Source organism: Ignatzschineria sp. LJL83 (assembly GCF_054871845.1).
Map to the genome: position 1 here is coordinate 288,356 of NZ_JBTXLY010000001.1, position 115,343 is coordinate 403,698.

The 115,343-nt window shown below is 38.7% G+C and carries 106 protein-coding genes and 5 tRNA genes (2 of these 111 running past the window's edge); 70 read left to right on the forward strand and 41 right to left on the reverse strand.

The window, feature by feature from the left end:
- Positions 1-845: the 5' portion of an MFS transporter gene (locus ACYSN2_RS01175; protein WP_461748420.1), read on the reverse strand. It extends 346 nt beyond the left edge of the window; 845 of the gene's 1,191 nt are visible here — the first part of the coding sequence; it begins with the start codon at positions 843-845; its stop codon lies beyond the left edge, outside the window.
- A gap of 116 nt (positions 846-961) precedes the next feature.
- Here ACYSN2_RS01175 and ACYSN2_RS01180 point away from each other — a divergent pair, with 116 nt between their 5' ends.
- The 3 genes from ACYSN2_RS01180 to ACYSN2_RS01190 all read left to right on the forward strand — a co-directional run bounded on the left by ACYSN2_RS01180 (position 962) and on the right by ACYSN2_RS01190 (position 3,718).
- Complete coding sequence (locus ACYSN2_RS01180; protein WP_461748421.1) at positions 962-1,558, forward strand: TetR/AcrR family transcriptional regulator; 597 nt, start codon at positions 962-964, stop codon at positions 1,556-1,558.
- Between the two features lie 211 nt (positions 1,559-1,769).
- Positions 1,770-2,189: a hypothetical protein gene (locus ACYSN2_RS01185; protein WP_461748422.1), complete on the forward strand. Its 420-nt coding sequence runs from the start codon at positions 1,770-1,772 to the stop codon at positions 2,187-2,189.
- Positions 2,190-2,401: 212 nt separating this feature from the next.
- Positions 2,402-3,718, forward strand: coding sequence for an esterase-like activity of phytase family protein (locus ACYSN2_RS01190; RefSeq protein ID WP_461748423.1), 1,317 nt, complete (start codon positions 2,402-2,404; stop codon positions 3,716-3,718).
- Between the two features lie 154 nt (positions 3,719-3,872).
- Here ACYSN2_RS01190 and ACYSN2_RS01195 read toward each other — a convergent pair whose 3' ends face one another.
- Complete coding sequence (locus tag ACYSN2_RS01195) at positions 3,873-4,379, reverse strand: hypothetical protein (RefSeq protein WP_461748424.1); 507 nt, start codon at positions 4,377-4,379, stop codon at positions 3,873-3,875.
- Positions 4,380-4,467: 88 nt separating this feature from the next.
- Positions 4,468-5,412, reverse strand: a complete 945-nt coding sequence (locus ACYSN2_RS01200) for a LysR family transcriptional regulator (protein WP_461748425.1) — start codon at positions 5,410-5,412, stop codon at positions 4,468-4,470.
- A 175-nt stretch (positions 5,413-5,587) separates the two neighbouring features.
- Here ACYSN2_RS01200 and ACYSN2_RS01205 point away from each other — a divergent pair, with 175 nt between their 5' ends.
- The 3 genes from ACYSN2_RS01205 (at position 5,588) to ACYSN2_RS01215 (ending at position 9,317) form a co-directional block, all read left to right on the forward strand.
- Positions 5,588-6,883: an MFS transporter gene (locus ACYSN2_RS01205; RefSeq protein WP_461748426.1), complete on the forward strand. Its 1,296-nt coding sequence runs from the start codon at positions 5,588-5,590 to the stop codon at positions 6,881-6,883.
- A 176-nt stretch (positions 6,884-7,059) separates the two neighbouring features.
- A complete protein-coding gene (locus ACYSN2_RS01210) occupies positions 7,060-8,085 on the forward strand; it encodes a histone deacetylase family protein (protein ID WP_461748427.1) in 1,026 nt (341 codons plus the stop codon).
- Between the two features lie 8 nt (positions 8,086-8,093).
- Positions 8,094-9,317, forward strand: a complete 1,224-nt coding sequence (locus ACYSN2_RS01215; protein WP_461748428.1) for a Zn-dependent hydrolase — start codon at positions 8,094-8,096, stop codon at positions 9,315-9,317.
- A 125-nt stretch (positions 9,318-9,442) separates the two neighbouring features.
- Here the strand turns inward: ACYSN2_RS01215 and mepA are convergent, their stop codons facing one another.
- The 7 genes from mepA to corA all read right to left on the reverse strand — a co-directional run bounded on the left by mepA (position 9,443) and on the right by corA (position 12,381).
- Positions 9,443-10,297: a penicillin-insensitive murein endopeptidase gene (gene mepA, locus ACYSN2_RS01220; protein WP_461748429.1), complete on the reverse strand. Its 855-nt coding sequence runs from the start codon at positions 10,295-10,297 to the stop codon at positions 9,443-9,445.
- Between the two features lie 136 nt (positions 10,298-10,433).
- A tRNA-Asp gene (locus ACYSN2_RS01225) sits at positions 10,434-10,510 on the reverse strand.
- 71 nt (positions 10,511-10,581) lie between these two features.
- Positions 10,582-10,658: transfer RNA gene (locus ACYSN2_RS01230), tRNA-Asp, on the reverse strand.
- A gap of 72 nt (positions 10,659-10,730) precedes the next feature.
- Positions 10,731-10,807 (reverse strand) — tRNA-Asp (locus tag ACYSN2_RS01235).
- A gap of 71 nt (positions 10,808-10,878) precedes the next feature.
- Positions 10,879-10,955, reverse strand: a tRNA-Asp gene (locus ACYSN2_RS01240).
- Positions 10,956-11,026: 71 nt separating this feature from the next.
- Positions 11,027-11,103 (reverse strand) — tRNA-Asp (locus ACYSN2_RS01245).
- A 240-nt stretch (positions 11,104-11,343) separates the two neighbouring features.
- Positions 11,344-12,381 carry a magnesium/cobalt transporter CorA gene (gene corA / locus ACYSN2_RS01250; protein WP_461748430.1) on the reverse strand — a complete coding sequence of 346 codons (1,038 nt, stop codon included), beginning with the start codon at positions 12,379-12,381 and terminating at the stop codon, positions 11,344-11,346.
- 296 nt (positions 12,382-12,677) lie between these two features.
- Here corA and ACYSN2_RS01255 point away from each other — a divergent pair, with 296 nt between their 5' ends.
- The 19 genes from ACYSN2_RS01255 to ACYSN2_RS01345 all read left to right on the forward strand — a co-directional run bounded on the left by ACYSN2_RS01255 (position 12,678) and on the right by ACYSN2_RS01345 (position 33,037).
- A complete protein-coding gene (locus ACYSN2_RS01255) occupies positions 12,678-12,899 on the forward strand; it encodes a PA3496 family putative envelope integrity protein (RefSeq protein ID WP_461748431.1) in 222 nt (73 codons plus the stop codon).
- 87 nt (positions 12,900-12,986) lie between these two features.
- The gene (gene grpE / locus ACYSN2_RS01260; RefSeq protein ID WP_461748432.1) at positions 12,987-13,541 is read left to right on the forward strand and encodes a nucleotide exchange factor GrpE; all 555 of its coding nucleotides are present in this window, start codon (positions 12,987-12,989) and stop codon (positions 13,539-13,541) included.
- Between the two features lie 115 nt (positions 13,542-13,656).
- Positions 13,657-14,262: a c-type cytochrome gene (locus ACYSN2_RS01265; protein WP_461748433.1), complete on the forward strand. Its 606-nt coding sequence runs from the start codon at positions 13,657-13,659 to the stop codon at positions 14,260-14,262.
- 118 nt (positions 14,263-14,380) lie between these two features.
- Positions 14,381-14,800, forward strand: coding sequence for a VOC family protein (locus tag ACYSN2_RS01270; RefSeq protein ID WP_461748434.1), 420 nt, complete (start codon positions 14,381-14,383; stop codon positions 14,798-14,800).
- A 130-nt stretch (positions 14,801-14,930) separates the two neighbouring features.
- Positions 14,931-15,407 carry a transcription elongation factor GreA gene (gene greA, locus ACYSN2_RS01275; protein WP_461748435.1) on the forward strand — a complete coding sequence of 159 codons (477 nt, stop codon included), beginning with the start codon at positions 14,931-14,933 and terminating at the stop codon, positions 15,405-15,407.
- Positions 15,408-15,440: 33 nt separating this feature from the next.
- Positions 15,441-16,529: an AI-2E family transporter gene (locus ACYSN2_RS01280; RefSeq protein WP_461748436.1), complete on the forward strand. Its 1,089-nt coding sequence runs from the start codon at positions 15,441-15,443 to the stop codon at positions 16,527-16,529.
- Between the two features lie 394 nt (positions 16,530-16,923).
- Positions 16,924-18,060: an efflux RND transporter periplasmic adaptor subunit gene (locus ACYSN2_RS01285; RefSeq protein WP_461748437.1), complete on the forward strand. Its 1,137-nt coding sequence runs from the start codon at positions 16,924-16,926 to the stop codon at positions 18,058-18,060.
- Positions 18,060-21,170 carry an efflux RND transporter permease subunit gene (locus tag ACYSN2_RS01290; RefSeq protein ID WP_461748438.1) on the forward strand — a complete coding sequence of 1,037 codons (3,111 nt, stop codon included), beginning with the start codon at positions 18,060-18,062 and terminating at the stop codon, positions 21,168-21,170. The genes ACYSN2_RS01285 and ACYSN2_RS01290 overlap by 1 nt, the downstream gene beginning before the upstream one ends.
- Positions 21,171-21,870: 700 nt before the next feature.
- A complete protein-coding gene (gene lipB, locus ACYSN2_RS01295) occupies positions 21,871-22,551 on the forward strand; it encodes a lipoyl(octanoyl) transferase LipB (RefSeq protein ID WP_461748439.1) in 681 nt (226 codons plus the stop codon).
- Positions 22,552-22,722: 171 nt separating this feature from the next.
- Positions 22,723-23,409 (forward strand): AzlC family ABC transporter permease, encoded by a 687-nt coding sequence (locus ACYSN2_RS01300; RefSeq protein ID WP_461748440.1) that lies wholly within the window; start codon positions 22,723-22,725, stop codon positions 23,407-23,409.
- Entirely contained in the window at positions 23,409-23,744 is a 336-nt protein-coding gene (locus tag ACYSN2_RS01305; RefSeq protein ID WP_461748441.1) for an AzlD domain-containing protein, read from the forward strand. The genes ACYSN2_RS01300 and ACYSN2_RS01305 overlap by 1 nt, the downstream gene beginning before the upstream one ends.
- A gap of 143 nt (positions 23,745-23,887) precedes the next feature.
- Complete coding sequence (gene phnD / locus ACYSN2_RS01310) at positions 23,888-24,832, forward strand: phosphate/phosphite/phosphonate ABC transporter substrate-binding protein (protein WP_461748442.1); 945 nt, start codon at positions 23,888-23,890, stop codon at positions 24,830-24,832.
- 147 nt (positions 24,833-24,979) lie between these two features.
- Positions 24,980-25,765: a phosphonate ABC transporter ATP-binding protein gene (phnC, locus tag ACYSN2_RS01315; RefSeq protein ID WP_461748443.1), complete on the forward strand. Its 786-nt coding sequence runs from the start codon at positions 24,980-24,982 to the stop codon at positions 25,763-25,765.
- Positions 25,755-26,630, forward strand: a complete 876-nt coding sequence (phnE, locus tag ACYSN2_RS01320) for a phosphonate ABC transporter, permease protein PhnE (protein ID WP_461748444.1) — start codon at positions 25,755-25,757, stop codon at positions 26,628-26,630. The genes phnC (ACYSN2_RS01315) and phnE (ACYSN2_RS01320) overlap by 11 nt, the downstream gene beginning before the upstream one ends.
- A complete protein-coding gene (gene phnE / locus ACYSN2_RS01325) occupies positions 26,617-27,438 on the forward strand; it encodes a phosphonate ABC transporter, permease protein PhnE (RefSeq protein WP_461748445.1) in 822 nt (273 codons plus the stop codon). Before phnE (ACYSN2_RS01320) ends, phnE (ACYSN2_RS01325) begins: the two co-directional genes overlap by 14 nt.
- Positions 27,439-27,789: 351 nt before the next feature.
- Positions 27,790-28,860: an HlyD family secretion protein gene (locus ACYSN2_RS01330; RefSeq protein ID WP_461748446.1), complete on the forward strand. Its 1,071-nt coding sequence runs from the start codon at positions 27,790-27,792 to the stop codon at positions 28,858-28,860.
- Positions 28,861-28,888: 28 nt separating this feature from the next.
- Entirely contained in the window at positions 28,889-31,600 is a 2,712-nt protein-coding gene (gene rbbA, locus ACYSN2_RS01335) for a ribosome-associated ATPase/putative transporter RbbA (RefSeq protein WP_461748447.1), read from the forward strand.
- Positions 31,601-32,725 (forward strand): ABC transporter permease, encoded by a 1,125-nt coding sequence (locus tag ACYSN2_RS01340; RefSeq protein ID WP_461748448.1) that lies wholly within the window; start codon positions 31,601-31,603, stop codon positions 32,723-32,725.
- A gap of 33 nt (positions 32,726-32,758) precedes the next feature.
- Complete coding sequence (locus tag ACYSN2_RS01345) at positions 32,759-33,037, forward strand: hypothetical protein (RefSeq protein ID WP_461748449.1); 279 nt, start codon at positions 32,759-32,761, stop codon at positions 33,035-33,037.
- A 34-nt stretch (positions 33,038-33,071) separates the two neighbouring features.
- Here the strand turns inward: ACYSN2_RS01345 and waaC are convergent, their stop codons facing one another.
- Positions 33,072-34,055, reverse strand: coding sequence for a lipopolysaccharide heptosyltransferase I (waaC, locus tag ACYSN2_RS01350; protein WP_461748450.1), 984 nt, complete (start codon positions 34,053-34,055; stop codon positions 33,072-33,074).
- A 390-nt stretch (positions 34,056-34,445) separates the two neighbouring features.
- Here waaC and argC point away from each other — a divergent pair, with 390 nt between their 5' ends.
- The 5 genes from argC (at position 34,446) to phoA (ending at position 40,886) form a co-directional block, all read left to right on the forward strand.
- Positions 34,446-35,486 (forward strand): N-acetyl-gamma-glutamyl-phosphate reductase, encoded by a 1,041-nt coding sequence (gene argC, locus ACYSN2_RS01355; RefSeq protein ID WP_461748451.1) that lies wholly within the window; start codon positions 34,446-34,448, stop codon positions 35,484-35,486.
- Between the two features lie 211 nt (positions 35,487-35,697).
- Positions 35,698-36,918: a bifunctional glutamate N-acetyltransferase/amino-acid acetyltransferase ArgJ gene (gene argJ / locus ACYSN2_RS01360; protein WP_461748452.1), complete on the forward strand. Its 1,221-nt coding sequence runs from the start codon at positions 35,698-35,700 to the stop codon at positions 36,916-36,918.
- A 13-nt stretch (positions 36,919-36,931) separates the two neighbouring features.
- Complete coding sequence (gene argB, locus ACYSN2_RS01365; protein ID WP_461748453.1) at positions 36,932-37,810, forward strand: acetylglutamate kinase; 879 nt, start codon at positions 36,932-36,934, stop codon at positions 37,808-37,810.
- 167 nt (positions 37,811-37,977) lie between these two features.
- Positions 37,978-39,141, forward strand: a complete 1,164-nt coding sequence (locus tag ACYSN2_RS01370) for an aspartate aminotransferase family protein (RefSeq protein ID WP_461748454.1) — start codon at positions 37,978-37,980, stop codon at positions 39,139-39,141.
- Positions 39,142-39,455: 314 nt separating this feature from the next.
- Positions 39,456-40,886, forward strand: coding sequence for an alkaline phosphatase (gene phoA / locus ACYSN2_RS01375; RefSeq protein WP_461748455.1), 1,431 nt, complete (start codon positions 39,456-39,458; stop codon positions 40,884-40,886).
- 172 nt (positions 40,887-41,058) lie between these two features.
- Here the strand turns inward: phoA and ACYSN2_RS01380 are convergent, their stop codons facing one another.
- The gene (locus ACYSN2_RS01380) at positions 41,059-42,390 is read right to left on the reverse strand and encodes an MFS transporter (protein WP_461748456.1); all 1,332 of its coding nucleotides are present in this window, start codon (positions 42,388-42,390) and stop codon (positions 41,059-41,061) included.
- A gap of 690 nt (positions 42,391-43,080) precedes the next feature.
- Here ACYSN2_RS01380 and ACYSN2_RS01385 point away from each other — a divergent pair.
- The 3 genes from ACYSN2_RS01385 to uriT all read left to right on the forward strand — a co-directional run bounded on the left by ACYSN2_RS01385 (position 43,081) and on the right by uriT (position 47,033).
- On the forward strand, positions 43,081-44,277 hold the full coding sequence (locus ACYSN2_RS01385) for an MFS transporter (RefSeq protein ID WP_461748457.1): 1,197 nt from the start codon (positions 43,081-43,083) through the stop codon (positions 44,275-44,277).
- Between the two features lie 355 nt (positions 44,278-44,632).
- Positions 44,633-45,589, forward strand: coding sequence for a uridine-preferring nucleoside hydrolase UriH (uriH, locus tag ACYSN2_RS01390; protein ID WP_461748458.1), 957 nt, complete (start codon positions 44,633-44,635; stop codon positions 45,587-45,589).
- Entirely contained in the window at positions 45,576-47,033 is a 1,458-nt protein-coding gene (uriT, locus tag ACYSN2_RS01395) for a uridine transporter UriT (protein WP_461748459.1), read from the forward strand. The genes uriH and uriT overlap by 14 nt, the downstream gene beginning before the upstream one ends.
- 146 nt (positions 47,034-47,179) lie before the next feature.
- Here the strand turns inward: uriT and ACYSN2_RS01400 are convergent, their stop codons facing one another.
- Complete coding sequence (locus tag ACYSN2_RS01400) at positions 47,180-47,611, reverse strand: DUF4870 family protein (protein ID WP_461748460.1); 432 nt, start codon at positions 47,609-47,611, stop codon at positions 47,180-47,182.
- A gap of 402 nt (positions 47,612-48,013) precedes the next feature.
- On the opposite strand from ACYSN2_RS01400, the gene ACYSN2_RS01405 reads away from it, so the two are divergent.
- The 14 genes from ACYSN2_RS01405 to ACYSN2_RS01470 all read left to right on the forward strand — a co-directional run bounded on the left by ACYSN2_RS01405 (position 48,014) and on the right by ACYSN2_RS01470 (position 60,651).
- Positions 48,014-48,499 carry an L-2-amino-thiazoline-4-carboxylic acid hydrolase gene (locus tag ACYSN2_RS01405; RefSeq protein WP_461748461.1) on the forward strand — a complete coding sequence of 162 codons (486 nt, stop codon included), beginning with the start codon at positions 48,014-48,016 and terminating at the stop codon, positions 48,497-48,499.
- Between the two features lie 254 nt (positions 48,500-48,753).
- The gene (locus ACYSN2_RS01410) at positions 48,754-49,650 is read left to right on the forward strand and encodes a hypothetical protein (RefSeq protein WP_461748462.1); all 897 of its coding nucleotides are present in this window, start codon (positions 48,754-48,756) and stop codon (positions 49,648-49,650) included.
- A 663-nt stretch (positions 49,651-50,313) separates the two neighbouring features.
- The gene (gene phnC, locus ACYSN2_RS01415) at positions 50,314-51,120 is read left to right on the forward strand and encodes a phosphonate ABC transporter ATP-binding protein (RefSeq protein ID WP_461748463.1); all 807 of its coding nucleotides are present in this window, start codon (positions 50,314-50,316) and stop codon (positions 51,118-51,120) included.
- A gap of 99 nt (positions 51,121-51,219) precedes the next feature.
- A complete protein-coding gene (gene phnD / locus ACYSN2_RS01420) occupies positions 51,220-52,116 on the forward strand; it encodes a phosphonate ABC transporter substrate-binding protein (protein ID WP_461748464.1) in 897 nt (298 codons plus the stop codon).
- Between the two features lie 46 nt (positions 52,117-52,162).
- Positions 52,163-52,945 (forward strand): phosphonate ABC transporter, permease protein PhnE, encoded by a 783-nt coding sequence (gene phnE / locus ACYSN2_RS01425; protein WP_461748465.1) that lies wholly within the window; start codon positions 52,163-52,165, stop codon positions 52,943-52,945.
- A gap of 166 nt (positions 52,946-53,111) precedes the next feature.
- The gene (gene phnG / locus ACYSN2_RS01430; protein WP_461748466.1) at positions 53,112-53,582 is read left to right on the forward strand and encodes a phosphonate C-P lyase system protein PhnG; all 471 of its coding nucleotides are present in this window, start codon (positions 53,112-53,114) and stop codon (positions 53,580-53,582) included.
- Positions 53,583-54,164 (forward strand): phosphonate C-P lyase system protein PhnH, encoded by a 582-nt coding sequence (phnH, locus tag ACYSN2_RS01435; RefSeq protein ID WP_461748467.1) that lies wholly within the window; start codon positions 53,583-53,585, stop codon positions 54,162-54,164.
- Positions 54,165-54,174: 10 nt separating this feature from the next.
- Entirely contained in the window at positions 54,175-55,362 is a 1,188-nt protein-coding gene (locus ACYSN2_RS01440; RefSeq protein WP_461748468.1) for a carbon-phosphorus lyase complex subunit, read from the forward strand.
- Between the two features lie 20 nt (positions 55,363-55,382).
- A complete protein-coding gene (locus ACYSN2_RS01445; RefSeq protein WP_461748554.1) occupies positions 55,383-56,249 on the forward strand; it encodes an alpha-D-ribose 1-methylphosphonate 5-phosphate C-P-lyase PhnJ in 867 nt (288 codons plus the stop codon).
- A gap of 83 nt (positions 56,250-56,332) precedes the next feature.
- Positions 56,333-57,106 carry a phosphonate C-P lyase system protein PhnK gene (gene phnK, locus ACYSN2_RS01450; protein WP_461748555.1) on the forward strand — a complete coding sequence of 258 codons (774 nt, stop codon included), beginning with the start codon at positions 56,333-56,335 and terminating at the stop codon, positions 57,104-57,106.
- Between the two features lie 36 nt (positions 57,107-57,142).
- A complete protein-coding gene (phnL, locus tag ACYSN2_RS01455; RefSeq protein ID WP_461748556.1) occupies positions 57,143-57,841 on the forward strand; it encodes a phosphonate C-P lyase system protein PhnL in 699 nt (232 codons plus the stop codon).
- The gene (locus ACYSN2_RS01460) at positions 57,831-58,976 is read left to right on the forward strand and encodes an alpha-D-ribose 1-methylphosphonate 5-triphosphate diphosphatase (RefSeq protein WP_461748469.1); all 1,146 of its coding nucleotides are present in this window, start codon (positions 57,831-57,833) and stop codon (positions 58,974-58,976) included. The genes phnL and ACYSN2_RS01460 overlap by 11 nt, the downstream gene beginning before the upstream one ends.
- Positions 58,977-59,120: 144 nt before the next feature.
- Positions 59,121-59,702, forward strand: coding sequence for a phosphonate metabolism protein/1,5-bisphosphokinase (PRPP-forming) PhnN (locus ACYSN2_RS01465; protein ID WP_461748470.1), 582 nt, complete (start codon positions 59,121-59,123; stop codon positions 59,700-59,702).
- A 70-nt stretch (positions 59,703-59,772) separates the two neighbouring features.
- On the forward strand, positions 59,773-60,651 hold the full coding sequence (locus ACYSN2_RS01470) for an MBL fold metallo-hydrolase (RefSeq protein ID WP_461748471.1): 879 nt from the start codon (positions 59,773-59,775) through the stop codon (positions 60,649-60,651).
- A gap of 328 nt (positions 60,652-60,979) precedes the next feature.
- On the opposite strand, the gene ACYSN2_RS01475 is transcribed toward ACYSN2_RS01470, so the two are convergent.
- Positions 60,980-61,882 (reverse strand): LysO family transporter, encoded by a 903-nt coding sequence (locus tag ACYSN2_RS01475; RefSeq protein ID WP_461748472.1) that lies wholly within the window; start codon positions 61,880-61,882, stop codon positions 60,980-60,982.
- Between the two features lie 519 nt (positions 61,883-62,401).
- Here ACYSN2_RS01475 and ACYSN2_RS01480 point away from each other — a divergent pair.
- The 5 genes from ACYSN2_RS01480 (at position 62,402) to ACYSN2_RS01500 (ending at position 65,485) form a co-directional block, all read left to right on the forward strand.
- The gene (locus ACYSN2_RS01480; protein ID WP_461748473.1) at positions 62,402-63,154 is read left to right on the forward strand and encodes a YebC/PmpR family DNA-binding transcriptional regulator; all 753 of its coding nucleotides are present in this window, start codon (positions 62,402-62,404) and stop codon (positions 63,152-63,154) included.
- Entirely contained in the window at positions 63,151-63,636 is a 486-nt protein-coding gene (gene ruvC / locus ACYSN2_RS01485; protein WP_461748557.1) for a crossover junction endodeoxyribonuclease RuvC, read from the forward strand. Before ACYSN2_RS01480 ends, ruvC begins: the two co-directional genes overlap by 4 nt.
- Positions 63,633-64,241, forward strand: coding sequence for a Holliday junction branch migration protein RuvA (gene ruvA / locus ACYSN2_RS01490; protein ID WP_461748474.1), 609 nt, complete (start codon positions 63,633-63,635; stop codon positions 64,239-64,241). The genes ruvC and ruvA overlap by 4 nt, the downstream gene beginning before the upstream one ends.
- Before the next feature lie 206 nt (positions 64,242-64,447).
- The gene (locus tag ACYSN2_RS01495) at positions 64,448-64,933 is read left to right on the forward strand and encodes a hypothetical protein (protein WP_461748475.1); all 486 of its coding nucleotides are present in this window, start codon (positions 64,448-64,450) and stop codon (positions 64,931-64,933) included.
- 84 nt (positions 64,934-65,017) lie between these two features.
- Positions 65,018-65,485 (forward strand): hypothetical protein, encoded by a 468-nt coding sequence (locus ACYSN2_RS01500; protein ID WP_461748476.1) that lies wholly within the window; start codon positions 65,018-65,020, stop codon positions 65,483-65,485.
- 60 nt (positions 65,486-65,545) lie between these two features.
- On the opposite strand, the gene ACYSN2_RS01505 is transcribed toward ACYSN2_RS01500, so the two are convergent.
- From ACYSN2_RS01505 to ACYSN2_RS01565, 13 genes are all read right to left on the reverse strand, one after another.
- The gene (locus ACYSN2_RS01505) at positions 65,546-66,256 is read right to left on the reverse strand and encodes a hypothetical protein (protein WP_461748477.1); all 711 of its coding nucleotides are present in this window, start codon (positions 66,254-66,256) and stop codon (positions 65,546-65,548) included.
- A gap of 87 nt (positions 66,257-66,343) precedes the next feature.
- A complete protein-coding gene (gene mutT, locus ACYSN2_RS01510; protein WP_461748478.1) occupies positions 66,344-66,748 on the reverse strand; it encodes an 8-oxo-dGTP diphosphatase MutT in 405 nt (134 codons plus the stop codon).
- A gap of 222 nt (positions 66,749-66,970) precedes the next feature.
- A complete protein-coding gene (locus ACYSN2_RS01515) occupies positions 66,971-67,129 on the reverse strand; it encodes a hypothetical protein (protein ID WP_461748479.1) in 159 nt (52 codons plus the stop codon).
- 63 nt (positions 67,130-67,192) lie between these two features.
- On the reverse strand, positions 67,193-68,275 hold the full coding sequence (locus ACYSN2_RS01520; RefSeq protein WP_461748480.1) for a linear amide C-N hydrolase: 1,083 nt from the start codon (positions 68,273-68,275) through the stop codon (positions 67,193-67,195).
- 160 nt (positions 68,276-68,435) lie between these two features.
- The gene (gene mutT, locus ACYSN2_RS01525; protein ID WP_461748481.1) at positions 68,436-68,840 is read right to left on the reverse strand and encodes an 8-oxo-dGTP diphosphatase MutT; all 405 of its coding nucleotides are present in this window, start codon (positions 68,838-68,840) and stop codon (positions 68,436-68,438) included.
- 209 nt (positions 68,841-69,049) lie between these two features.
- Entirely contained in the window at positions 69,050-70,255 is a 1,206-nt protein-coding gene (locus ACYSN2_RS01530) for a CinA family nicotinamide mononucleotide deamidase-related protein (protein WP_461748482.1), read from the reverse strand.
- A gap of 356 nt (positions 70,256-70,611) precedes the next feature.
- Positions 70,612-71,898 carry a cytosine permease gene (locus ACYSN2_RS01535; protein WP_461748483.1) on the reverse strand — a complete coding sequence of 429 codons (1,287 nt, stop codon included), beginning with the start codon at positions 71,896-71,898 and terminating at the stop codon, positions 70,612-70,614.
- A 39-nt stretch (positions 71,899-71,937) separates the two neighbouring features.
- The gene (locus ACYSN2_RS01540) at positions 71,938-72,882 is read right to left on the reverse strand and encodes a carbamate kinase (RefSeq protein ID WP_461748484.1); all 945 of its coding nucleotides are present in this window, start codon (positions 72,880-72,882) and stop codon (positions 71,938-71,940) included.
- Positions 72,883-72,961: 79 nt separating this feature from the next.
- Complete coding sequence (locus ACYSN2_RS01545; RefSeq protein WP_461748485.1) at positions 72,962-74,485, reverse strand: xanthine permease; 1,524 nt, start codon at positions 74,483-74,485, stop codon at positions 72,962-72,964.
- Positions 74,486-74,591: 106 nt separating this feature from the next.
- Positions 74,592-76,019: a YlbE family protein gene (locus ACYSN2_RS01550; protein WP_461748486.1), complete on the reverse strand. Its 1,428-nt coding sequence runs from the start codon at positions 76,017-76,019 to the stop codon at positions 74,592-74,594.
- 2 nt (positions 76,020-76,021) lie between these two features.
- Positions 76,022-77,566 carry an acyl-CoA synthetase FdrA gene (gene fdrA, locus ACYSN2_RS01555; protein ID WP_461748487.1) on the reverse strand — a complete coding sequence of 515 codons (1,545 nt, stop codon included), beginning with the start codon at positions 77,564-77,566 and terminating at the stop codon, positions 76,022-76,024.
- Entirely contained in the window at positions 77,544-78,440 is an 897-nt protein-coding gene (locus tag ACYSN2_RS01560) for an oxamate carbamoyltransferase subunit AllH family protein (protein WP_461748488.1), read from the reverse strand. The genes fdrA and ACYSN2_RS01560 overlap by 23 nt, the downstream gene beginning before the upstream one ends.
- Position 78,441: 1 nt before the next feature.
- A complete protein-coding gene (locus ACYSN2_RS01565; RefSeq protein WP_461748489.1) occupies positions 78,442-79,041 on the reverse strand; it encodes an ankyrin repeat domain-containing protein in 600 nt (199 codons plus the stop codon).
- A gap of 297 nt (positions 79,042-79,338) precedes the next feature.
- On the opposite strand from ACYSN2_RS01565, the gene ACYSN2_RS01570 reads away from it, so the two are divergent.
- On the forward strand, positions 79,339-80,289 hold the full coding sequence (locus tag ACYSN2_RS01570) for a LysR substrate-binding domain-containing protein (protein WP_461748490.1): 951 nt from the start codon (positions 79,339-79,341) through the stop codon (positions 80,287-80,289).
- Between the two features lie 43 nt (positions 80,290-80,332).
- Here ACYSN2_RS01570 and ACYSN2_RS01575 read toward each other — a convergent pair whose 3' ends face one another.
- From ACYSN2_RS01575 to ACYSN2_RS01605, 7 genes are all read right to left on the reverse strand, one after another.
- Positions 80,333-80,623 carry a GIY-YIG nuclease family protein gene (locus ACYSN2_RS01575; protein ID WP_461748491.1) on the reverse strand — a complete coding sequence of 97 codons (291 nt, stop codon included), beginning with the start codon at positions 80,621-80,623 and terminating at the stop codon, positions 80,333-80,335.
- A gap of 23 nt (positions 80,624-80,646) precedes the next feature.
- On the reverse strand, positions 80,647-81,189 hold the full coding sequence (locus tag ACYSN2_RS01580; RefSeq protein WP_461748492.1) for a DUF2726 domain-containing protein: 543 nt from the start codon (positions 81,187-81,189) through the stop codon (positions 80,647-80,649).
- Positions 81,190-81,525: 336 nt separating this feature from the next.
- Positions 81,526-83,466, reverse strand: coding sequence for a lytic transglycosylase domain-containing protein (locus tag ACYSN2_RS01585; RefSeq protein ID WP_461748493.1), 1,941 nt, complete (start codon positions 83,464-83,466; stop codon positions 81,526-81,528).
- Between the two features lie 223 nt (positions 83,467-83,689).
- Positions 83,690-84,325, reverse strand: a complete 636-nt coding sequence (gene upp / locus ACYSN2_RS01590; RefSeq protein ID WP_461748494.1) for a uracil phosphoribosyltransferase — start codon at positions 84,323-84,325, stop codon at positions 83,690-83,692.
- A gap of 77 nt (positions 84,326-84,402) precedes the next feature.
- Positions 84,403-84,735, reverse strand: coding sequence for a Grx4 family monothiol glutaredoxin (gene grxD, locus ACYSN2_RS01595; RefSeq protein ID WP_461748495.1), 333 nt, complete (start codon positions 84,733-84,735; stop codon positions 84,403-84,405).
- 159 nt (positions 84,736-84,894) lie between these two features.
- On the reverse strand, positions 84,895-86,157 hold the full coding sequence (locus ACYSN2_RS01600) for a glutamate-5-semialdehyde dehydrogenase (protein ID WP_461748496.1): 1,263 nt from the start codon (positions 86,155-86,157) through the stop codon (positions 84,895-84,897).
- 460 nt (positions 86,158-86,617) lie between these two features.
- Complete coding sequence (locus ACYSN2_RS01605; RefSeq protein WP_461748497.1) at positions 86,618-87,142, reverse strand: carboxymuconolactone decarboxylase family protein; 525 nt, start codon at positions 87,140-87,142, stop codon at positions 86,618-86,620.
- A 728-nt stretch (positions 87,143-87,870) separates the two neighbouring features.
- Between ACYSN2_RS01605 and ACYSN2_RS01610 the strand changes: the two genes are divergently transcribed.
- The 9 genes from ACYSN2_RS01610 to ACYSN2_RS01650 all read left to right on the forward strand — a co-directional run bounded on the left by ACYSN2_RS01610 (position 87,871) and on the right by ACYSN2_RS01650 (position 97,093).
- The gene (locus tag ACYSN2_RS01610) at positions 87,871-88,350 is read left to right on the forward strand and encodes a YiiD C-terminal domain-containing protein (RefSeq protein ID WP_461748498.1); all 480 of its coding nucleotides are present in this window, start codon (positions 87,871-87,873) and stop codon (positions 88,348-88,350) included.
- Positions 88,351-88,691: 341 nt separating this feature from the next.
- A complete protein-coding gene (locus ACYSN2_RS01615; RefSeq protein WP_461748499.1) occupies positions 88,692-90,614 on the forward strand; it encodes a glycerol-3-phosphate dehydrogenase/oxidase in 1,923 nt (640 codons plus the stop codon).
- 261 nt (positions 90,615-90,875) lie between these two features.
- Positions 90,876-91,211, forward strand: a complete 336-nt coding sequence (locus tag ACYSN2_RS01620; RefSeq protein ID WP_461748500.1) for a YerC/YecD family TrpR-related protein — start codon at positions 90,876-90,878, stop codon at positions 91,209-91,211.
- Between the two features lie 501 nt (positions 91,212-91,712).
- A complete protein-coding gene (locus tag ACYSN2_RS01625) occupies positions 91,713-92,705 on the forward strand; it encodes an ABC transporter substrate-binding protein (protein ID WP_461748501.1) in 993 nt (330 codons plus the stop codon).
- Positions 92,706-92,713: 8 nt separating this feature from the next.
- Positions 92,714-93,610 (forward strand): ABC transporter permease, encoded by an 897-nt coding sequence (locus ACYSN2_RS01630; RefSeq protein WP_461748502.1) that lies wholly within the window; start codon positions 92,714-92,716, stop codon positions 93,608-93,610.
- Positions 93,604-94,359 carry an ABC transporter ATP-binding protein gene (locus tag ACYSN2_RS01635; protein ID WP_461748503.1) on the forward strand — a complete coding sequence of 252 codons (756 nt, stop codon included), beginning with the start codon at positions 93,604-93,606 and terminating at the stop codon, positions 94,357-94,359. The genes ACYSN2_RS01630 and ACYSN2_RS01635 overlap by 7 nt, the downstream gene beginning before the upstream one ends.
- A 25-nt stretch (positions 94,360-94,384) precedes the next feature.
- A complete protein-coding gene (locus ACYSN2_RS01640; protein WP_461748504.1) occupies positions 94,385-95,365 on the forward strand; it encodes a SprT family zinc-dependent metalloprotease in 981 nt (326 codons plus the stop codon).
- 118 nt (positions 95,366-95,483) lie between these two features.
- Positions 95,484-96,341 (forward strand): tRNA 2-thiocytidine(32) synthetase TtcA, encoded by an 858-nt coding sequence (gene ttcA, locus ACYSN2_RS01645; protein ID WP_461748505.1) that lies wholly within the window; start codon positions 95,484-95,486, stop codon positions 96,339-96,341.
- A 35-nt stretch (positions 96,342-96,376) separates the two neighbouring features.
- Positions 96,377-97,093, forward strand: coding sequence for a DUF3592 domain-containing protein (locus tag ACYSN2_RS01650; protein ID WP_461748506.1), 717 nt, complete (start codon positions 96,377-96,379; stop codon positions 97,091-97,093).
- Positions 97,094-97,177: 84 nt separating this feature from the next.
- Here the strand turns inward: ACYSN2_RS01650 and ACYSN2_RS01655 are convergent, their stop codons facing one another.
- Both ACYSN2_RS01655 and ACYSN2_RS01660 read right to left on the reverse strand, forming a co-directional pair.
- Entirely contained in the window at positions 97,178-98,368 is a 1,191-nt protein-coding gene (locus ACYSN2_RS01655; RefSeq protein WP_461748507.1) for a 5-bromo-4-chloroindolyl phosphate hydrolysis family protein, read from the reverse strand.
- A 284-nt stretch (positions 98,369-98,652) separates the two neighbouring features.
- On the reverse strand, positions 98,653-99,744 hold the full coding sequence (locus ACYSN2_RS01660) for a toxic anion resistance protein (protein ID WP_461748558.1): 1,092 nt from the start codon (positions 99,742-99,744) through the stop codon (positions 98,653-98,655).
- A 396-nt stretch (positions 99,745-100,140) separates the two neighbouring features.
- Here ACYSN2_RS01660 and creB point away from each other — a divergent pair, with 396 nt between their 5' ends.
- The 4 genes from creB to ACYSN2_RS01680 all read left to right on the forward strand — a co-directional run bounded on the left by creB (position 100,141) and on the right by ACYSN2_RS01680 (position 104,332).
- Positions 100,141-100,920 carry a two-component system response regulator CreB gene (creB, locus tag ACYSN2_RS01665; RefSeq protein ID WP_461748508.1) on the forward strand — a complete coding sequence of 260 codons (780 nt, stop codon included), beginning with the start codon at positions 100,141-100,143 and terminating at the stop codon, positions 100,918-100,920.
- A gap of 2 nt (positions 100,921-100,922) precedes the next feature.
- Complete coding sequence (gene creC / locus ACYSN2_RS01670) at positions 100,923-102,407, forward strand: two-component system sensor histidine kinase CreC (RefSeq protein WP_461748509.1); 1,485 nt, start codon at positions 100,923-100,925, stop codon at positions 102,405-102,407.
- Between the two features lie 403 nt (positions 102,408-102,810).
- Entirely contained in the window at positions 102,811-104,175 is a 1,365-nt protein-coding gene (gene creD / locus ACYSN2_RS01675) for a cell envelope integrity protein CreD (RefSeq protein ID WP_461748510.1), read from the forward strand.
- On the forward strand, positions 104,165-104,332 hold the full coding sequence (locus ACYSN2_RS01680; RefSeq protein ID WP_461748511.1) for a hypothetical protein: 168 nt from the start codon (positions 104,165-104,167) through the stop codon (positions 104,330-104,332). Before creD ends, ACYSN2_RS01680 begins: the two co-directional genes overlap by 11 nt.
- Before the next feature lie 213 nt (positions 104,333-104,545).
- Here ACYSN2_RS01680 and ACYSN2_RS01685 read toward each other — a convergent pair whose 3' ends face one another.
- Positions 104,546-105,823, reverse strand: coding sequence for an NAD(P)/FAD-dependent oxidoreductase (locus ACYSN2_RS01685; protein ID WP_461748512.1), 1,278 nt, complete (start codon positions 105,821-105,823; stop codon positions 104,546-104,548).
- Positions 105,824-106,301: 478 nt separating this feature from the next.
- Between ACYSN2_RS01685 and ACYSN2_RS01690 the strand changes: the two genes are divergently transcribed.
- Positions 106,302-106,571, forward strand: a complete 270-nt coding sequence (locus tag ACYSN2_RS01690; RefSeq protein ID WP_461748513.1) for a hypothetical protein — start codon at positions 106,302-106,304, stop codon at positions 106,569-106,571.
- 47 nt (positions 106,572-106,618) lie between these two features.
- Here the strand turns inward: ACYSN2_RS01690 and ACYSN2_RS01695 are convergent, their stop codons facing one another.
- Positions 106,619-107,353 (reverse strand): HAD family hydrolase, encoded by a 735-nt coding sequence (locus tag ACYSN2_RS01695; RefSeq protein ID WP_461748514.1) that lies wholly within the window; start codon positions 107,351-107,353, stop codon positions 106,619-106,621.
- A gap of 191 nt (positions 107,354-107,544) precedes the next feature.
- Positions 107,545-108,489 carry a lipoyl synthase gene (gene lipA, locus ACYSN2_RS01700; protein ID WP_461748515.1) on the reverse strand — a complete coding sequence of 315 codons (945 nt, stop codon included), beginning with the start codon at positions 108,487-108,489 and terminating at the stop codon, positions 107,545-107,547.
- Positions 108,490-108,782: 293 nt separating this feature from the next.
- Between lipA and ACYSN2_RS01705 the strand changes: the two genes are divergently transcribed.
- Positions 108,783-108,986, forward strand: coding sequence for a DUF3079 domain-containing protein (locus ACYSN2_RS01705; RefSeq protein WP_461748559.1), 204 nt, complete (start codon positions 108,783-108,785; stop codon positions 108,984-108,986).
- Positions 108,987-109,040: 54 nt separating this feature from the next.
- Here the strand turns inward: ACYSN2_RS01705 and ACYSN2_RS01710 are convergent, their stop codons facing one another.
- Together ACYSN2_RS01710 and ACYSN2_RS01715 are read right to left on the reverse strand one after the other, a co-directional pair.
- The gene (locus tag ACYSN2_RS01710) at positions 109,041-109,958 is read right to left on the reverse strand and encodes a PfkB family carbohydrate kinase (RefSeq protein WP_461748516.1); all 918 of its coding nucleotides are present in this window, start codon (positions 109,956-109,958) and stop codon (positions 109,041-109,043) included.
- Between the two features lie 22 nt (positions 109,959-109,980).
- Positions 109,981-110,625, reverse strand: coding sequence for a hypothetical protein (locus ACYSN2_RS01715; protein ID WP_461748517.1), 645 nt, complete (start codon positions 110,623-110,625; stop codon positions 109,981-109,983).
- Positions 110,626-110,813: 188 nt separating this feature from the next.
- Here ACYSN2_RS01715 and ACYSN2_RS01720 point away from each other — a divergent pair, with 188 nt between their 5' ends.
- Together ACYSN2_RS01720 and ACYSN2_RS01725 are read left to right on the forward strand one after the other, a co-directional pair.
- Entirely contained in the window at positions 110,814-111,332 is a 519-nt protein-coding gene (locus ACYSN2_RS01720) for an adenine phosphoribosyltransferase (RefSeq protein WP_461748518.1), read from the forward strand.
- Between the two features lie 644 nt (positions 111,333-111,976).
- Positions 111,977-115,343, forward strand: the 5' portion of a protein-coding gene (locus ACYSN2_RS01725) for an invasin domain 3-containing protein (protein ID WP_461748519.1). 22,007 nt of this gene lie beyond the right edge of the window; the window shows 3,367 of its 25,374 coding nt (coding positions 1-3,367); the start codon lies at positions 111,977-111,979; the stop codon falls past the right edge of the window.

Consider the following 115,343-nt stretch of genomic DNA (forward strand, 5'->3'; position numbering starts at 1 on the left):
GCTGCCGTCATAATCAACAGTTTTGAGAGTGAAAATGGGAACCGAAGCGCACCAAAGAGAAGTCCGGCAAAGCACGAGCTAATAGCATAGAAGGAGAGTATCATGCTTGCAGATGCCGGCATATTTTGTGCTTTCGCAAAAGCAACGCTCGCGACATCAATGGTTCCCACAATAATGCCGAGGAAAATCATTAAAAAAGCTAAGAGTTTTACAATGGGCAGATGAATCACGGAAGATGGTTTAATCTCTTGGATTTTCACCGGCGGTTCCGTTTTCTTTTGAAGCACAAAAGCGGTAATTCCCACAGCTAAGAAGATCATCGCAAGTAACGGTCCTGCTTGCGGGAATAATCCCACACAAAGCCCAACAGAAACGGGCGGGCCGACAATAAAGCAGAGTTCATCAATGACGCTTTCTAGGGCGTAAGCGGTTTGAAGTTCCTGTTTTCCTCGATAAATTTCTGTCCAACGAGCACGAACCATCGCCGACATACTTGGCATAAAACCGCCGGTAATGGCGAAAACAAAGAGAAGCCAAATGGGAAGCTGAAAGTAGGCAACTGCGAGAAGGGCGAGAATACTGGTAAAGGCAATGGCAGTTGTATAGGGCAGAACTTTGCTTTGTCCGTGCCGATCAACGGCTCTAGCAACTTGCGGTGCGATCATGGCGCATGAGAGCGTAAACAGTGCGGCGACACCGCCGGCAAGTGTATAACTTTGTTGAAGTTCTGAAAGCATGGTAATAATACCTATTGCTGTCATGGAAACCGGAATTCTTGCAATGAGTCCTGCGAGCACAAATCCTTTACTTCCGGGAGTTTTAAGGAGTTGTAAATATGAAGCCATGATAATCCTTTAGGGAGATGAGCATACATCATGTATGCCGAAAGAATTGTATTTGCAGAGGGTATCGTTGTCAATTAGAATAGCCGAAAAATCATACTTATAGGAGAGATCTGTTTATGATCAAAAAGCCCACAAAACGAGCGAAAATGATGGCGGAAACGCAAGAGAAATTATTGCGAGCTGCAAGAGAATATTTTGGAAAATATGGATATGCAGCGACTTCAATGGATGAGTTTACGGCAAGTGTCGGTTTAACTCGTGGTGCGCTATATCATCATTTTGGAAGTAAAAAAGGGCTTTTTGCGGAAGTTGTGATTCAGATTGATACGGAGATTGATGAAATCCTTCAAGAGATTGCGCAAAAAGAGAGTGATCCGTGGAAAGCGCTTTATCAAAGGGGGATCGCATATTTACAAAAGTCATTAGAGCCTGAAGTGCAGCAGATTTTATTGAAAGATGCGAAAGCAATATTGGGTACGGAACTTATGAGCATTCAGCGCCGTTGTATGGATTCGGATATTTTGCTCATTGAAAGTGGTATAGAGCAAGGCATTATTAAGCCAGGGAATTCGAGAGTTTTAGCAATTATGTTAGATGGAAGTCTATTTGAATCGGCATTTTGGATTGCAGAAGCCGATGATCATGAAGAGCGATTAGCGTTAGCGCTTGATTGTTGGAAAATCATTTTAGAAGGAATTAAAATCCCGGCTTAAAACTTCTCCTGAATGCGGAGATATCAGAGTTTTAGAGTGATGAGTGCCCCTTTATCTGATTTATGAGAAGTGAATTTATGATGAGCAGATTGCGTGATACTTATTCATAATTTTCCGCATTAGTGTAAATGTTTATATATTTATGTATAGTTAATAAAGTATTATGAATTTATCACTATTTTGTACTCTTTAAATCTAAGGACATATTTATATGAAAAACACGATGAAAGTTGCAGGACTTGTTTTGGCATTAGGGGTTGTTGCAGGTTGTGCATTAACGCCGGCACAAAAAGCAGCGCAGGCACAAGAGAAAGCGCAACAAATGCTCGATACGCAAGTAAGTTTAGCAAGTCAATGTAATCCGCAAACAGCAAATTTAATGCAAGAAATGCCAAATTCGAGCCAATTGCCAGAAGTGCAGCAAAAAGCTTTCCAAGCAAAATATGAGCGAGCAGTGAATAATCCGGCATTTAAAACATGTTATAACTTAGCGTGGAAAAGTTATCGTGAGCAAAATGCCATTCAAGCACAACAAATGGCTGATTGGACAGAAGCAAGTGATGAAGCTTGGGATAATGGAATGTTCTTTGATGGACCAGGCGCATGGGGCGGCTGGGGTGGTTGGTACTAATCACCGCCTTTCGTAATAGATTCATTTACGAAAAACTATTGACGAAAAATTGATAAAAAACAGATAATCACAAAACCCATTATGAGAATAATGGGTTTTTTATTGCGTGAAATATGGAGGATGAACGATGAAGGAATTTTTTGATCTGTAATATCGCTGTTAAAAAGGATTTGTACGATAAAACTTCTTAAACCAACAAATAGGGAATCATTATGTTTCGTAGAAGTCTGATTGTGACATCACTTTTAGTGAGTTCTATTGCATTATCTGATCAAGAATATCCGGCAACGTTATCGGCGCATGCATATTTGCCGGCAAACACCATGATTAAAGCACCGAGTGATGCGCCGAAAGATCTGCAAGTGAGTGGAAAATTTACAGATGGCATTCGAAATAATGTTGTAGGAAGTGTTGAAGGAACATCGCAAGGTCGTCCTACGGGATTATCGCTTCCTTTTGAAGGTCAGCCGATACAAGGGCATTCCGGTATTAAACGAATGGAAGATGGCTCTTATTGGTTGCTGACCGATAATGGTGCAGGATCTAAGGCGAATTCATCCGATTTTATGCTCTATTTGAATCAATATGATGTTGATTTTGAGAATAACGCGTTTGCGCTACTAAACACAATATTCCTGAAAGATCCTGCGCAAAAAGTGCCTTTTAGAATTCAAAATGAAGGAACTACAGAGCGCTATTTAACAGGCGCAGATTTTGATCCTGAAAGCTTTCAATTTGCCGGCGGTTATCTCTGGGTCGGCGATGAATTTGGACCATATTTGTTGCAAGTAACGATGGATGGCGAGATTGTGAATGTGTTTGAAACAAGTTTTCAAGGAAACACATTACGATCGCCCGATCATTACACGATGATCGTTCCCGGCAATCCTGCACAAAAAAGTGAATTTGAAGTATTGAGATCAAAAGGATTTGAGGGAATGGCGGTCAGTGCTGATGGCACAAAACTCTATCCACTTTTAGAGGGGGCGCTTGTCGGAACAGATGGTTCAGCGCTTCAAATTTTAGAATTTGATGTCAAAAATCAAAATTGGACCGGCAATTTTTGGAATTATCCTTTAGCTAAAAAAGGGCTATCCATTGGCGATTTTAATATGATTGATGATGAATATGCGCTGATTATTGAACGTGATAATGGAGAGGGCGTTGTTGAATTTGCATGTCAAGGCGACGTAACACCAACCTGTTTTGATACGGCGAATTTGCCTGAAATTAAGCGTGTCTATAAGATCAAAATGAACGGCGATAATCAGAATCAAAATGTAGAAAAAATCGGTTATATCGATCTTTTGAATATCCAAGATCCGAATCAAGTTGCGAGAAAAGAGCTGAGCTCTGGCAATTTCGTATTTCCATTTTTTACCATTGAAAATGTAGATATTGTTGATGCTGAAACGATTATCGTAGGAAATGACAATAACCTGCCATTTTCTAGTAGCCGAGCACCGAATAAAGCAGATGATAACGAATTAGTCTTATTGAATGTTGCGGAGTTATTGCAGGCAAAATAAGGTTTTATTCATTTCCGCATCATAGTTATAGATGTCGTAAATAGAGATGTAAAAAGACAGATACAAAAAGATAGATACAAAAAAAGCTGTTCCAAACATATTGGAAACAGCTTTTCTTTTTTAATGCGTGATCTCATTGATCTTTAGAGAGATTCTATCGAAGATCAAATTCTGCTTCATTCAGGATCGTCATCGGATCAATTTTTGGAGTTTCCTCATCAGACACAACGGAAATAATCGTTACTTTGCCGTTATTTCGCTTCAAGCGTTGCCATGAATATGGTTTTTCCGGCATTGTAAGAGAGTAATAAATCTCTTGATTGTCGGGATTCATCTTTAAAATCGTGAACGTACTGCCTTTCGGTGTGTTTTCTTGGAGAAAATCCGCATATTCTGCAAATGTAAGATCACGTTCTTCATCGGTTAAATGACTGCCGGTAATTACAACGGTTGTGTCATGTCTTTGAGAATGTTGCGCTAAAAGAGTGCCTTCCGGAGAACTGGTAGAATCGATATTTTTATAGCTATTATCTAAATAAACCGTAGCAATGCCTTGTTTAGAAATAATTTTCTCTTCAGAAAGCGGTTTAAAACGATCGTAGATGATCAAGCCTACGATAACGACGATAACAGCAATGATAGATGCTTTTTTATTACTCACGATAATGTTCTCACAATGAATGAAGGGCTAAAGTTACCGAATATCGAGGGAGAAATCAACCGATAAGCAGTGAATAAATCTGGGGTGATCATGAGGTTGGTGAATTGGCTGATAGCTGGAGAAAATCAGGAGAGATTGAAACAGAGGCAGCATCTAAGAAAGCGTGTTCACTTGCTCGTAGTGTTCTATGTCTATTCCAAATAAGATATACGGGGACATCAGCAACTCCTTGGTAAGGAGGGAGTTTTCTAATGAGGGAGCGATCTAAAGCACTTTGTGCGGCATTATCTGGTAAGCAGCCTACCCCATATCCGGTGATGATTAATCTTTGGAGCTCTTGGAGGTTATTGGTAATGGCAACTTGCTTGCCGGTAAAGTGTTCCATATCTCTAAAAATTGCAATCGGTGAAAGTGCTGATCCTAATTGTTCGCTATCAAAAGCGACATAGTCTTGTGCAATGACATCACTTTTATTAATCACTTCTTTGTTAAATAACGGATGATATTTTCCGCAATAGAGAGAGTATCTCTGTGGAAGATAAAAAAGTTTCTCAAGGCCTTCGAATCCTTTTGGCTCTAGGGTAATGCCAATAGCAGGATGATTATTACTGATTTTTTTAACGATTTCGGCATGAGTTGCCGTAGTAATATTCAGATTGATATTAGGATAATGTTGGTGGTAATAGGTTAAAAGGTTGTCAAAGTCATTAGAAACTAATCCTGATACAGACATAATGTGAAGAGTGTCTTTAATGGTATTGCTTGTTGCTGTAAGTTTCTGTTCAAACTTGATGAGCTTAGAATAAACATCAATAGCTGTTTTATAAAGATTCTCACCAATTTCGGTTAATATGAAATTTTTATTGTTTCTTTCGATAAGTTTTACTTCTAATTGTTCTTCCAGTTTTTTTAAATTTTGGCTTACAGCTGATTGTGTGATGTTTAGCTTAATCGCTGCATTACTAATGCTTCGTTCTTCTACAATAACGAGATAAGCATGTAGTAACGTCCAATTTAGTTTTTCTATTTTCATGTTTTTGACTCATTTTTGATCTTTTTTATTTCTGTAAGAGCTTTAGTGTATTAGAAAATCTAATGTTGATCATTAAAATTTATTGTTTGAAAAAAAAGTGAAAGAGGTAGATAAGTAAGATGACCTTTCGCAAAGAAAGGCGTAAAACTTTACAATAAAAAATAGGGAGGGTGGTATGTCAGCCACGAAAAAACAACCGATACGGGCATCGCTTGCGGCTTTTTTAGGAACCATGATTGAGTGGTACGATTTCTATATTTACGCATTTGCATCAGCCATGATTTTTGGAACACTCTTTTTTGAGACGGAGAGTGCATTTATTGCCACGATGGCTTCATTCGCTACATTTGCTATTGGATTATTAGTAAGACCGATTGGGGCGGTATTTTTTGGTCATCTAGGTGATAAAATTGGCAGAAAGAAATCGCTTGTGATTACGTTATTTATGATGGGAATCTCTACGATAGGTATTGGTTTTCTACCAACTTACGCTCAAATTGGGATTGGAGCGCCAGTTTTATTAATTATTTTGCGTATTATTCAAGGGCTTTCTGTAGGGGGAGAGTGGGGTGGTGCGGTTTTAATAGCAGCTGAACATGCACCTAAAAATCGTAAAACTTTTTTTGCATCATTTGCACAATTAGGATCACCCGCAGGATTGATTTTAGCAACGATTGCATTTAGATTGATTTCAGAGATGGATGATGAAGCGCTTTATAGTTATGGTTGGAGATTGCCATTCTTAGCAAGCTTTGGGCTTTTAATTGTGGGTTATATTGTAAGACGTAGCGTGAATGAATCTCCAGAATTTGTAGAGGCTAAGGCACAGGCAGAAAGAGATCGAGTAGACAATAAGCCAGAAGTTGCACCTTTTAGAGAGCTTTTTACTAAAATGCCGAAAGTCATTTTACTTGCGATCGGAGCGAACGTCTTAGGGATTGCAGGTTTCTATTTTGTAAATACATTTATGCTCTCATATACGACTGTGTATTTGAAAATGGATCGTACTTTGATTTTAAATGTTTTATTGGTGGTCTCATTTGTTCAGTTTTTCAGTCAGCCTCTAAGTGCATGGATCGGCGATAAATTTAATAGCTATAAATTTTTACTTTTTAGCTCCTTTGTTTGTATTTTTTCACCTTACTTAATGTTTGTGATGGTAGATACACAAAATCCAACGTTAATGGTGATGGGGATAGCGATTACGGTGATTTTTATGGCGGGTTATTATTCCGTCATTGCTGGATTCTTGACAACGCTTTTCCCCGTGCATTTACGTTATACGGCAATTTCAGTGGCCTATCAGTTTTGTGGTGCAATTGCAGGCGGATTAACACCGTTAATAGGGACGGCTCTAGCAGAAATGTATTCAGGATCTTGGATGCCTTTGGCGATTTTTTATAGTTTTATTAGCTTATTAACACTCTCTTGTGTGTTCTTCCTAAATCCTAAAAAGCGTGAAACATATTAGATAAGCGAGATTATAGGTCTTTATAGAGTTGGAATAAATTAGGGCGATTTGGGGCTTATCTAAGAGCTTTAACCTTTTAGTGTCAATATTATATTGACTTGGTACTTAGATAGTATGGCAACCCCTTGAATGTATAAAGAAATAAATAACAAGAAAGTATCAATAGGAGAATTATTATGAATATTTATTATCATTCGGATCAAGCGTTGCATAATCCGCAGACATATTTTTCTCGAGGGAAAATGCGTGAACCGCAGGAGGTTCCAAGGCGAGTGGAAGAGTTTCAAAAGGGTGTTCAACAAGCTGGGCTTGCCATTACATCGCCGGAAGACTTTGGGTTTGATTATCTTACGAAGGTTCATGGGTTTGCTTATATTGAATTCTTGCAAACCGCTTATAAAGAGTGGCATGAAGTACCGGAAGATTGGGGTGAAGAAGTGATGCCGAATGTATTTGTGAAAGAATACAATGCTCTCAAAGGGATTTTAGCAAAAGCATCACGATATATTGCGGATGGAAGTGCACCCATTGGTAAGTTTACATGGGAGTCTATTTATTGGTCGGCGCAAAGTGCTCTCAATGCCGCAAAAGATGTGGCTAGTGGTGCTGATCTAAGTGTATCTATTAGTCGTCCTTCTGGTCATCATGCACGCCGTGAAGCAGCGGGTGGATTTTGCTTTGTTAATAATGCGGCATTAGTCGCTGAGTATCTTTTAGATAATAGTAAGGCGAAAAAAATACTAATTTTAGATACAGATGTCCATCACGGGCAGGGGATTCAGGAGATTTTTTACGATCGAGATGATGTGATGTATATCTCGCTTCACGGTGATCCTACGAACTTTTATCCAGCGGTTGCAGGGTTTGAAGAGGAGCGCGGGGAAGGTATAGGATTAGGGTTTAACATTAATTATCCCTTCGAGCATGGGCTATCCGAGGTTGGTTTTTTTGAGGTTTTAAAAAAAGCAATGAATGATGCAAGGATCTTTAATCCCGATGTCATTATTCATAATATGGGTTTTGATGTTTATAAGGATGATCCGCAAAGTAAAACCCAAGTTACAACAGAAGGAATACGGGTAATTGGTCAGGAAATTAAAGCGCTCGGAAAACCAGTTGTATCTCTTTTAGAAGGGGGGTATTTAATCGAAAAGCTTGCAGACAACACGGAAAGTTATCTACGAGGTTTATTAGAATCATAGGAGGACTCATGAAAGTTAATCAAGATAGATTGTGGAATAGCCTAATGGAAATGGCAAAAATAGGCGCAACTCCGAAGGGGGGAAGTTCTAGGTTAGCGTTGTCAAAAGAAGACAAGGAGGGGCGTGAGCTCTTTGTCTCTTGGTGTGAGGCGCTTAGAATGGAGATGCAAAGGGATCCTATTGGGAATCTTTTCGCTATTTATCCTGGAATGGATCGAGAAGCTCCTTCTATTATGATGGGGAGTCATTTAGATACTCAACCTAAGGGGGGGAGATTTGATGGGGTTTATGGGGTTCTTGGTGCATTGGAAGTAGTGCGGATAATGCATGAAAATGGTATGAAACCTCATCGAGATATAGAAATTGCGGTATGGATGAATGAGGAAGGAGCGCGTTTTTCTCCGGCAATGTTGGGTTCGGAAGTATTTATTGGATCTCTTCCTTTGGAGGATGCTTTAGGGATTGAAGATGTTGATGGAATTGCAATTCAGGATGCATTGCGAGAAGTAGGTGAAGAGGGTTCTATGGAGTTTCAGAGAGTTCTTGATAGTTATTTTGAGCTTCACATTGAGCAAGGACCAATTCTTGAAGATCTAGAGAAGGAAATTGGGATTGTCACAGGTGGGCAAGCGATTGCTTGGCTAGATGGGAAGATGGTTGGTAGGGCTCAGCATGCAGGGACGACTCCAATGCGCTACCGTAAAGATGCAATGTTTGCAGTATCTGACTTTTTAGTGCAAATAGAAGCCTATGTTGCGAGCATTGAAAATGCATTATTAACAGTTGGGGAGATAGGCATTCCGCACTCTTCTCGTAATACGATTGCTGGGACAGTTCACTTTACTTTAGATGTGCGTCATCCTGAAACGGCTAAAGTAGAGGAGATGGTCGTTAGAATTAAAGAGATTGCGAATGAAGTGGAAGAAAGGCGTCATTTAGAGTTAGGGCTTGAAGATGTTTGGTTGTCTCCAGCTATCCCATTTGATGATGTTTGTATTGATCTTGTACGAGGTTCAGTAGCGGATCTAAATCTCTCTAGCATCGAAATGATTAGTGGTGCGGGGCATGATGCAATTCATCTCGCTAAACATTGTCCTACAACTATGATTTTTATCGCTTGTAAAGATGGTATTAGTCATAATGAGGCAGAATCTATCACGGAGCGAGATGCTGTAAATGGCGCGAATGTGCTATTGCATGCAGTATTAAAGCGGAATCAGTTGCTTTCTTAATTCTCCAGAAAATTTTTACCTTAAAAGATAGAAAACCTGAAATAATTTTAGATATATCTCAGGTTTTTTGCTGGAATTGATCTAATTGAGCAGGAATTTTAGATGGTTTTCTGATTTTGTATTTGTCATTGTGTTAATACAGCTTGGCATTCAACAGGCATGATTTTTTTAGGCTTGGGTTTTGAGCTACTTGTGCTATTGGTTTTCGGCGCTGTGCTCCATGCAATTTGATCTTTGACCCAATTTTGTAAGTTACTATCGCATCCATCTCCTTTGGGAATAGGGGCTTGTGCAATACAGCTCACGCTATCCGTAGGGCACTTTAATCGAACGTGGAAATGGGAATCATGTCCATACCAAGGGCGAAGCTTTTCAAGCCATGCAGTATCTGTTTCAGTTTGGCATAGATGCGCTTTAATCACGGGATTGACGAAAATTCGTTCTGTTTCAGGGTAGGTTGCTGCTTGGTAGAGTAATTCTCGGTAGAAAGGTTTCCAGTGGGAGTTGATAGTGCCTGTTTTAGGGGATGCCACGGAAGGGGTATTCAGTTTTTCCCGAAGATGATTAGAGAGATGTTCTTGTCGATCCTCTAGCCAAATATCAATATCTAAGCCTGTTTGATGGCTTGCATGTCCAAAATTTGCAGGGCCACCGCGAGGCTGGGCTATATCGCCAAGAATAATAACTCTGTTTTGAGAGGTTCCAAATTGATTGAGGGTTTCTGTAAACTCATAAATTGCAGGAGCGCCATAATTGCGATTGCGACTCGGGCGTACTTGCTCATATCCGGATTGTTTTGTGGGAATGGTTATACCGCCATTAAAACAACCATTGGCGTAACTGCCGTAAATCTCTGTGGGGCCGGAAGAAGGATGTTCAATTGTATGCCAAGAAAAAGTTAATGTTGGTGCTAATAGCAATATTGGGAAGATAAGTTTTCGAGCGAGCGAATTTTTTGGGGAGAGTATCTGCTTTTTCATAAAAGTGTCTTACACCATAAGTTTGCTGTTTGAAATCAATTAGGAATATGACTTTACAGAGTGCATGACAATGATCAGAAAGACAAGAAAAATGGATACAAAAAAGCCTAGATATTGATCTAGGCTTTGCTGTTAATGGCGGAATGGACGGGATTCGAACCCGCGACCCCCTGCGTGACAGGCAGGTATTCTAACCAGCTGAACTACCACTCCGTATTAGAATCGTTGCTACTCTTAATAGCTTTGTCTGAATCATTTTCTTTATTCAAACAACTTGAGAATAATGGCGGAATGGACGGGATTCGAACCCGCGACCCCCTGCGTGACAGGCAGGTATTCTAACCAGCTGAACTACCACTCCGTATTAGAATCGTTTGCTACTCTTAATAGCTTTGTCTGAATGACTCTCGTTACTCAAACAACTTGAGAATAATGGCGGAATGGACGGGATTCGAACCCGCGACCCCCTGCGTGACAGGCAGGTATTCTAACCAGCTGAACTACCACTCCGTATTAGAATCGTTGCTACTCTTAATAGCTTTGTCTGAATGACTCTCGTTACTCAAACAACTTGAGAATAATGGCGGAATGGACGGGATTCGAACCCGCGACCCCCTGCGTGACAGGCAGGTATTCTAACCAGCTGAACTACCACTCCGTATTAGAATCGTTGCTACTCTTAATAGCTTTGTCTGAATGACTCTCGTTACTCAAACAACTTGAGAATAATGGCGGAATGGACGGGATTCGAACCCGCGACCCCCTGCGTGACAGGCAGGTATTCTAACCAGCTGAACTACCACTCCGTTTTGTTTTTGCTTAGTTGCGTTGAACTAAGGAATGCTATTATACGAAATAAATTCCGCTTGTCATCTTTATTTTTACAATTGTTTAATAAAGAATCAAGAAGAGGCGCTTATTAAGGGGTTATCAGACGATTGTCAGAAGATAAACTTGGTTTTTATGAGCCTGTTTTGAGAATTAGTCATTAATTCTCAAAATTCTGAAAGAAATAATCCCTAATCGTATTCACTCGTTTTATATTTTTAGAGCCAACCTTTGCGTTTAAAGAGTAGATAGGGTGCAATTCCTGAAAGAACCATTGCGCCAATAGAAAGTGGATAGCTGATGGCATAGTTAAGCTCTGGCATAGGGAAGTTCATTCCATAAATACTCGCGATGAGCGTTGGTGGTAAGAATACCACTGAAGCAATCGAGAATATTTTAATGATTCGACTCTGTTCTAATGAGATTTTTCCGGTTGCTGCATCTAGCAAGAAGTTTACTTTGTCAAACAGGAATGTGGTATGACCTGTTAAAGACTCTAAGTCTTGCAGAATTTCTCGAACATCATTTTTCTGCGTTTCAGATAATAGATGTCCACGCATTAAGAAGGAGAAAGAACGGCGAGTATCCATAAGAGATAAGCGGGCTTTACCATTGGTATCTTCTTGGAGTGCGATATTTTGTAATACTTGCTCCATTGTTGGTTTTTTATCTGAATCATCATCTTGAGATTCTAGGCGTTTGCGTTTAGGTGCTTTTTTATCACTATGCTTCGTCACATCCTCATCATCCATGAGAAGGACATATGGGCTTGTATTTTCGAGCTCTGCATAGATTCTCTCTAAAACATCGGCAACATGCTCAATAGCTGTTTCATGTAACCCTATAAGGATATTCATCACATCGACTCGGCCATCTGTGAGTTCTAATTGCATCTGTCTTGCGCGTAAGCGATAGAGTCTAAATGCCGAGAGTTCTTCTTCATGAATCGTGAAAAGACGATTGTTATAGATGGAGAAGGCAACAGTAATATTTTTAGCATGTGTGTCAAAATCATTTAAGAAAAAACTATGAATATGTAAACCATCTTCATCTTCGTAAAAACGAGCGGAAGCTTCAATATCATTGATCTCTGCTTTTTCGGGAAGATCTAATTGGAAATGATTTTCGACTAACTCACGCTCAGTATCTGTGGGATCAACGAGATCAATCCAGATCATTTCATCGGTGAAGTCTTCTGCATTTTGGACAGAAATTTGTCGTAAGCGATTTTCTTTGAGAATAAATCCTGAAATCATGTTTAAATAGCCCCAATTTTTTGAATGATGAGATGAATAAAGCTCAGCACAACGATAAAACATCTTGATCAAAAAGACTAATTTCAATCACAATTTATCTGTATATATGTGAAGCGACTGTTTTTTAGTCAACTGCTTGTCTTTGTGTGGAAGAATCACCATATTTGACATCAAATTATTCTTGTTTTAAACAATAAAAGTAAGTTTTATAATTTAATGCTTGCAATTATTTTCAGATATTATATAAGCATGCAAAAGATTTAATTATTTGTGTGAATGATAAGGAAGGTTCAGCAATGTCTAACGATTATGATGATGATTTATTAGATGATGACGATATTATTGAAGAAGATGTGCCAGACGTTAGCGACGTAAAAGGTACAAAATCTCAAGCATGGAGAAATATTGAAGCGATCAGGGAAGAGCGCGCATTGCAGAAAAAGCTTGCAAAAGAATTTGACCTTGACAGCTTTGACGATCTTCTATTAGATGATGATTTTGATGATAGTTTAAATTAATTAGAATTATTTTAAATAAATGAAAGGTTCAAAATCGTTTTTGATTGTGTAATCAAATGAGTATTATTCGATAGAGGGAGTAGGAAAATGACAAAAGAAAACTTAGCAACACAAGATACAGAAGAAAATATTGAAGAGGTTGTGGAAACTGAAAGCGTTGTCACAGAAGAGAATGTGGATGATCAAATCGCAGAAATTGAAGCGCTTAAAGCTGAAAAAGAGAAGCTATATGATCAATATATTCGTGCGGTTGCAGAAGCTCAAAATGTATCAAGACGTGCGGAACAGGATGTTTCAAACGCACATAAGTATGCTTTGGATAAATTTGTTAAAGACCTTCTTCCAATCATTGATGCAATGGAACTTGAGATGAAAGCAGTAGATGAGAACTCTTCTGAAGAGCTTAAGCGTTTCAGAGAAGGCTCACAGCTCATGTATAAAATGTTACTGGGTGTTTGTGAAAAATATGGTGTTCAACAAATTAATCCTGAGGGAGAAAAATTGAATCCTGAATTTCATCAAGCGATTTCGATGATTCCTCATGATGGCTATGAGACAAATCAAATTATTACAGTTGCTCAAAATGGTTATTTATTAAATGATCGTTTAATTAGAGCAGCGCAAGTGATTGTCGCTAAATAAAAAGCGATACTCTTTGGTTTAGTACACTAGCAAAAACTAGTAAGTTGATTTATCATTGACGGGTATTGGATCATTCAAATTATAAAAATTGGCTTGTATTTTCTAGGAGCAGATCGTGCAGAAACAGTCAGATAAGTTTACATTTTCGTTGCTTACCATTTTAGCAACGCTTTCGTTACTCGTAATATTAGGGGTGTTAATTACCTCAGCAGTAAAATTAGTAGATAAAAGTATCGGTGGAACACCATTCGTGCTTAACCAAGATTTAGTTGGAGAAAGGTTAACAAAAGAAGATAGATTAAAGCCGGCTGGACGAGTAAACACGGGGAACTTAGTGTCTGATGTTGTAAAAGCAAAAGCGCCACAAGATATATATGTTGCGCTCTGTGCAAGCTGTCATGATACGGGATTAAATAATGCTCCTGTTACTGGCGATAATGCTGCTTGGGCTACAAGATTCCAAGAACGTGGCTTAGCTGGTCTTCATGAAAGTGCGATTAAAGGTCGTAACTTGATGCCAGCTAAAGGCGGGGATCCACGCTTGACAGATGAAGAAGTGATTAACACAGTAAACTTTATTCTTTCAAATAGCGGTATCCAAGTAGAATCGGCTGATCCGGCTGAAGATATTGTTGCAGAAGAAGAGTCTGTGAATGCTGATACTGCTCAAGAAGTAGAAGAGGCAAAAGTAGATTCAGATGTAGTTGATAAAACAGAATAAACTTCTATCAGAAACTTTGGGATAGAAGAAGTCCCGAAAGAATGTGTCTGATGACAAATATAAAAGACGGGTATGTGTTGATTCATGTACCCGTTCTTATTTTATAGGAGAAATAATTATGCGATTTTTACATACAATGATTCGAGTTACGAATTTAGAGGAATCTATTCGTTTTTTCACAGAAGTTCTGAGTTTAAAAGAGACGAAACGTAAAGAGTATCCGCAATGGAAATGTACGCTCGTTTATTTAGCTTGTGAAGGTCAAGATGTAGAAGTAGAACTTACTTATAATTGGGATTCTGAAGAAGAGTATGGCATTGGCCGTGCATTTGGCCATTTAGCATTTGAGGTCGATGATATCTACGCTGTTTGCCAAAGAGCAGTGGACGCTGGTATTGAGATAAATGTCCCACCAAGAGATGGCTGGATGGCATTTTTCAGAAGTCCTGATAATATTTCGATTGAATTATTGCAAAAAGGTACTCCGAAAGCTCCTGAAGCGCCATGGAAAGATATGGAAAATGTGGGTTGGTGGTAGTTTTTGGTAACTCTATAATTTTGTCCTGTTCTTGAAACTTGTAATAGCTAGTCAATGATGACTAGCTTTAGTTTTGACAGACTTTAGTTAGAATAAAAAATAAAAATAAATTTTAAATAGGATACATTGAATGAATAAATTTCCCATGACAAAATTGGGGGCGGAAGCGCTTCGTCTTGAGCTTGATAATTTGAAGCAAGTAGAGAGACCACGAGTCATTGAAGATATTGCCATTGCTCGTGAACATGGTGACTTAAAAGAAAATGCTGAATATCATGCGGCAAGAGAAGAGCAGAGCTTCATTGAAGGACGTATTGCAGATTATGAAGCGCGACTTTCCAATGCACAAATTATCGATATCACTCAAATTCCAAATAGTGGTAAGATTATTTTTGGCGTTACAGTCACACTTTTTGATGTGAATGAAGGTAAAGAAGTGCGCTATCAAATTGTCGGCGAGCATGAAGCGGATGTGAAACAGAATAAATTGTCTATTGTATCGCCAATCGCAAGAGCTTTGATTGGAAAAGAGCTTGATGATGAAGTCACAATTAAAACACCAGGTGGCGATAGACTATATGAGGTTATCAGCGTAGAGCACATTTAGTTCGAAATGGGTATTAAAAAAGGAATATATTGTATGCAAGCACTGACCGCAAACCCTGTAGCAAAATGGATTATCATTTTAATTTTATTACTGGGCGTGGTCTTTTTCCATGAATTTTTAGTGCCCGCTTTAGGAGCGATGATTATTACCTTTGTCACATGGCGCCCTTATAGTGATTTAGTAAGATTTTGCCGAGGGAATACCCTTCTTTCGGCATCTTTAGCGACCGCTTTTACGGTTTTAGTGATCGTTATTCCTTTTTTGTGGCTTGTACACTACTTGTATGGCGAAATTATTATGCTTCGTGGTTGGCTCATTGAAGCAAACACTTACGGAATTGAAGTGCCAAAGTGGGTATTAAATTTACCGTATGGTTCTGAACTTGGTGCTTATTGGACAGAGTATATTGGAACGCCTAATGGATTAAATCACTTCTTTTCTGAATTTGGGCTTGCGAAACTCAGCTATGTAGCAACATTGACAAAATCCCTAACGAAGAGCTTTAGCGCAATGGGATTCACTTTACTCTTTATGATGATTATCTTGTTCTTTTGTTATAAAGATGGCAGGAGAGTTAGTCGTCAGCTTGATAAAATTGGAGAAAGAGTTTTCCCTGGTAGATGGAAGCGTATCTCTAGAATTGTTCCAACATTAGTCAGCTCAACAGTTTCTGGAATGGTGATTATAGCCATTGGTGAAGGAATTGTATTTGGAATCGTGTACTATTTTGTAGGTGTTCCCATGCCTGTAACGTTGGCAATTATGACGGGGATTTTTGCACTGATTCCGGGTGGTGCGCCGATGTCGATGACACTTATTTCAATCTATTTAGTAGGAATGGGCGATTATACCCATGGCATTATTCTGTTCTGTTGGGGGACGATGCAACTCTTTATTGTCGATAAAACAATTCGTCCGCGTCTTGTGGGTGGTTCGGTTAAACTACCATTTTTACCGACAATTTTAGGATTGGTGGGCGGTGTGAAAACTATGGGCATTATCGGATTATTTATTGGTCCTGTTGTCATGGCGCTCTTAGTCGCATTATGGCGAGAATGGCTTCATGAAGATACGATAGCCTCTTTAGATAAGAATCACCTTAAAGATTCCCAAAAACTTTAATAAAAGTGAGAATATAGAAACCCTAACAAGAGATGTTAAGGGTTTTTTTATGATCTTGTTAATTTCCATATAAAACTCATAAGCAATCTTAAGAAAGCCTTAAGATAGAAATGATCTACTAATTTTCTTTCATGATAGGGAATATTGAAGTGTCATTACAGTTGTCATAAAACAATGGTATAAACATCGATATAAAAGAGGATAGTTGAGGATTGTGATGGAAGAATTTCTTTTTTAGAATTTTAGGGATTATTTAAATGTATATTATAAATATTTACTAAAATATATATTTGCTAGAATAAACTACTATAGCCTCTTTTTCTGAAGTGAATACACTTTCAACAAATTTCAACAACTTTCAATAAATCACAATTTAATATGGATGATCAATAAGATGTATCAAGCATTAAAAAAGATATCGTGCGTTGCTTTCATCAGTGCTCTATTTCCCTTTATGTCTATGGCAAAAGTGACGGATGTGGAGTTATCTGAGGTGGTTTTACAAAGTAAATTTGAAGAAATTTATGCCGTAGGAATTTTGTATCCATATCAAGAAGTGATTATTCGTCCAGAAGCTTCCGGCAGAGTGATGCAAATCGCGTTTAAGGAAGGGGAAAATGTTCAAGAAGGCGATCTACTCATCTCTTTAGATTCCAGTATTGAAGCTGCAGAGCTTCGAGAAACAACCGCAAGACGCATTTTAGCAAAACAGAATTTAGATCGGTTATTAGCGGCAAAAGGTGGCTCAACGGCACAAGCACGAGATATGGCGCAAGCGGAATATGAGCAAGCGGTCGCAAATGAAGCGATTAGCCAAGCAAAATATGATCGCCGTTTTATTCATGCACCTTTTTCAGGAACGATCGGGCTTAAAAACATCGAATTAGGCGATTATATTCAAGCCGGCGCAGATATAGTGAGATTACTCAATATCGAGCAATTACGCCTTGAATTTAATATTCCTGAGCGTGTCGCACATGTTGTGAAAACAGGACAAAATGTCAGCTTTACGGTAGATAACTTCCCAAATAAACAATTTACGGCAGAAGTGTATGCCGTTAGCCCTGAGATTGAGCAGAAAGGGCGCTCTTTAACGGTTTTAGCACGTTTTCATAATGAAGATAAATCGCTCATTGCCGGTTCTTTTGCAAGATTAAATCTCTTAGTACCGCTCAATTATCAAGTGATTATCATCCCTGAAGAATCCATCTTTGCATCAGAAGGCGCTCAGTTTGTCTATCGTGCGAAAGAGATTGGGGATTCTGAAATTTTTGAAGCAGAGCTTGTGCCGGTAGAAATCGGGCAGAGAAGTACCTTTAATGTGGAAGTTTTATCGGGCTTAAATGCCGATGATATTGTGGTGAAAGCGGGGCAAGTTCGAATTAGTCATCAGAGCAAGATTAAAGATTTTGGCGGTGATATTTTGCCGAAAAATGCCCCAAAATCTGCATCTGAAAATATGAATGATTCGGAAGGAAATTCAGAAAAACCTAAGGCTTCCGAGAATGACAATAGGGAAGGAACGCAATAATGAAATTATCAGAAGTTTCCATTAAGCGTCCTGTCTTTGCCATTGTTATCAATATTGTCCTTATTCTTTTGGGGTTAATTGGCTTAGATCGCATGACGATTCGAGAATACCCTGACATTGATGTGCCGGTGATTAGTATTCGCACCAACTACCAAGGCGCAAGCCCTGAAATCATTGAAACTCAAGTCACTAAAATCATTGAAGATGCCGTCACGAGCGTGGATGGCATTGATTTTATCGCTTCGGATTCAAGGCGGGGTTCTTCCTCCATTAATATCACGTTTAAATCAACAAAAGATATTGAGGAAGCCGCGAATGATGTGCGAGATCGAGTCGCAAGAGCGAAGCGTTCTTTGCCGGATGAAGTGGATGATCCGATTATTCAAAAGAGCGATTCCGATGCCGATCCTGTGGTGATTTTAGCGCTTTCGAGTAATCAACATAGCGCCATTGAATTGACGAAAATGGTAGAAACCATTGTGCAGCCGCAAATTGAGCTTTTGGAAGGCGTTGCTAGCGTTACCATTTGGGGCGGACGAGAACCTGTAATGCGGATTTGGATTGATCCGCAAAAGCTCGCGATTTTAGATGTTACCGTGAGCGATGTAGAAGCTGCGCTTCGTGCGCAGAATGTGGAAATTCCGGCAGGAACCATTAAAAGTTCTACGCAAGAATTTTCCATTGTGGCAAGAACCGATCTCAATCAAGTCGATGAATTTCGCAACATTATCATTAAAGTTGCCGATAATGATGTGGATACAAACCGCCCGATTGTGCGTTTAAGTGATGTTGCTTTAGTAGAACTGGGCGGTGTGGAAGAAACGTCTCGCCCACGATTAAATGGCATGCCGGGCGTTGGGGTTGCTGTGATTAAGCAATCGGTTGCCAATCCTTTAATCCTTTCAGCCGATATTCAAGCGCTATTGCCGGCATTAGAAGAAACCTTGCCGGAAGGCGTTAAAATTGCCGTCACTTCTGACAACTCCGTATTTATTAATAAATCCCTAAGCTCGGTTTATACTACGATTATCGAAGCATTGATTTTTGTGGGATTAATCATCTTTGTCTTTTTACGCAATTGGCGCGCGACATTAATTCCGATGGTCACCGTGCCGATTTCACTCATTGGTTCGCTATTTGTGATGTACCTTTTGGGATATTCCATTAATACCTTAACGTTACTTGCGTTCGTATTAGCTATTGGTTTGGTGGTGGATGATGCGATTGTCATGCTCGAAAATATTCACCGGCATATTGAAAATGGCATGAATCCTATCCGAGCATCTTTTGTCGGTTCAAAAGAGATCGGTTTTGCCATTATTGCCATGACCATCACGCTGGCGGCAGTATTCTTACCACTCACCTTTACGCAAGGGCGAATCGGGCAGTTATTTGTGGAATTTGCCGTGACGTTATCCATTGCGGTATTGATCTCCGGATTTACGGCATTAACGTTATCGCCGATGATGTGTTCTCGATTACTACAAAGTAAAGCGGAAGAAGAAGCGAAAAAATCGGGCTTTTTAAGCCGTCTTTTCCAGCCGATTTCTCTCTTTATCGAAAAAGTTTTAACGGGCTTAACCAATGGTTATGAGCGATTTTTACGAGCGGTTTTAAAAGCGAGATATTTGGTTTTACTGCTGATGATCACGCTCTTTGGCGCAACGGGATTATTGTATATCGAATTGCCGGAAGAACTATCGCCGACAGAAGATCGAGGCATGATTCGCGTGATGGGAATCACGCCGGAAGGCGCAACCGTTGATTTTACCGATCGTTACTTTACGGAAGTGGAAGATTTGATGCTCGATCAGCTCGATGATGGCACGATTGTGTACACCATTTCCGGCGTTGCAATGGGCGCATTAGCGTTTGTAACATTGCCGGATTGGGATGACCGTGAAGAATCGCAAATGGAGATCACGTCAAAGCTCAATAAAGAATTTAGAGATATTGCGCTCGGACTTCGAGTATTTGCAAGTAATCCGCAATCTCTTGGGCAACGTGGAGATTCCAAAGATGTGCAGATTGTCATTCGTTCCAATGATTCCTTTGAAGCGCTCGATCGTCAAGTCACCGAGATCATGAGTCGAATGAAAGAGAATAATATCCTGATTTCGCCGGATAACGATCTTCGTATGAATACACCGCAATTGGAAGTATTTGTAGATCGTGAAAAATTAGCGTTATTAGGAATTGATGTCTCGGCAGTGGGAAGAACCCTTGAAACGGCGCTTGGCGGACGAAATGTCACACGTTATAAAGATGGCGCTGAACAATATGATGTTTTAGTGCAAGTAGATCCGCAAAAACGGAGCCAGCCACGAGATTTAGAAGGGATTTATGTGCGCTCTCAATTTGGAGAAATGGTGCCATTATCGAACTTTGTGTCGGTGGATGAAACCATTGCACCGCAAAACTTGCGTCACTTTAATAAACTTCGCTCTGTGACAATCTCGGCAAACTTAGAAGCCGGCGTTTCGCAAGGAGAAGGGATTGCCATTGTGGAGAACATTATCCGAGAAGTGATTCCGGAAGCGATGCTCGATTATCAAGGTTCTTCCCGTGAGTTTATTGAATCAGGTTCTTCCATGATCTTCATTTTCCTCATGGCGCTAGTCTTTATCTATCTAGTATTAGCGGCACAATTTGAATCATGGATTGATCCGTTTATTATCCTCTTTAGTGTGCCATTAGCAGGATTTGGCGCATTAGGTGCGCTCTATCTCTCTGGAGGATCGATCAATATTTATAGTCAGATAGGATTAGTCACGCTCGTTGGGTTGATTACAAAACACGGAATTTTAATCGTAGAATTCGCCAACCAAATCAGAGCAGAAGGCGAGAGTAAAATAAATGCCGTGATTCAATCGGCAACGCTCAGACTTCGCCCCATTCTCATGACAACGGGCGCAATGGTTTTAGGTGCTGTGCCTTTAGCATTAGCAGTCGGTGCCGGCGCTGAATCTCGTCAAGCCATCGGCTGGGTCATTGTGGGCGGAATGAGCGTGGGAACCATTTTAACGCTCATCGTTGTGCCGGTAATTTATCTCTTCATTGGCGGAAGACATAAAGAGATCAACGAAGAGTTACTCTACGATGGTTCTTAGCATGATCAGGTAGTTTCGGAAGATGTTTCAGAAAATGCTTCATAAAATGCTTATCTCTATTCGAGATAAGCATTTTATTATCGCTGTTTGACAGAATGTTTGATCATCGTTCTTTAATTTTTAAAGATTGAAAAGGATTCATATTGCTGGCACGGGATTTCCGAAAGCATGCAAACATTCGGCCCAGCGATGAATCGGCCCTGTTTTACAACTGAGATTTCTGGAATCGACATCAGTCTGAAATTCTAAAGAATGAATATTGCTGGCATGGGATTTCCGAAAGCATACAAGCATTCGCCCCAGCGATGAATCAACCTTTGTGTTGCAATTGGCTTTCTGAAATCGATATCAGTTTGAAATTCTAAAAGGATAGATATTGCTGGCACGGGATTTCCGGAAGCATGCAAACATTCGAACCAGCAATGAATCAGCCTCTGTTTTGCAATTGAACTCTTTTAAACCAATACTGCCACTAAACTATTATATAAAAATATTATTCGGATCTATCTTGAAAGTGAATCATATAATCCTTTGAAAAACTTTAATAATCTTGAAAATGGCTTTGCCGGAAAGTTTTCAAAAAAGCTTTTTGCGAAGTAAAATTCTGAAAATAAAAACGTGAAAAACAAGCTCTATCAAGCGTAATCAAGTACAATGCAGAACTATTAATTTTGTCTATCTCATTTCACAAAGAGTTTTCATGAAAGTTCGATATTTAGGTTTACAGCCTTACGCTGAAATATATCAAGCCATGAAAGAGTTTACTGAAAATCGTCAACCAGAAACTCTTGATGAGCTTTGGGTTGTGGAACATTTTCCGGTATATACGCAAGGGCAAAATGGGAAACCAGAGCATATTTTGAATGCGCATCAAATTCCTGTTGTGCCGGTAGATCGTGGCGGACAAGTGACGTATCACGGACCTGGGCAGATTGTTGTCTATACGCTCATTAACTTTAAAAGCAGAGGTTGCGGGATTCGCTCGCTCATTCGTGCGATTGAAAATGCGATCATTGCCACATTAAAAAGTTACGGCATTACGGCAACGGGTGATGTGAATGCGCCCGGCGTTTATGTCGATGGCGCAAAGATTGCAGCCCTTGGATTACGAATTCGTAAAGGTGCTGTTTATCATGGCTTAAGCTTAAATGTTGATATGGATCTTTCGCCATTTAACGGCATTAATCCTTGCGGTTATGAAGGATTAAAAGTGACACAAATGCGTGACTTATTAGAAGTAGTAAATGGGAACGAGAAAGAGATCGGTAATAAAGCTGTTGATATTAAAGTCGTGGATATTAAAGAAGTAGAAGCAGTTTTAATTGAAAATTTAGAATACTTTTTAAGTGAAGCCGAGCTTTCAAAGACATTAGAAAATTAAAGATTCAAAATAGAGAAGGGCATCGACTTTTAACATCGACCTTCAAGGATGAGGGAAGTAAATATTCAAAAGATCACCGAATGGTTAAAAAGACAGTGATTGAGATTTTATTAAAACTATCGAGAGATCGTTTATCTAGATATTTAAATGGTAAGGAAATAAATAGTAGTTATGAGTGGAACATCATTTAGTTGGCGTCAAGCGATGAAAATCACCTCGCCGGTCGCGATGGGCTATGCTCCTGCAGGGATGGCATTTGGAGTATTAGCAAGCACGGCCGGCATTCCTTGGTGGATGTCGATCTTCATCTCTGTAGTTGTGTTTTCAGGCGCAGCGCAATATGCGGCAATTCCCCTGATCGCAACCGGTGCCGGCATTCTCAATATGAGCGTCAATACGCTCGTCATCAATCTTCGCCATGTCTTCTACGCACTACCACTTGTGGATATTCTGCCAAAAAACCGTCTCAAACGACTCTATTGTCTTTTTTGTTTAACAGATGAATGTTTCTCGGTAATGACCAATCTTTCGAAAGAAGATCAAAGAGGATATTTTCCTAAGATTGCTGTATTAGTGCATTTCTACTGGGTATTTGCCACCATTATCGGCATTATTGCCGGCGATGAGCTCGCAAAATGGGTACCAAACTTAGAATTTGCATTGCCGGCGCTGTTCGTTATCTTATGGTACGAACAGATGAAAAATAAACGCATTTGGTGGCCAACGATTGCGGCATTGGGTTTCTATTGTTTAATGCTTTGGATCGTTCCGCAATATGTGCTGTTAATGGCATTAATCTCATCGGTGGTATTTATTTTATGTAGAGGATTATTCAGTTCAAAAAGGGAGAAACAGTAATGGGCAATATGACAATTACGGCGCTTTTAATCGGTATTGTGGCGATGGGATTAATTACCCTTGTTCTGCGCGCTTTCCCCACATTTGTACCGAGAAGAATTCTCAATTCTCACCTTTTACGTTACCTCAATTACGCACTTCCTTTAAGTGTTATGACCGTTCTGATCGTGCATAGCATGGGCATTGATTATGACAATTTTGAAACAACGATGATTTTTTCAAAAGTGATCGCTCTGTTATTGGTATTACTCAGTTATATCTGGATTAAAAATGTGTTTTTAAGCGTGATTATCGGCGTTGCGTCTTTAAATGGATTGCTCTTCCTTTTAGTATAGTAATTAATTGGTATTAATAATAAGTTATTGTATATGTTGGTAATTTTAGTTGAGGGGTTTCTTTTAAGCTTGTAGTATTGTTTTATAGTGATTTTTATATCTGCTATTACTGCATTTATATTTAATATGAAGGAGATTTTCATATGAAAAAACAATACTTAGCAATAGTTTGTACTCTTTTTTTTACAGGTTTTGCATCGGCTAATGCTGATGAATGTCTAAATAGAGGAAGTTTAGATAAAATATATTGTGATAATAATCATGATTTAGTAGCTGATACTCCCACGAATCCTAAATTATTAAAAACACCATCAACAATTGTATTTACTTATACTCCAGTAGAAGATCCTGCTGTATACGCAGATATTTTTAGCCCATTTACGAATTACTTATCACAATGTATGGATAAGAGAGTGGTATTTTTCCAAGTACAGAATAATTCTGCAGAAGTTGAAGCAATGCGTTCAGGAAGACTTCATGTAGGTGGATTCTCAACAGGACCAACTACATTTGCCGTGAACCTAGCAGGAGCTGTACCTTTTGCCGCAAGAGGAAATCAAGATGAATTTCAAGGCTATAACTTAATTGCTGTTGTTAAAGCAGATAGTGCATATGAAACATTATCGGATTTAAAAGGAAAGCGTCTAGTTCATAGCGCTCCATCATCAAACTCAGGGCATATGGCTCCAGTGGCATTATTCCCAGAAGCGGGGATTACTCCAGGTGAAGATTATAAAATTATTTTTTCAGGAAAGCATGACCAGTCTGTAATGGGAGTGCGGACAGGGGATTATGATGGGGCTGCCGTAGCTTCAGATGTCTTTGAAAGAATGATTGAGAGGGGACAAATCAAAGCTGAAGATTTTAGAGTAATTTATAGAAGCCCAAAATTCCCTACTTCCTCATTTGCTTATAGCCATGATTTAGAACCAAACTTTAGAGATAAGATGGTTCAGTGTTTTTATGATTATCGTTTCCCTTCAGAAATGCAGATAGCTTTTGATGGTGCAGATCGTTTTTACCCAATCAGTTATGAAAAAGATTGGGAGATTGTTAGAAAAATCAGTGAAGCTGTAGAAAATAATTAAGTACTTATATCTATACATCATAAGGAGGATCTATTCGGGTCTCTCCTTATTTTGTATACCTATATGAAAATTAACGCTACATCAATAGTTAATAGCAACAATTAATAGGTTTTATTTATTATTTAATCGTGTGATAGGGGGTATTTAATGGCAACTTCATTAGAGGTGATTAATCTTCAAAAATCTTATGATGGTAAAAAAGATGTTTTAAAAAATGTGAACTTTACTGTTACGGGAAATAATATTACGGCGATTATTGGTCCGTCTGGAACAGGAAAATCAACATTATTGCGTTGTATTAATCGCTTAATTTATCCAACAAAAGGACATATTTATTTAGTTACAAAAGGTGATAATAAACTTGATTTAACTACAGTAAAAGGCAAAGCATTGCGACATGCTAGACGAGAAATAAGTATGGTATTTCAAGAGTATAACTTGGTTGAAAGACTGACTGTGATGGAGAACTTACTTACAGGAAGGTTGGGTTATATATCGATGTTTAAAGCGTGGCGTCGCAAGTTCAGCCCTGAAGACATTCAAAGGGCATATGCCTTATTAGATAAAGTTGGTTTGAAAGGATTTGAATCTCAATTAGCAAGCGCACTTTCTGGTGGGCAAAGACAAAGAGTTGGGATTGCTAGAGCATTAATGCAAAATCCAAAAATTTTATTAGCGGATGAACCAACGTCATCTTTAGATCCTAAGACAGCTGTTGAAATTATGAAATTAATAGTAGATATCTCAGAACAAGAGCAGATCCCTGTTATTTTAAATATTCATGATGTTTCTTTAGCAAAAGAATATGCGAGTCGAATTATCGGAATGAATCATGGGAGTGTCGTATTTGATGGTTCAGCACAAGATTTAACAGATGAAGATTTATTAAAAATATATGGTAGTAAAATAAAGGAGTTAGACAATGAAATCTAATCACTTTGATGAAAAAAACACTTATAAACCATTTACATCATCTAATGTTCAGAAAGTACTATTTATATTATTATTTATCTATTTTATATATGCTTTTAGCCAATTAGGCTTTAATTATGATCGTTTTAAAATAGGGCTTAGTAATGGTGCAGAATTTTTAGGACGAATGTTTCCTCCAACAATAGATCAACCTAGAGCTTTATGGCAAGGGATGATAGAAAGTTTACAGATCGCATTATTAGCATCATTTTTAGGGATATTGATAGCGATTCCTATTGGATTATTGGGGGCGCGAAATCTAATGCCCGCGTGGGTTTCATGGCCAGCTAGATTTATTGTTGTTTTTTGTAGGTCTTTACATCCTGTCATTGTTGCAATTCTTTTTGTAAAAGCCGTAGGCTTTGGTGCTTTAGCCGGAATATTAGCATTAGCAGTCGCTTCTATCGGGTTTATTGGAAAGTTGATAACAGAATCGATTGAAGAAATTTCCTTGAAACAGGTGGAAGCGGTTAGAGCGACAGGAGCAAGTTTTATGAACGTCATAATCTTTGCTGTTATTCCCCAAGTGTTTGGACGTTTTATTGGATTTGCAACCTATCAGTTTGATTCAAATTTACGAAATTCTACTATGGTAGGAATTGTTGGAGCCGGTGGAATAGGGGGAACTCTCTTCTCAGCATTCCAACGCTTTGATTATAGTTTTGTTAGTGCCATTTTAATTACGTTAGTAATAACCATCATGATTGGTGAAGTGCTAGCAAGAATTATACGAGTTATTTTATTAGAAAATAGAAGCGTCATTGGCTTTGTAAGAAAAATAATCGGCTTAAGCACTGAACAAGGAGAATGTCATGAAAAAAGATAATCTATCCTCTGTTAATCAGTATTCAACAAAATGGCATCGACATACTTTGGAACAAAAATTATTACGGTTACTGCTTTTAATTGTGATTGTTGTCGCATTAGTACAATCGGCTCGACATGTAATGATTATTCCGGAGTTTTTATTAGATGCTCCAGAACAAGTAATGGACTTGCTAAAACGTATGTGGCCTGTTGATTGGGCACATTATCCAGAAAGTGTGCAAGAAGCTTTAATCGAAACCTTTCATATTGCAACTGTAGGAACAATTTTATCCTTATTTATGGCTATTCCTGTTGGATTATTAGCAGCAAATAATATTACTAAGAATGTATTTTTAAACCAAATTGCTAGATTAATTTTAGTGACTAGCCGATCAGTCAACTCCTTAGTTTGGGCGCTGTTATTTATAGCTATTTTTGGACCAGGTGCATTAGCAGGAATGTTTGCCATTGCATTTAGATCTATAGGATTCACAGGAAAACTTTTATCAGAAGCATTAGAAGAAGCTCCTGAAGGGCCTATTGAAGCATTAATAGCTACGGGAGCAAGTAAGAGCTCTATTTTGTGGTATGGTTTTTGGCCTCAGGTTAAACCTGCATTTTGGTCCATCATACTTTTGAGATGGGACATTAATATACGAGAATCTGCAGTGTTAGGTTTAGTTGGAGCAGGTGGAATTGGAATGTTGCTAGAAACTGCTTTAAATTTGTTTCAATGGTCACGAGTAGCTATGGTGTTAATTTCTATTTTTGCAGTAGTGATCTTTGCGGAAATTATTATTACAAGAATCCGCCAAAGAATGCTATAGGAAAGCTATTTTAAGTAAGAATTTGATGAATAGAATTGGTGATCAATAGATCTAGATATCTATATTAAATATTTTTGGGTATATCGTTATGGAACCATCAAGGAAACTTTGAATAGCCTTGATGGTTTTTTATATGAACATGAAAACACCTCGTTATTTAAGATAAATGTATATTTTTTTATTTATATTTAAATGTAAATAGTTAGTAAATAACATATTTATATAAATATTTATAATGTAAATGTTAGTTTTAAAGATGACTTAAGCCAATAAAACGATCTCGATTTTTATTTCTTTACAATTTTACATCTATGATGTTGCCTAAAATAAGATATGGCAAAGGTGAGAAAGATGCTGTTTTTGTTGAGAAGATATCGGGTTATCATATTGTTGATTATCGGATTACTAAGTGTTGTATTTGGCTATCAACAGATATTTCAAGATAGTTTATATAAGTTAAGTTTGTATCAAGGTAACGGTATTGTTCAAATTACGAATAGTCAAATTGCTACCAAATATCCCGGCAGAGTGGAAGAGATATTAGTAAAAGAGGGCGACTTTGTAAAAAAAGGAGATATTCTTGCGGTTATGCAAGTTTCTGACTTGAAAGCCCAATTATTAGAAGCGGAAGCTTTTTTCGAACAAGCAGAAAGTAGTGTGAAAATTGCAAAAGCACAATTGATTGCTCGTGAAAGTGAAAAAAATGTGGCGGAAGCTATTGTAAAACAGCAACAGAGCGAGCTTATTGCCGCAAAATCTCGATTAGAACGAGTACAAAAATTAGTACGCCGTGGAGCGATTTCCAAGCAAGATTTAGATGACCAAACGGCCATTGCCGATAGCTTAGAATCTGCCGTTGTTTCTGCAGAAGCGAGAGTCTTTGCAGCACAAGCTGCCATTGATATTGCACGTACTGAAATTATTGGTAGCGAATCGAAAGTGAAAGCCGCAAAAGCGAGCATTACCCGAATTGAATTAGAAATTGCGGATGCGAATTTAAAAGCGCCGGTCGATGGCCGTATTCAATATCGCGTGGCAAACATTGGCGAAGTGGTGCCTGCCGGCGGAACGGTGCTCAGCATGATCGATATTGATGATATCTACATGACTTTTTTTATTCCGGAAAGATATCACACGCTTGTTTCCATCGGAGATGAAGTGCGGATTATCTTAGACGCTATGCCGGATCGCGTGATTTCAGGATCGTTATTTTTTGTCTCTCCTTCGGCGCAATTTACGCCAAAATATGTGGAAACGAAAAATGAACGGGAAAAGATGATGTTCAGAGTCAAAGTGCGCTTTGATGAACAGTTTGTGAGCGAGTTTAAAAATATTTTAAAGGTCGGCATTCGCGGCATGATCTGGATTAATAGCGATCAAACGGAGCCTTGGCCTTCTAAATTAGACATTCAAACGATTTAACGAAAATTTAAGCATGAGGTGAAATATCATGGAAATTATTCGTGTTGAAAATGTGAATTTAGGAACCGATTCTGAAAATAGGTTGCGAGATATTGATCTTACCTTTCGTAAAGGGGAAAAGACCGTTCTGATCGGTCCTGATGGTGTTGGTAAAACAACGTTATTATCCTTAATATCGGGCGCAAAAAAAATCACAACAGGCGATATCTTTCTTTTTGGGAAAAGTATTCAAAAAGAGAAAGATCGCCGGCATATCTGTTATGAACTCTCATTTATGCCACAAGGTTTAGGGCGAAATCTCTATCCGACATTAACGGTCGAGGAAAATCTGCATTTCTTTGGAAAAATCTATAATTACTCGAAAGCAGAACGGCAAAAAAAGATTCATAATCTCACCAAATATACAGAGCTTTTTCCTTTTCTAAAAAGGCCGGTATCTAAATTATCGGGCGGGATGAAGCAAAAACTTGGCTTATGTATTGCGCTTCTTAATAGCCCAAAAATCCTCATTTTAGATGAACCCACCACCGGCGTTGATCCCCTTGCACGTGCGCAGTTTTGGTCTTTGCTTGATCTTGTTCATCAGCATATGCCGGAAATGTCGATTATTGTGGCGACCGATTATCTCGATGAAACACAATATTTTGATCGGGTGATTGCCATGTACGGCGGAGAAGTGCTTCACGATAGCTCTCCGCTGGCGTTTTTGGAAACCACCGATTCTAAAAATTTGGAAGAAGCGTTTATTAAAGTCTTGCCACAAAGTTTGCGAGATGGGCATAAGGTAGTTGAAAAGCCGGCGCTTATTTGGGAGAAAGAGCCTAAAGTTGCCATTATTGCGGAAAATATCTCTAAAACTTTCCAAGATTTTACGGCGGTAAAACCGACCAGTTTTAAGATTTATCAAGGCGAGATTTTTGGTTTCTTAGGTTCCAATGGTTGCGGTAAAACCACCACCATGAAGATGCTCACAGGATTGATTCCGCCTTCAAGCGGAACGGCATCACTTTTCGGGCAAGATATTGCCGAATATTCTGAAAGCTCCAAATCAAATATTGGTTATATGTCGCAAAATTTTTCGCTCTATACAGAGCTGAGCGTTGTACAAAATCTCTCGCTTCATGCGCATCTTTTTCATCTGAATCCTTCAGAAATAGAAGCGAGAATCGAAGAATCTTTAAAGCGATTTTATCTTACAGATGTTCGAAATAGTATTGCCGGCAATTTAACGTTAGGGATTCGGCAACGGCTCTCTTTGGCAATTGCCATGATTCATCAACCAAAATTATTAATCTTAGATGAACCGACTTCCGGCGTTGATCCCATTACGCGAGATTATTTCTGGAATTTACTGATTCATCTTTCTCGCAATGATGGCGTGACGATTTTTATTTCCACCCATTTTATGAATGAAGCGATGCGCTGTGATCGCATTTCAATGATGCATGCCGGCAAAGTGCTTGCGAGCGATACGCCGGAAAATCTTATTCAATCGAAACAGAAAGAGAGTTTAGAAGATGCTTTTATCCAATATATTTTAGATGATAATGAAGTAGCGGAAATTCTACCGCAAGTGGAATATGACCTGGAAGTGGAAGCACATCGCACTAAAAAGAATTTTAGTATGAGCCGATTATTGAGCTATTCATGGCGAGAATTTTTAGAGATTAAACATGATTATCAAAGGGCAATTATTAGCTGTATTGGCTCGATTATTCTGATGATCGCATTGAGTTTAGGTTTAAATATTGACTTGAGAGATGTGAAATATGCGGTATTAGATCATGATCAGTCTGCGTTAAGTCATGAATATCGGGAATATTTGTCGGCATTTTCCTATTTCAAAGAACAGCCTGAAATTTATGAACGGGAAGATATTACCGCAAATTTCCGGAAGAATCAGCTACAGTTCGTGATTGAAATACCCGAAGGATTTGCCAGAAATCAGCACAAAAATAGTGACACGGAGATTGTTGCATGGATTGATGGATCGATGCCACAGCAAGGGGAAGTGATTGATAACTATCTTCAAGGCGTACATGCCGGCTGGTTAAGTCAGAAAAATCAGGCTTTAGGCGCGGAAAGTGCGGGAAGTCTTGTCGATATTATTCCAAGATTTCGATATAACCATTCCGTCGATAGTAGCGTTGCTTTTGTGCCAACAATTTTGGTGATTTTACTGCTGATTTTTCCGGCAATATTGACGGCATTATCGGTCGTTCGAGAAAAAGAGCAAGGCACCATTATTAACTTCTATCTGACGCCGATGACACGTTTAGAATTCATCATTGGCAAACAGCTTCCTTATTTAGGATTAACCTGTATTAACTATTTAACGATGTTGTCACTCGCGATTTGGGGATTAGATGTGCCATTAAAGGGCAGTTTTTTATTGCTTTCAAGTGCGGCATTGATCTATGCAATGATCGCGACTTCCATTGGATTTTTCTATTCTGTCTTTACGAAAAGCCAAATTAGCGCCATATTTTTGGCATTGATGGGAACCTTAATTCCGGCAATGCAGTTTTCAGGAATGGTGACGCCGATCTCGTCATTAGAAGGGATTTCTCAGTGGATTTCATCCGTTTATCCTGCAACGCACATGATCACAATTAGTCAGGGGATTTTTAATAAATCCTTAGGATTTGAATCGCTTGCGATTAACTTTCTATTTTTAGCTCTGAATTTGATCGTGATTCTGCTCTGTACGATGTTCTTTTTGCAAAAACAGGAGAAATAGATGAAACATTTCGGTTCACATATTTTTCAATTAGGAATGAAAGAGCTTTTGATTACGCTTCGAGATCCGATGATGATTTTCCTGATCATTTTCGCCTTTACTGCAAATATCTATTCCGCTTATACAACGGCGCATGACGGGCTGAAAAATGCCACAATTGCCATTGTCGATGATGATCAATCTTCGCTGTCAAAGCAGATTATTTTAGCGTTTCAGCCACCTTATTTTGTGGAACCTGTCATTGTTGAACGGAAAGATGTGAATACCATTTTAGATCTAGGCGAATATAGCTTTAATCTCATTATTCCAGAGGGTTTTCAGAAGGATATTTTGGCGCAAAACGTGCCTAGAATTCAGATGAATATTGATGCAACGATTATCAACCAAGCCTTTTCCGGCAGTATGATTATTCAGAAAGTTATCGCTCATGAATTGGAAGATTTCTTTCAAGGAAAAGTGACGAATACCGGCGAAAGTATCACCTATAATCCACAATTTTTATATAACAATAATGTGAACTTGTTGTGGTTTAAAGCCATTATTGAAGTGATTAATATGATTACCATTGTCTGCGTGATTTTAGTGGGCGCATCGTTAATTCGAGAATATGAGCGAGGCACAATTGAGCATCTTCTTGTGATGCCGGTAACACCGATGGAAATCATTATTGCGAAACTTTGGTCAATGGGAATCTTAGTTTTAGTAGCAGTGCTGTTTTCGTACTTTGTCATGATTCGATTTTTCCTACAAATCCCGGTAACAGGTTCACTTTTGCTCTTTACGGCATTTACGGCGCTCTATCTCTTTGTTGCCGGCTCTTTAGGCGTATTCTTAGCGACATTTGCCAAAACAATGCCACAATTTGCCATGGTTTTAATCGTGGTGATTATTCCGATTCAGTTTCTTTCCGGCGGCGTGACACCGCTTGCAAATATGCCACCGATTATTCAGAAAATTATGCAATTCACGCCGACAACGCATTATATCGAAGGCTCATTCGCCATCTTATTTAAAGATGCTTCATTGCCGGAATTAGGAAAAAATATCGTGGCGCTGTTTGCCACAGGAATCGTACTGTTCGGACTTTCCTTATGGCAGTTTAGAAAGGCATTGTTGAAGGTCTAAAAATCTCAAAAGGATTTCTCAAAAGAGCTACTTTTGCTGGCGCGGGATATTGAAAAGTATGCAAGCATTCGAACCAGCTACAAGTCAGCTTATAAAAGAACGTCTGAATTTATAGAAGAATCAAAAATCAAAAATCAAAAATCAAAAACCAAAAACCTTCAGAAGCTTTCATTCTTATTAATATCTCGTATTAGCGATATTCCTTTTGAAGTTTTAAACAAAAAATGGTCATTAAAACTCAGGATCATCAGTGCGGGCGCAAAATTTTTAGAAGCGTGCAAATATTCTCTCCCGCCGCAAATCAGCTTATGAAAGAAGATTCAGCTTTATAGAAAAAGTTTAAAAATCACAGAATATCAAAACTCTCAATTGCCGTAATCACTTCGGCAACTTCTGGATTTTCGCCTTTGCCACCTAAATTGACGGCATGTTGATTATTTTGTGTAGGAATCACGCCGGCATAATTGGCAGGACTTCCTAAAAATAGCCCGATAATAGGGCGGTCTTGTGTATTCGCAAGATGAGCAAAACCGGTATCCACGGCAATAATTAAACTCGCTTTTGAGAGAATAAAACCGGCTTCCTGAAGGGAAACTTTCGGCATCACAATGGCGTTTAGAATTTGGCTTGCCATGCGTTCTGCGCGTGCTTTTTCACGCTCATTTCCCCAAAAGAGAATGGAGATTAAGCCTTTTTCTAAAAGATAGTTTCCAATTTCAACCCATTTTTCTTCCGGCCACTCTTTGTTCTCGGCGCTCGTGCCGTGAATGAGTGCGGCAAAAGGTTGAGTTGGCGTTAAGGGCGATGTTTCTTCCCAATGTTGAATGCCAAAATCCGCTAAAACTTCCGGCGTATAGTTGAAGATTTTGCCAAACAGCTGGCGATTTCGTTCAATTGCCGTGATATTTTTATCCACCGAATATCCATGCTGATAAAATTTAGCTGCAAATGGATCACGAATAGATTCTTTGGAATAGCTAAAGGTGGGAATCTGTTTTTTCTGTGCGGCGATTTTGGTAATAATGGCGCTTTTCAATAAGCCTTGGCAATCGACAATGAGATCCCATTTTTGTGATTTGAGCGTTTTTTTAAAGGCGCTGAATTCTCGCCATGTTTGCGCATTGAAAATATTTTTCTTCCAGCGGCGACTGCCGAAGATAATTACCTCTTTCGTCAGCGGATGCATTTTCGCAATATCGGCAAAAGATTCCTCTACAACCCATGTAATTTCATACTCATTGGGATGATTTTTTTCTAAATCCGTCAGAGCTGGAAATGTATGAATGAGATCTCCCATAGAAGAAGTTTTAACAAGTAATAATTTTTTCATGAGGTATCTCTATCTAAATGCCGGAAAACAGGAAGTGTAGGAGGATTTTGTTGAATTCAAAGTTGGCGAAATTATACCTAAATTTGTGAATTTTATCGACTTCCATTCTTGAAAATATCGATGCAAAAAAAGGTGTAAAAAGATTAGGTAGAAATTATCTGTAAGAAATCTTTTAAAAGTGTGAAACTCCTGATACATTAATTTGTACGGGATTATCGTAGTAATACGAAGCTTCTCGAAAATATTAAGAATAAATAGAATATATGAATATTCGCTAGGATTTTTTCCCACCCACATTTAATTTAAAGCAGTTTAAAGATTGCTACGAATAGTTGTGGAAGTAACATTCATATAACAATAAATTTAAAAATGCGCAGCGTAGGAGAGTCAATGATTAGGGTCGGAATTATCGGGGTAACGGGTTATGCCGGACAGCAGCTATTATGGTTATTAGAGCAGCATCCCGAGGTTGAAATCAGGCTTCTCTCTTCTAAATCATACGCAGATATGGATATTGCAGATGTGTATCCAAACTATCAAGATCGTTTAAGCCAAGTATTGTTGAAAGATCAAGATTTCATGAAACGTATTGATGAAATTGATCTACTCTTTATGGCGCTTCCGCATGGTTTATCACAAGATTTAACAAGAGAAGCTTACGCGAAAGGTGTAAAAGTCATTGATCTTGGCGCAGATTTCCGTTTTGAAGATACGGATACTTATGAAGAGTGGTACAAAGTGCCTCATAAAGCGAAAGATTTAAGTGAATTGGCAGTGTATGGTTTGCCGGAACTTCATAAAGAGCTCATTGCAAAAAGCCCAATTGTTGCATCTCCAGGTTGTTTCCCAACATCGGCTATTTTGGGCGCAGCGCCTTTAATCGCTTCCAAAAAAGTAGAAACCGATATTATAGTCGATTCTAAAACAGGGACAACGGGCGCAGGTCGTGATGCCAAAACCTCATCGCTCTATTGTGAAGTGAATGAAAACTTTAAGCCTTACGGCATTTTCAATCATCGTCATACGCCGGAGATGGAAAAAGAGTTAGAAAAACTTACGGATGAAACTGTTGATGTGCTCTTTACACCCCATTTGTTGCCGGTGAATCGCGGGATTTTATCCACGATTTACTTGAATTTAAAAAAGGGTGAAACCTTAACAGAAGCACAAGCTTATGAAATGTATGAAGCATTTTATAAAGATGCGCCTTTCATTAGAATTCGTAAAACATTGCCGGAATTGAGCCATGTTCGTGGCACAAACTTCTGTGATATTGCTGTAAGAGTCGATGAGAAGCGTGGCAAAGTGATTGTCATTGCCGCAATTGATAACTTAATTAAAGGCGCTGCCGGACAAGCGGTTCAGAGCATGAATATTGTCTTTGGCTTTCCGGAAGAAACCGGCCTTTCGGCATTGTCGATGTATATATAAGAGAACAACGAAAAGGTATCAATCATTGATATCTTTTTTAGTATCAGGTACTCAGAAAACGGAATTCAACGAATGTAACGGGTTTTGTAAGTACCTTTGAGTGAACAAACAGATTAAGTCAGTAAATTATATTAATAAAAAAATCAGTAAAAAAAGTGAAACCGAGTAAGCGGTTTTGATTAAAAAAAGAGTCTTCAATTAGGAGAAGAGAATGATTACAATTTTGAAAGACGGAACGGTTACATCGACGCCGGGATTTCAAGCTGCGGGAATTACTGCAGGGATTAAGGAGAGTGGAAAGAAGGATCTTTCTTTCGTATTTAGTGAAACGCCGGCAATTGCAGCTGTAGCGTTAACACAAAATAAATTTCGCGCAGCGCCAGTAGATTTATGCGCAGGATTTATCGAGCAAGATAACCATCGCGGTATCATCATTAATAGCGGTAACGCAAACGCTTGTACCGGCGAACAAGGTGCGGCAAACGCCCTTGAAATGTGTGAAACCATTGCGAAACAAATGGATGTTGCGACAGAATCAATTTTTGTGGCATCAACGGGCGTGATCGGTCAGCAATTGCCGATGGATATTGTGCGTAAAGGCTTGGAAGAGATTCCGGCAAGCTTAAGCCGTGAAGGTGGCAATGAAGCTGCCGAAGCGATTATGACAACGGATTTAGCGCCGAAACAAATTGCGGTATATTTTGAAATTGGTGGCGAGATTGTCACAATTTCAGGAATGGCAAAAGGTTCCGGCATGATTCATCCTAATATGGCGACCATGATTGCCGTATTAACAACGGATGCGAATATCACAAAAGAGATGTTACAAAAAGCATTCTCAGCAAGCGTTAATACGTCTTACAACATGATTTCTGTGGACGGCGATACGAGTACGAATGACTCGGCATTTATTTTAGCGAATGGTAAAGCGAATAATCCGCTTATCGATAGCAATAGCGATGATTACATCATGTTCAAAAGAGCATTAGATGTGGTGAATAAAGAGCTTGCGAAAATGATTGCGCGTGACGGTGAAGGCGCAACAAAACTCTTAGAAGTACGTGTTGAACATGCAAGATCCCTTTCAGATGCGCAGAGCGTTGCAAAATCTGTGATTACTTCAAGCTTAGTGAAAACAGCGATCTTCGGCGAAGATGCAAACTGGGGCAGAATTATCTGTGCAGTAGGAAATGCTGGCGCTGAATATGAGCCTGAAAAAGTGCAAGTATTTATCGAAAATGGCGATGTGAAAGTTCAAATCGTTGCAGATGGTTCTGGCGCTGAATTTGATGCGGAAGTTTTAGATAAGCTCCTTAAAGAAGATACCGTCACGATTTTTGTCGATCTTCAAAATGGTGGAAGTACAGCAACGGCTTGGGGCTGTGATCTCTCTTACGATTATGTGAAAATCAACGCAGATTATCGTACCTAATAGAGGAAATATCATGATTACGAATCACGACAAAGCCCATATTTTAGTGGAAGCACTGCCATTTATTCGTAAATATGCGAATAAAACGGTGGTGATTAAATATGGCGGCGCGGCAATGGTAGATGAGAAGGTTCGTGATGAATTTATGAAAGATGTTGCCCTCATGAAATATGTGGGCATTCATCCAATCATTATTCATGGCGGCGGTCCTGAAATTAATATCATGCTCAAGCGTGTGAATAAAGAGACGGAATTTATTGAAGGAAATCGTGTCAGTGATGCTGAAACAGTCGGCATTGCAGAAATGGTGCTTTCTGCCAAAATCAATAAAAGCATTGTTGCAGATCTTACGAAACTCGGCGCAAAAGCGGTAGGTTTAAGTGGGAAAGATGGCGGCATGATTACGGCGAAGAAGAAATTTATCGAGAAAGATGGTCAAAAAATCGATATCGGTTTTGTGGGAGAAATCACACAGGTGAATCGTGAATTGATCGATATCTTAGTCGATAAAGATTATATTCCGGTAATCTCTTCGATCGGCGTTGGCGAAGAAGGCGAAACCTTCAACATTAACGCAGACTACGTTGCCGGCGAAGTAGCGGCAGCAGTGGGTGCACATCGTTTAATTTTCTTAACAGATGTCAACGGCGTGTACCGCGATTTTGAAGATAAGAGTTCATTAATCTCCGATATGACCATAGAAACGGCGCGTGAATATATTGATTCCGGCATTATCAGCGGCGGCATGATTCCAAAAGTGAATACGTGCTTAGAAGCGATAGAAGGCGGCGTGGATCACGTGATTATTTTAAATGGTCAAATCAGGCATTCGATTCTTCTGGAATTATTCACAGAAGAAGGATGCGGGACGATGATTTACCGAGAGTCTTAGAAGTCATTAAGAAACAGCATAAAATTGGCTGAAAAAGGGAGAACGTAGCGGTTTTCAGAAGATATAATCGCTATGTTTTTACCTTTTAATGTATAGAGTATTTAGTAGTTTATTTAGAAATATAGATGTTTTAGAAAATTATTTGAAATCACCAAAAGGATAGAAGCATGTTGCTGAATGTATATAGTCGTTTTCCAATCAATTTCGTCAAAGGCGAAGGCTTAACGTTGATCGATGATAAGGGCGATCGATATCTCGATTTCGTTTCAGGAATTGCGGTGAATGCTTTAGGTCATGCGCATCCGAAAATGGTTGAAACCATCCAAAAACAAGCAGAAACGCTTCTGCATGTTTCCAATCTTTATTACAACGAAGCGCAAAATAAAGCTGCGGAAAAGTTACTAGAAGTGACGAATTATGATCGAGTATTTTTCTGTAATAGTGGTGCTGAAGCGAATGAATTAGCGCTTAAAATTGCGCGTAAGTTTGGGAAAGGGATTTCTCCAACTAAAAACGTGATTCTCTACATGAAAAACTCCTTTCACGGTAGAACAACAGGAACATTAGCGGTAACTGGGCAAGAGAAATATCAAGCGGATTATCGCCCGTTAATTCCAAATACGGTAGAGATCGAATTTAATAATATTGCCGAACTTCAAGAGAAGTTTAATGATGATATTTGTGCCGTTATTCTTGAGCCAATTCAAGGAGAAGGCGGATTAACATCGGCAACGCCGGAGTTTATTGCGGAGATTCAAAAGCTCTCTGAAAAGCATAATTCATTGGTGATTTTTGATGAAATTCAGTGCGGATTATCTCGTACGGGATCTGTGCTTTATTCTGATCAATTGCCGTTAAAAGCAGATGTTGTCACGCTCGCAAAAGCATTAGGTGGCGGCGTTCCTATCGGCGCATGTATTACAAAAGGTCGCGCCAATGAGATTTTAGTGCCGGGAGATCACGGTTCCACTTATGGTGGAAACCCATTTGTCTGTAGCGTGGCTTACACTGTATTAAGTGAAATTACAAAGCCTGAGTTTTTAGAAAACGTCAATGCCATGAGCGATTACGCAAGAACAAAACTCACAGAACTTCAAGCAAAGCATCCTGAAATTGAAGAGATTCGTGGTAAAGGCTTACTTTTAGGCTTCAAACTCAAAGATGATATCGTTGCCGGCGATTTTGTGAAAAAAGCGTTAGAAAATAAATTACTATTAGTGGCTGCCGGCGGCAACGTTGTGCGTTATTTCCCGGCATTAATCGTGTCAGAAACAGAAATTGATGCAACGATGCCAATTTTGGATAAAGTGTTTACGGAATTGAAAAAGTAAATCATAGATCAAACGGATTAGATCAAATAATTTCATCAATCCTGAGCGTTTTTAACAATCATTTTAAAAGTCATTTGGAAAGTTTTCGAAAGCTTTTAAAGATTGAAGGAATGAATTTAACGAAGCGGTTTAGATGCTTGAAATTGAAAAGAATATAGAAAGGATATGACATTGTTCATATCCTTTTTTTATGGTGTTTTTTACTGTATTTAAACCTATTTTCCATCTCTTTTTTATGGCTGTTACCGTATCGTTATAATTGGAATTTAGACTAGCTTCACTTTCTAAAAATACCTCTAGAGGCTAATAATTATATGTTGAATCTTTTTAAAAAAAATCCATTACATAAACTTTGTATCGCACTTTTGATTGCTGGTTCTGCATCTACGGCAATGGCAGGAGAGAGCATTTTTGATCGCAGTTCAAATGGGAATTTTATTGAGAAACAGGGCGCAACAAGATTATCAAATACACAAATTTCTGATTTAAAAGAAGAGATGAAAAAGCATGATGTTCAGAATGTAATTTTATTTATCGGCGATGGAATGGGTGATTCTGAAATCACAATCGCACGTAACTATGCAGAAGGCGCAGGTGGCTATTTCGCAGGACTTGATGCACTCCCATTTACGGGTCAATACACAACTTATGCGCTTGATAGAGAAACAAAGCTTCCAGATTATGTTGCGGACTCAGCAGCTTCTGCAACAGCGTGGGCATCGGGCGTGAAGACGTTTAATGAAGCGTTAGGCGTTGATGTCAATGGTAAACCTTCTGCAACGATTATTGAAATTGCAAGAGCAGCAGGGCTTGCAACAGGAAATGTATCAACCGCTGAAATTCAAGATGCAACGCCGGCATCACAATTTGCGCATGTAGAAAAACGTAAGTGCTATACGCCAAGCGTTACGCAAGAGGTTTGCCCTGAAGCGATGCTTGAAAATGGCGGATTAGGATCTATTACCGAGCAATTAATTGAAACACGTGCGGATGTCACATTGGGCGGTGGTTCAAAATATTTTGCAGAAACGGCAACTGCTGGGGATTGGAAAGATCAATCATTATTAGATCAAGCAAAAGATCGTGGTTATGTCATCGTGTCCTCTTTAGATGAGATGAATGCCGTTAAAGCTGCGAACCAAGATCAACCATTATTAGGATTATTCTCAGAAGGGAATATGCCGGTACGTTGGAAAGGCCCTAAAGCTGTGAATGGCGGTGCCTTAGAAGCGGCGATTAACTGTGAAATCAATGATGAAAGAACAGCAGATATTCCAACGCTTGCAGATATGACAAAGAAAGCGATCGAGCTCTTAAGTGAGAACGATAAAGGCTTCTTCTTACAAGTAGAAGGTGCATCCATTGATAAACAAGATCATGCGGCAAATGGCTGTGGTCAAATTGGGGAAACAGTTGATTTAGACGAAGCGGTACAAGTGGGATTAGAGTTCGCGAAAGAGAATGGTAATACATTGATTATCGTCACTGCAGACCACGCACACTCAAGCCAAATCATTCCAACAGGCGCAAATACACCGGGATTAACACAAACGTTAATTACGAAAGATGGCGCGCCGATGACAATCAGCTACAGCAATAGTATTCGAGATATCCAAAATCATACAGGATCGCAAATTCGTATCGCTGCATATGGCCCTCAAGCTGCGAATGTAACGGGTTTATTAGATCAAACAGATGTGTTCTTTATTATTAATAATGCATTAGGATTAACGGAAGAAAAATAAGTATGATGATTGAAATAAGAGGAAAATAAACCAAAAATTTTGACTCATTTTCCGATTGTTTTCCTATCAATTTCGTTATAAAACATCCTATAAAAAAGCTCTCTTAAATTCATAAGAGAGCTTTTTTTATGAGTGAAAATTACTAGATATCTATTGATATTATTGTGATTGATTAACTCATCATATTGACATTTTTCGTCTCTTTTACAAAGTAGACTGCTAAGAAACTCATGACTGCAACGGCTGCTAAATAGTAACCGACGTAGTAGATTCCTTGTTCAAAGCCCATAAAGTAGGTAATCGCAAAAGGAGGAAGAGATCCCCCTAAAATGCCACCTAAGTTATAGGTCATAGATGCGCCTGTATAACGAATATTTGTCGGGAAAATTTCCGGTAAAAATGCTCCCATTGGCGCAAAGTTAAAGCCCATCGCAAATAGACCAAATGAGAGGTATGCTGTTGTCACAATAGGATTAGTGCTTAATACGGAAGCGCCAAATAAAATGCCGGCAGCAATGATAATAAAATAGCTCACAAGAAGAATCGGTCTTCTACCATAGCGATCAGATAATACTGCTGAAATTGGCGAAGCAATTGCCATAAAGACAATCGCAATAGAGAGCATGGTTAAATACTCCGTTCGTGTATATAGCGCGATGGTTGTTGTTCCAAATTGTAAAGAGAATACGGTAATAATAAAAAAGAGCGTATAGCAAGCAACCATGCTTAGTGAACCTAAAACGAGCATTTTTGAATGGTTTTTACACATCTCTACAAAAGGAACACTCACTCTTTCATCATTTTTTTCAAGTTTTTGGAATGCCGGGCTTTCAAAGATACTCATGCGCACGTAAAGACCAATCATCACTAGGACAGAACTAAGAATAAAAGGAATTCTCCATCCCCAACTATTCACGGCATCCGGTGTTAATGTCTGCTCAATCACGATGAAAATACCACAAGAAGCAATAAAACCAACAGGAGGACCTAATTGTGGGAACATTCCAAATAGTGCGCGCTTTCCTTTAGGTGCATTTTCTGTTGCTAAGAGGGCTGCGCCTCCCCATTCTCCTCCCAGTCCTAATCCTTGTCCGAAACGGAAAATACAGAGCATGATCGGTGCGAAAAATCCGATGGATTCAAAGGTCGGAAGAAACCCAATCAGTGTCGTACTGACTCCCATAATTAAGAGAGAGGCTACTAAGGTGACTTTTCTCCCGATTCGATCCCCAAAATGTCCAAAGACAGCAGAACCAATGGGTCTAGCAATAAACGCTACACCAAATGTTAGGAATGAGAGTAGGGATTGCGCTTCAGGGCTCGATGTCGGAAAAAATAGAGGTCCAATAAATAGAGCTGTGGCTAAGCCGAAAATATAGAAATCATAAAATTCTACGGCTGTTCCAATAAAACTTGCAAAAGCGACGCGTGTATAAGAATTTTTTTGGGTAATGGGGGGTGAGGTTTCTGTACGCTCACTAATAGAGGTCGCCGTTGTTGTCATACAATGCCTTTTAGGAAATTATTAAATAACATTTATCAAATATGAAATGTTTAAAAAGAATTAAAAATTAATAAAATCTATTGGCGTAGACAGCAGGATGTGGCTCGAATACGTTGGTAATCTTTTGGATTTAAAAACCAATAGCAATTTAGATATACCACACTCATTTCTGAAAGCAAGACACCATCAAAATGTTAAAAATGATTTTGGAGAATGTATGTGTATTATCAGAATGAATTTTAAATATAAATTAGACAATATATTTGGGAATTCACGAGGAGATAAGAGATAGAATCCTCTGTCTGTGATGATTGGTGATATTAATGAGTTATGTTTAAAAACAGTTTGGTAATTTTTAGTAAATAAAAATAAATAGACTTTTTGCAGAATCCTGTTTACATTCACATGGTCAGCGTATGTAATTATTAAAGATTATAAAAAACATAAAAGTACGCAGATACATTGGAGGCGTTGATGCAATATCATAAGTTGCATCAACAAAGAGATCTATTATTGTGGTCATTTACTGTTGTATTCAGAATAACAGTAAAGTTTATATATAAGTTTATATCCATTTATATACATGAAGTTAGATGTATAAGTGTATTAACGTGAATGAACGAGACTTATGAAATCATCAATAATAAATCTCTTTATAAAAAGAATGATAAAAATGAGAGGATATGGAATATGAGTCAGAGAATTTCTCAGCGCTCTTTAGTGCTGTCTGCTTTTGCGTCAGCTTATGGAGTGGGATTATTAACGCTATTAATGTTGCCATTTTTAATGGGCGCAATGATGGATGGTTTGGGATTAAGCGAAGGGACAACGGGCTTAATCTTATCGGTTGAATTTACCCTTGCAATGGTGTCATCACTGTTAATCGCGCCTTATATTAATCGCATTCCTAGAAAAACAATTGCGATTGCCGGAACATTAATGGCAATTATCGCTAATATTGTATCGGCATATGTGATGGATGTAGCGCTTTTAATATCTATTCGTGCGTTTGCAGGATTTGGTGCTGGTTTAGCACTTGCTGCCGGAAACTCTGTGATTGCTTCAGCCAATGATCCAGATAAAACAGCAGGGCAAGTGAATGTTCTATTTGTGGTATTAATGATTGCCGTAATGCTTGGTTTTGGTTTCATTGCCGATAATTTTGGTTTGAAAGGAACGTATTTCGGAGTTGCCGCAACCTATGCCGTAATGCTGATCATGATTGTAAGATTGCCACAATACGTAAATGTTGAAGCGGATGATAATCCTAATGAGAATACGTCAAAAGGTGGCCGAAAAAATATCCGTCTGATTGGATTAGTATCAATCGGCATGATGATGACGATGTTCTTATTCTCAATGAGAGATACGATGGGTTGGGCTTTTGTGGAGCAAATAGGCGTTAACTTAGGATATACCACATCAGAAATGGGCATGATTTTGGCGCTCCAAGCATTTATCGCACTGATTGGACCGCTGATTGTGGCAAAAGTTGGGAATAAATTTGGAATTACGATTCCGGTATTAATCGGAATCATTGGTCATGGTTGTATCACTTTAGGTTATCTCATGGCTTCAGAATCAAAATTCTTCTATACAGCAATCGTTCTGATGAATGCTACCGCTTACTTCTACGCATTAGCATACTTAACGGGATTAGCGGCTTCTTTAGATAAAGAAGGACGCGTCGTTGCGGCAACAGGGAGCTTTATTGCATTGGGGATTGCAGTAGGACCGGCATTTGCAGGGCATCTCATTGATCTTGGCGGTTATGGTTTAGCAGGATGGTCGATCATTGTGATTGTGATATTAACTGTGATTGCTGCGATTCCACCCCTTAAAGCGGCAAGAGCAATGGAGCGTGCCGAAGGTGATAAGCATTTATAAATAGCGATAAGTTTATTCAGAGTTTCATTGAAGTATCATTCTTTCAATGTGAACACGATATTAAAAAGCTTTTCTATCATGATATAGAAAGGCTTTTTTCATGCTTTATCGTAAAAAGATATTTGGAAGTATTGAATTAGGGTAATGGAATGGAAAAACGGCAGGAAAGTAGGAACTAGATACTATTTAGGGAAGTATTTAAAAAACTTTAAAAAATTTAATATATTGTTTACAAATTATTGTTATGATCAATTTTATAGCAATGTACATGTTACTGCTTGTTCTGAATATGCTTATTTCTGTTTTTCTATTGTTCTATTGATAAATAATAAGTGAAAGCTTAAAGGGGTAAATGATGGTTAAGAAAATTATTTTAGATTGTGATCCAGGACATGATGATGCGATTGCATTATTGCTTGCTCATGGAAATCCTAATATTGAATTATTAGCTGTTACCACGGTTGTGGGAAATCAAACCTTAGAAAAAGTGACGAGAAATGCCTTAGGACTTGCGAAAGTTGCCAATATTGTCGGCGTGCCATTTGCCGAAGGTTGCGCACGACCTTTAGTTCGTAATGTAGAAACTGCTCCTGATGTTCACGGCGAAACAGGGTTAGATGGTCCTAAGCTTCCAAAATCGACGTTAGAATTAGATCCTAGGCATGCCGTGGATTTAATCATTGAAACGATTATGAGCCATCCACCGCAAACAGTCACATTAGTGCCGACCGGCGGTTTAACGAATATTGCAATGGCAGTTCGCAAAGAGCCTAAAATTGCCGAAAGAGTGAAAGAAGTGGTGCTCATGGGCGGGGGTTATCATGTAGGAAATTGGAGTGCAGTTGCCGAATTTAATATTAAAATTGATCCGGAAGCGGCGCATATTGTCTTTAATGAAAAATGGCCTTTAACGATGGTGGGTTTAGATTTAACGCATCAAGCTTTAGCAACACCGGATGTTGTGCAACGCATTCGTCAAATAGGCACGAAACCAGCAAAATTTGTAACAGAGTTATTAGAGCACTTTGGAATTTTGTATGAAAAAGCACAAGGTTTCCAATATCCGCCAGTTCACGATCCTTGCGCCGTTGCGTATGTGATCGATCCTGCGGTAATGACAACGCAAAAAGTGCCGGTGGATATTGAATTAACCGGAACGTTAACTTTGGGAATGACGGTTGCAGATTTTAGAATGCTACCAGAACCTGATTGCCATACGCAGGTTGCAGTAAAGCTGAATCATGCCTATTTCTGGGATCTCATTGTAGAAGCCTTAGAGAATATAGGAGAAGTGAATTATGACGAAGAGTGATCATTTTATTTCTCAAGGGCACGTTCATGAATTAACCGATTCTCTTGCAGAAAATGGGCAGAATAAGAGCGTTGTGCCATTAATGGTGGCGCTGTTAATGGCATGTATGGCTTTTCAGCTCAATGCATCGATGTTGAATCCTGTGCTTGTGACGATTGCCAATAGTTTAGGAAGCAGTGAAGCGACCATTGGATTATCCCAAACAGCATTCTTTATGTCGGCAGCACTTTTTTCGATATTTATTCCAAGACTCAGTGATATTGTGGGTCGCCGGAAAATCCTCTTTATCCTGATTTTAGTGACAACCATTGGGGGCGTTTTAGCGGCAATTACGCCCAATATTGAGCTCTATTTTATTTCTCGGATTATCCAAGGATTTTCAGGTCCTGTGGTTCCGCTCTGTCTTTTAATGCTTCATGCGGAAGTGAAAGATCCGAAACGTTATGGAATATTAATGGGGATTATTACGGCAGTGAATGGCGGGATTGCCGGCATTGATGCTTTTTTAGGGGGATATATTGCAACAAACTTTGGTTTTAGACCGGTATTTTGGCTAATTGCCGGCGTGGGTTTAATCACGCTTCCTTTTATCTTAAAAGGTGTGAAAGAAACAGCGCCGTCGAAAGGTCAAAGAATGGATTGGATCGGCGTTCTCTTTTTAGTCGTCACATTGGCAGGGTTTTTAGTCGCCTTTAATGAAGCAGGAAAAGTAGAATCTGCCAATTGGTATATTGTCATCGCTTCTATTATTGCCGGTATTATCTCTTTTCTGGTATTTATCCAAATTGAAAAGAGTGTGAAAGAGCCTTTAGTCACAGTGCATCACCTTAAACAACGTTCTACTTGGGGATTGCTATTAACCACTGTTTTAACAATGACAGGAATTTTTGCCATTGTGAATGGTTTGGTGGTTTCCTTTGCTCAAAATAGTGAAATTGGCTTTGGTTTTACGGCAAATAAAACGGCGATCTATCTGCTTGCGCCTTATGCACTGATCGGTTGGTTAGTAGGGCCTTTTATGGGGAAATTTGCGCCGACGATTGGTTATAACCGCATTCTGCGTTTAGGGCTTATCGGCAGTATTATCGGGATATTCATCTTGATGATGTTTGGGCTAAATTCCTTAACCATCCTCATTATCGGAACGCTATTTATCGGCATTACGTATGCAGGAACCGCAAATATTATGCTCAATGGTTTAGGCGTTGTCTTATCTCCTTCTGATAACCCGGGTTTTTTACCGGGAATGAATGCCGCCGCATTTCATTTAGGCGCAGGTTTAAGCTTTGCTCTGTTGCCGGCGGTGTTAGTGCTTAGTAGCAATGCTTTCGAAGGTTATGGTAATGGCATGTTGGTGGGACTAATCATTACAGTAATGGCGTTTCTTGCTTCATTCTTGATTCCAAATCCTATGAATGCCGAAGTAGGGTCTGCAAAATCCTAAATTCATTGCTTAAGACATAAAACAGATAATAAAAAATAGGTAATAAAAACAGGTAATAAAAAACGAGATTCTTTTATAAGGATCTCGTTTTTATGGATGATATATTGATATGTAAAATCAATGTGATATATCAAGTATGGCTTGTTTTATGCCATCGGTTTACCATCTTTAAAGCGAATAAAACCTTTAATCCCTCGATATACTGACCAGATAAATACGAAGAAAAAGACAAAAATTCCGATAAAAATAAACATTAAAATGAATGCAACAATGGATAATCCTAAAGACCACCAGCATGTACGAATAATGTAGTTAAGATGACTGTAATAAATTGTATCTTTGACATCATTTCGGCGCACATAAGCGTAAATAATAGCGGCAAACCAAAGAAAACCCGTAAAGAAGCTCAAACCATACAAGATATAAACGATGAGGGTATCTTCATATCCAACAGGTTTACCATTATTGGTAGTGAGGATATTTCCCTGATTTCCTTGATTCCCCTGATTCTCAGGGTGATTATGTTTTTTATGTTCGTGATGATCATTATGATGATCGTGTTGATTATTATGGCTCATATTAAATACTTCGACTTTGTGAAAGATAAATAGGGCTAAATGAGTAAGACTCAAAAATAGTAGATAGAATTTTACCGACTAATAATATTTAGTACATGGATTTTACGATTATTTAAGACAAGGTAATCATATAATGTCTAATATTTAATCCATAAGAACATCCGCAAATAGCTATTAGCAGCTATTTGCGCATGGATATATGTAGTTTTTTTCTTTTTATAAAAGTGGTTTCTTTTATAAATCATTCCTCTAGGATTTGTAGCTTGATTAATTCCGTGTGTTTCTATAAGTTAAAATAACCAAATCATCACAAAACATATATATATAGTTTTAAAGAGTTTAACTTATAGCAAATAATGATGAGTTTTTTATATCAGTTGTAATCTGAATGGAGGAAGAAAGATGGCAGGGAATGAAGCAGATGTAGAATTAGGAATGTTACAGCAGAGAAGAATTGAAGCGGAGATTATTAAGCCAATTTATGATGTTTTAGTGCGAGATTTTGGTTTAGAGAAAGCGCGAGAAGTGATTAAAGAAGCGATTGGGCAAGCGGCGATTGATGCCGGCAAAGAGTTCGCGAAGAAAGAAGATCAAAAGACAACCATTGAGAGCTTTGCGGCATTACAATATCTATGGGATAAGGGCAATGCGCTAGAAAGAGAGATTATTTCTAAAGATACGGATCATTATGATTTTAATGTCATCAAATGCAAATATGCTGAGATGTACCATGAAGTTGGACTAGGCGAGATCGGATTTTTGCTCTCTCGTAATCGAGATGAGAAATTTATCGAAGGCTATGCACCACATATTGAATTAACAAGACCGCATACCATTATGAACGGCGATGGATTTTGTGACTTTTGCTATAAGGTAAAAGAGCGTTAAAGATCAATGTTGTAGATATTATCATGAATGGATTTCCGAGATAGCTGTCAGGTTCAGGCGATTTTAATCGTTACAGGGGAATATTTAATAGTATGATCATGACTCATTATTCATAAATAGAAAGGGTTTTAGGATTGGGATTTTGTGAAATCTCATGGGAACCCATTTTGTGAAGATGTTTTGAGAATATATTTCAGTGATTGATCGCTCTTTGAGCTTTCATTTCCCCTTGCGATTTCCATAGGAAAACCGGTATGAATGCCATGTTCGAGATTATTACATCGTATGATCATCTTCTCATCTCTGAGTTTATGATCACTTTAGGAATGCTACTTGCACCGACTTTTGTGTCGATCATCGCCGGATTTTTAATGGCGCTTGTGCTTCATACCGTCAAAAGTTTAAATGGTTTTCTGAATTTTGTAACATTACCCATACGCATGATGATGTTTGTCGTTGCGGGTTCTCCGGCGATTGTGTTGGCAGTGCTTTTAATGCCATTTGTGATGTCAGAATTTGCGACGAAGGTGGATGATGAAGTGGCAAAACCGATCTTAATGATTTGGGGAACCTGTTATTTTGCATCACTTTTATTTAGAAGTTTTAGCGAAGATGGGAATCAAGATGGTTTAGCATTTAAAATTGTTCGAAACCTTCGTACCTTAATGATTGGAATGATCTCTGTCAGCGCTGTTTTGGGCATGCTTGGCATGGGCGGATTAGGTTTCATCATTTTGAAATTTGGGTTTTTTGAAGGGAATTATGCATTTGCGTTAGTCGTTGCTCTCATGTACGCATTGATGATTTTAGCCGTAGAATTTGTGACATCTTCGATTTTAAAAATTCTAGCAGATAAGCAAAAAATAGAGATAGAGCACACTGTCACGAAATATCAGCAGATGTATGCCGCAGAAGCCGCTTCACGAGAAGAAAGAGCAATGCCGGAAGAATTAAAGAGAAAGCCCGTAACCGCAGGCATTCCAAAACCACAAGCGAATAGGCCACCTACAAGAGTATCTACAAGACCTTCGACAAGACCCGCTTCGACATCCTCCACACAAAATAGCACTCGAAAAATGTCTCCTGAAGAATCAGAAGCTCAAAAGAAATCATCTGAAAAAGGGATTAATTCCTTAATTCGAAAAGGTTAGAAGAGAATACAGGGAATGAACTCATAGTCTTTCTTCATCAAAAAATCCAATACTTTAAAATGCCGGAAATCCTCAGTTTTCGGCATTTTTTGTGCCGGCACTATTAAAGATGAAATCATGTTTGTAGTTGTAGTTGTAGTTGTAGTTGTAGTTGTAGTTGTAGTTGTAGTTGTAATTGCCTTGGTTTGAAAAACAAAAAGGATCTATTTGGCTAGCACAACTTCTTTAGAAGAAGGAAAATCTTTGAATTTATGATGACTTAGATGTTTTTTATCATCATGTTGTTTCAATCATCTCAAAAGGATCAATACTGCTGGAGTGCGATCTTTAGAAGCATGTAAGCATTCGAATCTGTGACGAATTTAGTATTTTTTATCATCATGTCGTTTCAATCATCTCAAAAGGATCAATACTGCTGGCGCATGATCTTTAGAAGCATGCAAGCATTCGAACCAGCGATGAATCAGCCTCTATTGGATAATGGAATTTTCTCAAATCAATCACAAATCAATCACAAATCGATTTATGACATTTTGTCATAAATGTTTTCTCTAATATGCTTTATTCAGTATTTAGTAAATAATTTTTAAATTATTTTTTGGTCATTAAAGTGTCATATTTGCATTTCATAATACTTTCATCCTAAAAAGGGGGGACGAAAAGATGAATGCAATTAAGATTGACTCACTCAACAAGTTTTTTGGTAAAAAGCAGGTGCTTTTTGATATTGAATTAGATATTCCTCAAGGGCAAATGACGGCGCTTTTAGGACCATCTGGTTCTGGTAAATCCACGTTACTTCGTCACATCAATGCCTTGACGGCGGCTTCTACCGGCAATATCGAGATTTTTGGTAAAACGATTCAAGATCATGGTCACATTGTGAAATCCGCTCGATCGCATCGCTCGAATATCGGTTTTATCTTCCAACAGTTTAATTTAGTGACAAGACTTTCCGTGCTCGATAATGTCTTAATCGGCAATTTATCACGCGTGCCATTATGGAGAAGCGTTTGTAAATTCTTCACGAAAGAAGAGAAAGAAAAAGCGCTCGCTTGCCTTGAAAGAGTGGGTTTAAAAGATCATGCATTTCAGCGCGCATCAACGCTTTCCGGCGGTCAGCAACAACGAGTTGCTATTGCGAAAGTATTAATGCAAGAAGCCGATATTATTTTGGCAGATGAACCCATTGCATCCCTCGATCCTGAATCGGCGCGTTCTGTGATGCAAGCGCTTAGAGATATTAATGAGAAAGATGGCAAAACCGTCATCGTGACGCTTCATCAGGTCGATTATGCGCGTCAATATTGTCAGCATGTTGCGGCATTAAAAGCTGGTCATGTTCGTTATTACGGCGAAATGGATAGATTAAGTGATTCATTTTTAGATAATTTATATGCATCCAACCCTCAAAAAACAGAGAGAAGCCTCGTTCCTTGCGCTTCTATGCTCGATCTTCAATTAAGTTAATTTCACATTTCAAAACTGTTTAAAGTTTTTTCAAAGTTGAAATTTCAACGTTTTTACAAAGTGTTTTTTACATCCATTCAAAATTCAAAAGGTGAAAATATGATTCGCTCAATGGTTAAAAGTATCTGTAAAATTTCTGCAGTATCCCTTGCGGTAGCAAGCCTTGTGACTTTCAGTCAGGCGGAAGAGGGCGTTTTAAACTTCGGGATTATTAGTACAGAATCATCTCAAAATCTCAGAAATAACTGGCAGCCACTTCTCGATGATATGAGTGAAGAGCTCGGCGTTGAAGTAAAACCTTTCTTCGCAAGTGATTATGCCGGCGTGATTCAAGGCATGCGCTTTGGCAAAGTGGATATTGCATGGTACGGCAATAAATCTGCGATGGAAGCAGTAGATCGTGCATCAGGAGAAGTCTTTGCGCAAGTTGTTTATGATGATGGCACAACAGGTTACAAGAGCTATCTCATCACGCATAAAGATAATGACCACATTAATACGGTAGAAGATGTGCTTGCGCAAGCTGGCGATTTAACCTTTGGTAATGGCGATCCTAACTCAACATCAGGCTATTTAGTGCCGGCATATTACGTATTTGGCGTGAATGATGTGGATGCGAATAAGATCTTCAAAAGAACTTTAAACGCCAATCATGAAAGTAACTTCATGGCTACGGCGAATAAGCATGTAGATGTAGCAACATTTAATAGTAATAACTGGGATCAGTTAGTGACGAAAAACTCTCCTCTCATTGAGAAAGTAAAAGTAGTGTGGGAATCGCCGGAAATCTCGTCAGACCCATTAGTATGGCGCACGGATTTACCTGAAGATTTGCGTAATAATATCAAGGATTTCTTTATTACTTACGGTGAAAATGATGCCGATGAAAAGGTGGTTTTAAAAAATCTGAGTTGGTCTAAATTTAGAGAATCTAACAATGATCAGCTCATTCCAACAAGAGAGCTTGAGAAGTTTAAAGCTTCGAGAAGCCAGTAAGACAATAATCGAATCAGCAATTTAAGGATAATGGGTAAACAATCAGATGATACTTGCAGAAAAAGCTCCTAGCATTTACAAAAAATGGTTTAACTGGTTAATCGTTGTGGGAATCTTCATGATCCTTGCGATTTCATGGCATGGCGGTGAAATGGCACCTTGGAAACTTGTGAAAGATTCCGGCAATATGTGGGTCATGGCTAAGGAGTTTTTTCCGCCTGATTTTACCCATTGGCGCCTCTATTTAGATGAAATCTTAGTCACGCTTTATATTGCGATTTGGGGAACATTACTCGGGATTGTGTTCGCCATTCCGCTCGGATTACTCTGCGCGTCTAACATTGCACCCACGTGGGTTCAGCAAATTGTCAGACGATTAATGGATGCGCTTCGCTCCATTAATGAGATGGTATTTGCCATGATCTTCGTAGCAGCGGTGGGCTTAGGACCATTCCCGGGGATATTAGCGCTCTTTCTTCACACAACAGGTTCCCTTGCCAAGCTCTTTGCAGAAGCTGTAGAAGCCATTGATGAAGGACCGGTTGAAGGCGTAAGATCCACAGGATCAAGCAAGTTACAAGAGATTTTATATGGCGTAATCCCGCAAGTTTTACCGCTCTGGATCTCTTATGCGCTGTATCGATTTGAATCAAATGTGCGCTCGGCAACGGTTGTGGGAATGGTAGGCGCCGGCGGAATTGGGGTGCTACTTTGGGAAAGTATCCGCGGATTTAGCTTCCCGCAAACAACGGCAATTTTGCTCCTTATTATTGTGACCGTTTCGCTCATCGATGTGTTCTCACAATACTTACGTAAGAAGTTTATTTAGTTTCGATGCGTGATCAGGTTTCCGTTTCAGTCAGTTTCCAACAGTTTCAGCAAACCTTCACAACCTTATATCTGTAACATTTATATGTAACATCCGTATTTATCCCTATTTTATATAACCTTAACTTTCTCAATCAATGATTGAGTCAAAATGGAAGAAAAAATTCATGGAAGAGAGACAATCTTCGCCTCGCAATGAGCGTGAAGTCGATCAAAAAAGGCAATCTTGGTTATCGGTTTTAACACAACAATCTCAAGCACTTCTTCAATATGAAACGCTTTTAAAAGCATATAGTTATGATCTCCTTCGAGCGCCGGAAATCGGCATGGCGATGGTCAAAGGCAAGACTTCGGGAGAAGGGCAAGTCTTTAATGTCGGAGAAGTAACGGTCACAAGAAGCGCCGTTCGTCTGCAGAGCGGAGAAATTGGCTTTGGCTATCTCATCGGCAGAGATAAAAAAGCATCGGAATTAATCGCATTAGCAGATGCTTATTTACAAAGTGATCAAGCCGAAATTTGGCAAGAACAGCTATTAGAGCCACTGGAAACAGCGCTCATTGCTCAAAAAGAAGCATTAGCGAAAAAGGTACAAACCACGAAAGTAGACTTCTTTACCTTGGTGCGAGGAGAAGATTAAATGATCCATTATATTAAAGGCTTTTCAGCGCCGATTCATGATTCTCAGCAGACATTTCGCCAAGCTTTACTTGCAATGAGTGAGCCTGGGAAATGGCAAGAAGTATCTCCCGTTGAACCCATCGAAGCGCTCAATATTGGCACAGTTTCCCTGATTTTATCCCTCTTAGATGCCGATACCACGTTGTGGCTTCCAGGGCATTGGCAAATGCCGGAAGTGAAAGCAAATCTCACCTTTCATTCCGGTTGTAAAGTAATCTCCGATCAGTCGATTGCGAACTTTGCGGTGTATTCTTTAGATCAGTTTTTAGCAGAAGAAATGCTCCAATTTCCGCAAGGGGATGATCGATATCCTGATCAATCGACGACGATCATCATTCAATTGCCGGAAGATAGTGAAACCTTTACCAGCCATTGGCAAGGTCCCGGCATTCAAAATGAGCGAATCTGTCAATTACCGATTCCTGAAGCCTTCTGGCAAAAAAGAGAGACGTTAATTGCTTTTCCTTGCGGGATTGATTTTATCTTCACGCAAAATGATCAGATTTTAGCCATTCCACGCACGACAAAAATAGCACGATAAGAGGTTTTCTATGTATGTAGCCGTAAAAGGTGGCGAAAAGGCGATTGAAAATGCCCATCTTTATCTTGATGAATATCGCCGTGGGAATTGTCAGATTGCTGAATTAACGATCTCCCAAATTAAAGAACAATTGCCATTAGCCGTTTCAAGAGTGATGAGCGAAGGCTCATTGTATGATCCAGAGCTCGCTTCTCTTGCCATTAAACAGAGCGCCGGCGATTTGATTGAAGCGATTTTTCTGTTAAGAGCTTATCGCACAACCTTATCCCGTTTTGGCGATAGCGAGCCTTTAGATACGTCTAAAATATTTTTAAAACGCCGAGTTTCAGCCGTGTATAAAGATGTCCCCGGCGGTCAATTATTGGGACCAACATTTGATTACACGCACCGATTACTGGATTTTACTTTAGTTGCGGAAAATGAAACGCCATTAACACAAGCGGAGCAAGATGCACTTCAACAAAATGCAAAAAATGATTCGAAAGCAGAATCAGAAACGCATCCAGATGAAGATGATACAGCATGTCCGCATATTTTAGACTTACTCGTGAATGAAGGCTTAATGTATGCGCCGGATGAAGCGAGATTATCGAAAGTGAGCGATATTACTCGTGATCCGATGCAGTTTCCGAGTAACAGATCGGAGCGTTTACAGCTTCTTGTGAGAGCAGATGAAGGGTTTTTATTAGCGCTTGCATATTCTACTCAGCGAGGTTGGGGCAGAACGCATCCTTTTATGGGCGAAATGCGCTTAGGAGATGTGGAAGTTTGGCTTGCGCCGGAAGAGATGGGATTAGAAATTCCCATTGGCACCATTGAAGTCACGGAATGCGAAATGGTGAATCAGTTTGTGGAAAGTGCCGATGATGTGCAGTTCACAAGAGGTTACGGCTTTGCCTTTGGTTATTGCGAAAGAAAAGCGATGGCAATGGCGCTTGTAGAGAGAGCACTTCGAGCAGATGAATGGGATGAAGAGCGAGTTTCTCCGGCGCAAGATGATGAATTTGTCTTAGCCCATTGCGATAACGTAGAAAGTTCCGGCTTCGTATCGCATTTGAAGTTACCGCATTATGTCGATTTCCAAGCGGAATTAGATCTTTTACGCAAAATTCGTGCCGAGCGCGCCCTTGAACGTACAAGTGAACGTGATAATGCCGGTCAAAACAGTGCGCATTCTGCACAAGGAGATTCATTATGAATGTTGACAACAACAGAGCCATGAATGATGGCGCTTCTCAGGTAGAAGAAACGCTCTATAACTTTGCTTACTTAGATGAACAGACCAAAAGAATGCTTCGCCGAGGATTATTGAAAGCGGTAGCCATTCCGGGATATCAAGTCCCTTTTGGCGGACGAGAAATGCCACTGCCTTACGGCTGGGGAACGGGCGGGATTCAAGTCACGGCAAGTATTATCGGCGAAAATGATGTGTTGAAAGTGATCGACCAAGGCGCAGATGATACAACGAATGCGATCTCGATTCGCAAATTCTTTGAAAAAACAGCGAATGTCACAACGACAACCCATACGGCAGATGCGGATATTATCCAAACTCGCCACCGTATTCCTGAATCTGCGCTGAAATCAGGACAAATCATGGTATTTCAAGTGCCAATTCCGGAGCCTCTACGATTTATTGAGCCTTCAGAAGTGGAAACTCGCACCATGCATGCGCTTCAAGATTATGGCGTGATTAATGTGAAGCTCTATGAGGATATTTCTCGCTTTGGCAATATCTCTACGGCATATGCCTATCCCGTTTTGGTGAATGATCATTACATTATGGATCCATCGCCGATTCCGAAATTTGATAATCCAAAAATGAATCAGAGCGAAGCCTTAATGCTTTTTGGTGCCGGTCGTGAAAAACGCCTTTATGCGCTTCCGCCATATACCGATGTCGTGAGTTTAGACTTTGAAGATTATCCCTTTGAGATTCAGAAATGGTCGCATTGCTGTGAAATCTGCGGAAGTGGAGATTCTTTCTTAGATGAAGTGGTGGTGGATGATAAAGGGCAACATATTTTTGTCTGTTCCGATACAGATTATTGCCAAGCGGAATTCGCAAAGAGAGGGCAAAAATGATGGAAACAATAGAGATGGCAAGTCATGGGAAAATCGAGATGGATCTCAATAAGAATCTCAATATGGATAGCAATAACATCAACATGGAAATTCCGCTTCTGAAAATTGATAATCTCACGAAGCTCTATGGCCACAATAAAGGCTGTCAAGATGCTTCTTTTGAGATTTATCCCGGAGAAGTCGTCGGCATTGTAGGGGAATCAGGTTCTGGAAAATCAACGCTCTTATCGGCGATTTCCGGCAGATTAATGCCAGATTCCGGCTCCGTGAATTATATTTCTGAAACGGGCGTTTCTCAGGATCTCTACGCACAATCAGAAGCAGATCGCCGTAAAGTGCTTCGCACAGAATGGGGATTTGTCGAGCAAAATGCCCGAGATGGTTTGCGAATGGGCGTATCTGCCGGTGCGAATATCAGCGAGCGCTTAATGGCGCAAGGCGTTCGCCATTACGGCAAGTTACACGATACAGCGAAAAAGTGGCTCGAAGAGGTGGAAATTTCGGTGGATCGTGTCAATGATTATCCGAAAACATTCTCTGGCGGTATGCAACAGCGATTACAGATCGCAAGGAACCTTGTGTCGAATCCTCGCCTTGTGTTTATGGATGAACCGACATCTAGCTTAGATGTTTCCGTGCAAGCGAAATTGCTCGATCTGATTCGCTCTTTGGTTCGCCAATATAATCTTTCCATTATTCTTGTCACCCATGATTTAGCCGTTGCTAGATTGCTCGCCGATCGTTTAGTGGTGATGCAAAAATCGCGCGTGATTGAAACAGGATTAACGGATCAAATTTTAGATGATCCCCAGCATCCTTATACACAATTGCTCGTGTCATCCATCTTACAAGTTTAAGTACAAGCTTAAGGAGAATTTCAAGTGTCTGAAGTTATGATTTCTGCAAGAAACATTTCCAAAACGTTTCTTTTATATCATCAAAATAGCGCTGAATTAAACGTATTTGATGGATTAAATTTTGATGCTTATGCCGGTTCGTGTTTGATTCTCTCAGGGCAATCAGGCTCTGGAAAATCGACATTACTGCGCATGATGTATGGCAATTATCTCGCTAATAGTGGCGAGCTGAAAGTCAAAAAAGGCGATGGCTGGATCGATATGGTGAACGCCACGCCAAGAGAAGTGGTATCACTTCGTAAGCGTAATATCGGCTATGTAAGCCAATTTTTAAAGACGATTCCAAGAGTCACCACTTTAAACGTGGTATTAGAGCCGGCGCTAGATCGAGGAATGGATTTGGAAGAAGCCACCATTCGCGCGAAAGATCTATTAATGAGGCTGAATATTCCTGAACGATTATGGAACTTAGCGCCAAGCACATTTTCCGGCGGTGAACAGCAACGAGTGAATATCGCCCGAGGATTTATGGTGGATTGGCCGATTCTTCTACTAGATGAACCGACAGCATCGTTAGATGAAAAAAACCGCGATGTGGTTTTAGGATTAATCGAAGAAGCGAAAGCAAAAGGCAGTGCAGTGATCGGCATTTTTCATGATGCATATGTGCGTGAAAAAGTGGGCGATCGACTATTTAGCGTATTAACGAATGAGGTATCAGAAAATGTCTGCTGAGCAAATTTTCACGAACGCTAATATCGTGTTAGCGGATGAAGTAATTCGAGGAACCGTGGTTGTTAAAGACGGCGTGATTACCGCCATTGATGCCGGCAATTGTAGCTTGCCTCAAGGCATCGATTTTCAAGGAGAATATCTGATTCCGGGATTGGTGGAGCTTCACACAGATAATCTTGAGAAGCATATGTCGCCAAGACCTTCTGTGGCTTGGCCAACTATCTCGGCGATGATTAGCCACGATAATCAGATTGCAAGTGCCGGCATTACTACGGTGTTTGATGCGATTTCTATCGGAGATATTAGCCCGAAAAGTGCAAGATTAGAGAGCTTAACGCCGATGATTGATGCGCTCAATTATTCGCAAAAGCATGGGTTAACTCGCTCTGAACATAAGCTACATTTTCGCTGTGAAGTGGCGCATCCTGAAACGTGGGATATTTTCAATGCCAATATCGGCAATGAACATGTGGGATTAGTATCGTTAATGGATCACACGCCGGGGCAACGTCAATTTGAAGAGATTAGTCATTACCGAGTCTATTATCGTCAGAAATATGGTTTAACTGCCGATGAAATGAACGAATTTGAAGCGCAGCAGATCGCCAATGCAAAGCAATATAGCCAAAAATATCGTTTAGATATTGCTGATTATTGCCGGAATCAAAATATTGTCATGGCAAGCCATGATGATGCAACGGAAGATCACGTATTGGAATCGGCAACTTTAGGCATGAGAATTGCAGAATTCCCTACAACGGTAGAAGCGGCAACGCATTCTGTGGGGAAATCTTTGAAAGTGTTAATGGGCGCGCCGAATATTGTGCGAGGTGGTTCTCATTCGGGAAATGTGGCAGCAAGTGCCTTAGCAAAACAGGATTTACTCCATATTTTATCGAGTGATTACTATCCTGGAAGCTTGATTCAAGCGGCATTTATCCTCACGGAAGATGAGATCGGCTTTGATCTTCCAAAAGCCATTCGCTGCGTTTCAAAAAATCCGGCGGAAGCGGTGAATTTAACAGATCGTGGTGAAATTGCGATTGGGAAAAAAGCCGATCTTCTGCAAGTTTCTCTACACGGAAAACAACCGCTCATTCAGAGCGTTTGGAAGCAGGGAAAACGAGTGATTTAAGGTTTTATTGAAGAAGAAATCATTATTTTGGTGGAGAGAAAGGCAGATGAGAAATTACGTCAGAAACGAAAGAAGATGATGGTGATTTTTAAGCACTTTTTCTCCGTCATTGTATGGGAAAAGAGGAAAAGCGGAAAAGAGAATATGCTAAATACACAATCTTTTGCTTATTACATTATGGGGCCTTCCGGCGCTGGGAAAGATAGCGTGATTGAGGAAGTCAGCGAGCATTTGGGCGATGAGATTAGCAGACCGCTTCGCTATATTACTCGCAAAATCGTTTCTAATGATGCAGAACATCATAATGTTTTAACAACACAAACATTTGAGGAATTTTTAGAGAAATCATGTTTTTCACTCTGCTGGGAAGCCAATGGCTTTTACTATGGTTATGATAAACAGTGGCTTGCAGATTTGGGGAAAGGGAAAATCGTGCTTTTAAACGGTTCTCGCTCTTATTGGGATGAGGCAAAAGCAAAATATGGCGATAAATTATGCCCCGTTTATTTCAATATTAGCATTGAGAAGCAGACTAAGCGCTTGCAAGGGCGAGGAAGAGAATCTGAAAAAGAGATCGAAGCGAGAATTTCTCGAAGCCAAGATTTAAGTCATCTTTCAGGCAATGAAGAGATCGTACAATTAGATGCAGAACAGCCTCTTCAAAATGTGGTAAATGATTTTATTTCGATTGTATTATCTCATCGGAAAAAAGATTATAAAATGTAGAAAAACAGAAAAAATATAACTATAAAAATATGCCAATATAAGGCGTAGAACAGATCAGCTAGGGGATAAGATGTTTGAGTTCACATTATTAGGAACCGGCGATGTTGCGGAGATTCCGGTATTTGGTTGTGATTGTGAGGTTTGCCTTGCCGCAAGTCTTGATTCGCATTTAGCGCGATTAGCTTGTTCAGCGATGATTCGGATTGATGGAGATGTCATTCTCCTAGATGCCGGCTTAACCGATCTTCATCGCAGGTTTCAGCGAGATGAAATCAAAGGAATTTTACAAACCCATTATCACGCAGATCATGCGCAAGGCATGTTGACGCTTCGCTGGGGAAAGGGCAATAAAATTCCGGTGTATGGACCTGATGATCCTTTTGGCTTTGCCGATCTTTATAAAAATGCCGGCATTTTAGAGTTTAAGAAAGCTTGGAGTCATGGAGAAATGCGTCATATTTCAGGTATGAATGTCACAGCTCTCAATTTGATCCATTCAAAACCCACAATGGGTTATTTCATCGAGTATTTTTCTGAACCACTTATCGCGCCGGCATTCACATCATTATTAGATATGTCGTTAGATAAAAGCATCGTGATGAATATTGAAAAAAATGATGCCCAAAAGCGCAAAATCCCACAATCGATAAAAATTGCCTATTTAACAGATACTGTTGGATTGCCGGCAGAAACCATGCAGTTTTTGCAACATCATAAGCTCGATTATCTCATTATCGATTGCAGTCATCCGCCTCAAGAAACAGCACCGAAAAATCATAATGATCTCAATATGGTAAAAGCAATTACGGCTGAACTTCGTTGTAAACAAGTGATCTTAACGCACATTGGTCATGAGCTAGAAGCATGGCTTCAGAATCCTAAAAATCAGGCAGAATTACCGAATCATTACATTGTGTCGTATGACAATATGACCTTGAAGTTCGACTAGTTTTTTCGCTTCATCATCTCAAAAGAACCAATATTTCCGGCACGTGATTTTCAGAAGCATGCAAGTATTCGAATCTGTCACGAGCTAGATATTTTTTATAATCATGTTGTTTCAATCATCTCAAAAGAACCAATACTGCTGGCGAGAGATCTTTAGAAGCGTGCAAACATTCAGACTTGTGACAAATTCAATATTTTTTATAATTATGTTGTTTCAATAATTTCGAAAGAACCAATACTGCTGGCACGCGATCTTTAGAAGCATGCAAACATTCGAACCAGCGATGAATCAGCCTATGTTTTATGAATGAACTCGCTACTAATAACTCTTACATATTCGCAAAAAAGACTAAGAAGATCGGCGCAAGAATATTGGTAATAAATCCAAAGCTTATGGCAATCGGCACAACTTGTGAACCGCCGGTTCTTTGAATGACGGGAAGCACGAAATCGAGTGATGTTGCACCGCCGGAACCAACTGCCGCAAGCGGGTATCTTGCCATTAAAATGGGAATGACCATAAAGGCAAAGAATTCTCTAAAGAGATCATTAAAGAACGCAATGGAACCTAAAATTGGGCCATGTGCATCTTGGAGAATAATGGTGGAAAGTGAATACCAACCAAATCCAGAACTAATGGCTAAACCGTGAACGACCGGCATTCCAAGAATGAGCGCAGCAATAATCCCGCCGATAAAGGAAGAGATAATAAAAAATACACTGAGCATTAATCCATAACGATTGAGAAGTACGGCTTTGAGCTTAATGCCACTTGCGCGTAGTTGTAATCCAACGCAAGCAAGCAGAAATACTAATGCGATTTCCGTTAAATGTTCCGGCACCATCAGATAATCATTGGCGAAAAGTCCGACAATTAATCCTAATAGAATGCTCGCAATGAGTTTGAAAGAGCCAAGCAGAGAGCGCCAAGTGGATTCTTGTTTCAGAGAAGATTTCTTCAGCGGAAAGGGAAGCTGTTTATCTAAAAAGATCAGCGCAATCATATTTAGTCCCAGAATGGAGACGATAAATACTAATGTTTTCCCCAAAATCGCTTGTAATTGTGTCCAAAGATCGGGAATCGCCGAAAGATTTAATCCCATAATAAAGAGAATAATATAGATTAATGCGATTAGGAGATAATCCACCGTCTTAATCAAGCCCTTATTTTTTAAAGGAATTGCAAAGCCGATCAGAAGCGGAAGAAGAACCCAAGTAAGTGTTTCGAGCATAATCTATTTTAACCAAGGATTGAGAGACGATAATGAAGCATAATGAACGAGAAGCAGTCTATCAGATATTGCGTGAATAGCAGCGGTTTTTATCATGAGATTGCATCATCACAGCTCGATACCATGAATCTTTTGGCAAGTTTCACAATCTCTTCAATTATTTGTAATTCATGTGAATTTCACAATTCTTACGATGTTGTAATTTTTGCAATATTTAAAAGGATTAACATTGCCGGCACGGGATTTTCAGAAGCATGCAAGCATTCGAACCAGTCATGAATCAGCTGATATTCTGCAATAATTCTTTTAATTAAACCTAGATATCACTTCATGAAGTTATTAAACCTAGATATCACTTCATGAAGTTTTTAAATAGGATCTTCATTATTTTTAGAATCCTCATAATCTTGAAAAAGAACCATAAAAGACAATAAATGGATTATTAATCATAATTTGTTTTCAAAGTTTTATGTTAAAATGACCTTTTTTATCATCTTGTCAACATGAAGGTAGAGATATATGGCAGGTCACAGTAAATGGGCAAATATCCAACATCGTAAAGGTGCTCAGGATAAGAAGCGCGGTAAAGTTTTTACCAAATTAATTCGTGAAATTACAATTGCAGTTCGTTCAAGCGGTAACGGCGATGCGGATACCAATCCTCGTCTACGTTTAGCGATTGACCGTGCGATTGCGGCAAACATGCCAAAAGATAATATCGAAAGAGCAGTGAATCGTGGTCTTGGAATTACTGATGGACCGCCAGATGAAGAGATTCGCTACGAAGGCTACGGCGCCGGCGGTGTTGCTGTAATGGTCGACTGCTTATCGAATAACCGTAACCGTACTGCCGGTGAAGTGCGTCATGCATTTACCAAATATGGCGGAAATCTTGGAACAGACGGCTCTGTTGCGTTCCAATTTAGAGAGCTCGGTGTTTTATCGTATCCTGAAGGTTCTGACGAAGATGGCATTACAGAAGCGGCAATTATGGCCGGCGCTGAAGATGTGATCGTAGAAGATGATGGTTCAATCGAAGTATTAACAACGCCACAAACCTATGTTGAAGTGCATAACGCAATGGTGGAAGCGGGTTTTGAACCTGAAGATTCAGAAGTGACTCAATACGCAGATAACAACGTTGCCATTGATGCAGAAGCTGCAGAAAAAGTGATGGCGATGGTCGATGCGCTTGAGAACTTAGATGACGTTCAGAAAGTCTATTCAAATGCCGATATTTCAGATGAGATTTTAGAGCAACTCTTTAAATAATGATCATTTTAGGCATTGATCCCGGATCAAGAATCACCGGTTACGGCGTGATTGATACGAGCGGTCGAAAACCACAATATGTCGATTCTGGCTGTATTCGTATGAATACAGCTGATTCGATGGCGAAAAGATTACTGACAATCTTTCAGGGCGTGGATCAATTGATCGCGCTTTATCGCCCGAATGTCCTCTCGATTGAAGAGGTTTTTTTACATAAAAATCCACAATCAGCTCTGAAACTCGGTCAAGCGCGTGGCGTTGCCATGTGCGCTGCGGCAATGGCGAATATGCAAGTCTATGAATATGCCGCAACTCGCATTAAACAGACGATTGTCGGGCAAGGGCATGCACAGAAAGAGCAAGTGCAACATATGGTTCAAAGTCTTTTAAAGCTCAATAGAAAACCTCAAGCCGATGCTGCAGATGCGTTAGCGGCGGCGCTCACTCATGCATTTCATCACAGATTAGAAGGATTATTATGATTGGTCGTTTAACCGGAATTTTAGCAGAGAAACGTTTACCAAATCAGGCATTGGTCGATGTTGCCGGCGTTGGTTATGAGGTGGAATTGCCGATGAGCAGTTTTGCCAAATTACCGGCACAAGGGGAAAACGTACAACTCACGATTCATCATGTTGTACGAGAAGATGCGAGCTTGCTATATGGTTTTTGTAGCAGTAAAGAGCGAGAAGCGTTTCGTCTTTTAATCAAAGTTTCCGGCATTGGTCCGAAAAGTGCGGTATTGATTCTTTCAGGCTTATCGGCGGAAGAGCTGTATCGCGTGATTCAAACGGAAGATCTCACAAGTTTAATGAAAGTGCCGGGCGTTGGGAAGAAAACTGCCGAGCGTTTAATCATCGAACTTCGAGATAAAGTAAAAGCACTTGCGCCCACAGATATCACTGAAGATCTGATCTCAGCAAGCGAAGGTTCACTTCTTTCACAAAACGATACAATCGTAGAAGATGCGATCGAAGCACTCATGAGCTTAGGTTATAACGCCACAGAAGCAAAAAAACGTGTGAATAAAGTGGCAAAACCAGGATTAACCTTAGAAGCGATTATCCCCCTTGCGTTGAAGTTATAGTTATAAGTTAACACTAGAAGTAGAAAGAGCTTCCAATGAGCTTTTAAATCTAAGATAAAACAGAATCAAAAATGCCGGCAATCGATGAGATGTCGGCATTTTTTATGCGTTTACAATAATGATTAAGTTTCTACTTAATTGATATGTAATGATTTTTGTCGGAGAATAGATGCTTTGAAATTCAGTAAAATTTAATGGGAGAATGTATGCCTAAAAGAACAAAATTGATGCTGGGAATATTCTGTGTCCTGTTTACTTCTATGGGATTATTATTTTTCGCTGTTGGTCTGTATTCTTTTATACAAATCGGGGATGAGATTATTTTAGCAGTCATGTTTCTAGGGCTTATTGCGATGATCATTGGGTTGATGCCGATTATGATTATTTTTAGAAAGCGACATATTAAGAAGATCGTATTACGTGAAGGTATAAGAATCGAAACGGATTTCGTAGATGTGATTATGGCGGAGTATTCCATTAATGATTGGCAACCCTACATTGTCCGTAGCCAATGGCTTGATGATAAAACCCAGAAGTTATATCGCTTTAAGAGTCCAGGAATAACATCAGATCCTAGGGATTTTTTAAATGAGGATCTTAAAATCCCAGTATATATTTTGGAAAATAATCCGAAACGTTATTTTATGGATTTAAATGCAGCAGAAGGATTATCGGGGATTCGATTAGTGTGATTGAATCATTTTTTGATTTCTATATTTGATAAAAGTATCGGACAGATAGTAGGAATTTATGAGTAAATATCAAAGAGTTGTTAAATGAAAATACCTTTTATACGAAGACCTGAAAAAATATTTAGTGATAGAACTTATGCAATGCATTATTCCGATAATAAAGAAGCTTTCGATTATTTTGAAAAGACGGCATATTTTGAAATAGAATTTAATCAAAATATTTTAATGTCTATGGTTCATGGCTTTTTTACAGTTGAAGGAAGTGTTTATTTTTTAGGATTATTAATTCAAGAAGGATATGACGATAAGAAATTTTCTCGTCTTCACGAAAGTTTTGTGACGTATTTCGGTAGAGACCAATATGGCAATAGCATTTTAAAGTTACTTACAAAGAAACAGCGTAAATATCTATTAGATTGGTTTCTTTATTTGTTTGATAATTCAGAAAATATGGAAGATGTCATTTGGTGCAATCTACATAAATGGCAAGAAAGAATAGATGACAATATTGCTTTTTTAAAAAATTATGAAAAAACTAAAGATAGTTTTTAATAAGTAATTTTAACAGTATATTTTGAGATATTTTTCGGAACGACAAACGCCTTGGACGGTTTAATCTTCAAAATCCAAATTAACCTCATGTGTGATTTCAAAAATGGCAGAATCGTGAATGGTTGTAATATCTTGGATATCCAATAAAGGAAGATCAGGAATGGTTTTTCGGCGTTCGATCCATTTTTCATCGAATTGATCTTCAGTAATATTACGAGCGTATATCACCTGTTTTGTGAGGTAATCGACACTAATAATCGATAAAGGATCCGGTCCGCGATTGCTATGATCTTCAAACTTAGTCAGTTTTAGAGAATGATCTTGTAGTGTGAAAGTATAAAACCAATAACCATATCTGCCATGTCCGTAAAAAAAGGTAATCTCATTGTTATATACATCGACTGAAAGATCAGGCGCGAAGTAAACTCCACCAGCTTCAAACTCAGAATCAAATATTGTAAGATTCTCTGCTATTTGCTGATAGCCATTATTGGTAGCGATTAACGCTAACATTCCTCGGCGATTACGATCTACAAGTTGCCCATGTTGATTCTCTTCTAGCGCATCTAATCTCATGGCTTTCGTAAAGAGAAGGTAATCTGTTCTTCCGTCTTGATTGAGATCTACTTTGATAAAATTCTGAAGATAATGACCATCAGGAATGAAGCTCGATAATGATTTTGCCATCGAGATTGGAAGGGCAAAACCGGCGATGATAATAATAAGGGAAGTGAAAAATTTTAAGAAGAAAGCACAATAATCACGAATCATAAATAACCTCGTAGGATTTATGGAAGTAACATCCTTGTTTACTGGCGGCATGAATAGATAATGAATGGAATTACCAAAATGGCATTATCATTTTTGAATATATTCCAGCATCTTATAATTTGCTTCTGGGAATTGAAGGTTTTGAAGCTCATCTTTATGAACCCACGAAATGATTTGAAATTCTTCGCCTTTTGGTGTTCCTGTAAATTGGAAAACGTTGTAGATCACGAAATCGATAGTTTTAGTGGGATATTGATATTCAAAGCTGAGGGCAATATCAAGGTTTGTTGCGGTAATGCCGAGTTCTTCTTGCAGTTCTCGAATAAGGGCTGAATCATCGGCTTCACCATCTTCAACTTTACCGCCGGGAAATTCCCATAATCCGCTGAAATCTTGATTGGATTTTCGTTTACTGAGGAGGACTTTATCTTGCTGTTCACTCCAGATAATGCCGGCAACGACACGGATTTTGGGATTATTATTTGTAGTCATATTTTGCTAATGTATTTTTATGTTGAATGATGAGGTTAGAAGTTAGATTCGATACTATCGTGATATTGGTTTAGGACAGTTGGTTTAGGATAGTTCAATTGTACAATGTAAGCTGAATCATCGCTGGCTCGAATGCTTGCATTTTTGTGAATATCCCGCGTCAGCGGTAGTAATTACTTTTAGAACTTTAAGCAGAACCACTATACGATAAATCAATGTTGATCAGTCTTGATCAACTTCCAACGCACCTAAAAGATAGAGGCGCACCATATTTAGCAGATTAATCACAGAAAAGCCAATCGTTGCATGATGATTGAATTGCGATTTAATTCTTTTTAGATTCAGAATCAAAAATGCCGGTATCACATCGATTGCCGGCATTTTTCATTGATAAGTCTGAAAATAAGAAATGCAATATGAGAATAGGGTGATGAACCTAGTTTACTAGTTTATTTTGATAAATAGAGGTTCTGATTGATCTTGGAATTGTTCAAAATCGTAAGTGGTATAGTTGATATTGCCGTAGGGTCTTACCATCATTATTTTATTGGTTAAGTCAGTTAAACTTGTCCAAACGGTATATTCAGTACTATAGATTGGTGATTTAGTTGTGGCATTATTATCTGTAGTATCGGCAGTAATATTTTTCATTCTATCGAAGCGATTCATAACATGAGCTAGGGTATTCATCGCTTGTGCGCTCGTCTCATCGATAGGTGCATAAGAAGAGTAGTAGACGGCTCTGATAAATCGGCCGACAGAAGTATCTGATGATGGTAATGTTGTCGATGCGATTCCACTATCAGGTTGTGAGATCTCCATATTCCCAAGTTTTGCTGTGGAGTGATCAATATTTGAAAGCTGAGTGTAATTATTGAGATTTGTAAGATGCCATGGGAATTCAGGACCATTCGTCAGAACTCTCGTAGGATTATCATAAATTTCCAATTTACCATCTTTTATTTCAAGAACAATGCTACCGCCTTTTTGGTCATAGATCGCATAGTGTAAAGGCGCTTCTACGCCACCAAATGCTTCTAGAATTGGGCTCCAAAAGTGCGCTTTGCCAACGGCGGCTCTAACTTCCTCAACTGTTGCAAAGTTCGATAAAGCCCATTCACCTAAAGCTGTTACTGGAATGGAATCTTTATAGTACCTTTTATCTAATGCTGTTAAGTTGGCAATAGGTACCATATTCTCACTAAATGAAAGACCCGCACTATTAACCCCTTGTAGGATATTATGATCATCGCCGTCATTATAGACATTGGTTGAAATGAATAAAATATCGTATTTAGAGCTGTATTTTAATCCAGGCTTTCCACTTGGATCATGTTTTTGAAAAATCGTGTTTTTAGGATAATAGCCAACCCAAGAAGGAAGCTCTGCTGATAATTCAAGGGTTCTACCATGATAGATATTATGCTGGTGATCGGTGATAGCAAGACTGGTACAAGCTGATCCTACAGAGAAGAGAGAAGCTGTGAAGGCAAACGCCATACCCGATAAAATTTTTTTGATCTTCATACATCATCCTTTAGTTTAAAGATACGAATATTAGTTGGATATGGTTGTTTATATCCTTGATCACTTTATCATTGTCTCTGATTTAATGACAAATTATCATGTGATCTAAAGCCTCTATATAGATCACTTTAGATCACTTTTTAGTTGATATTTTGACATATTATTTTTGAATATATTCAAGCATCTTATTATTCGCTTCTGGGAATTGAAGGTTGTGAAGTTCATCTTTATGAACCCACGAAACGACTTGGAATTCTTCGCCTTTTGGAGTTCCTGTAAATTGGAAAACGTTGTAGATCACGAAATCGATGGTTTTAGTGGGATATTGATATTCAAAGCTGAGCGCAATATCGAGGTTTGTTGCGGTAATGCCGAGCTCTTCTTGCAGTTCTCGAATGAGAGCTAAATCATCGGCTTCATTCTCTTCAACTTTACCGCCGGGAAATTCCCATAATCCGCTGAAATCTTGATTGGATTTTCGTTTACTGAGGAGGACTTTATCTTGCTGTTCATTCCAGATAATGCCGGCAACGACACGAATTTTGGGATTATTATTTGTAGTCATATTTTGATAATGTATTTTTAGATTGAATGATGAGGATCGAGGTTTGATTCGATACTATCGTGATATTGGTTTAGGACAGCTCAATTGTAAAATATAAGCTGAATCATCGCTGGTTCGAATGCTTGCATTCTTCTGAATATCCCGCGTCATCGGTAGTAATTACTTTTAGAACTTTAAGCAGAAACCACTATACGATGAATCAATGTTGATCAGTCTTGATCAACTTCTAAAGCATCTAAGAGATAGAGGCGCACCATATTTAGCAGATTAATCACAGAAAAGCCAATCGTCGCATGATGATTAAAGTTCGGAATAATGATCACTTTTTCGAGCAATTTTTCATGATGCTGTAACAGAAGCGTTAATTGCATATTATTCGTTGAAATGGCTTTGCCGTGAACGGTAATCACAATATCGGCATGGCTTAAAGATTGAATATTATGAAGTTTTATTTTGTAAGCTTCGGCGGAGAGATCTTGCTCTCGGCTCTCAATCCATGCACCTTTAAAATAATATTTTGTGTGACTTTTTTCATTCAAACGAGAAGCGATCATGCCTTCACTAAATGATTCGTAAAGTCCGAGCGTTAAATGCCTGTCATCTAACATGCCGGCAACGGTTCCTTCCATGCTTGCCTGATCTTCGCCAAAGCAGAGATTGCCTAATAGTGCTTTTGCGCGTTGAAGAAAGGGCATGATGAGCGCTAGTGCTTCTGCTTCTGATGCTGTTTTTGCCGAGAAACGTACCTGAATGCCTTCAATGCCGGAAGCTAAAAAGGAGAGTTTTGGATTTGGCAGAAGATCTAACTCATTATTAATTTCCGCTAAAATCGCCGAGATATCGGATTCGCCTTTTCCCCAACAGCGGAGGGTTTTCGTATAAATCCGTTCAACTTTTGGAAGTAGAGCCGTCAGAAAAGGAATCACATCTTGATTCATCATCACTTTCATTTCAGAAGGAACGCCGGGCATGAGAAAGATATGTTTATCATGGTAATGCAGATAAATGCCGGGAGCGGTGCCGGGAAATGCTTCTAAAATTTGTGCATTTTCAGGATAGTAAGCTTGTCGTAAATTATTTTCCGACATGATGCGATTGCGAGCTTTGAATTTCTCATGAATCACTTCTGCTAAAGATTCATCGTAAATAAGCGGTAAATTTAGCGCTTTTGCGAGCGCATCTCGGGTAATATCATCTTGTGTTGGGCCAAGTCCGCCGGTGCAAAGAATAATATCGGCGCGGGAAATCGCTTTGGAAAAAGTATCTGCCATATTTTGCAGATTATCTCCAACGGTCGATTTAAAATGGCAATCAATGCCAATCTCGGTAAGTTTTTCGGCAATCCACGGGCCATTTGTATCAATGGATTGACCTAAAAGAAGTTCTGATCCACTAACAATAATCTCTGCTTTCATTGGGGAATCCTCTATCTTGGAAGGCTTAAAAATCGATCTTTTCATTCTACAGCAAGATTAGGATTTGTTGAACATTCATCATTTTAAGCAAATAGCTGATTTAATTAAAGCCACTTTAATTATCTGAAAATAAAAGCAGAGGTTTTAATAAAAAAGGATTTAATAAAGGAAAAAAGAAGGATTTAATAAAGGAAGAATGTAAATACGAGGAGCGACAAATATACTTTTGTAAGGCTGAAAAACTTTAGAAATGTCACTATGAAAAATAACAAGCTAAAACAATATAATGAGAATAATCATTGTCTTAGCTTGAATGAATGATTGGATTGAAATGATGATTGATCAACAGTTTCTAATCATTTCTCCGATAACGATATATTTTTGCTGAATTTATTTCCTATGATGTAGATGATAGATGCGCTCACTAAACCGACAACAACAACAGATAAATATGGAGCGTAAATATTCGTAAGAAGGGCTAAAATTGCTGCGATTACCCAAGCGGTAAAGGCTAAAGGTTTCCAATTATCGTTATTGGTATTTTTTCTTTTCAGAATTAATTGATCCATTATGATAATTGCAGCAATTGGAGGAACAATTAAACCTAATAAATTTAACCACGTTTGAAAAGCATTCCAAATACCTGTAATTGCGATGAGTACACCAATAACACCTAGAATGAGGGTTAAACTTCGCATTTTTTTGCCGGTAATATGTGACCAACCTACAGCCCCATTATATAGACAATGGGTACAGCCCACACCCAAGTTAATAAACACAAAGATAATGGCTAGGAAAGATAAGAAAGGAGATGCTTCCGCTAAAATGGAGATAAAATCTCCACCTGTAACTGTAGGATTAGCAATAATCCCCGTTGCAACTATTACTGCACCAATTCCTTCTGCGATAAATTTTGAAATAGGAAATGCGGTAAAAGCGGCGAAAAATCCTTGCTTTCCATTTTTTGCCCAGCGAGTAAAATCGGCGGTCATGGTGCCTGAATCCGTAAATGTAGAGAAGACCATTGTAACTGCGACACCAAAAGAGAATGCCCCCACTTCAATAACAGGCTGATAATTCATAATGTCAGAGGAGCCGGCTTTCATCGAAATAAATACGGCTATAAGACCTAAAATAATATACAAAGGAGCGGCAATATATCCTAGAAAAGCTAATGCTTTAATTCCTATAAACGTCGCCGAAATATAGAGGATTCCGCCTAGGATTGTCATGATGAATAGATTTTGCCCGAAAGATCTATACATGATGTCGCCTGTTAGACCTACCATTAAAGCGAACCAACCTATAACTACGGTTGCAAGTAAGCTGGAAACAATCACATATCCTTTATTTCCAAATGTTTTTTTAGCAGAAATCGCAAAAGATTCTCCTGTATTGCCTGCGAGATAACTTAAGGCTCCTATAACAATGCAAAGGAGAATATTTCCTGCGAAAATAGCTAAAATCCCCATTTTAAACCCAAGCATTGCTGTAACAATACCGCCTATTACAGCACTTGTTAATACAAGCGGAAAGCTATACCAAACAGAAGAAACTGCGGCAAAGCTTTTCCGATGACTAAGGGGCACGGGGCTATGTTCGAACTCTGAATCTAATAAAGTATCTTTATTTTTTGTGGACATATTAAACCTCTTTTAATTCAAGTGATCATGGATAAATTTCTAGTTCATGAACCAAGTACCCGTTTCTTTTTTCAGAGCTCGTTTGATCGCTTCAGGTTTTGTAATTAATCCCATTCCCTTCGGGATTTCTTGAAGAAAACTCAGGATGGCATCCACTTTGGGTTGCATGCTGCCGGCACCAAATTCATTGTTTTCAGATAATTTAAGCGCTTCTTCGATAGAGAGATTATCGAGCCATTGTTGCTCAGGGGTACCAAAGTTAATGGCAACTTTTTCAACACCTGTAGGAATTAAAAGTAGATCTGCTTCGAGATCAATGGCTAATAGAGAAGATACTAAGTCCTTATCGATGACAGCATCAATGCCATTTAATTGATTGTTACTATTTCTTACTACCGGAATGCCGCCGCCGCCGCAGGCAATCACGATTTGCCCTAAGTTTAATAATTCTTTGATGGTGGCTAGTTCAATGATCTCTAAAGGTTGTGGTGATGCAACGCATCTTCGCCAACCTCGCCCTGAATCTTCCATGATATTCCAACCTAATTCTGCGCTTCTTTGCGCAGCAATTGTTTGAGTCATGAAGCTACCAATCGGTTTTGTTGGCGCTTGAAAAGCAGGATCCTTATCAGATACTAATGTTTGCGTGATAATACTCGCGACAGGCTTATGAATCCCTCTTTCTTGCAGAACGCTAGATAAAGCATTTTGGAACATATATCCAATCGTTCCTTGCGTATTAGCAACAGCATAATCAAAAGGTTCAGGTGGTAGCTCTTGAATAGATAATTCACTTCTTCGTAGAATATGACCAACTTGTGGACCATTGCCATGAGTGACGACAACTTGCCAGTTATCTTCAATAAGATCCGCAATATGATGCGATGCTTCTAAGATATTTTGGTATTGGTCATTCCATGCAGATTTGGAATCTTCATTGAGGATTGCGTTACCACCGACAGCAACTACAGCTAATTTTTTCATAAAAATCTCCTTTCTAGATGAGAACTCATCTAGAATTTTTGATATAAGTTTGGTGTAAATCAGGTTGATTGAATGAGGTTTATGCTGCTGTATCGAGCTTTTTTTCAATCATGAAATATTTATATAAGAAAAGTGCCATGAGCATTAGATAGCCATAGACAAATGGCATTAAGTCAGCTTGTGCTAATCCAACGGTTGCGGAATGGATAAAGCCAAGGAAAGAGAGTAGAGCACCAATGGCACATGCTCCAGCACCTTTGAGAGCTTTGTCATTAATTGCAAAAATTGCAATACAGCCCCAAATCATACTTGCTAACGGTGCGCCATTTCCTAGATGATAAAGACCTTGATAGTAGATCCCTTTTGATGTCAGTACATCAAAACCGATAGATAACGCATTTGTATTTGCTGCACTAAATACATTATTAACAATAGAAAGTGCCCAGTTAGCAATCCAAGGGAAAAGACAGACAAATATTACAGGAACTTCAATTTTAGGCGTTTCTCTAACGGTTTGGTTAGCAGTGACAATTCCTATGTATACAAGAATTGGAACGATCGCATAAGTAGGTATGAGTGCTGCGAGTAGTGCTCCTACACCAAATAACACAACAATCAACATTGTAATTCCTGAAGCGACTGTGTACCCGATGCCAGCACCTAATGATTTCCATCCAGCATGACCCACATATACTGTAACGGGGAAAGGATTACCCATAAAACACCCTAACATTGAGGAAAAACCATTTGCTAACATGATATTACGTGTTTTATAACTATCTCCGGCAGCATCGGCAGCTTCAATGTTCTCTAAGTCAAAAATATAGTTAGCTAAACCTAAAGGTACGGCAGAGGCTAAATAAGGAGCTGCGTGGGGAAGTCCTTCCAGAAAATATTGAACTTTAAACCCAGGTGGATTAAACCCTAAAGAATTTAAGGAGCTATATATTGCTTCTGAACTTTGGAGCCCGAATATCCATGCTAAAACAGTTCCGGCTAAGAGAAGTAAAAATCCTGTTGGAATTTTTGAAAAAACAGGGTGACGACCAAACCAGTTCATGAAGATAATACCGAGCACAACAAATGAAACAACAGGCGCTTCAAAAGATTGAAGTAAAGGATTCATGGCTAAAAGTAAGAGTCCTAATCCTCCTAAACACGCTAACAAAACGGTTCTAGGAATGAGTTTTCGTAGGAAATCTCCTAAAAAAGCTCCTACAATTAGAATCATTGCTTCTAAAAAACACCAAACTAACGCTATTTGTAAAGCAAAAACATGGTCATTGGTTTCTCTGTAAACCGGGAGTAATACAAGGAAAGTTACAACAAAAATAGATGGTGCGCTAGGACCTGATGGTAGAGCAGTGACATCTTTTCTACCTGTCTTTTTAGCTAAATTAATTGCGAAATACCCGTAGAAAAGTCCTGCAACAGCTACCGCAAGTCCAAATGAAGGAGCAATCGTTCCATAGACAAATTCAGAAGGAAATCCAACAACAACGATTAAGAGCATAATCATTGTGAGTAGATTTGTAAGATTGTTTGTGAAAAGTCCAAAGTAAGCAGCCCAATCTCCTTGCTGCCAAAGTGATTTAATATTCATAGAATGTTACCTCTATTTAAAGCCATCAAAGTAATTCTCCTTAGTGGAAGCTCCTCTATAAAGAGGAGCTTTATAGACTTTTTATTTACTTTCTATTTTTATAATTTTATGAAGAGAGTTTTTTAGAAAGTGCTAGAATAGCGGCATTAAAACACTGCATAGGCGGATAGGTAATTCCTGCGCCAATCATTCCAATGCCGGCATCTTTATGAGCAATTGCGGTGTTAATAACAGGGAGAATACCGGTAAGTTCCACTTTTCGAACATCAATACCCGTAGCGATGCCTTGAAAGTTTAATAAAGGAATCGTGATGTTATTATTGGTAGTTGTGGTGATTTCTCCCATTTTTTTAGAAAAATCGATTGCTTCATCTACAGTTCCACCTACAAGTGCTACGATTGCAGGGGCTGCTGCCATTGCAAAGGCACCGATACCATAAGTTTCCGTAATTGCACTATCCCCGATATCTAAACCCGAATCTTCAGGTTTATAACCTGCAAACATGGGGCCTATGACAGGTTGAGCTGGGCCTATAAACCACTGATCTTCGCCCATGCCGCTCACTCTTACTCCAAAATCCACACCATTTCGGCACATCGTGGTGACAATCGTACTAAAGGGAATATTTTGTGCTGAATCCATAGCGGCTTTACACAGTACCATCCAAGTAGGACCTGAGAAATAGTCACTACTTGCAACAAAGTCAAAGACTTGTTTCTGTTCTTCAACAGAAAAATCCGTTTGAATAATATAAGGAGTCAGGGCTTGGATAAGGAGGGTTGTTCCGGCAACATTTCTGTTATGACATTCATCTCCCATATGAATTGCTTGAGATAATAGTAATCGTAAATCTATTTCTCCCGCAAGCTTCATGGCATCTCTTAACATTGGACCAAAAACATCTCTCATCCAAATTAAGCGATCAATAACACTTTGGTCATTAGCACCCATTCGAAGAACTTTTGCCATTTGCTCACTTAGATTTGTGAAAGCCATATTGCCGTAAGGTTCATTTCTAACAATATGAACATACATAGACGCTGAAGTAATACCAGCCATGGAGCCTACGCTTCCATGTTCGTGACAGGGTGAGAAGGTTATTTCTCCTGATGCGGCTACTTTTTCTGCTTCTTCTAAATTTTCAGCAAGGCCTTCAAAAATAATCGCTCCTAAAATTCCCCCTTTCATTGCACCGCACATTCGATCCCATGTAATAGGCGGACCTGAGTGTAAAATGGTTGTTTTAGTCATGCCGGGAACAACATTAATCGCTTGATCAAAACCAATCAGCATTGGGCGAGAGTTTTTAATGCGTTTAACGGCTTCTTCATTAGCTTGTTGGATTTTTTGAGCAATGATGGGATCTTCTAACTGATCTAATGCTTCAATAATTTGTAAGTTTCCACCACCAGGAGGTGCCCATTTCAAATGCGTGACCGAAACACCTTGTTGGATTAAATCATCTTTTACCAATTCAATTCCCACATTAATAACGTTTAGCTTTTGATCAAATAATGTATTAATAGTATTCATGATTATTCTCCTTTTGTAACAAATCCACGAGCTAAAAGAGCCGCGTTAGTACAGCTACTAGCATCAGTAACGCCGGCATCTAGCAATTTTTGAAATTGTGATTTCACATTGGGTTCATCTAAATCTGTTCCAAGAACATAGCCCAATATTTCTAAGTGTCTTCCTTCTTTTTGAGCCATTTTTTTAGCTTCTATGATGGCAGGAAGCATGACACCAACTGGATCTTCATGGGATCCATAACCTACGATAAAATCAAGAATAATGACTCCAACTTCCGGATCTTTCGCTTCTTTTAAGAAACGCTCTATTCGATTAGAAGGATCGATCATTGGGTGAGGTTTTCCATCTGTAAACCCATCACTACCAAAGTCTAAAAAGGTATGATCAATACTTGCATCACTCTCTTTGAGTAGATATTTAGGATCAAGCTGTATATTGCTGTACACATTTTGAAATTTCTCTTTTGCAAGATACATCGCTTCATCACAAAGCGTTCCACCACAGAAGAGTCCTCTAATATATTTTTGTTCAGGTTTCAGTTTTGCACGAACTTCTTCAATAAGGGGTAAGTTCAGAGAGTGAAGATCAATATCTTCTTCTTTAATTCCTGAAAGTAATACAGCTTTTAAAGCGGCCTCTTTAGTTGTTTTTGCAAAATGACCACCTGCGTTTGTGACAACGCTTTCATCTGCTCCACCAATAAAGCAGACGACAACTGGTTTTTGACAATGCTTTATTTCTGCTAGAATTTTTGCTTCAACGCTAGGTGCAGGAGGTTTAGATACAAGTACGATGACTTGAGTATTTTCATCTTTGTTTAATGCTTTTAGTGCATCAAGCATCATAATGCCACCGATGCCTTCACTTAAATCACGGCCACCCGTTCCTATGAGCTGGGAAATACCGCCGCCAAAATCATGGATACGAACACTGATTTCTTGTGAACCTGTTCCTGATGCTCCTATAATTCCGACGTGACCAGGACGAACTTTATTCGCAAAGCACAATCCAATATTATTAATAATGGCTGTCCCACAGTCAGGACCCATCATGAGTAAACCTTTTTTATGAGCTAGCTGTTTAAGTTCTAATTCTTCTTCGATAGAAACGTTATCACTGAACAACATGACATTCATATCTGAATTTAGAGCCTTACGAGCTTCTCTTGCTGCAAAATGTCCATTAACAGAGATGATGGTAAGATTTGCCTCGGGAATATCCTCTTTAGCCGAATCAATCGTGACATATTCAACTTCATGAGCAGAAGTTGTTTTTTTCTTTGTGAAAAGCGCTTCGATTTGTGTAAGAATTTCAGCATTTTCAGCTTCGCTGGGTCCTTGAATAATAATCATCAAATCACCGTTGCCGGCATTCTCAATTTCAGGTGTTAAAAGATTTAGATTGTTCAAAACCTCTTTGTTCATATCCGTTGCCATAGCAACGAAAGCTTGTTGAACACCTTCGATTTGATTAGCTTGAGTGGAAATAGACATCAGTGACACTGAGTCAAAATACGTATTATTTTTAATAACTACTGTAGTTGACATACGACGTACTCCTTATATAAAACATCATGAGCCCAGTTTTCATCCCGCGCAAAATGTCTGCACCGGAAGTTGAGCCTAGGGATAAAATAGTTAGTAATTTTTGTTCGAGTAGAGCTGTATCTGCTTGAAAAAAAGCGGGAAGACAATCGATAATGATTTGGCTGAAGCGTTTTCGGCTAGCGTGTAGTAGCGCAGCAGCACTGACATCAGTTGTATTCCCTTTAGCATCTAAGCCTAAGTTTTTTAGAAATGAAAAAGACGTTTCAGCGGGGTTATTGGGAATTGCTAAGATTGCTAGTAAGCCAATAATGGCGTCATCACCAGAAGGTGTAAGACCAAACCCTAATCCGAGGCTTCGTTGTAAAGATAGGTACGCTTCTTGAAAATGATTCTTTTGCCAAGCAGAAATGAAATTACGATGAGAATGATCTAATATCTGGTAAATCTCTTTTTTAAACGGATCCATTTTGGGAATGCTGTCATGTTTAAGCTTCTTTTCATGGAGATTGTCAGATAATATTTGTTCAATTAAAGAGATTGCATGTAAATGATCGAAGGGCTGATAGCTAGGGAACTCATCATTCCAAGATAAGATTTGGTTGATATTGATAATGCATTTTTTATGATGAAATTTTAGATCTTGTTTCCAAATAAGATCTTCCCCCACACTTAAGTTTAAGCTGGGCATGGAATGACATTGTATTTGGATAGTATTAGGTGCTAAAGCGACATCCTCCGTAACAAAAGTGTACAGTTGGTGATTTTTGTCGAGGATATTAATGGCATGATCAAATATGCTATGAATGGTGAAAGTTATTTCAGGGGTTCTACGTAACTGTTGAATCCAATGAATATCTCCCATCAGCCCCTTCATTTTATTTTCCTCCAGCTGCGACTAGAAGATCTGCAATTTCTTTATATCCTTTTTCTTTTGCAAGGAATAAAGGCGTTTTACCATACATATCTGTCATATTAGGATTCGCACCATGAGAAAGTAATAGTCTGATGATTTCTTGTTGTCTTGCGCCACCATCATTTAAAACAATCGCCTCTAAAAGGGGGGTCCACCCTACAAAGTTTGTATGATTAAAGTTAATATCTGTTTTTTCTAAAAGTTCTTTAACGATTTCAAGATGACCTTTTTCAGCGGCTGGTGTAATGCCAACTCCACCAAATCTAGTTAATACCGTTAAATCTGGTTTAGCCTTAATCATGATCTGAACAAGTTTTAAATCATCGTTTAAGCAACCCCAAAGAAATGGATTAAAACACGTTTCATCTTGTAAGTTGATATCAGCTCCCGCGTCTATTAAAAACTGTACGGTTTCATATTGTTGATGCATTGAAGCCATTAAAATTGCGGTACGAAGCTGTTTGTTGGTTGTATTAATATTTATTCCTGATGCTAATCCTTTTTTAAGAGTAGGAATGTCACCTTCAATAGCTGCTTGATGGAATAAGTGGATGTCTTTCATGATTACCTCCGAAATGAGTAATATTTAAATAATTCCAATGTCATTGAAATCTTTAACTAAATTCATCATAGAGGAGTTTTTTCACAAAAAATACGACTTGAAATTTAATTGTTATGAATCACTTTATTGCTGAATTTAATTCATTAATAATGCTTTTTCATGGAGGATATGAAATCATTAAGATAATCTAAATAGACATTTTGATTTTATAATTTAATTCTATAACTATTTGAAAATGTTTATCTTAATGCGATATATCGCCATTTTTAATTCTTTGGATATTAAAGGTGAATAAATATGAGTTCAGTATTCTCGCAACACAATCTTCAAATTTTTTCATTTATCGTTCGTTATGGGAGTTTTGCTAAAGCAGCGGAAGAATTAGGATTAACTGCATCGGCGGTTAGTCATGCGATTAAAAGAACGGAAAAACATTTAGGCGTTGCTCTTTTTGAGAGGACAACTCGCAGCCTTGAGCTCACAGATGCCGGGTACTATTTTTATCGAAAAGCAACTAATTTACTTGCCGATTTTTATTCAATAGAGCGAAGCTTGAGTAGTATTGAGCAAGGGATTGAGCGAAAAATCAATATCTGTATTAATAGCTTAATGCATACGCCTTACCATACATCTGCTTTATTAGATAAATTGAAAACGCATTTTCCATCCTGTCAGATCTCCATTACGACAGAAGTTTATAATGGTGTTTGGGATGCTCTTTTAAATAAGAATGCGGATATTGCCATTGGCGCACCAGGAACTTTAATAGATGGCGGCGGTATCGATTATATTGAAATAGGAAATATTCAGTGGAAGTTCGTCTTACCATTGAACCATCCCCTTACGAAAGCAGTAGAACCGATTACGGAAGGTATTTTAGCAGCTTATCCTTCTATTTTTATTGAAGATACAGCGCACGATGTGCGTAAACAGGTAGGATGGTTATTGCAGGGGCAAGAAGTTATCAAAGTTCCTGATTGGGAAACTAAAAAGAATTTGCAATTACAAGGTGTCGGTATTGGTTTTTTACCTGATTATCTCATCAGAAATGATTTAAAAGAGCAGAACTGTGTGGAGAGAAAAATCAATAATCCAAGACAGCCTTCAAGAATGCTATTAGCTATAAAACATGATTTAAAAGGGAAGGTTAGCCAATGGATTCAGGAAGAATTTCAACATGGTGGAGAGTTGCAAACACTTTATAGCGATATTTTACATAAGCCTTTTATAGCAGTGTCTGCAGCTTAATAAAGATGGTGATATTGATGATATTAATGGAGTTTTAGAGCTTCTATATATTTTGTTGAAATAATTTATCCCCAAGATTGAGATATTGCTCTTTCTGTTTTCTTGTTAGCTGTTTAAAGGCATATTCTTGCTTCATGGCTTCGCTTTTACTGTCAAAGGTTTCGATATGAATCATGATTGCCGGACGGCGTTTTTCTAAGCGGGTATATTTTGCACCCGTCCCGGCATTATGTTCCTTTAAACGGCGCTCGACATCGGTAGAATAGCCGGCATAAAAGGTATTGTCTTTGCAATGGAGCACATAGAAAAAGTGTTTAGGCATTTCTTCAGTCATTTTTTCAGTCATGATTGTAAAAATTAGCGATCTTGAAAACGATAATCATGATTCTCTCGTAGAATTTCTACAATTTGCGCGCGTAAATTTTGTTCCATATAACGTTTGCGAAGTGGCACATGCAAAATGGGGATTTGTGCTTGATACATCGCTTCATCGACAAAAGCATCTCGCACTTTTCGCTCATATTGATCATGGGTACTATCATCAAGCTCAATGACAAGTACAGGTTGCGTTGTCAGCGGGTTAATGAGAACAAAATCCACATGTTTCGAGCGAATCTTGCTGAAAGCACCGGCATAATCCCCTTTTTCAAGACCGGGTCTGACTTTGATAATGTCGGCAATGCGCACTTTTCCAAAGATCTTTACGGGAATGCCATCTAGTGCTACTTCTAAGCTTGAAAGAAACAGTTGCTCCGCAGGCGTAAATAATCCCGGCACAGATTGATACCAAGATGCCGGTGTTGGCTTATCTTCAATAGGTTGTTTTTTCGGTATAAATTTCCAACGTAAAAAGAGGAAAAAGCCGATAAATGCGATCACGATAAAAAGAAGTTTGAGCATAAATAATCTTTTAAAAGAAAGGAGAATATAGGATAGATACGCTATTGAATCTATGACTCCTAGTAAAGTACTAGATGAATCTATCAGATGAATCGATAGAAGAAACGATCAGCAGAAATTACTAATAATGCTATTAGTGTAGATGATTCTCTACCATTCTTCAAAATGATCCTTTTATGATATTGGCAAGAAAAACAGCGATCACTTAGAACCGCTGTTTTTCATTTTCGGGGTAGGATGATAATAGATAGATTGTCATCAATGGATTGCCGTAGATCAGATGAAGTGAAAGATGAATTGAATAGTAGTGATGGCTACTTTTATCTGAAATATCTCTTACTTTGTCACTTGGAGCGTATCTGTTTCCGGAGTTTCTATTTCACAATTCACATAATCTGAAAGACGTTTTGGATCTTTATTTAATGTGTGATAAATCACGGCATTACTTAAGACATTTTTCACATATCCGCGCGTTTCATAGAAGGGAATAGTTTCTATCCAAAGCGCCATATCGAGGTTTTGATCATCGCTTGGCAACCACTTTTTAACATTATGAGGACCGGCATTATAGCTTGCAAGCATGTAGGGAATACAGCTTCCAACGCTATCTTGTAGATGTTTCAAATAGGTAATGCCATAGCGAATATTGGCATCAGGTTCATATAGGGAATCCCGGGATTTTTCTTTTAATGTGGAAGACATGGTTTCAGCGGTAGGAATCAGTAACTGCATTAAACCATGAGCACTTGCCGGAGATTTTGCTTTTTCATGGAAGAGACTTTCTTGGCGAATAAGTCCTAAAACGACAGGTTTTGTGATGAAATCATTACTGTATTTATCGATAATCTCGCCATAAGCATTAGGATAACGGTAAGGTAATCCGCCAGAAGCACGAGATCTTGCTGCGGCTTGTAAGCTTAAGTTATAAAAACCATCATCAAAAGCAGCGATGCTTCCGATTTCTTGATCTTCTTTATTGCTATTATTGATCGCTTCACGCCATTTTACACGGCTAAAATACTCTTCATTGACTTTGGCTAAGAGTAATCCCATAGAAAATCGGGGATTGGTATTTGTTTTAGAGTTTTTTGAGCTTTCGTTGGCAATACTATTAATGCCATCATAGTTTTGTTGTAATTCATCTGCCGCTAAGAAACCATAAAATGAAGGTTCATTTTCAATAAGCTCATAATAATATTTTGCTTGCTCAGGATCCCCAACTTTTTCATGGGTTTTACCAAGCCAATAGCGCCAAACATCCTCTTTTTTAGCTTCAGGAGAAAGATTTGTTAATAGTGCTAGGGCAACAGGATAGTTATTCTCTTTTGCCGCTAAACGAAAGCCCCATTGCAAGACTTGATCATCACGTTCGTCTGCAGGAATATTGAGGATTTTCTCCAGTGGCGCTACGGCATCTTTTCTTCCTGCTTGGAATACAGCAATACGATTGCGTAAATTGACATAATCTTCATGCGTTAAAAGATCTTTCTCTTTAGCAAACTCTAAGCCGTTTTCAGCTTGTAGAGAGTTTTGGCTAGACCATTTATGAATCGCTTTCGCATAGAGATTTTTGCCTTCAGGATAAAAGGTGGTGACTTCTAGGAGTGAGCTAGGATTATTTAAAAGATCGATAAAATAATTGTAGTAAGCGCGATTTTCTTCGGGAATTGAAGTGATGAGTGTTTTGGCTTTGCTAATTCTATCGGCTTGGATGAGATCATCGATTTTTTGAATGACGAGTGATTTATTTTGATTTTTTTGTAACCAGTAAGATTCAACATTATTGCAACCAGAAGGCAATTGTAGAGCATTGACCCATTCTTTTTGGAATTCTGAAAGATCTAACGTAGATGCTTGATGCTGCGCATTATAGAGATAGCACTTTAAACCAACAGTATTGGCAAAGTGCGCATTATCTAGAATGAATTGATAATTTTTTTGACGCTCACGTTCTTTAAATAAAACAGTCTTTAAGGTATTAGAGAAGGGCTCTTGTGAGTGTTTATCTGCAAAGTTGAGCACTTCTTGCGGATCACTCTCTTCAATTCGTTCTTGATAATAATAAAACTCAAGATAGGGCAGGAGAGATGACTCTGCGAGTTTATCTCGGAAAGAACGATATTGTTCCCAATCTTTTTTGATAATGGCTTGTTTCCCAGCTTTAAACCAGATCTCTTCATTTGTTTCAGTAGCGTGACTGAAATGAGTGAATGACAAAATTGTTATTAAAGTGATAAACAGAGATTTTAAAGGCTGTTTCTTGAAGAAAGGGATCATAATGAGGTCTCTTTACAGTAGTAATGTTAGCTATCGTTTTAGATCTTTTTAGAATCTAAAATTTATTATCGATCTTAATGATGACAGAAGTAATATTTTTTAGAGTAAAGCGATTTTCTATGAAGTTATAGGATGTTCAATTGCTTTAAAGATGAAAAAGCTCAAGTAAGATTTTTTAATCAAATCATTACTGTGAGCTTTTAACAATGAGGAAATGATGAGGTTATGCTTCCTCAACAGTTCCAAAAATTTTGTCGCCGGCATCGCCAAGCCCTGGAAGAATATAGGCATCTTCATTTAAACACTTATCCACGGATGCTGTGTAAATATCCACATCAGGGTGTTTTTCATGAAGCTTTGCAATACCTTCAGGAGCTGCTACTAAAAAGAGTGCTTTAATCTTCTTACAGCCTGCTTGTTTGAGAAGATCAATTGCTGCAATCGCCGTACCACCCGTTGCGAGCATTGGGTCTATGATGAGTGCAGTGCGATCTTCCATGTGCGTTGTGAGCTTTTGATAGTAAGGAATGGCTTCTAATGTTTCAGGATCTCTCTCAAAACCGACAACCGAAACGCGAGCACCTGGAATAAGTTCCAATACGCCTTGTTGCATACCGATTCCTGCTCTTAAAATAGGAACGATGGTAACTTTTTTACCTTTAATCTGTTCTACTTCCACATCGCCAGCCCATCCTTTAATGATGCTAGTTTCTGTTTCAAGATCCTTTGTTGCTTCATATGCCAGTAATTGTGCAAGTTCTGAAGCAAGTTCTCTGAAGTCCTTTGTGGACATTTCAGCTTTTCTCATTTTGCCAATTTTATGGGCAACGAGTGGGTGTTTTATCTCAAAAACATTCATTAATAGACTCCTTATTAGCAAAAAACCCATGTAAGATGGGTCTTTTGTTTATGAATGATCAATTGAATGAAGCAATATTATGCTTGGTTTTCAATCGCATCGTTCATCATTTTCTTTAAACTATTGCGCTCTGCTAATTCTAAAACAATATCGCATCCGCCGACAAGTTCACCCGCAATATAGATTTGTGGGAAAGTTGGCCAATCTGCATATTTTGGAAGGTCTTCAAAAATTTGAGGATCATCCATTACGTTTACAAATGAGAATGGAAGGCCAGTATCTGCTAAAGCTTGTGCTGCTCTGCTTGAGAAACCACACATTGGAAATTGTGGGCTACCTTTCATGTAAATCACTACTGGATTTTGGGTTACTTGGCTATGGATTTTTTCAAGTGTTGCATTTTCTGTCATGTTTTATTAACTCCTAGTCAAAATACCACGTCATTTTATCAGTTTTAAAAAAAAGTGGCATATTATACCTATTAAAGTGACAACTTTTTGTTATCAGTGATTTGTTTTTGTAAATTATAGAATAAATCTGTCAATATTCCCTGAGTGTATCGGGCATGTTTATTGGCGAGCTTCACCGTGACCAAGTACGATATATTTTTGGGAAGTTAAACCTTCTAAACCGACAGGTCCACGAACATGTAGTTTGTCGGTAGAAATGCCAATTTCTGCGCCTAAACCAAATTCAAAACCATCACAAAAACGAGAAGAGGCATTAATCATCACGCAAGCTGAATCAACCGCACGAAGGAAATGCATGGCTTTAGAGTAATTTTCTGTCAAAATCACATCGGTATGATGAGAACCATAATGATTGATATGCGTAATGGCAGATTTCATATCTTTCACGACTTTTATCGCAAGAATCGGTGCTAAATACTCAGCATGCCAATCTTCTTCTTCTGCAATGATTGCCGGGATATTGTTTGTTTTTAGAACCGCAAGAGATTTCTCACAAGCTCTGATTTCAACGCCTTTTTCAACCAAAATGGTTGCCATTTCAGGAAGGAAATCTTTCAAGATTTTTTCATGAATCAGTAGCGTTTCCATCGTATTACAAGGCGCATAACGTTGTGTTTTTGCATTATCAACAACGATATATGCTTTGTCGAGATCTGCATCGATGTCCACATATGTATGACAAATACCATCAAGATGTTTAATGACTGGCACCGTTGCTTGATTATTAATGCGTTCAACGAGGGATTTTCCACCACGAGGAATGACTACATCTACGTATTCTGGGGAAGTGACCATGTAATCTACCATTTCACGATCGGTAGTATTGATGATTTGTATCGCATCTGCCGGTAAGCCTACTTTTTCAAGCGCAGAAGATAGGAGTTTTGCGAGATATTGATTGGTATGGAATGCTTCGCTTCCACCACGTAAAATCGCAGCATTTCCAGATTTAAGGCAGAGCGCCGCAGCATCAATTGTTACATTTGGGCGAGATTCATAAATAATCGCAATTACGCCAAGTGGTACACGCATTTTTCCCACTTGAATGCCGGAAGGGCGCGTTTTCACATCTGTAATTTCACCAATAGGATCGGGCAGTAAAATCATCTCTTTTACGCCATTTGCCATATCGATAATGCGCGCTTCATTCAGTGCTAAGCGGTCAATAAATGCCGCATCAAAATCTTTCGATTTTGCATTTTCAAGATCTTTTTGATTTTCAGTTTGAATCATCTCTTGGTTTGCTAAGATTTCAGTATAAAGAGCTTCTAATAGTGCATTTTTTTTACCTGAATCCGCAAGACGCAATTTTTCAGATGCGCTACGTGCATTTTTTCCGACTGTTTGCCAATAATCTAACATTTCTTAATCCCCATTTATTTCTATGAAATCTACTTTCAGAATCCATAGGCATACTGATCAATTTTTATAATATATTGAGTTGTTATTTTCTTCGAAGATTAGTATATCGGATTCCTAAGATGGGTTCAGAAATCTTCGATTTTAGTCAAGAAGCTTCAAAATGAAGGGCGATAACAATGCGAAGATAAATGAGAGGATAAATGAAGGGATAAAAAAACTCCCTAAAAACACTTTTTTAGGGAGTAAAAGAACTAAATAATCTCTTAAAAAGGGGAAAGAGTTTTTAGCCCTTAAGGACACTGTTGTCAGAATCTTGCTTGAAATGCTTTTCAGGGCAAGGTTCTAGAGTTTTTAAATCGTTAAACTTCCAATGTTTAAAACTATTCGAAGTTTAACTACATGATTGGTATTGAATATTTTGGAATAAATTATAATCTAAAATATTAAAATCGCTACTAAATTAGTTCGCTAATGTCACGCTTACTGAAAAAAGAACCGCAGCAATACGAACCGCTGATTGAATTCCGAGTGAAGATACTCCTAAATCACGAAGATTTTTCTCATGTGAATCAACACACATACCACAACCATTTACTGCTGAAACTGCGATAGAAGCTAATTCAAATGTTGCTTTATCAAGACCAGGATTTGCCATTTGGTTCATACGAAGACGTGCTGGTAATTTTGTGTACTCATCGTTTGAAACTAAGTGTGTAAAGCGATAGTAAATGTTGTTCATGCTCATGATGCTTGTTGCAATTTGTGCACCTTGATACTCTTCTGCAGTTAAGTAATCTTGTGCGAAGATTTCCATTTGCTCTACTAATACTTTACATTTTGTGCTGAGCGCTACAGATACTGCGATCGCTGCAATTTGTTTTTCTGTAAGGCCAGGTGCACCTGCTTCTGTTAATACTGTTGAGAAGTTAAGACGCATATCTTTTGCGTACGCTGGTAACATGCCTTTGATTGTATCGATAGCCATAATAAATATCTCCTTACTGATATCTTGAGCAAGCTTGCTCATTATATAATTAAATTAATTGTAAATTAAATTAGAATTTTAAATCATCTCACTTTGAAACACATTTTCTATCTGTTAAAGCAAATATATTGCCGAGATATTCGAAATGTTTTTTGATGAAACGTTTGATTATTATTTGAATCTTAAGAAGCAGTTTTTCGCTAGAAACTAGCGTGTGATCTGCGTCTGTCGTTTCGATGAAGTAATTTAACCATAGTTGAAGTTGAAAATCTTATGGTTTTTATTAATAGGAGCGATAAGTAAAGTTGAAAAGAGGGTTATTAAAAAAATTAATCAGTTTTATATATCTGATATTCATAATTTATTGGAGAGTTTTGTTTTGTTAACTGATTGTTTTATCTGTATTAGAGCTGTTTAAGGAAGCTCAATTGTAAAATAGAAGCGGATTCGTCGCCGGTTCGAATACTGACATTCTTCTAGCGATTCTGTGGCGGAAGTACTCTAATACTTTTTTCTAGACTTTTTAGAATATTAAAAAAATTAAGCCAAAATAACTATCAAATAGTTTCCATGAGAGCTTCCATGACAGTTTCTAAGAGCTTTTAATAAAGTGATTGTTAAAATCTAAATTGTCTTTTTATTGTGGAAGGTAAAATTTTTAACACTATCTCTCTCTTAATAGCGCTATGATTTGAGGTTCTATAAATTAAAAATAGGTCAAAACAGAGATGGATTTTTCACTCGATTCTTCAACAGAAGTTTGTCAATATCTCGCAGATTGGTTGCCAAGAGAGATTCCCATTAGCCAATCGCTTGCGTTAATGCCGGTAGAATTTAGGGAAAATCAACTCACATTTTCCATACCACTTGAGCAAAATAGAAATCATATGCATACAGGATTTGGCGGAAGTCTTTATACATCGGCGCTATTAGTCGGTTGGAGCTGGCTTCATCTGAAGCTTAAAGAGATGGGTTTTCATGAAAATATTCATATTGTGATTCAAAATGCCAATATTCAGTATCCCAAACCGATGACAGAAGATTCTTTAGCGATTTGTACCGGTGTTTCAGATCAAGCTTGGGGAAAGTTTAGCAAAATGCTTCATAAATTTGGTAAAGGCCGCTTAACAATTGATACTAAAATCGTTGTCAATAATGATATTACAACAGAATTTACAGGTGATTTTGTCGTCTATTTCGTAAAGTAGGGCATTTAAAATACCCTACAGTTTCTTTTTATGATCTTTAGAAGATGCTAATGAATATCTTTTTGAATATTCTCATTTGATTGCAAAAATGATATTAAAAGGATATTTGATTGATAAATCAGTATTATTTACAATTAATGCACATAAATTTGATGTGGAAGCACGACAGAATCGTTGTAATCGACTAACATCGATAGATAGATTTATAAAATTCTTTAGAATAAATTACTTAAAATAAATTATTCGAATTTAATTATTTGGTTTAATTTGATTATTTGAATTCATATAGTTAAAAAATAATCAAAACATTTAAAGAAAACTTTAAAGTGAAGGAGTTCGCTATGAGTCTTACCTCATTAAATCGCCGTAATACGTTTCAATCATTTAAACATACCCAATATGATTTGGTGATTATCGGCGCAGGAATTACCGGTGCCGGCATTGCGTTAGATGCGGTTAGCCGAGGGATGAAAGTGGCGCTTCTCGATAAGAATGACTTCGCATTTGGCGCAAGTAGCCGATCGACTAAGATGATTCACGGCGGTTTACGTTATTTACAAAAATTGCAGCTTAAAAATGTGTCAAAAAGCGGTAAAGAGCGCGCGATTATCTATGAAAATGGTCCGCATGTGATTTCAAAAGAGCAGATGTTATTGCCGATTCATAAAGGCGGAAGTCATGGGAAATGGAAAACATCTCTTGGGTTGAAACTGTATGATTACTTGGCAGATGTAAAAGATGATGAGCGCCGTAAAATGCTCTCTGTCACAGAAACTATTGAACAAGTGCCGGCAATTAAAGAAGAAGGGTTACGTGGTGCCGGAGAATATATGGAATATTTTGCCGATGATTCTCGTATGACGCTAGAGATTCTTAAAAAAGCGGTGGAGCTTGGCGCAGATTGTTTAAACTATGCGGAAATTACCGGTTTCAACCGAGATCCTCGAGGATATTTAGAAGCGGTTTTAGTGAAAGATCGTTCCACAAAAAACACCTATATTGTAGAAGGTTCGGTAATTTTAAATGCGACCGGCATTTGGTCGAAAGAGATTACAGAATTAGAGAATGACACGCATTTCCAAGATCCTGAAACACCCATTTTTGCAAAAGGCGCGCATTTAGTCTTTGATCAGAAAAACTTCCCGTTAACAGATGCCATCTGTTTTGAAACCGGTATCGATAAGAAGAAAGTATTTGCCATTCCGCATCAAGGAAAAACGTACTTAGGCGCCAGTTATTCTAACTATGAAGGCAATAGTTATATGCCGACAATCTCTGTTACCGATCAATACTTCCTATTGGAAGCAGCCAATGAGATGTTCCCAAAATTACAGTTAACAGCGGAAATGATCGAATCTTCTTGGGCAGGTTTAACGGCAGTGGAAGATGCGCAAAATCAGACGAAAAATCCCTTGCTCGAAACCTCTAAAGATGGCTTATTAACCGTAACGACCGGCAAATTAACAGGATATCGAGAACTCGCAGAAGCGGTTGTTGATGAAGTTGCGAGTAAGTTAAAAGCTGATAAAAACCAGAGTTTTGAGTCATGTAAAACCGCGAATCTCCCATTTTCAGGTGCAGATTTTGGGGGCAGTCAGCAATTGCCGGCATTTATGGTGGAAGCTACTGAACGTGGACTTGCGGCAAATTTAACGGAAGATGAAGCAAGATATTTAGCGTGCAAGTATGGTTCAAACGTGGATGAGCTTTATGCTATTGCTGGCAAAGCAAGTCCAGATGAGATGAATGGTTTACCATTAGTGCTCTATGTGCAATTGCTCTATGGCTTGCAATCAGAAGGGGTTATGACACCTTGTGATTTCTTTGTGCGTAGAACCGGCGCACTCTATTTTGATATTGAATCTGTGAAAACACATCATATTAATGTGGTGAAATTAATGGCGCGTTATTTTGCGTGGAGTATTGAAGAGATAAAAGCGCACAATACGGAACTTGAGCAAGCACTCTATTATGCAACGCATCGTGTTGAAGATGATCGAATTGTGAAGCTAGAGCAAGCAGAGAAAGGGAAAGATCAATCAGAAGATGATTCTGCTGATAAAGCTTCTGAGAAACCGCTAGACAATGCTTCTGAAAAAATTGATTCAAAAAACACGGATACGGCGAATTCTACAACATCTAAAACGGCTAATTCTGTGGAAACTAAGCAAGAAACCGCAGATGAATCAGCGAATACTGCAAACGATTATGCCGAAAATGATGCAATAGTTGAGAAGAGAGAAGCGGAGAAATCAGCTTTATAATTTAAAAGCCTAATTTGGAAGCTTAATTTGAAACTTAATCTGAAGCTTAGATGAATTTTGATGGGGTTTTCATAAGAGTGGATTGCACTATAATCGCTCTGAAATGATTTCGAAAAATCCCGGTTCATTGGTAAAATAGCGATTGAAAATTTGTATAAAAAATCGTATGAAAAAAAGCGTTTAATAAAAATTGAGCGCTTTTTTTCTGGAAGTATGGTTTTATATTAAGAACTTACATTTAGCGCAAAGAGAAGGATAATAATGAGTAATAAAGAGCATCTTTCAGCTTTAGACGAGCGCCTCAAAGCGATCGACTTTGAGGAATCCCTTTGTAATGCATTTCTGAAAATTGAAAATCAAGAAGAGATGATTCTCTTCTTGAAAGATCTATTAACGCCCAAAGAATTAAGCTCCATGATCGAGCGCTGGAAAGTATGCCAGCTACTTGAAAGAGGCGATCTCTCTTACCGAGAAATTCATGCGTTAACATCGGCAAGTTTAACCACTATTGGCCGCGTTTCTCGTTTTATCAATGAAGAGCAAAATCATGGCTATCGTTTGGTACTTGAGCGATTAGATGAATCAGAAAAGATTTAATATTCTAGATGAAAAAATTCTAGATTAAGAATTTTAGGTGAAGAAAATTGAAGCTCTATTGGAATGATTCCAATAGAGCTTTTTTATGTGTTCGAATGTTTATGTATTCGAAGTTTAACGCTCACAATTTCGAGTTATATCGAATGCGCTCCAATGGTAAATCTTCACAGAGAGTTTGAATTCCAACTCAAACTCAAATTTGAATCACAAAGTTTTAATCGTTTTGGGGCTTCTAAGTAGGTTAGTAATAATAGGATGGGATATGAATCATATGGTTGCATTTCTCTTTGTGAATATTTGTTGACAAGGTTGTATTGCCGTATTACTGTATCACCACAGTAAGACAGTCAATAACGCAGATCATCATGAATGTTCAAGAATTATTGAATCCTGTCTTCCCAAATTTAGAATGATTTAAAAAGAATTTAAACGATTTGAAAGCATTATTTCAGAGCGTTTCAGTAGGCACAATCGCCTTATTTAATTGCTTTAGGAGCCATTATGAAAAAGTTATTAGCAGTTGTATTAAGTGCAGCATTAGCAGGAAGTCTCTCGTTTGCGGCAGATGTGAAGAAAGTTTATGTCAACCAAATCGTAGAGCATCCGGCACTTGATATGACGGCAAAAGGCATTCGTGATGGTCTTCAAAATCGTGGATTTGTGGAAGGTGAAAACCTTGATTTTGTTGTGGAATCTGCGCAAGCAAACGTGGCATTAGCATCACAAATCTCTACAAAATTCGTGGCACAAAATGCCGATGTAACAGTCGGAATTGGTACACCTTCAGCGCAAAGCTTAGTGAAAGCGGCGATGGATGGAAAGACAAAAATGGTGTTTAGTTCTATCACTGATCCACTTAGTGCAAGTTTAGTAAAATCATTAGAAGATTCCAATACAAACGTGACAGGAATGTCGAACTACGTAGATGTTGTGCCGCAATTGGAGATGTTTAAAACAGTTTTACCAGAAATGACGAAAATCGGTTTTATCTATAATCCTGGCGATGCAAACTCTATCACGCAGCTTAAAGATCTTGAGACAGCAGCACCACAATTTGATTTAGAAGTTGTTACACAATCTGTAAACCGCACAGCAGATGTGCCGCAAGCGGCAACAAGACTTGCAAACCAAACAGATGCAATCTTTATTTACGGCGATAACACGGCATTGGCAGCGCTTGAAAGTATTGTGATTGCCGGTATTAAAGCAGGAAAACCTGTATTTGTGGCAGATACAGATGCAGTTCCATCAGGTCCTTTAGCAGCGCTTGGTCCGAATCAATATCAGCTTGGAATTGATACTGCTGAGATGATTGCAGATATTTTAGATGGTAAAGATATAAACACGATTCCAGTAGGATTTCCTGATAAGATGGAGCTCGTTATTAATATGGACACCGCTAACAAGCTTGGCTTAACGCTTCCGGAAGAAGTTGTGACTGCCGCAGCAATCATTATCAAAGATGGTAAAGCGGAAGTTGTAGAGCAAAACTAAGGAACACAATGGATTTAAGTCAGTTAGCATCAAAACTTTGGGAGCTCAGATATTTTGGGCTCTCAGAGGCAGAATTTGTCATGAGCCTCGAACTCGGGCTCATTTACGGGATTGTCGGGATGGGAATCTATCTCACATTTAGAATCATCGACTTTCCCGATTTAACTTGTGATGGTAGCTTCGTTTTGGGAGCTGCCATCTCTTCCGTTTTAATCAAAGCCGGAATTGATCCTTTTGTGTCGCTGTTGTTTGCGCTTATCGGCGGGGCAGCTGCCGGTGCGGTTACGGGAATTCTCAATAGCTTCTTTAAAGTCACGGATCTTCTTGCCGGTATTTTAGTGGCATTTATGCTCTATTCCATCAATCTGCATGTGATGAATGGTACGCCCAATATCTCGCTTCTAATGTCGCCAACCATCTTTATCGCCGATAATCTCATTGTACTAGGCGCTATTGCGGCAATCTTAATTGCGGCATTTAGCTTTTTGCTCAATACCGATTTAGGGCTTGCGATTCGTGCGGTTGGGCAAAATAAACGCCTCTGCATGAATGGTGGCATTAATGTGAAATGGATGGTGATTCTCGGCGTTGCGATGGGGAATGCGCTCATTGCCATGGGTGGCGCGCTCTTTAGTCAGCAACAAGGATTTACCGATATTTCAGCGGGAATTGGCACCATCATTGCCGGCTTTGCGGCGGTAATTATTGGGGAGAGAATTCTACCATTTCGTTCGATTTGGATTAAACTTTTCAGCTGTATTTTAGGTTCAATTGTCTATCGAATCGTGACGAGCTTAGCGCTTCATGCAGAGTTCTTAAATCTGAAGAGCTACGATTTCAACCTGATTGCCGGTCTTTTGATCATCATTATTATGGCAATGCCGGGAGGAAAGCGTAAATGTTAATTCTGGAAAACATTAAGCTCATTGTCGGCAAAGGCACGCAACTTCAGCGCACGATTTTAGAAGACCTCACTTTAGAAGTGGATAAAGGCGAATTTCTAGTGATTATCGGCGGCAATGGTGCCGGAAAATCTACAGTATTTAATACGATTTCAGGGTTTATGAAGCCGGAAAAAGGTCGTATTTTAATTGATGGCGTCGATGTCACGAAAAGTTCTCAGCAAGAGAGAGCGAAACTTGTTTCCATTGTGATGCAAGATCCGCGCGTGGGAACGATGGAGAATATGACCATCTTAGAAAATATGGCATTCTCCTTTAAACGTGGACAAACTCGCAGCTTTAGTCTATTTAATAATGAAAAGCGAAGATTACTCTTTAGAGAAAAATTAACGCTTCTAGATATGGGATTAGAGAATCGCCTCAATGAGATGGTAACCAATCTTTCCGGCGGTCAGCGTCAAGCGTTAAGTCTTGTGATGTCGGTGATTGCAGAATCTAAAATCTTGCTTTTAGATGAAATTACGGCGGCGCTTGATCCTAAAATTGCCGAGCATGTGATGGCATTAGCTGATAAACTTGTGCGAGAACAGAATCTCACGTGCGTGATGATTACTCATAATATGGAACATGCGATTCGTTACGGCGATCGCACCATTGTGCTAAAAGATGGGAAGTTTAGAAAAATCTATAGCAAAGAAGAGAAAGCATCGCTCACGGTATTTGATCTCACGAAAGAGTTTACAGATGCATAACCTTTAGCGATTAAAAGGTATTGGAATGAGTCAAATCCATATCATTGCTACTAGCGAATTACAAAAGGCCTCTTTATTACAAGAGGCTCTTTTTTGTCGTGTGCTCAAAAAAATCGTGGATGTAGAAGCATTAGCGATGCGAAATCTTGGCGAAAGGCTGACACCAAAATCTATGGAGATTCTTAAAGAACGTATTTTAATTCTAAAAGAACGCTCGAGTCGAAGCTTTCATAAAGAGCGAATTATCACGTTTCCCACGGCGCTTCTCTCTGAAGAAAACCAAATTAATCCTGAATTTAAAGCAGAGATCTCGGCATTACTTCGAGAAACGAAAGGGGAGAAAGCGGCAAAGCTTGGGGGCGATATTCAAGATCAACGTCCTCATGCCGGTCAAACAGTGCAGGAGAAAGCACCGGAAAAGGCATCTAACACGAAATCGTCCTTTCTTGCGAAGGCAAAATCTCTCTTTGGTTTTCATGAATCTTATGATGAAGCTCATGATAAATTTCATCGTGAATCAATGCTTCAAAATCATGCTTCTAACAATAATGATCGTTCCGAAAATTTTTCTAACTTAGGTGGTTTCAACGAAAACTATTATCCAACCTTAAGTTTTAAACTCAGAGGAAAAACTGCCGGCACAGCCTATCTTCAGCGTTGGGAAATCCGTTTGAATCCGATTCTGTTAGCGGAAAATAGCGATGCGTTTATCAATGAAGTGATTCCTCATGAGTATGCGCATCTTTTAACGTTCGCACTGTATGGAAGAGTGCAACCGCACGGCAAAGAGTGGCAAGCGATGATGATTGATATTATGGGATTGCCGGCAAATCGCACCCATCGTTTTGATACAAAAAATAGCGAAACCCGTCAATATGAACGCTTCACTTATTACTGCCTGTGCCAAACGCATCTATTAACTGCCATTCGCCACAATCGAATTCAAGCCAATAAAGCCACTTATCACTGCAAACATTGCGGAGAAACCCTTGAGAGAAGAGAGTAATTACCTCCAACTATTTTTTGATAATTTTCTGCTTTTTTCCACTTAGAGAGTTCTAATTCCCATTATTTCAATGATACAATGCGGTGCTTTAATGCCGGTGATTTGGGAGTTTTAGGCTATGGCGCAAACCGTTTCTGAGAAAAAATTAGAAAAACGTCTTCGTAGACAAGTGGGTAGTGCAATCATGGATTATGACATGATTGAAGAGGGCGATCGGGTAATGGTTTGCCTTTCCGGTGGAAAGGATTCTTATGCGCTGTTAGATCTACTTTTGAAGCTGAAAGAGAAAGCGCCGGTGAATTTTGAATTGTTTGCCGTGAATTTAGATCAGAAACAACCGGGATTTCCGGAAGAGATTTTACCGAACTATCTCACATCCATCGGCGTGCCGTTTGAGATTATCGAACAAGATACTTATTCGGTGGTAAAGCGTGTGATTCCGGAAGGAAAAACCACTTGTAGCCTCTGTTCTCGTCTTCGCCGTGGGGTTTTATATCAATATGCGAAAGATCATGGCTTTAACAAGATTGCGCTCGGTCATCATCGAGATGATATGGTGGAAACGCTCTTTATGAATATGTTTTTCGGCGGTACGATGAAAGCCATGCCACCGAAATTGCGTAGTGATGATGGCGATAATATCCTCATTCGTCCGCTTGCGTATTGTGAAGAGAAAGATCTTATTAAATATGCCGAGCTTCGAGAATTCCCCATTATTCCTTGTAATCTCTGTGGTTCGCAAGATGGGTTACAAAGACAGACAACAAAATCGATGTTAGCGGAATGGGAAGCCAAATATCCTGGGCGCATGGATTCGATCTTTAGAGCAATGCGCAATGTGAAGCCTTCACAATTAGCCGATCCGACTTTGTTTGATTTCAATGAATTTGAGGTGAAAGGTGGCGCTGAAGCGGTTGTAAGTAGTGGAAGGAATTTAAGCGATAGTGATCCTGAGAAGAATTGGTTGCAAGGATAAATCGGGATTTTACAGTCATTGAATAGGAGAAAAGCGTGGGAAATTTATTAGGTAGCTTTTTCGGCATCATTTATCTAGGTGCTTTGATCCTCGGCTTTTTCTCCGGATTTTATGCGCTATTTGAAGGCACGAATATTCTGATTACGCAGATTTTGCAACAGCTATCGAGTCAGGAAGTTCTTGGTATGATTATTGATGCGGATAATAGTCCGAATATGTCAGAAGCGATGGTGAGATTTACTGATCTTGCCGGAGAAACTCATGAGTTTTTTTATCGCGCATCTTTCAACGGCACGGTTTTTACGGTAGGTGAAACCGTTCCTGTCTATTATCAGCCAGATATGAATCCAGCTTTAAGCGCCACTTTAAATAATAAAGGCGCTTATGGCGCTGTTGCCTTTCTCTATTTTTATGGCTTTGCCGTTTCGGCATTTGGGATATATGTCTGTAGAAGCGTTTATAAGGCGTATCAAAAAGAGAGAGGCATCAAGAAGCTACAAACAGAAGGGAAGTTTGTTTCAGCGAAAATCACGGCGATTATTCCCAAGGGGGAACGGATTAGCCTGAAAGCGGAATATCAGCCGTTACTTTCGAATAAGGTTTATGACTATATTTCTGATCCGATTCCCTTTGACGATGACGATATATCAAGACTAATCGGCGCTACGGTTCAAGTGAAAATCTTGCCGAAAAAGCCGAAATTCTATCAATTTGATGATCGAAGCTTAGAAGCCATCGTTTTAAGAAAATAGCTTTAGGACGATAGTTTTAGGGAAGCAGCATTAAAAAGTATCGTGAATTTGGTTTAAAATTCTAAAACGATCGCATTAACAATATTACTTTTTAACTTCAAATCCTTGGCTTCTTACTAAGGTATCAATCACATTCATATCGATTTTAAGATCATGTAGATCATTTTCAACGAGCTCAAAAGCGAGCTGTTCAAAGGCTTGTTGCAAAGTATTCACGGATTTTAAAATATCTTTGTGCAGTTCTTCTTTTGTTTCTACCGGCGCATATTGCGCAACTGTAATATATTTGGTGAGATTTTCATGAATGATCGGCAAATAACGATTGAGGAATCGTCCGCCAATGAGCACATCACGGGGATCGCTCTCCATAGATTTAATAATGTTTACGGAAGAAATCCCAATTTCTACCACTTGATCGGCTAAATCATCAGGAAGCTTTGTAACTTGCACTTCAATTTTTTCTAATAACTCAATATGACGACCAAATAGTGCATATTTCTGTGCTTTTTGCGCTTTTAAAAGATTTGCTTCTTCTAACGCTTTTAACGCTGCTTGAATCTCTTTCTCTTCTTCTTGATAGGCGAGTTTTTCAGATTCAGACATGAAGAAATAGCTAAACTTCCGGCGAATGTTTTTCGGTGCGAAGAGCCCAAATAACGTTGTTACCGATAATCCAGCTAATGTGAATGTAGGAATAATGCCCCAAATAGATTGATCATTCCACGCAACGCTCCCAATAATGAGAAGAAGAGAGAAGGGAATTGTGAACCAAAAGGCTTTGTTCGGAATATTGCTATCGCGGATGCCGGAAATGGCGGCAACTAATCCGGCAATGATGGCCGCTAATGGCCAAAGTCCGCTTAAAATCATGAGTAAACCGGCAATGATTCCCACGCCTAACGCAAAGCGATTTGGTCTGGAAGGGAAGAGCATAATAAAGCCAAGATAGGTTGTCAGAAAGGTAAAACCCATCGTGAGATCAATTTTTGAAGGCACAAAAAAAGTGGCAATTTGTACGCCCATTGCCGCTAAAAATGCTTTGGAATGATCAATCATTCGGTCAAAAGTTGCTTTAACGCCGGCAACGCCACGACTAAATGCACCGCTTAAACCATCAAAGATATCTTCTTCAATATAGCGATTTTCCTGTTTTTTAGGCGCATTATGAGCGCGTTGCTGATGAATCTCTTTAGAGCTAAATTTTGAATGAGATTGTGCCGGCGTTCTCGATTCAAAAGGAAGTTTCGGGTCATTCGTGTAATCGTGATCTTTCATATTCATCATCTCTGAGGATTTTATCTCTATTTTATAATGCAGTTAGTTTAACGAATTTGTTGTATATAGGGAAATTGGTTTAATAAAGCTCAATGGTAAAATGAAGGCTAATTCATTGTGGGTTCTAATGCTTACATGCTTTTGAATATCTCGTGTCGGCAGTACAACATTAAACAGAAACTATGAAGCAAAAACCCAAGTTTAAATTCATGTAATGTATGATTCAAAACTTGGGTTTAGTGCTTATTTTCAATTACTACAAGCTGTTTTAAGTTGGCTTGAAACTAGTTATATTTCTCAACCACAGAGGTAATGCGAGTACGTAGATTATCTTCCATTTCTCCAAGTTCTTTTTCCACTTCAGAACGGCGCTGACGTGCTTCTGTTGCGATGCGCATGGTTTCTTCGATGGTATCTACCAAGCGAGTTTGTACTTCACGAATGGTTTCAATATCGACAATAGAACGTTCCACTTCTTGCGCTGTAGAAATACTGTTTTGTTGTAGGATTTCGGCATTTTTGCGAAGAAGTTCATTGGTGGTATCTGATACATCTTTTTGCAGTTTCGCCGCTTTTCCTTGCTCATCTAAAGAGAGCGATAACACGATTTGGCTCTTCCAAACAGGAAGCGTTGAGAGAATACTGCCTTGAATTTTCTCTGCCAGTTGTTGGTTATTATTTTGGATAATACGAATTTGCGGTGCTGTTTGCATCGAGATGGTTTTAGAGAGTTCTAAGTCGTGAATACGGCGCTCAAAACGGTTGATATTCTCCATGAGATCTTTCAGTTTTTGCGCATCTAAAAGGTCTTTAGAATCTTCTGCTGCTTTTTGTAATGCCGGAAGCTCTGTATTTTTAAGCTCGATCACTTTCTGTTTCCCAGCTTCTACAAATAAGCTCACTTCTTTATAGTATTCGAAGTTTTTCAAATAGAGCTGTTCAAGGCGCTCATTATCTCTTAAAAGATTCACCATCGAGTTATCTAAATGGCTCGCAATGGTATCGACTTGCGATGTAAGGCTCATATGATCAATTTTTTTCTTAACGCCTTTTTGGAAAAAGCTTCCGATAATCGGCAAGTTTGCGAGAAAATTCCCGCTCTTTTCTTCAATAGAAAGCGGATCATATTCACGAATTTTCATGATTAAAGAAGTGAGCTGATCGCCTACTGCGCCGGAATCTTTACCTTTCACATCGCTCAGTAACGTATCGGCAAATTTTGCGATTTCAGACATCGGTTTTACGCCATAAGCAAGTACTTCAGCCGGCTGATGAATATTAATCGTGTCACTAATGGCGTTGATACGAATAATATCTTTTTCTGTTTGCTCAGGTTCTTTGCCTTTATCAAATACGGCAATTTCCGTAGAATCCATCTCGATTGGTTGAACGTTTTCTAAAGCTTTATCATCTTTATTCATAAATTTACTCGCTTGTTTTAATACGGCAATGATATTTGGAAAGAATATAATAAGCCATACGAAGTGATTTATTTAAAATGAATCACTTATTGTTATAAAAGATTGTGATAAACAATCGTTATAAATAGCTTACTATTTTATATTGAAAATTAATAAGAACATTATAGAGCTTTTATCAAGCGGTATAAATCTTTTATAAGAATTTGATAACACACATTAAAAATGATGCAAAAAGAACGGCATCAAAGATTTAAAAGTGATCTTATCAATGGATTGATGATTTTGTTTTATTTGAATTTCTGATTTAACACGGCAGTTGATGTTCCTGAAAATAGGTTTGATAGGTTTCCCATGACAAAAATTTTATTAGTTGAAGATGAAAAAAGCATTGCTGACACGATTATATTTGCGCTCAAGCAAGAAGGGTTTTCATGCGATTGGGTCACTTTAGGCACATCTGCCTTAGAGAAACAGCAGGATTCCCCTTATGATTTCTGGGTATTAGATGTGGGATTGCCGGATATGAATGGCTTTGAAGTGTGTAAATCCTTGCGAAAGTTTTCCGATATTCCCGTGATTTTTTTAACGGCAAGAGATAGTGAAATTGATCGCATTGTGGGATTAGAAATTGGAGCTGATGATTATATGGCGAAGCCTTTTAGCCCCCGAGAATTAGTCGCGCGCATTAAAGTGATTTTAAAACGAATGCAGTTATCGGATGCGCTCAAAATGCCGGAAGCGTTTTCAGCATCAACATCAACATCAGCGTCAGTATCGGCATCAGAATTAGAATCAAAATCGGGGAACGAACATAGTTTATCGGATAGGGAATCTTCAGCACGTTTCAAGGTGGATCATGATCAAGCATCCATTTTTTATGCCGGCAAAAGATTGCCATTGACTCGGCACGAATATCAGATTTTTGCGCATCTATTAGCGCATCCAAAGCATGTATTAAGCCGAGATCAGCTCTTAAATGCCGTGGGCGTTTCTTTGGATTCTGGCTATGAAAGAACGGTGGATACGCATATCAAATCGATTCGCGCGAAATTACGAGACGAAAATGCCGAGCTTGAAGTGATTAAAACGCATCGCGGTTTTGGTTATAGCTTTGAAGATGAGGAATTGTAAGCATGGCATTATCGAAACGAATCTTTATTTTCTATCTCTTTTTTGTGGTGCTTTGCGGATATTTCATGGTGCACCTTTTTTCTCGGCAAGTGTATCCAAGCATTCGGCAAACAACGGAAGAAACCCTTGTGGATACGGCGAACTTTTTTGCGGAAGTTGTCACTTTGGATTTTCAAAATGGAGCATTAAACAGCGATGATTTAGCACAAAAAATGGTGAATTATCAAGGAAGAAATCCCAAAGCCAATATTTGGGGAATGGAAAAACAAGATGTGAATCTGCAAATGTACATTACCGATCACAATGGTATTGTCCTCTTTGATTCAACAGGAATAGCAGTTGGCGAGGATTATTCTAATTGGCGAGATGTGAACCTCACACTTCGAGGAGAATATGGTGCGAGAAGCACCTCAAAGGAAAACTCGAAAGGTGAAAAGTACGCTTCCACCATGTTTGTCGGCGCACCGATCTATCAAGATGAAGAGATTATTGGTGTTTTAACGGTATCGAAATCCAATCAAACGGCCGATGTTTATATTGATAATGCGAAATCGGAGCTTGTCTATTTTGCTTTAATTCTCTTTGCCAGTAGCCTGATATTAGGAGCGATTTTATCGTGGTGGCTTGGAGTTTCTTTTCGAAAACTCATTGATTATGCGAAGAAACTGGGGAAGGGCGAGCGAGAAATCCCGCCGAAATTCTATGGAAAAGATCTCAATGTTTTAACATCGACATTATCGAATTTACGAGCGGAACTTGACGGCAAAGAGTATATCGAAAATTATGTGAATACCTTAACACATGAGCTAAAAAGCCCGTTATCAGCGATTCGTGGCGCGAGTGAATTGTTACAAGGCGATCTTGATGCAGATACAAAACAGCTCTTTATTCAAAATATTGATCGAGAAAGTGAGCGCTTACAAAACTTAATCGATCGAGTATTACGATTAAGTATGATTGAGCAGACACAAACTTTGGAATCTCCCAAAGTTTTGCAATTATCTGAGTTATTATTGGAGGTTTTAGAGAGTTTTACGGCATTAATTCAGCAAAAGTCCCTCATTGTGGAGATGGATATTTCGGATAATCTTCAATTTCTGGGCGATCCCTTTTTAATGAAACAAGCGCTCTTAAATATTATTCATAATGCGATCGATTTTATGCCGGAAAATGGCGTTTTAAAGATTACGGCAATGGCAAAAGATGCGGAGATTCATCTCAATATTTTTAATGAAGGTTCTCTCATTCCAGAATATGCGCTTATTCGATTATATGAGCGTTTCTATTCCTTACCAAGACCTGATTCCGGCGAGAAAAGTACGGGATTAGGATTGAACTTTGTGAAGGAAGTAATTGCGTTACATCAAGGGGAAATGCGCGTGGAAAATCGAACTTCATCGTCAGCGAATGAAGCTTCGTCATCGGAAACTCCTTCCCAAGTTCAGGGCGTCAATGTGGAGATTATTCTCCCAAGATTCCGGCATTAAGATTGGGATATTTGGGGTGAAGTTCAAAGAAAAAGAAAAGGTAAAAATGCTAAAATAGCTTGTTTTGCTGGCACGGGATATTAAAAAGCATGCAAACATTCGCCCCAGCTTTGCATCAGCTTTTTTTCGGCAATCACATTTTCGGAAACTGAAATCCTTCATATTTATGTTGAAGTTCAAAGTAAAAAAATGGCTTAAAGCCATAAAAGAACTGATCTCGCTGGCGCGGGATATTGAGAAGCATGCAAACATCCGATCCAGCTTTGCATCAGCTTTTGCTCGGCAATAAAAAATTCTAAAACCAACTTTCCAGCATCTTCACATAAAAGACACAATACGCTCATCATCTCTTCATAAGCGTTATGCAAGATAGCTTCATCTTAATATTGATGAAGGAACAAGAATGGAAAAGTTAGGTTATAAAGTCGTATCGATTGTTGTGATTGGGTTTTTGCTATTGGTCGGTGTTGGTATGTTGAGTGTTTTGGTGAGCGAGCGCATGACCTTGAAAGAGTCTGTAGAAGCTGAAATTGCGAGTAGTTCTGTGAAATCGCAAACCTTTGCCGGCCCCGTTATTGTGATTCCTTATACGACTTACTATTACGATAAAGATAGCGCGAAAAAGTCTTATTTGAAGACTCATCATTACTATCTCTTTCCTGAGCAGCTCGATATTACCGGCGAATTGCTCACGGAAGAGCGATATCGCAGTATTTATAAAACGAATTTATATACATTTATCGGCAAACTTTCGGGGAATTTTAAAATACCGGAAGATTTTTCTAAAAACGTGCTGAACAATACAACTTATAAAGTAGGCGAACCGTATTTGGCATTGAAAATGTCTGATATTCGAGGAATCGGTAATCAAACGCAAGTGAAGCTCGGTTCACAAACCTTAGATCTCTTTCCGTTAAGCGGACAAGGCTATTTATCGGAAGGCGTGAAAGGCAGCATTGATTCAGCGAGTTTACGAGATGGCGCAATTTTAAATTTCAATGTGGATTTATCATTATCGGGAACGGGAAGTTTGGAATTTACGGCAACAGGGCAAGCCACAACAGTTTCTCTCGAAAGCGCATGGCCACATCCGAGTTTTATCGGCGATTCATTGCCGAAAGAGCGAGGGATTTCTAGCAGCGGTTTTCAGGCTTTTTGGGAAGTGAGCAAGTTTTCAAATATCACGCCAAAACTTCTGGAAGAGCGTTTTGAGACCGATAAAAGCATTAAAGTGAATAGTTTTGGTGTGAGCTTAATTGATCCTGTAGATCATTATCGTCAAAGTGATCGTGCGATTAAATATGCCATTTTGTTTATCGCTTTAACCTTTGCCGGCTTCTTTATCTTTGAAATCGTGAGAAAAGTACAAATTCATCCGATGCAATATACGTTAGTGGGAATCGCGCTGTTGCTCTTTTTCTTATTGTTAATCTCGTTATCGGAACATCTTGGCTTTTTCTGGGCGTATATCATTGGCTCGCTGTTATGTATCAGTTTGATCAGTTATTACATGCAAAGTGCGCTGAAAAACCGAAAACTCAGCCTGATTTTTACGGGATTATTAATCCTACTTTATACGGTGCTCTACATTCTGCTCAAAGGCGAAGCGTATAGCTTGCTGTTAGGTTCACTGTTACTTTTCTTTGCTATCGGCTCGGCGATGATCTTTACCAAAGATATTGATTGGGCAAATCTTTCAAGTGAGCATTTAGAAAAGGTTAAAAAGAGATCAGAGCCAGTTGAAGAGGAGATTCATCATGAGAATTAGAGTTCGAGGTTTAAGAGAAGATCGCCATATGAAGCAAGCTCTAAGATCGTTAATTTCGCATTATCATCAAGCCAATGAATCCCGAATCGGTAATCGTGGTAAGCGATTTAATCATGGAAATAGTGATCGCAGAAACAGTAGTCCTGATAGAAGATGAGAAAGGATTTATATAGCTGGCACGGGATTGATAGAAGCATGCAAACATTCGTCCCAGCGCTGAGTCAGCCCTGAATTAACGTTATAAGATGAAGATCATTATCTAATCTGTAAAAAGAAACCCCAAAGTAATAATACTTCGGGGTTTTTGTTTGATGATGAAATCTTCTTTAAGAATTTCTGAAAGAACTTCTTCCTGAAGCTTCACGGCTACTTATGATGAAAAACGCATTGCCGAGAATGGTTTTGGATCAATGTAGGGTTTTTCCTGATTCATCATTTCGCTGAGTAATCTACCTGTTGCCGGTCCTAACGTAAATCCTTGATGCGCATGCCCGAAAGCAAGCCAGAGATTATTGTGTTTTGGTGCTCGGCCGATGATTGGTTTCATATCCGGCAAGCAAGGGCGATGACCAAACCACGGTGTTTCTTCTACCGCTTTATCTAATGGGAAAATTTCGCGGGCAATGGCTTCGTCTGCTTTGAGTTGTCCATCTTTAATATCGGCATCCATAAAGGTAAACTCCGCGCCGGTTGTGAGACGAATGCCTAATTTTTGCGGCCCTAAAAGATAGCCATTATCCGCATCATAAATACTGTGACGCAGGGATTTTCCTTCTTGTGGCTGATAATGTGTATGATAACCGCGCATCGGGAAGAGCGGGAAATCATAGCCTAACGGCGAGAGAAGATCCGTTGTCCAAGGACCTGTTGCAATCACAAGATTATTGGTTTGCAATGTTTCCGCTTCGCCTTTTGAATCGTTTTCTTCAGAGATCGTTTGAATTGTCCAAGATTGATCAGCATTTTCAGTGATTTCAGTGACATCACATTGCTTAATGATTCCGCCCATTTCTTGGAAGTTTTTCGCATATGCTTTTACTAAATCGCCGGGGCTTTTTACTTGCCAAGCATTGAGCCAATGAATACCGCCGGCAAATGCCGAAGCATCTAAATCAGGTTCTAATTCTGCAAGTTCTTCTTGAGAAATAACCTTGAATTCAACGCCTTTTTCTTTCAATTTTGGCCATGATTTTAAAAGAGCATCTAAACTCTCTTGCGTGCGATAGAGCTGAAGCCAGCCTTTTTGGCGAACGAGATCAGACGCATTACTTGCCGTAAAGATCACTTCATGCTCTTTAGTGCAATGCTCAATAAGCGTTGACCATTCATCAACAATCTTGTCGTAAGGCTTTTTCGCAGAGAATTTAAAGTATTGCCAAAGTGGCGTACGATAATGCATTAATGCCATAGGGCGATAGCGAATATCGAGGTCTTTATTGGGAATTACTCGTAAAATTTCGCCTACAGAACGTGGGAAAGGATGCGGGTAAATCGCTTCTCGCTGAATAAGGCCGGCATTGCCGTAAGAAGTCTCTTCTCCCGGTGCTTTGCGATCTAAAACGGTGACTTGAAAGTTTTTCTTTTGTAGATGCCAAGCGATAGAAATGCCGACCATTCCGGCGCCAATGACAATAGCTTCTTGTTTCATATAGTTCTCTATTTTTTATCTTCTTGATTTCAGGTGAATGTTCTATGAATTTTATCTAAATCCCCTCAATGATCATTGCGAGAAGATTAGGAAAACTCAGGGAAGACAGACTTTTTGAAAGGCCTTTGAAATTGATCTTGTCACTGTATCACTAATAAAATAGCGCCACCAATCTTTTATAAAAAGGAACTTTAGCATCTTAATCTCGATATAAAGAACCGTATAAATTACAAATAATTACAGGGAATTATCTTTCATATTGCCGGCAATTAACGTAAGAAATAACTCCCTGAAATTCGGAGAGTATTTCAGAATTGGTTATTTGTTACGCAAAATAATTGTAGGGTTTATAATAATGAACTATCTCATTCAGCGTTTGGATCTGTGTAATCCGGTCAGCTTCAATAAATTAACAAAATCTTCTACTTTTAAAAAGTATAAAAAATGGGAAGATTACAATACAACATAAGGAGTCATAATGGCCTTTTCTATAAAAATAGTGAAAGTATCAGAGAGTGAATCAGAAGTTTGTTACAAGTATTATAGTTATATATCTGAGGGTCGTAGGGCTGAGGGGCGATATGATGATGGGGAATATATTTTAAATAAAAAAACGTATGACATTCAGTTAATAAAACCGATGCTTTCTGATACGACAGGTGCGATACTTAAAAGAGCAGTAATGCGAATTGTACTCTTAATAAGGGCTGGCGAAGATTGCCCGGATAAGACATTTTTTCAATCCTAAAAGATTAGTGACTCTTGAACATTCATAATTTCAACTAAAATGAATCGTTAGATCGAAAAATGATGAATCGGCCAATGGTTCTCTTCGGCAATTGCTTTTAGTTTTGCATCCGGATTGACGGTATTTGGATATTTCACACATTCTAAAAGAGGCAAATCATTAATAGAATCGCTATAAAAATAGCTGTTTTGAATGATATTTTTGGTGGATTGAGAGAGTGTTTCAGCGCAGATCGGCATATTTTCTTGCGTGTTTTCTTGTTGTAGTTCTTGTTTTAATTTATGAGATAAGTAATTTTCACAAACTTTGATTTTCCCAGCTTGATAAGGAATATCGCCGAGAATATTACCAAAATAGAAACCTTCATGTTCCGCAACTTCAACGCCAAATGCTTGGGAAACATTGAAGCAGAGCTTGGCAACGGGATGCACTAAAATATTTGGGGAAGCTGAGATAATAATCGTTTCAATGCCTTTGTCTTGAAAGGATTGGATTGTTTGAAGCCCTTCAGGGTAGACGATCGGCACAATCTTCTCTTTCACAAAAGCTTCCGTTAAGTGAGAAATCTCGGTAATGGAAAGATGCTGAACAGGTTCGAGTAGCCAATCAATGCAATCTTGCTGTTTAAGGGTTTGCGCTTGGTAAGCTTCGATCAGAAACTTATTTTGCGCTTCAAATGCCGTAATATCTTTGACATAACCTTGCTCACAGAGCCATGTTCCCCATAATGACACACAATCGCCGGCAATAAGGGTTTCATCTAAATCAAAAATCGCGAGCATTTTTCGTTTTCCTTTCAGTTTGTATTAAATAATGCCGGTAAATTCTAGCAAATTTTTATCTCATTTTGATGACGAATTTCCGTATTATCTGAGGGGATTCTTAATCTATAAAAAAACCTATCATGCCCTCATGATAGGTTTGGGATTGAATGATCTATTTAGGTATAGCTATATACATCACTATATAAGTATTAGGCAAGCGTATTATCGCCGGCATGGTAGCTGGAGCGAACCATTGGGCCGATATGCGCGAGCTTAAAGCCTAAACGATATGCTTCTGCTTCATAATCTTTAAATGTTTGCGGTGTGACATAGCGATCAACGGCTAAATGTCCGCCGGAAGGCTGAAGATACTGCCCAATAGTGATCATTTCAATAGCGTGATTTCGCATGATTTTCATCACTTCCATCATCTCATCATCAGATTCGCCAACGCCAACCATTAATCCGGATTTTGTCGGAACAGTGGGGTTTTTTGCTTTGAAGTTTTTGAGAAGCATTAAAGAGTGATGATAATCCGCGCCGGGACGAACTTGCTTATATAATCTTGGAACGGTTTCCATATTATGATTGAGCACATCCGGCGGCGTTTGCGTGAGAATATCGACGGCGATATCCATTCTTCCTCGGAAATCCGGCACTAAAATTTCAATTTTTGTTTTCGGGGAAATTTTACGAATTTCGGTAATGCAATCTGCAAAATGTTGTGCGCCACCATCACGAAGATCATCACGATCCACGGAAGTAATCACAACATAATCCAAATTCAGAAGTTTTACGGTTTCCGCTAGGCGTTTTGGCTCTTCTGAATCAAGATTATTTGGGCGACCATGTGCAACATCACAGAAAGGACAACGGCGTGTACAGATATCGCCCATGATCATAAAGGTTGCTGTTCCTTGGTTGAAACATTCACCAATATTTGGGCAAGCGGCTTCTTCACACACGGAATGAAGCTTGTTTTCTCTTAAAATAGTGGTGATTTCATTAAAGCGTTTGCCGGTTGGAATTTTTGCGCGAATCCAATCTGGTTTTGGAATGCGTTCTTCCTTTGGTACTGCAACGACTTTAATTGGAATTCGTGCTGTCTTTGCGGCACCACGAAGCTTTTCCCCTTGTTCTATTTTTATTGTCATAAACTTTTTACTCAACTTAAAATGTAAAGATCGTGAACATTATTTTTCTAATGAAACAGTATAACAGGAACAAGGATAAGAGAAGAAGGAAGGCGAAAGAATGATAATGTTTGGTCGGTTTTATTTTTAAATTGCCAAGAATTACCTATTTAGGACTATATAAGTCAATGAATCATTGAGTTATATTGTGGAGATGGAAGTATCGTTCTATTTTATATATATGTATATGTATATGTATATGTATATGTATATATATGTATATGTATATGTTGATGCGATTAGGGCAGAGAATGATGAATATAAAAAAGAAACAACGAATCCCTAAACATCCGAAAAGACCAGAAAGAATCTGTTGGGGATGTGATCGGCTTTGTGCGTGGAATCAATTGCTGTGCGGGAATGGAAGTGATCGCTCGCAACATCCTGCAGAGATTTTTGGGGAAGATTGGTATGAATCTCTTACAGAAGAAGAGCTCGAATATATCGAGCTCGTTTAGTGGTATTTGTTTAAAGATATTAATATAGGGATTACTGAGTATTACTATTACCTATTACCAAGCAGAAAAAGTTGTTAATGCTTCTTTAAATGATTCCGGAATAGGAACAAAAGCACCTTTCTGGGTGCAAATATAACTACTAAAACGATTGGCGAAAACATGGGCGTTTTCAAAGGATGCCCCTCGATTTAAAGCAGTAAGAAATGCCGCAGAAAATGCATCGCCGGCGCCGACAGTATCATTCAATGTGATTTTTTGAATACTTTGCGCCGAATAGTCGGTTTCACTCATCACGATACTTCCTTCAGCGCCTAATGTCAGAATGATAAAGTTCAGGTTTAGCTGTTGAATTAGCTGAAATAGCGCATCTCGAGTGGAGAGAGAATCTAAATCGAATAGGGATTTTAGATACTGAAACTCTTCAAAATTGATTTTAAGAATATCTGCAAGCTTGAGAAGCTCTAAAACTTTCTCATTTGTAAAGTAGGGCGCTCTTAAGTTTAAATCTAAAAACCGTGTCGCATCGGGATTGTGTTCTAAAATTTTAAGTAGGGTTTTAAAGCTACTATTCTCTTGCTCATTTCTCTGAGCAAGAGAACCAAAAGCGATGAGATTTGCCTGAATTCCGGCATTTTTTACGGCATCAGAATAGGGAATCTCATCCCACGCTGCCGGCGTTTGAAATTGATAATGCGGTTCATGATCAAGAATCTGAATATCCACAGTGCCGGTCGGCAGATTCGACGTCGGTATAATATGCGGAATTTGTAGCGATTGCAGTTGTTGAATCGCTTCTAATCCTAGCTCATCATTCCCAACTTGTGATATGAATTGTGTCGATTCGCCGAGCTTGTGAAAAAAATAGCTCAAATTACTCGGCGCACCGCCTAATACTTTCGCAGTTTTCTCATCTTGATGAAAAATATCCCATAAGATTTCACCAAAACAGAGGATTTTATAAGAAGCGTTCACAATATAGATTCCCTTATTTTACTTAAATAGCAGATTGCGATATCGAATTTCCTATTTTAGAGGAGTTTGGGGAAGATTGCGCTGCTTGTTGGAACTTTGAAACATAGAAAAAATTCCCTCCAAAGAGCGCAAGCATAAAGAAGATCTCTAAAATTTCCTCAAGTAACTCATAATTGGGCAAGGGAATAAGATCATTCGTAAATAGATATAAGGCACGTTGATGTTCTGCTTGATCGGCAAGTAGAAAAAGAATCAGTAAGATACCGATCACTTTATAAGGAATACCGTAAGTTTTGATAATGGAAACGAGTATCAGGCGATATTTTCTGATTGCTAAAGGAAGAACGACTAAAGAAACAAGACACAGCCCGATAAGGCGGTAATATTCCCGGGGATATCCAGGGAAATAAATTCTGCCCCAATTGATACTTCTGCCGAGTAATATAATCCAAAACAGAGTAATCCAAAGCCAAAAAAACCGATAATCCTGTTGTTTTTTGGCGAGCCAAAGAGAATAGATGATGCCGATACCTAACAACACAAGCTGTAAGTTTTCAATAATCGGTAAACTCAGCGAATAAGGCTCCATCATGTAGTAGAGCAGAGGACTTAAAATAATCGCAAGAAGAAGATAGAGGAAAATAATTGTATTAGAACGCTGTTTCATTATAGGAATATCGGTTGTGGGGTTGGTTTTCAATCGTCATTGTGGCTGTGAAGTATACTAAATATTGGTAAATAATTGTAATTATTTCCAAGTAATCCTTTTGATTTTAAGGAAATAAGAGTAGATATTCAGATCAGTGTTATAATTTTGTTTTATATGTTTAGAATAAATTCGTTAGGAATGAACAGATGGACTTAAAGAAATATATTGCGCGTATTCAAAACTTTCCGGTGGAAGGTGTCGATTTTAAAGATATTACACCGCTCCTTAATAGTGTCGAAGCGTATCGTGAAACGATTGAACGTATGAGCACGTTTGTCAAAGAGTGTGGCGCGACTGTGATTGTAGCGCCGGAAGCACGTGGATTTATTTTTGCTGCGCCTGTGGCATTTAATACGGGTGTGCGTTTAGTATTGGTGCGTAAACCAGGAAAATTACCACGTGAGTGCCATAAAGTATCCTACTCTTTGGAATATGGTAATAATATTCAAGAAATGCATAAAGGTGATGTGCTTAAAGATGACAAAGTTGTAATCTTAGATGATGTATTAGCTACAGGCGGAACGATTAAGGCGATCATTCAGATGGTCGAGAAGGAAGAAGCGACGGTGGAAGGTATCTGTTTCTTGGCGGATCTTCTTTATTTGCACGATGACAACGTATTAGACGGATATAATGTTGAATCTCTATTAAGCTATACGAGTTAATATGACGTAATTATATTTATTATCTTATTAATTTGTTATTAGTATTAAATTAGTAGTTAAGTGAAGTAATCCATTCGTGATTTGGTGTGTATGTTTTATATTTATTAGGTTCTATATTTTAGATAGAATGTAGTTAGTAGTTAGTATTATCTATATAGAGCATGATAATAATAGTTTGAATCCATACAGGAATAAAATAATGACATTTTAATTAAAGAGCCTTAGGGCTCTTTTTTATTGTCTTAATTTTTTAATATTATATTATTAAGTAATATATAAATAATGTTTTGGCATGTATAGCAACTTGTAGTTATTGTTTATATTATTGATTTTGAAGGTTTATTTTTCAATTTGTGTTTTGATGAGAGTCTTTGGGGTGTTGCGTAACAATGATTTATTTATGTAGTTTAATATTATTAAGTGTTAATTGAAGTGGTGATTATTATTAGTTTAATTAATTAAAATATTTATTTTTACAATTTGTATTTATTAATAGAATCTTTGTGTTATATTCTCCTTTGTATGAATTACTTATTTACAGTTATATAAATATTATTATATTTATTTGTATTATTGATTAATTCGATCTATTTCTGACTAATGAGATTTATTAAATTATCTATCCCCAGAGAGATTTGTATATTATGCAAAGAAAATTAAATATTTTTCGAAATGTGTTTTCCTTATGGTTAACGTTTTTTTCGTTAATGGTTGTATTCGCAAGTGCAGCCTTAGATCCCACAGGTACTTATGTCACAATGTCTCCAGGACAGGGTGCTACTCCCTCATATAGCTGTGATTTACTATATGGAGGAAAGTACAATAGAGGGGAGTATTTATATACCATTGATTATAAAGGCTCAGGAGCATTAACGACTGAACGGATCTATGAGAATCCCAATACTATTCGCTCATCAACCGTAGCCTTAGGCCCGGCTGGAAGTGCTAATGGCCCGATGACAATGTTCTTTTGGCATTATGGGAGCTTTGGTAGTGAGGGGGTTACTGCAGTTCAAACAGGGGATACGCAGGTATATAAACTAAATCCTGAACCAGGTGGTGGATTTAGAAATCGATATTGGTCTGGTGGAGAAGTCAATCAGCTGACTGGGGAGATTATATTTTCCGGATATGTATCTGATAATGCGGGACCTAGTGGAAACTGGTCCATTATGCGTTTTAATCCCATTACTGGAGCAAGCATTACGAATCCAGGTAGAATTCCAGGAGATTTATCTAGTAATACTAGTATAGCGTCAGACATGGCAATCGATGCGAATGGTAATGCTTATGTCTTAACAGATGGCTCTACTAAAATGTTGATTAGATACAATATTACGGATCCAGATCCGAGTAGATGGAATTATGAAACTCTTTTCACTTTCCCATCTAGTAATCCTAGTATTAGTGGAAGTATCTATGGAATGGCTTTTCTAAATGGGAAATTATATTTAGCGACTTCTACAGATTACTTGTATGAAGCAAATCTCATGACCCAAACGATTAGAGAAGTAGGTCGTATTCCTAGAAGCTCTGGAACCGGCGGGGATGATGACGTGCGAGATTTAGCAAGTTGTCAAGTAGCACCTGTTATTGAAGGGAATTTGTATCAAGATAGTACGGGGCTTGGGAATATAGATCCAAGTTCTGCAACTCCTTTCGCAGAACAAAATGTTGAGATTTGGAAAGAAGAGGGTGGTGTACCTAGATATTCTTCTACTATACAAACAACGGGTAGTGGAAATTTCTCGTTTGTTTTAGACTCAGTGAATGCGAATTACTATATACGAGTGTATGAGCCAAAGATTGGGAATCAATTTGCAACTCAGACTTGGGTATCAAGCTCTGGTATCAGTAATAGTGTTACAAACTATTGTTATAACCCAACTTCAGACACAATGGATCCGACTCCAAATGGGGTGTGTGCAAGTAGACCAACAGATGGGCCGGCTGGGGCAGGCTCTGATATGTCACAATGGTCTTCTTTTACGAAAATAACAATTACTACGGATAAAGAAGTTCCTAATATTAAGATGGCTTTCTCATCTGTAGGAAACTACGCTGATGCACCAACACAATATAATACGGCAACAGGTCCTTTCCATAACTCGCCAGGAGTTAGCGGTAATCAAGCAACAGATAGTAAGCTAAACTTTTTGCGTTTAGGGGAAACCATTTCAAATCAATCAGGTCCACAAGCTTCTGCAGCTGCAGATTCAATTCCAACACATGATGGAATTCAAGTAGCACCTTACGGCAGTACGAATTTTGTATCTTTGCAAGATTTTGTTTTCGTTTCAGGAAATCGCTATACACTACAGGCAGAAATTAAAGGAGTAGCAGCGAATAAAGGGATTTTAAATGGCTGGTTAGATTGGGGAAGATCAAGTGGTGGAGTTGTAGGTTCATTTAATAGTAGTAATCAAATAGCAACAGATTTAAGAACCTCTGGGCAATATGTCACTATAGATTACGAAGTTCCAACGGGATCAGTTACAACAGCAACAGCCAGTTATGCAAGATTTAGAGTAAGCACGCTTCCAGGAATTACACCAACAGAAGGTTCTAGTGCAACGAAACGTATTGATGGGGAAGTAGAGGATTATCGCGTGTATTTTGTGCCAGGAGATGTGAGTATCTCTACGATTGCACATGGTGGCACAGGAAAATTCACCTATACATTTGATAATATTTCGAATGTATATCCCTCTCTATCTACAGCAGAGATTAGCGTTACTGCGGAAGGCACAGAAACATTTGATAATACGCGTCACGTATTTGATAGATTAAATAGTCCTGTCGTTATTCGTCAGACGTCGCCTAATCCACAAATTGAACATTGGATCTTAACAGAAGCAACCTGTATGGTTGGCAATTCTCCAATAACAGGAGTGACGGCGACAGAAGAAGGGGTTATTACGATTCCTGGAAACTACATTGTAGGTGGTTCAGAAATTTCTTGTCTATTAGTAAATTCATCAGGACCACGTCTTGAGTTTGTAAAAAATATTGATAGCCGTTATAGCCCAGACGACCAATTTATTATTAGCGTAAAAAATGGGAATACATCTGTAAAAGATGTTGTGACAGCAGGTTCTGTGACATCGGTAACAACAGAATTATTATCCATTAATGCTGGAGAAACATACACGCTTTCTGAAGTAATGGCGCCGGGATCAACCTCAACCCTTGATCGTTATGAGGGTTCGCTCAGCTGTATTAATAAAAATAGTAGAAGTAATACCGTATTACCTAGTGGAAAGGGCACAAGCTTTAATGTCACTCCGAATAATGGAGATGAGATTGTTTGTACACTCACCAATACGGCACAGCAGTCTTCAGCTACGGCATCCGAAATATCTGCATCTCCGACTACTATTGTGGCTAATGGAGTTGCTGAATCTGTGATTACAGTTCAAGTTAAAACCATTGAAGGTGGCAATATTACTTCAGGGGGGGATGATGTTGAGATTATCTTTACAGATGCCGATAATCCGATTGGAACATTTAAAGGACCTACCATTAATAATGGGGATGGAACCTACACTAGAATCGTGACATCTACTCAAGTACATATGAATGAGTCTTTTGGCTTTATTCTTAACGGGGACAGAGGGACAGGAACGACATTTGTATCGTATGTGGCAGGTCAACCAAGTATTACAAAAAGTACCATTACCGCGGAACCTCCTAGTATTGCCGCTAATGGAACAACAACTTCAACATTGACAGTGCAGTTATCAGATGAATATGGGAATGCATTAACATCTAATATTAATCCTGATACACAGCAACCTTATGCAGTAACGATCCAATTTAAAGATGCTGCTAGCAAACTAGGAACACTGTCAGGTACCACCAATAATTCAGATGGAACATATAGTGCGACAGTTCGTTCTATGGTATCTGGAGAAGATGAATTTAATTTCTTAATAGGAACAGACGCATCCATAGAAATGGCGACTGTTCAATATACTGCAGGTGAGGCGAGTAGTAAAAACTCAACGATTG

Coding starts and splice junctions, on each gene's coding strand:
- ACYSN2_RS01180 (WP_461748421.1), top strand. CDS start 962: ATGATCAAAAAGCCCACAAAACGAGCGAAAATGATGGCGGAAACGCAA.
- ACYSN2_RS01185 (WP_461748422.1), top strand. CDS start 1,770: ATGAAAAACACGATGAAAGTTGCAGGACTTGTTTTGGCATTAGGGGTT.
- ACYSN2_RS01190 (WP_461748423.1), top strand. CDS start 2,402: ATGTTTCGTAGAAGTCTGATTGTGACATCACTTTTAGTGAGTTCTATT.
- ACYSN2_RS01200 (WP_461748425.1), bottom strand. CDS start 5,412: ATGAAAATAGAAAAACTAAATTGGACGTTACTACATGCTTATCTCGTT.
- ACYSN2_RS01205 (WP_461748426.1), top strand. CDS start 5,588: ATGTCAGCCACGAAAAAACAACCGATACGGGCATCGCTTGCGGCTTTT.
- ACYSN2_RS01210 (WP_461748427.1), top strand. CDS start 7,060: ATGAATATTTATTATCATTCGGATCAAGCGTTGCATAATCCGCAGACA.
- ACYSN2_RS01215 (WP_461748428.1), top strand. CDS start 8,094: ATGAAAGTTAATCAAGATAGATTGTGGAATAGCCTAATGGAAATGGCA.
- mepA (WP_461748429.1), bottom strand. CDS start 10,297: ATGAAAAAGCAGATACTCTCCCCAAAAAATTCGCTCGCTCGAAAACTT.
- corA (WP_461748430.1), bottom strand. CDS start 12,381: ATGATTTCAGGATTTATTCTCAAAGAAAATCGCTTACGACAAATTTCT.
- ACYSN2_RS01255 (WP_461748431.1), top strand. CDS start 12,678: ATGTCTAACGATTATGATGATGATTTATTAGATGATGACGATATTATT.
- grpE (WP_461748432.1), top strand. CDS start 12,987: ATGACAAAAGAAAACTTAGCAACACAAGATACAGAAGAAAATATTGAA.
- ACYSN2_RS01270 (WP_461748434.1), top strand. CDS start 14,381: ATGCGATTTTTACATACAATGATTCGAGTTACGAATTTAGAGGAATCT.
- greA (WP_461748435.1), top strand. CDS start 14,931: ATGAATAAATTTCCCATGACAAAATTGGGGGCGGAAGCGCTTCGTCTT.
- ACYSN2_RS01280 (WP_461748436.1), top strand. CDS start 15,441: ATGCAAGCACTGACCGCAAACCCTGTAGCAAAATGGATTATCATTTTA.
- ACYSN2_RS01285 (WP_461748437.1), top strand. CDS start 16,924: ATGTATCAAGCATTAAAAAAGATATCGTGCGTTGCTTTCATCAGTGCT.
- ACYSN2_RS01290 (WP_461748438.1), top strand. CDS start 18,060: ATGAAATTATCAGAAGTTTCCATTAAGCGTCCTGTCTTTGCCATTGTT.
- lipB (WP_461748439.1), top strand. CDS start 21,871: ATGAAAGTTCGATATTTAGGTTTACAGCCTTACGCTGAAATATATCAA.
- ACYSN2_RS01300 (WP_461748440.1), top strand. CDS start 22,723: ATGAGTGGAACATCATTTAGTTGGCGTCAAGCGATGAAAATCACCTCG.
- ACYSN2_RS01305 (WP_461748441.1), top strand. CDS start 23,409: ATGGGCAATATGACAATTACGGCGCTTTTAATCGGTATTGTGGCGATG.
- phnD (WP_461748442.1), top strand. CDS start 23,888: ATGAAAAAACAATACTTAGCAATAGTTTGTACTCTTTTTTTTACAGGT.
- phnC (WP_461748443.1), top strand. CDS start 24,980: ATGGCAACTTCATTAGAGGTGATTAATCTTCAAAAATCTTATGATGGT.
- phnE (WP_461748444.1), top strand. CDS start 25,755: ATGAAATCTAATCACTTTGATGAAAAAAACACTTATAAACCATTTACA.
- phnE (WP_461748445.1), top strand. CDS start 26,617: ATGAAAAAAGATAATCTATCCTCTGTTAATCAGTATTCAACAAAATGG.
- ACYSN2_RS01330 (WP_461748446.1), top strand. CDS start 27,790: ATGCTGTTTTTGTTGAGAAGATATCGGGTTATCATATTGTTGATTATC.
- rbbA (WP_461748447.1), top strand. CDS start 28,889: ATGGAAATTATTCGTGTTGAAAATGTGAATTTAGGAACCGATTCTGAA.
- ACYSN2_RS01340 (WP_461748448.1), top strand. CDS start 31,601: ATGAAACATTTCGGTTCACATATTTTTCAATTAGGAATGAAAGAGCTT.
- waaC (WP_461748450.1), bottom strand. CDS start 34,055: ATGAAAAAATTATTACTTGTTAAAACTTCTTCTATGGGAGATCTCATT.
- argC (WP_461748451.1), top strand. CDS start 34,446: ATGATTAGGGTCGGAATTATCGGGGTAACGGGTTATGCCGGACAGCAG.
- argJ (WP_461748452.1), top strand. CDS start 35,698: ATGATTACAATTTTGAAAGACGGAACGGTTACATCGACGCCGGGATTT.
- argB (WP_461748453.1), top strand. CDS start 36,932: ATGATTACGAATCACGACAAAGCCCATATTTTAGTGGAAGCACTGCCA.
- ACYSN2_RS01370 (WP_461748454.1), top strand. CDS start 37,978: ATGTTGCTGAATGTATATAGTCGTTTTCCAATCAATTTCGTCAAAGGC.
- phoA (WP_461748455.1), top strand. CDS start 39,456: ATGTTGAATCTTTTTAAAAAAAATCCATTACATAAACTTTGTATCGCA.
- ACYSN2_RS01380 (WP_461748456.1), bottom strand. CDS start 42,390: ATGACAACAACGGCGACCTCTATTAGTGAGCGTACAGAAACCTCACCC.
- ACYSN2_RS01385 (WP_461748457.1), top strand. CDS start 43,081: ATGAGTCAGAGAATTTCTCAGCGCTCTTTAGTGCTGTCTGCTTTTGCG.
- uriH (WP_461748458.1), top strand. CDS start 44,633: ATGGTTAAGAAAATTATTTTAGATTGTGATCCAGGACATGATGATGCG.
- uriT (WP_461748459.1), top strand. CDS start 45,576: ATGACGAAGAGTGATCATTTTATTTCTCAAGGGCACGTTCATGAATTA.
- ACYSN2_RS01400 (WP_461748460.1), bottom strand. CDS start 47,611: ATGAGCCATAATAATCAACACGATCATCATAATGATCATCACGAACAT.
- ACYSN2_RS01405 (WP_461748461.1), top strand. CDS start 48,014: ATGGCAGGGAATGAAGCAGATGTAGAATTAGGAATGTTACAGCAGAGA.
- ACYSN2_RS01410 (WP_461748462.1), top strand. CDS start 48,754: ATGAATGCCATGTTCGAGATTATTACATCGTATGATCATCTTCTCATC.
- phnC (WP_461748463.1), top strand. CDS start 50,314: ATGAATGCAATTAAGATTGACTCACTCAACAAGTTTTTTGGTAAAAAG.
- phnD (WP_461748464.1), top strand. CDS start 51,220: ATGATTCGCTCAATGGTTAAAAGTATCTGTAAAATTTCTGCAGTATCC.
- phnE (WP_461748465.1), top strand. CDS start 52,163: ATGATACTTGCAGAAAAAGCTCCTAGCATTTACAAAAAATGGTTTAAC.
- phnG (WP_461748466.1), top strand. CDS start 53,112: ATGGAAGAGAGACAATCTTCGCCTCGCAATGAGCGTGAAGTCGATCAA.
- phnH (WP_461748467.1), top strand. CDS start 53,583: ATGATCCATTATATTAAAGGCTTTTCAGCGCCGATTCATGATTCTCAG.
- ACYSN2_RS01440 (WP_461748468.1), top strand. CDS start 54,175: ATGTATGTAGCCGTAAAAGGTGGCGAAAAGGCGATTGAAAATGCCCAT.
- ACYSN2_RS01445 (WP_461748554.1), top strand. CDS start 55,383: ATGAATGATGGCGCTTCTCAGGTAGAAGAAACGCTCTATAACTTTGCT.
- phnK (WP_461748555.1), top strand. CDS start 56,333: ATGGAAATTCCGCTTCTGAAAATTGATAATCTCACGAAGCTCTATGGC.
- phnL (WP_461748556.1), top strand. CDS start 57,143: ATGATTTCTGCAAGAAACATTTCCAAAACGTTTCTTTTATATCATCAA.
- ACYSN2_RS01460 (WP_461748469.1), top strand. CDS start 57,831: ATGTCTGCTGAGCAAATTTTCACGAACGCTAATATCGTGTTAGCGGAT.
- ACYSN2_RS01465 (WP_461748470.1), top strand. CDS start 59,121: ATGCTAAATACACAATCTTTTGCTTATTACATTATGGGGCCTTCCGGC.
- ACYSN2_RS01470 (WP_461748471.1), top strand. CDS start 59,773: ATGTTTGAGTTCACATTATTAGGAACCGGCGATGTTGCGGAGATTCCG.
- ACYSN2_RS01475 (WP_461748472.1), bottom strand. CDS start 61,882: ATGCTCGAAACACTTACTTGGGTTCTTCTTCCGCTTCTGATCGGCTTT.
- ACYSN2_RS01480 (WP_461748473.1), top strand. CDS start 62,402: ATGGCAGGTCACAGTAAATGGGCAAATATCCAACATCGTAAAGGTGCT.
- ruvA (WP_461748474.1), top strand. CDS start 63,633: ATGATTGGTCGTTTAACCGGAATTTTAGCAGAGAAACGTTTACCAAAT.
- ACYSN2_RS01495 (WP_461748475.1), top strand. CDS start 64,448: ATGCCTAAAAGAACAAAATTGATGCTGGGAATATTCTGTGTCCTGTTT.
- ACYSN2_RS01500 (WP_461748476.1), top strand. CDS start 65,018: ATGAAAATACCTTTTATACGAAGACCTGAAAAAATATTTAGTGATAGA.
- ACYSN2_RS01505 (WP_461748477.1), bottom strand. CDS start 66,256: ATGATTCGTGATTATTGTGCTTTCTTCTTAAAATTTTTCACTTCCCTT.
- mutT (WP_461748478.1), bottom strand. CDS start 66,748: ATGACTACAAATAATAATCCCAAAATCCGTGTCGTTGCCGGCATTATC.
- ACYSN2_RS01515 (WP_461748479.1), bottom strand. CDS start 67,129: ATGCCGGCAATCGATGTGATACCGGCATTTTTGATTCTGAATCTAAAA.
- ACYSN2_RS01520 (WP_461748480.1), bottom strand. CDS start 68,275: ATGAAGATCAAAAAAATTTTATCGGGTATGGCGTTTGCCTTCACAGCT.
- mutT (WP_461748481.1), bottom strand. CDS start 68,840: ATGACTACAAATAATAATCCCAAAATTCGTGTCGTTGCCGGCATTATC.
- ACYSN2_RS01530 (WP_461748482.1), bottom strand. CDS start 70,255: ATGAAAGCAGAGATTATTGTTAGTGGATCAGAACTTCTTTTAGGTCAA.
- ACYSN2_RS01535 (WP_461748483.1), bottom strand. CDS start 71,898: ATGTCCACAAAAAATAAAGATACTTTATTAGATTCAGAGTTCGAACAT.
- ACYSN2_RS01540 (WP_461748484.1), bottom strand. CDS start 72,882: ATGAAAAAATTAGCTGTAGTTGCTGTCGGTGGTAACGCAATCCTCAAT.
- ACYSN2_RS01545 (WP_461748485.1), bottom strand. CDS start 74,485: ATGAATATTAAATCACTTTGGCAGCAAGGAGATTGGGCTGCTTACTTT.
- ACYSN2_RS01550 (WP_461748486.1), bottom strand. CDS start 76,019: ATGAATACTATTAATACATTATTTGATCAAAAGCTAAACGTTATTAAT.
- fdrA (WP_461748487.1), bottom strand. CDS start 77,566: ATGTCAACTACAGTAGTTATTAAAAATAATACGTATTTTGACTCAGTG.
- ACYSN2_RS01560 (WP_461748488.1), bottom strand. CDS start 78,440: ATGAAGGGGCTGATGGGAGATATTCATTGGATTCAACAGTTACGTAGA.
- ACYSN2_RS01565 (WP_461748489.1), bottom strand. CDS start 79,041: ATGAAAGACATCCACTTATTCCATCAAGCAGCTATTGAAGGTGACATT.
- ACYSN2_RS01570 (WP_461748490.1), top strand. CDS start 79,339: ATGAGTTCAGTATTCTCGCAACACAATCTTCAAATTTTTTCATTTATC.
- ACYSN2_RS01575 (WP_461748491.1), bottom strand. CDS start 80,623: ATGACTGAAGAAATGCCTAAACACTTTTTCTATGTGCTCCATTGCAAA.
- ACYSN2_RS01580 (WP_461748492.1), bottom strand. CDS start 81,189: ATGCTCAAACTTCTTTTTATCGTGATCGCATTTATCGGCTTTTTCCTC.
- ACYSN2_RS01585 (WP_461748493.1), bottom strand. CDS start 83,466: ATGATCCCTTTCTTCAAGAAACAGCCTTTAAAATCTCTGTTTATCACT.
- upp (WP_461748494.1), bottom strand. CDS start 84,325: ATGAATGTTTTTGAGATAAAACACCCACTCGTTGCCCATAAAATTGGC.
- grxD (WP_461748495.1), bottom strand. CDS start 84,735: ATGACAGAAAATGCAACACTTGAAAAAATCCATAGCCAAGTAACCCAA.
- ACYSN2_RS01600 (WP_461748496.1), bottom strand. CDS start 86,157: ATGTTAGATTATTGGCAAACAGTCGGAAAAAATGCACGTAGCGCATCT.
- ACYSN2_RS01605 (WP_461748497.1), bottom strand. CDS start 87,142: ATGGCTATCGATACAATCAAAGGCATGTTACCAGCGTACGCAAAAGAT.
- ACYSN2_RS01610 (WP_461748498.1), top strand. CDS start 87,871: ATGGATTTTTCACTCGATTCTTCAACAGAAGTTTGTCAATATCTCGCA.
- ACYSN2_RS01615 (WP_461748499.1), top strand. CDS start 88,692: ATGAGTCTTACCTCATTAAATCGCCGTAATACGTTTCAATCATTTAAA.
- ACYSN2_RS01620 (WP_461748500.1), top strand. CDS start 90,876: ATGAGTAATAAAGAGCATCTTTCAGCTTTAGACGAGCGCCTCAAAGCG.
- ACYSN2_RS01625 (WP_461748501.1), top strand. CDS start 91,713: ATGAAAAAGTTATTAGCAGTTGTATTAAGTGCAGCATTAGCAGGAAGT.
- ACYSN2_RS01630 (WP_461748502.1), top strand. CDS start 92,714: ATGGATTTAAGTCAGTTAGCATCAAAACTTTGGGAGCTCAGATATTTT.
- ACYSN2_RS01635 (WP_461748503.1), top strand. CDS start 93,604: ATGTTAATTCTGGAAAACATTAAGCTCATTGTCGGCAAAGGCACGCAA.
- ACYSN2_RS01640 (WP_461748504.1), top strand. CDS start 94,385: ATGAGTCAAATCCATATCATTGCTACTAGCGAATTACAAAAGGCCTCT.
- ttcA (WP_461748505.1), top strand. CDS start 95,484: ATGGCGCAAACCGTTTCTGAGAAAAAATTAGAAAAACGTCTTCGTAGA.
- ACYSN2_RS01655 (WP_461748507.1), bottom strand. CDS start 98,368: ATGAAAGATCACGATTACACGAATGACCCGAAACTTCCTTTTGAATCG.
- ACYSN2_RS01660 (WP_461748558.1), bottom strand. CDS start 99,744: ATGGATTCTACGGAAATTGCCGTATTTGATAAAGGCAAAGAACCTGAG.
- creB (WP_461748508.1), top strand. CDS start 100,141: ATGACAAAAATTTTATTAGTTGAAGATGAAAAAAGCATTGCTGACACG.
- creC (WP_461748509.1), top strand. CDS start 100,923: ATGGCATTATCGAAACGAATCTTTATTTTCTATCTCTTTTTTGTGGTG.
- creD (WP_461748510.1), top strand. CDS start 102,811: ATGGAAAAGTTAGGTTATAAAGTCGTATCGATTGTTGTGATTGGGTTT.
- ACYSN2_RS01680 (WP_461748511.1), top strand. CDS start 104,165: ATGAGAATTAGAGTTCGAGGTTTAAGAGAAGATCGCCATATGAAGCAA.
- ACYSN2_RS01685 (WP_461748512.1), bottom strand. CDS start 105,823: ATGAAACAAGAAGCTATTGTCATTGGCGCCGGAATGGTCGGCATTTCT.
- ACYSN2_RS01690 (WP_461748513.1), top strand. CDS start 106,302: ATGGCCTTTTCTATAAAAATAGTGAAAGTATCAGAGAGTGAATCAGAA.
- ACYSN2_RS01695 (WP_461748514.1), bottom strand. CDS start 107,353: ATGCTCGCGATTTTTGATTTAGATGAAACCCTTATTGCCGGCGATTGT.
- lipA (WP_461748515.1), bottom strand. CDS start 108,489: ATGACAATAAAAATAGAACAAGGGGAAAAGCTTCGTGGTGCCGCAAAG.
- ACYSN2_RS01705 (WP_461748559.1), top strand. CDS start 108,783: ATGAATATAAAAAAGAAACAACGAATCCCTAAACATCCGAAAAGACCA.
- ACYSN2_RS01715 (WP_461748517.1), bottom strand. CDS start 110,625: ATGAAACAGCGTTCTAATACAATTATTTTCCTCTATCTTCTTCTTGCG.
- ACYSN2_RS01720 (WP_461748518.1), top strand. CDS start 110,814: ATGGACTTAAAGAAATATATTGCGCGTATTCAAAACTTTCCGGTGGAA.